105 protein-coding genes and 1 tRNA gene (2 of these 106 running past the window's edge) are annotated in these 115343 nt (G+C 68.6%); 64 read left to right on the top strand and 42 right to left on the bottom strand.

The features are described 5' to 3' along the window. Positions 1–113, bottom strand: the beginning of a protein-coding gene (locus IPI67_42340; protein MBK7586816.1) for a hypothetical protein. The gene continues 346 nt to the left of window position 1, outside the view; only the first 113 of its 459 coding nucleotides appear in the window; the start codon lies at positions 111–113; its stop codon lies off the left edge, out of view. Positions 114–133: 20 nt separating this feature from the next. Continuing rightward, a complete protein-coding gene (locus IPI67_42335; protein ID MBK7586815.1) occupies positions 134–484 on the bottom strand; it encodes a nucleotidyltransferase domain-containing protein in 351 nt (116 codons plus the stop codon). Between the two features lie 797 nt (positions 485–1281). On the opposite strand from IPI67_42335, the gene IPI67_42330 reads away from it, so the two are divergent. The 5 genes from IPI67_42330 to rfbB all read left to right on the top strand — a co-directional run bounded on the left by IPI67_42330 (position 1282) and on the right by rfbB (position 6439). Further along, positions 1282–1710 carry a hypothetical protein gene (locus IPI67_42330; protein MBK7586814.1) on the top strand — a complete coding sequence of 143 codons (429 nt, stop codon included), beginning with the start codon at positions 1282–1284 and terminating at the stop codon, positions 1708–1710. After that, positions 1707–3413, top strand: a complete 1707-nt coding sequence (locus IPI67_42325) for a hypothetical protein (GenBank protein MBK7586813.1) — start codon at positions 1707–1709, stop codon at positions 3411–3413. Before IPI67_42330 ends, IPI67_42325 begins: the two co-directional genes overlap by 4 nt. Positions 3414–3449: 36 nt before the next feature. Further along, entirely contained in the window at positions 3450–4340 is an 891-nt protein-coding gene (gene rfbA, locus IPI67_42320) for a glucose-1-phosphate thymidylyltransferase RfbA (protein MBK7586812.1), read from the top strand. Further along, positions 4337–5296 carry a sugar nucleotide-binding protein gene (locus IPI67_42315; protein ID MBK7586811.1) on the top strand — a complete coding sequence of 320 codons (960 nt, stop codon included), beginning with the start codon at positions 4337–4339 and terminating at the stop codon, positions 5294–5296. Before rfbA ends, IPI67_42315 begins: the two co-directional genes overlap by 4 nt. Positions 5297–5440: 144 nt before the next feature. Next, positions 5441–6439: a dTDP-glucose 4,6-dehydratase gene (gene rfbB / locus IPI67_42310; protein ID MBK7586810.1), complete on the top strand. Its 999-nt coding sequence runs from the start codon at positions 5441–5443 to the stop codon at positions 6437–6439. 671 nt (positions 6440–7110) lie between these two features. Here rfbB and IPI67_42305 read toward each other — a convergent pair. From IPI67_42305 to IPI67_42290, 4 genes are all read right to left on the bottom strand, one after another. After that, positions 7111–8037: an elongation factor Ts gene (locus IPI67_42305; protein ID MBK7586809.1), complete on the bottom strand. Its 927-nt coding sequence runs from the start codon at positions 8035–8037 to the stop codon at positions 7111–7113. A gap of 20 nt (positions 8038–8057) precedes the next feature. Next, entirely contained in the window at positions 8058–8951 is an 894-nt protein-coding gene (gene rpsB / locus IPI67_42300; GenBank protein MBK7586808.1) for a 30S ribosomal protein S2, read from the bottom strand. Between the two features lie 229 nt (positions 8952–9180). Beyond that, on the bottom strand, positions 9181–11118 hold the full coding sequence (locus tag IPI67_42295) for a protein kinase (GenBank protein ID MBK7586807.1): 1938 nt from the start codon (positions 11116–11118) through the stop codon (positions 9181–9183). Positions 11119–11257: 139 nt separating this feature from the next. Beyond that, on the bottom strand, positions 11258–11800 hold the full coding sequence (locus tag IPI67_42290) for a DUF4190 domain-containing protein (protein ID MBK7586806.1): 543 nt from the start codon (positions 11798–11800) through the stop codon (positions 11258–11260). A gap of 88 nt (positions 11801–11888) precedes the next feature. Between IPI67_42290 and gatC the strand changes: the two genes are divergently transcribed. From gatC to IPI67_42270, 4 genes are read left to right on the top strand one after another with little or no spacing between them, the layout of a single operon-like run. Next, the gene (gene gatC / locus IPI67_42285; GenBank protein MBK7586805.1) at positions 11889–12179 is read left to right on the top strand and encodes an Asp-tRNA(Asn)/Glu-tRNA(Gln) amidotransferase subunit GatC; all 291 of its coding nucleotides are present in this window, start codon (positions 11889–11891) and stop codon (positions 12177–12179) included. Further along, on the top strand, positions 12176–13672 hold the full coding sequence (gatA, locus tag IPI67_42280) for an Asp-tRNA(Asn)/Glu-tRNA(Gln) amidotransferase subunit GatA (protein MBK7586804.1): 1497 nt from the start codon (positions 12176–12178) through the stop codon (positions 13670–13672). Before gatC ends, gatA begins: the two co-directional genes overlap by 4 nt. Further along, the gene (locus IPI67_42275; protein ID MBK7586803.1) at positions 13669–14274 is read left to right on the top strand and encodes a GNAT family N-acetyltransferase; all 606 of its coding nucleotides are present in this window, start codon (positions 13669–13671) and stop codon (positions 14272–14274) included. Before gatA ends, IPI67_42275 begins: the two co-directional genes overlap by 4 nt. Beyond that, the gene (locus IPI67_42270; protein ID MBK7586802.1) at positions 14271–15593 is read left to right on the top strand and encodes a hypothetical protein; all 1323 of its coding nucleotides are present in this window, start codon (positions 14271–14273) and stop codon (positions 15591–15593) included. The genes IPI67_42275 and IPI67_42270 overlap by 4 nt, the downstream gene beginning before the upstream one ends. On the opposite strand, the gene IPI67_42265 is transcribed toward IPI67_42270, so the two are convergent. Next, the gene (locus tag IPI67_42265) at positions 15541–17523 is read right to left on the bottom strand and encodes a serine/threonine protein kinase (GenBank protein ID MBK7586801.1); all 1983 of its coding nucleotides are present in this window, start codon (positions 17521–17523) and stop codon (positions 15541–15543) included. The two genes, IPI67_42270 and IPI67_42265, sit on opposite strands and share 53 nt — an antisense overlap. Positions 17524–17828: 305 nt before the next feature. Between IPI67_42265 and IPI67_42260 the strand changes: the two genes are divergently transcribed. From IPI67_42260 to truB, 3 genes are all read left to right on the top strand, one after another. Further along, entirely contained in the window at positions 17829–18926 is a 1098-nt protein-coding gene (locus tag IPI67_42260; protein ID MBK7586800.1) for an NAD-dependent epimerase/dehydratase family protein, read from the top strand. A 227-nt stretch (positions 18927–19153) separates the two neighbouring features. Further along, positions 19154–20314 (top strand): acyltransferase family protein, encoded by a 1161-nt coding sequence (locus IPI67_42255; protein MBK7586799.1) that lies wholly within the window; start codon positions 19154–19156, stop codon positions 20312–20314. Positions 20315–20319: 5 nt separating this feature from the next. Then, positions 20320–21201: a tRNA pseudouridine(55) synthase TruB gene (gene truB, locus IPI67_42250; GenBank protein ID MBK7586798.1), complete on the top strand. Its 882-nt coding sequence runs from the start codon at positions 20320–20322 to the stop codon at positions 21199–21201. Positions 21202–21298: 97 nt separating this feature from the next. Here truB and IPI67_42245 read toward each other — a convergent pair whose 3' ends face one another. Beyond that, positions 21299–21607: a hypothetical protein gene (locus tag IPI67_42245; protein MBK7586797.1), complete on the bottom strand. Its 309-nt coding sequence runs from the start codon at positions 21605–21607 to the stop codon at positions 21299–21301. A 511-nt stretch (positions 21608–22118) separates the two neighbouring features. On the opposite strand from IPI67_42245, the gene IPI67_42240 reads away from it, so the two are divergent. Continuing rightward, on the top strand, positions 22119–23351 hold the full coding sequence (locus IPI67_42240) for an HlyC/CorC family transporter (GenBank protein MBK7586796.1): 1233 nt from the start codon (positions 22119–22121) through the stop codon (positions 23349–23351). Between the two features lie 26 nt (positions 23352–23377). Here IPI67_42240 and IPI67_42235 read toward each other — a convergent pair whose 3' ends face one another. Continuing rightward, positions 23378–24499, bottom strand: coding sequence for a hypothetical protein (locus IPI67_42235; GenBank protein ID MBK7586795.1), 1122 nt, complete (start codon positions 24497–24499; stop codon positions 23378–23380). A 242-nt stretch (positions 24500–24741) separates the two neighbouring features. Between IPI67_42235 and IPI67_42230 the strand changes: the two genes are divergently transcribed. After that, complete coding sequence (locus IPI67_42230) at positions 24742–25617, top strand: alpha/beta hydrolase (protein ID MBK7586794.1); 876 nt, start codon at positions 24742–24744, stop codon at positions 25615–25617. 32 nt (positions 25618–25649) lie between these two features. Here the strand turns inward: IPI67_42230 and IPI67_42225 are convergent, their stop codons facing one another. Next, the gene (locus IPI67_42225) at positions 25650–25964 is read right to left on the bottom strand and encodes a PilZ domain-containing protein (protein MBK7586793.1); all 315 of its coding nucleotides are present in this window, start codon (positions 25962–25964) and stop codon (positions 25650–25652) included. 89 nt (positions 25965–26053) lie between these two features. On the opposite strand from IPI67_42225, the gene IPI67_42220 reads away from it, so the two are divergent. The 7 genes from IPI67_42220 to rpmB are packed head-to-tail and all read left to right on the top strand — an operon-like array spanning position 26054 to position 31453. Then, a complete protein-coding gene (locus tag IPI67_42220) occupies positions 26054–26629 on the top strand; it encodes an aminodeoxychorismate/anthranilate synthase component II (protein ID MBK7586792.1) in 576 nt (191 codons plus the stop codon). Beyond that, positions 26626–27672, top strand: coding sequence for an anthranilate phosphoribosyltransferase (gene trpD, locus IPI67_42215; GenBank protein MBK7586791.1), 1047 nt, complete (start codon positions 26626–26628; stop codon positions 27670–27672). Before IPI67_42220 ends, trpD begins: the two co-directional genes overlap by 4 nt. Continuing rightward, positions 27662–28426, top strand: a complete 765-nt coding sequence (locus IPI67_42210; GenBank protein MBK7586790.1) for an indole-3-glycerol-phosphate synthase — start codon at positions 27662–27664, stop codon at positions 28424–28426. Before trpD ends, IPI67_42210 begins: the two co-directional genes overlap by 11 nt. A gap of 38 nt (positions 28427–28464) precedes the next feature. Beyond that, positions 28465–29364, top strand: coding sequence for a tyrosine recombinase XerD (locus tag IPI67_42205; GenBank protein ID MBK7586789.1), 900 nt, complete (start codon positions 28465–28467; stop codon positions 29362–29364). Beyond that, positions 29361–30248: an N-formylglutamate amidohydrolase gene (locus IPI67_42200; protein ID MBK7586788.1), complete on the top strand. Its 888-nt coding sequence runs from the start codon at positions 29361–29363 to the stop codon at positions 30246–30248. The genes IPI67_42205 and IPI67_42200 overlap by 4 nt, the downstream gene beginning before the upstream one ends. Before the next feature lie 15 nt (positions 30249–30263). Beyond that, complete coding sequence (locus IPI67_42195) at positions 30264–31190, top strand: hypothetical protein (protein MBK7586787.1); 927 nt, start codon at positions 30264–30266, stop codon at positions 31188–31190. Positions 31191–31225: 35 nt separating this feature from the next. Next, positions 31226–31453 carry a 50S ribosomal protein L28 gene (rpmB, locus tag IPI67_42190; GenBank protein MBK7586786.1) on the top strand — a complete coding sequence of 76 codons (228 nt, stop codon included), beginning with the start codon at positions 31226–31228 and terminating at the stop codon, positions 31451–31453. A gap of 43 nt (positions 31454–31496) precedes the next feature. Here rpmB and IPI67_42185 read toward each other — a convergent pair whose 3' ends face one another. The 4 genes from IPI67_42185 to IPI67_42170 all read right to left on the bottom strand — a co-directional run bounded on the left by IPI67_42185 (position 31497) and on the right by IPI67_42170 (position 35455). Continuing rightward, entirely contained in the window at positions 31497–32468 is a 972-nt protein-coding gene (locus IPI67_42185; protein ID MBK7586785.1) for a hypothetical protein, read from the bottom strand. Then, the gene (locus IPI67_42180; protein MBK7586784.1) at positions 32465–33232 is read right to left on the bottom strand and encodes a DUF72 domain-containing protein; all 768 of its coding nucleotides are present in this window, start codon (positions 33230–33232) and stop codon (positions 32465–32467) included. Before IPI67_42180 ends, IPI67_42185 begins: the two co-directional genes overlap by 4 nt. An 82-nt stretch (positions 33233–33314) precedes the next feature. Continuing rightward, positions 33315–34202 (bottom strand): lysophospholipid acyltransferase family protein, encoded by an 888-nt coding sequence (locus tag IPI67_42175; protein MBK7586783.1) that lies wholly within the window; start codon positions 34200–34202, stop codon positions 33315–33317. Next, positions 34199–35455 carry a tetratricopeptide repeat protein gene (locus IPI67_42170; GenBank protein MBK7586782.1) on the bottom strand — a complete coding sequence of 419 codons (1257 nt, stop codon included), beginning with the start codon at positions 35453–35455 and terminating at the stop codon, positions 34199–34201. Before IPI67_42170 ends, IPI67_42175 begins: the two co-directional genes overlap by 4 nt. Positions 35456–35712: 257 nt before the next feature. Between IPI67_42170 and IPI67_42165 the strand changes: the two genes are divergently transcribed. Continuing rightward, positions 35713–36969, top strand: a complete 1257-nt coding sequence (locus IPI67_42165; protein ID MBK7586781.1) for a hypothetical protein — start codon at positions 35713–35715, stop codon at positions 36967–36969. Between the two features lie 6 nt (positions 36970–36975). Next, on the top strand, positions 36976–37764 hold the full coding sequence (locus IPI67_42160) for a methyltransferase (GenBank protein ID MBK7586780.1): 789 nt from the start codon (positions 36976–36978) through the stop codon (positions 37762–37764). Here IPI67_42160 and IPI67_42155 read toward each other — a convergent pair. The 5 genes from IPI67_42155 to rpsP all read right to left on the bottom strand — a co-directional run bounded on the left by IPI67_42155 (position 37700) and on the right by rpsP (position 40039). Then, on the bottom strand, positions 37700–38251 hold the full coding sequence (locus IPI67_42155; protein MBK7586779.1) for an RNA methyltransferase: 552 nt from the start codon (positions 38249–38251) through the stop codon (positions 37700–37702). The two genes, IPI67_42160 and IPI67_42155, sit on opposite strands and share 65 nt — an antisense overlap. Then, a complete protein-coding gene (trmD, locus tag IPI67_42150; protein MBK7586778.1) occupies positions 38248–38946 on the bottom strand; it encodes a tRNA (guanosine(37)-N1)-methyltransferase TrmD in 699 nt (232 codons plus the stop codon). Before trmD ends, IPI67_42155 begins: the two co-directional genes overlap by 4 nt. Before the next feature lie 4 nt (positions 38947–38950). After that, positions 38951–39451 carry a 16S rRNA processing protein RimM gene (gene rimM / locus IPI67_42145; GenBank protein MBK7586777.1) on the bottom strand — a complete coding sequence of 167 codons (501 nt, stop codon included), beginning with the start codon at positions 39449–39451 and terminating at the stop codon, positions 38951–38953. After that, positions 39448–39684 carry a KH domain-containing protein gene (locus IPI67_42140; GenBank protein ID MBK7586776.1) on the bottom strand — a complete coding sequence of 79 codons (237 nt, stop codon included), beginning with the start codon at positions 39682–39684 and terminating at the stop codon, positions 39448–39450. Before IPI67_42140 ends, rimM begins: the two co-directional genes overlap by 4 nt. Before the next feature lie 103 nt (positions 39685–39787). Next, positions 39788–40039, bottom strand: coding sequence for a 30S ribosomal protein S16 (gene rpsP, locus IPI67_42135; GenBank protein ID MBK7586775.1), 252 nt, complete (start codon positions 40037–40039; stop codon positions 39788–39790). A gap of 173 nt (positions 40040–40212) precedes the next feature. Between rpsP and IPI67_42130 the strand changes: the two genes are divergently transcribed. Further along, positions 40213–40482 carry a NifU family protein gene (locus IPI67_42130; protein MBK7586774.1) on the top strand — a complete coding sequence of 90 codons (270 nt, stop codon included), beginning with the start codon at positions 40213–40215 and terminating at the stop codon, positions 40480–40482. A 12-nt stretch (positions 40483–40494) separates the two neighbouring features. Here IPI67_42130 and IPI67_42125 read toward each other — a convergent pair whose 3' ends face one another. Then, on the bottom strand, positions 40495–41355 hold the full coding sequence (locus IPI67_42125; protein MBK7586773.1) for a hypothetical protein: 861 nt from the start codon (positions 41353–41355) through the stop codon (positions 40495–40497). 156 nt (positions 41356–41511) lie between these two features. On the opposite strand from IPI67_42125, the gene IPI67_42120 reads away from it, so the two are divergent. From IPI67_42120 to IPI67_42110, 3 genes are all read left to right on the top strand, one after another. After that, positions 41512–42054, top strand: coding sequence for a hypothetical protein (locus IPI67_42120; GenBank protein MBK7586772.1), 543 nt, complete (start codon positions 41512–41514; stop codon positions 42052–42054). Positions 42055–42059: 5 nt separating this feature from the next. Continuing rightward, a complete protein-coding gene (gene map, locus IPI67_42115) occupies positions 42060–42875 on the top strand; it encodes a type I methionyl aminopeptidase (GenBank protein MBK7586771.1) in 816 nt (271 codons plus the stop codon). 122 nt (positions 42876–42997) lie between these two features. Beyond that, the gene (locus tag IPI67_42110; protein ID MBK7586770.1) at positions 42998–44710 is read left to right on the top strand and encodes a Fic family protein; all 1713 of its coding nucleotides are present in this window, start codon (positions 42998–43000) and stop codon (positions 44708–44710) included. A 126-nt stretch (positions 44711–44836) separates the two neighbouring features. Here the strand turns inward: IPI67_42110 and IPI67_42105 are convergent, their stop codons facing one another. From IPI67_42105 to IPI67_42090, 4 genes are all read right to left on the bottom strand, one after another. Continuing rightward, entirely contained in the window at positions 44837–46219 is a 1383-nt protein-coding gene (locus IPI67_42105; protein ID MBK7586769.1) for a TolC family protein, read from the bottom strand. A gap of 68 nt (positions 46220–46287) precedes the next feature. Next, positions 46288–47391, bottom strand: coding sequence for a diguanylate cyclase (locus IPI67_42100; GenBank protein ID MBK7586768.1), 1104 nt, complete (start codon positions 47389–47391; stop codon positions 46288–46290). A 106-nt stretch (positions 47392–47497) separates the two neighbouring features. Further along, positions 47498–49351 (bottom strand): hypothetical protein, encoded by a 1854-nt coding sequence (locus IPI67_42095; GenBank protein MBK7586767.1) that lies wholly within the window; start codon positions 49349–49351, stop codon positions 47498–47500. 16 nt (positions 49352–49367) lie between these two features. After that, positions 49368–50105 (bottom strand): hypothetical protein, encoded by a 738-nt coding sequence (locus IPI67_42090; GenBank protein ID MBK7586766.1) that lies wholly within the window; start codon positions 50103–50105, stop codon positions 49368–49370. A 367-nt stretch (positions 50106–50472) separates the two neighbouring features. On the opposite strand from IPI67_42090, the gene IPI67_42085 reads away from it, so the two are divergent. Continuing rightward, positions 50473–51093 (top strand): hypothetical protein, encoded by a 621-nt coding sequence (locus IPI67_42085; GenBank protein MBK7586765.1) that lies wholly within the window; start codon positions 50473–50475, stop codon positions 51091–51093. A 277-nt stretch (positions 51094–51370) separates the two neighbouring features. After that, a complete protein-coding gene (locus IPI67_42080) occupies positions 51371–51715 on the top strand; it encodes a hypothetical protein (GenBank protein ID MBK7586764.1) in 345 nt (114 codons plus the stop codon). 28 nt (positions 51716–51743) lie between these two features. Here the strand turns inward: IPI67_42080 and IPI67_42075 are convergent, their stop codons facing one another. Continuing rightward, positions 51744–53327: a hypothetical protein gene (locus IPI67_42075; protein MBK7586763.1), complete on the bottom strand. Its 1584-nt coding sequence runs from the start codon at positions 53325–53327 to the stop codon at positions 51744–51746. Between the two features lie 189 nt (positions 53328–53516). Here IPI67_42075 and IPI67_42070 point away from each other — a divergent pair, with 189 nt between their 5' ends. Next, positions 53517–53999: a hypothetical protein gene (locus IPI67_42070; GenBank protein ID MBK7586762.1), complete on the top strand. Its 483-nt coding sequence runs from the start codon at positions 53517–53519 to the stop codon at positions 53997–53999. Between the two features lie 19 nt (positions 54000–54018). Here the strand turns inward: IPI67_42070 and IPI67_42065 are convergent, their stop codons facing one another. Further along, positions 54019–54762, bottom strand: a complete 744-nt coding sequence (locus IPI67_42065) for a hypothetical protein (GenBank protein ID MBK7586761.1) — start codon at positions 54760–54762, stop codon at positions 54019–54021. Between the two features lie 173 nt (positions 54763–54935). On the opposite strand from IPI67_42065, the gene gltB reads away from it, so the two are divergent. The 3 genes from gltB to IPI67_42050 all read left to right on the top strand — a co-directional run bounded on the left by gltB (position 54936) and on the right by IPI67_42050 (position 61742). Then, complete coding sequence (gltB, locus tag IPI67_42060) at positions 54936–59507, top strand: glutamate synthase large subunit (protein MBK7586760.1); 4572 nt, start codon at positions 54936–54938, stop codon at positions 59505–59507. After that, positions 59507–60928, top strand: coding sequence for a glutamate synthase subunit beta (locus tag IPI67_42055; GenBank protein MBK7586759.1), 1422 nt, complete (start codon positions 59507–59509; stop codon positions 60926–60928). The genes gltB and IPI67_42055 overlap by 1 nt, the downstream gene beginning before the upstream one ends. Before the next feature lie 70 nt (positions 60929–60998). Then, positions 60999–61742, top strand: a complete 744-nt coding sequence (locus IPI67_42050; GenBank protein ID MBK7586758.1) for a hypothetical protein — start codon at positions 60999–61001, stop codon at positions 61740–61742. Between the two features lie 10 nt (positions 61743–61752). Here the strand turns inward: IPI67_42050 and IPI67_42045 are convergent, their stop codons facing one another. Then, a complete protein-coding gene (locus IPI67_42045; protein MBK7586757.1) occupies positions 61753–62601 on the bottom strand; it encodes a sel1 repeat family protein in 849 nt (282 codons plus the stop codon). Positions 62602–63028: 427 nt separating this feature from the next. Here IPI67_42045 and IPI67_42040 point away from each other — a divergent pair, with 427 nt between their 5' ends. Both IPI67_42040 and IPI67_42035 read left to right on the top strand, forming a co-directional pair. Further along, complete coding sequence (locus tag IPI67_42040; protein MBK7586756.1) at positions 63029–64642, top strand: 1-acyl-sn-glycerol-3-phosphate acyltransferase; 1614 nt, start codon at positions 63029–63031, stop codon at positions 64640–64642. After that, on the top strand, positions 64639–65655 hold the full coding sequence (locus IPI67_42035; GenBank protein MBK7586755.1) for an NAD(P)-dependent glycerol-3-phosphate dehydrogenase: 1017 nt from the start codon (positions 64639–64641) through the stop codon (positions 65653–65655). Before IPI67_42040 ends, IPI67_42035 begins: the two co-directional genes overlap by 4 nt. 24 nt (positions 65656–65679) lie before the next feature. On the opposite strand, the gene IPI67_42030 is transcribed toward IPI67_42035, so the two are convergent. Beyond that, complete coding sequence (locus IPI67_42030; protein MBK7586754.1) at positions 65680–66390, bottom strand: 1-acyl-sn-glycerol-3-phosphate acyltransferase; 711 nt, start codon at positions 66388–66390, stop codon at positions 65680–65682. A 126-nt stretch (positions 66391–66516) separates the two neighbouring features. Between IPI67_42030 and IPI67_42025 the strand changes: the two genes are divergently transcribed. After that, a complete protein-coding gene (locus tag IPI67_42025) occupies positions 66517–68364 on the top strand; it encodes a zinc-ribbon domain-containing protein (GenBank protein MBK7586753.1) in 1848 nt (615 codons plus the stop codon). Positions 68365–68472: 108 nt separating this feature from the next. Here IPI67_42025 and IPI67_42020 read toward each other — a convergent pair whose 3' ends face one another. Then, positions 68473–70053, bottom strand: a complete 1581-nt coding sequence (locus tag IPI67_42020; protein ID MBK7586752.1) for a L,D-transpeptidase — start codon at positions 70051–70053, stop codon at positions 68473–68475. Positions 70054–70293: 240 nt separating this feature from the next. On the opposite strand from IPI67_42020, the gene IPI67_42015 reads away from it, so the two are divergent. Continuing rightward, positions 70294–71616 carry a citrate synthase gene (locus tag IPI67_42015; protein MBK7586751.1) on the top strand — a complete coding sequence of 441 codons (1323 nt, stop codon included), beginning with the start codon at positions 70294–70296 and terminating at the stop codon, positions 71614–71616. Between the two features lie 19 nt (positions 71617–71635). Then, positions 71636–72379: a hypothetical protein gene (locus tag IPI67_42010; GenBank protein MBK7586750.1), complete on the top strand. Its 744-nt coding sequence runs from the start codon at positions 71636–71638 to the stop codon at positions 72377–72379. Here the strand turns inward: IPI67_42010 and IPI67_42005 are convergent. Further along, on the bottom strand, positions 72357–72677 hold the full coding sequence (locus tag IPI67_42005) for a gamma-glutamylcyclotransferase (GenBank protein ID MBK7586749.1): 321 nt from the start codon (positions 72675–72677) through the stop codon (positions 72357–72359). The genes IPI67_42010 and IPI67_42005 overlap by 23 nt on opposite strands. After that, complete coding sequence (locus IPI67_42000; GenBank protein MBK7586748.1) at positions 72662–73807, bottom strand: hypothetical protein; 1146 nt, start codon at positions 73805–73807, stop codon at positions 72662–72664. Before IPI67_42000 ends, IPI67_42005 begins: the two co-directional genes overlap by 16 nt. Before the next feature lie 137 nt (positions 73808–73944). On the opposite strand from IPI67_42000, the gene IPI67_41995 reads away from it, so the two are divergent. From IPI67_41995 to IPI67_41970, 6 genes are all read left to right on the top strand, one after another. Then, positions 73945–76152 (top strand): S9 family peptidase, encoded by a 2208-nt coding sequence (locus IPI67_41995; protein MBK7586747.1) that lies wholly within the window; start codon positions 73945–73947, stop codon positions 76150–76152. Between the two features lie 108 nt (positions 76153–76260). After that, a complete protein-coding gene (locus tag IPI67_41990; protein ID MBK7586746.1) occupies positions 76261–76533 on the top strand; it encodes a hypothetical protein in 273 nt (90 codons plus the stop codon). Positions 76534–76668: 135 nt separating this feature from the next. Next, complete coding sequence (locus IPI67_41985; GenBank protein MBK7586745.1) at positions 76669–77421, top strand: FadR family transcriptional regulator; 753 nt, start codon at positions 76669–76671, stop codon at positions 77419–77421. Positions 77422–77497: 76 nt separating this feature from the next. Further along, the gene (locus IPI67_41980) at positions 77498–77824 is read left to right on the top strand and encodes an SCP2 sterol-binding domain-containing protein (GenBank protein ID MBK7586744.1); all 327 of its coding nucleotides are present in this window, start codon (positions 77498–77500) and stop codon (positions 77822–77824) included. A gap of 132 nt (positions 77825–77956) precedes the next feature. Continuing rightward, positions 77957–78823, top strand: coding sequence for an FHA domain-containing protein (locus IPI67_41975; protein MBK7586743.1), 867 nt, complete (start codon positions 77957–77959; stop codon positions 78821–78823). Positions 78824–78844: 21 nt separating this feature from the next. Continuing rightward, positions 78845–79978 (top strand): amidohydrolase family protein, encoded by a 1134-nt coding sequence (locus IPI67_41970; GenBank protein ID MBK7586742.1) that lies wholly within the window; start codon positions 78845–78847, stop codon positions 79976–79978. Between the two features lie 37 nt (positions 79979–80015). Here the strand turns inward: IPI67_41970 and IPI67_41965 are convergent, their stop codons facing one another. Continuing rightward, positions 80016–81188, bottom strand: coding sequence for an MFS transporter (locus IPI67_41965; protein ID MBK7586741.1), 1173 nt, complete (start codon positions 81186–81188; stop codon positions 80016–80018). Positions 81189–81248: 60 nt separating this feature from the next. On the opposite strand from IPI67_41965, the gene IPI67_41960 reads away from it, so the two are divergent. Beyond that, a complete protein-coding gene (locus IPI67_41960) occupies positions 81249–81884 on the top strand; it encodes a DUF502 domain-containing protein (protein ID MBK7586740.1) in 636 nt (211 codons plus the stop codon). A 148-nt stretch (positions 81885–82032) separates the two neighbouring features. Here IPI67_41960 and IPI67_41955 read toward each other — a convergent pair whose 3' ends face one another. The 3 genes from IPI67_41955 to IPI67_41945 form a co-directional block, all read right to left on the bottom strand. Beyond that, positions 82033–82836: an SDR family oxidoreductase gene (locus IPI67_41955; protein MBK7586739.1), complete on the bottom strand. Its 804-nt coding sequence runs from the start codon at positions 82834–82836 to the stop codon at positions 82033–82035. 22 nt (positions 82837–82858) lie between these two features. Beyond that, positions 82859–83083, bottom strand: a complete 225-nt coding sequence (locus tag IPI67_41950; protein ID MBK7586738.1) for a hypothetical protein — start codon at positions 83081–83083, stop codon at positions 82859–82861. Positions 83084–83295: 212 nt separating this feature from the next. Next, the gene (locus tag IPI67_41945; GenBank protein ID MBK7586737.1) at positions 83296–83697 is read right to left on the bottom strand and encodes a TerB family tellurite resistance protein; all 402 of its coding nucleotides are present in this window, start codon (positions 83695–83697) and stop codon (positions 83296–83298) included. A 170-nt stretch (positions 83698–83867) separates the two neighbouring features. On the opposite strand from IPI67_41945, the gene IPI67_41940 reads away from it, so the two are divergent. The 5 genes from IPI67_41940 (at position 83868) to IPI67_41920 (ending at position 88807) form a co-directional block, all read left to right on the top strand. Further along, on the top strand, positions 83868–85763 hold the full coding sequence (locus IPI67_41940) for a protein kinase (protein ID MBK7586736.1): 1896 nt from the start codon (positions 83868–83870) through the stop codon (positions 85761–85763). After that, positions 85760–86914: a DTW domain-containing protein gene (locus IPI67_41935; protein MBK7586735.1), complete on the top strand. Its 1155-nt coding sequence runs from the start codon at positions 85760–85762 to the stop codon at positions 86912–86914. The genes IPI67_41940 and IPI67_41935 overlap by 4 nt, the downstream gene beginning before the upstream one ends. Next, positions 86911–87714: a DNA/RNA nuclease SfsA gene (gene sfsA, locus IPI67_41930; GenBank protein ID MBK7586734.1), complete on the top strand. Its 804-nt coding sequence runs from the start codon at positions 86911–86913 to the stop codon at positions 87712–87714. Before IPI67_41935 ends, sfsA begins: the two co-directional genes overlap by 4 nt. Before the next feature lie 169 nt (positions 87715–87883). Continuing rightward, positions 87884–88477 carry a class I SAM-dependent methyltransferase gene (locus IPI67_41925; protein ID MBK7586733.1) on the top strand — a complete coding sequence of 198 codons (594 nt, stop codon included), beginning with the start codon at positions 87884–87886 and terminating at the stop codon, positions 88475–88477. A gap of 3 nt (positions 88478–88480) precedes the next feature. Further along, positions 88481–88807, top strand: coding sequence for a hypothetical protein (locus tag IPI67_41920; GenBank protein MBK7586732.1), 327 nt, complete (start codon positions 88481–88483; stop codon positions 88805–88807). A gap of 27 nt (positions 88808–88834) precedes the next feature. On the opposite strand, the gene IPI67_41915 is transcribed toward IPI67_41920, so the two are convergent. Next, on the bottom strand, positions 88835–91528 hold the full coding sequence (locus tag IPI67_41915) for a tetratricopeptide repeat protein (protein MBK7586731.1): 2694 nt from the start codon (positions 91526–91528) through the stop codon (positions 88835–88837). 217 nt (positions 91529–91745) lie between these two features. Continuing rightward, a complete protein-coding gene (gene gorA, locus IPI67_41910) occupies positions 91746–93092 on the bottom strand; it encodes a glutathione-disulfide reductase (protein ID MBK7586730.1) in 1347 nt (448 codons plus the stop codon). Between the two features lie 86 nt (positions 93093–93178). Between gorA and IPI67_41905 the strand changes: the two genes are divergently transcribed. From IPI67_41905 to IPI67_41885, 5 genes are all read left to right on the top strand, one after another. Then, positions 93179–94015, top strand: a complete 837-nt coding sequence (locus IPI67_41905) for a PhnD/SsuA/transferrin family substrate-binding protein (protein ID MBK7586729.1) — start codon at positions 93179–93181, stop codon at positions 94013–94015. A 12-nt stretch (positions 94016–94027) separates the two neighbouring features. Beyond that, positions 94028–94546, top strand: coding sequence for a hypothetical protein (locus IPI67_41900; protein MBK7586728.1), 519 nt, complete (start codon positions 94028–94030; stop codon positions 94544–94546). A gap of 113 nt (positions 94547–94659) precedes the next feature. Beyond that, a tRNA-Pro gene (locus IPI67_41895) sits at positions 94660–94737 on the top strand. A 236-nt stretch (positions 94738–94973) separates the two neighbouring features. Then, positions 94974–96167, top strand: a complete 1194-nt coding sequence (locus tag IPI67_41890) for a hypothetical protein (GenBank protein ID MBK7586727.1) — start codon at positions 94974–94976, stop codon at positions 96165–96167. Next, positions 96164–98020, top strand: coding sequence for a hypothetical protein (locus tag IPI67_41885; protein MBK7586726.1), 1857 nt, complete (start codon positions 96164–96166; stop codon positions 98018–98020). Before IPI67_41890 ends, IPI67_41885 begins: the two co-directional genes overlap by 4 nt. 216 nt (positions 98021–98236) lie before the next feature. Here IPI67_41885 and IPI67_41880 read toward each other — a convergent pair whose 3' ends face one another. After that, positions 98237–99619 carry a hypothetical protein gene (locus tag IPI67_41880; GenBank protein ID MBK7586725.1) on the bottom strand — a complete coding sequence of 461 codons (1383 nt, stop codon included), beginning with the start codon at positions 99617–99619 and terminating at the stop codon, positions 98237–98239. Next, the gene (locus tag IPI67_41875; protein ID MBK7586724.1) at positions 99616–100998 is read right to left on the bottom strand and encodes a hypothetical protein; all 1383 of its coding nucleotides are present in this window, start codon (positions 100996–100998) and stop codon (positions 99616–99618) included. The genes IPI67_41880 and IPI67_41875 overlap by 4 nt, the downstream gene beginning before the upstream one ends. Positions 100999–101138: 140 nt before the next feature. Here IPI67_41875 and IPI67_41870 point away from each other — a divergent pair, with 140 nt between their 5' ends. Further along, entirely contained in the window at positions 101139–106148 is a 5010-nt protein-coding gene (locus tag IPI67_41870) for a VWA domain-containing protein (protein ID MBK7586723.1), read from the top strand. Positions 106149–106370: 222 nt separating this feature from the next. Here the strand turns inward: IPI67_41870 and IPI67_41865 are convergent, their stop codons facing one another. Beyond that, entirely contained in the window at positions 106371–107039 is a 669-nt protein-coding gene (locus tag IPI67_41865; protein ID MBK7586722.1) for an L-2-amino-thiazoline-4-carboxylic acid hydrolase, read from the bottom strand. A gap of 311 nt (positions 107040–107350) precedes the next feature. On the opposite strand from IPI67_41865, the gene IPI67_41860 reads away from it, so the two are divergent. From IPI67_41860 to IPI67_41845, 4 genes are all read left to right on the top strand, one after another. Next, a complete protein-coding gene (locus IPI67_41860; GenBank protein MBK7586721.1) occupies positions 107351–107671 on the top strand; it encodes a four helix bundle protein in 321 nt (106 codons plus the stop codon). Between the two features lie 122 nt (positions 107672–107793). Then, positions 107794–108309 carry a hypothetical protein gene (locus IPI67_41855; GenBank protein MBK7586720.1) on the top strand — a complete coding sequence of 172 codons (516 nt, stop codon included), beginning with the start codon at positions 107794–107796 and terminating at the stop codon, positions 108307–108309. Continuing rightward, on the top strand, positions 108302–109150 hold the full coding sequence (locus IPI67_41850) for a ferritin-like domain-containing protein (protein MBK7586719.1): 849 nt from the start codon (positions 108302–108304) through the stop codon (positions 109148–109150). Before IPI67_41855 ends, IPI67_41850 begins: the two co-directional genes overlap by 8 nt. Before the next feature lie 98 nt (positions 109151–109248). Continuing rightward, positions 109249–110502, top strand: coding sequence for a hypothetical protein (locus tag IPI67_41845; protein ID MBK7586718.1), 1254 nt, complete (start codon positions 109249–109251; stop codon positions 110500–110502). 163 nt (positions 110503–110665) lie between these two features. On the opposite strand, the gene IPI67_41840 is transcribed toward IPI67_41845, so the two are convergent. Continuing rightward, positions 110666–110872: a hypothetical protein gene (locus IPI67_41840; protein MBK7586717.1), complete on the bottom strand. Its 207-nt coding sequence runs from the start codon at positions 110870–110872 to the stop codon at positions 110666–110668. A 164-nt stretch (positions 110873–111036) separates the two neighbouring features. Between IPI67_41840 and IPI67_41835 the strand changes: the two genes are divergently transcribed. Beyond that, a complete protein-coding gene (locus IPI67_41835) occupies positions 111037–111888 on the top strand; it encodes a hypothetical protein (GenBank protein MBK7586716.1) in 852 nt (283 codons plus the stop codon). A 1-nt stretch (position 111889) separates the two neighbouring features. Next, positions 111890–112360, top strand: coding sequence for a hypothetical protein (locus IPI67_41830; GenBank protein ID MBK7586715.1), 471 nt, complete (start codon positions 111890–111892; stop codon positions 112358–112360). Between the two features lie 226 nt (positions 112361–112586). Here the strand turns inward: IPI67_41830 and IPI67_41825 are convergent, their stop codons facing one another. Then, positions 112587–114152, bottom strand: a complete 1566-nt coding sequence (locus tag IPI67_41825) for an aminotransferase class V-fold PLP-dependent enzyme (protein MBK7586714.1) — start codon at positions 114150–114152, stop codon at positions 112587–112589. A gap of 399 nt (positions 114153–114551) precedes the next feature. Here IPI67_41825 and tsaB point away from each other — a divergent pair, with 399 nt between their 5' ends. Both tsaB and IPI67_41815 read left to right on the top strand, forming a co-directional pair. Further along, positions 114552–115226: a tRNA (adenosine(37)-N6)-threonylcarbamoyltransferase complex dimerization subunit type 1 TsaB gene (tsaB, locus tag IPI67_41820; GenBank protein MBK7586713.1), complete on the top strand. Its 675-nt coding sequence runs from the start codon at positions 114552–114554 to the stop codon at positions 115224–115226. 37 nt (positions 115227–115263) lie between these two features. After that, a protein-coding gene (locus tag IPI67_41815; GenBank protein ID MBK7586712.1) for a Crp/Fnr family transcriptional regulator crosses the window boundary here: on the top strand, positions 115264–115343 show its 5' portion. It continues 631 nt past the right edge of the window; only the first 80 of its 711 coding nucleotides appear in the window; it begins with the start codon at positions 115264–115266; its stop codon lies off the right edge, out of view.

The raw sequence follows: 115343 nt of genomic DNA, 5'->3' as shown, positions 1-115343 counted from the left end.
GCGACGGCGAGCTGCGCGACCTCTGCGGGCGAAGCGGTTGCTGCGTTCAGGACTCGAAGCTCCTCCACCCGCCCCTCGAACGCTTGGCGATCGCTGCCGAGCTCAGCCCGCAAGCGGAGGATCTCCTCCGGGGTCACAGCTCGATCCCGGTCTGCAGCACCCGGTCGCGCAGCGTGGGCGGCGCTGTTTCGAGACACACGAGGTCGACGCGCGTTCCGAACAACTCCGTGAGCTCAGCGAGCACATCGAAGTAGCGCGCCGGCGGCAGCCCTTCGACCGCGAGATCGACGTCGCTGTCGAGGCGAGACCGATTTTCCGCGAGGGAGCCAAACAACCATGCGCGACGCGCCCCATGAGCGCGCAGGCACGCCGCGGCTTCCGACACCCGCGCGTGAAGAGCTCGGGCCCGGGCGTCCACCTGCACGCGCTCGCGGACGGTGCGTTCGCGGATCGCCAGAGCCATGTCGCTGATCGAAACCGGCACTTCTTGAGCGTATCTGTTGGCACGCGCGCGGGCCAGCAGCGCTGCTCGTCCTGATGGCCACCGCCGCGAGAGGCTGAGGCGCCATGGCAGCTCGCACGTGCCACTTCCGGCCAGTGACCCTCGGCGTATGTTCAGGACCAGTCGTCGGGGGCGGCGTGGCGCGAAGTCGGGATTTCCGAGCCGTGGCCCGGGCGCGCGCCGGCGGGTGGCGATCGCCGGCGGTGGCGATCGCTGGGCGGGTGGCGATCGCCGGCGGTGGCCGGGGGATCGCCACCCCTGGGGGAGTCCGCGGGGGCGAATTTCAAGGCAATCGAGTGGGAGCGAGCCTGGCACGGCGCTGGCTAACGCGCAGGTCATGTCGAGGATACTGCTGGTTTCGTTTTTCACTTCGCTGGCTGTCGCCGTCGCTGTGCTCGGTCGTCTGTCCTTCGGGGCGCCGGCTCGTGCGCCCGAGCGTTGGCGCGATGCCGAGGGACGACGGCCCGAGCCTTCCAGCGAAGCGAAGAACGGGTTGGGTGCCCAGATCGAGGTTGGTGCACCGAACATCGAGATGGCGGAGATCCGCATCGTGGAACGCGGCGTGGGAGGCCAGGTGAAGAGGGGGCTGAATGCAGAGCGGGGTCCGCATTTGCCTCCGCGCCTGCGTTCGCGTTCGCGTCCGCGCCCGCCCACGCTCGCGCTCGTGCCTTGCTCCGAGCCGGAGGAGCTCGGACCTGTGAACAGTACTCGCGCGGGCGAGCGTGCCCGAACCCGATACGTGCGCCGACTCTGTACTGTCGATGCGGGCGGTGCTGGTCATGGCCGAGTCAAGCCTCGAGCCGAGCGGGTGGGCGATGGCTTCAGGTGATGCGCAGCGGGTGTGGTTCCCCGAGTTGCTGAAGGCGCTCACCGCCGCGTGGTCGCCCGCGATGTCCTGGGAGGAGCTCGCGGATTTGCTCGAACGCTTGAACGAGCAACGGAAGGCGATCCGGAATGCGCGGGGGATCGTGTCGCCGATGCAGGTGTGTCGGGGTTGTGGCGCGGCGTCGCGCGCGGACGTCCCGGGGATCTCCATCAGATCTGCGCTGTTCGCCCTGAAAAATGCCGGCGCTCTCGGCGAGTCCGAGCTCGAACAGCGCGATGCGAGTTGGAAGAGGCACCAGCGCGCGCGGGGGCTCGATGCGTACGGCCGAGCGCGGCGCCGCACTTCGACCTGTAACGTCCACACAGTTTCAGACGAGCCATGACTCCGGTCACCTCGCTCAGCAACGACGAACTGCTCGCGCGCGCGCCTCTTGCCCGGTTCGCCGAGCGAAACGGCACGGCTGAAGTCATCGCCTACCTGGCGGAGATCGATCGGCGCAGGCTGTATTTGCGAGATGCGTGCTCCTCGCTGCACACCTTCTGCGTCGAGCGCCTCGGCTACTCCGAAGAGGAGGCGGCCAAGCGCATCAAGGTCGCGCGCCTGTGCCGACGTCTCCCTCGCGTCGTTGGAGAGCTGGAGGGCGGGGCGATCCACCTGACGGGCCTCTACCTGCTCGCGCCGCACTTGACCCACGGCAACGCGGACGCCCTGCTGGGTGAAGCGCGCGGCAAGACCCGACGCGAGATCGAGGCACTCCTCGCGCGCTGGTTTCCCCGCTCCGACGTCCTCCCGACCATCACGCCGCTCGATGGTTCCGGAAGCTGGCGTCATCCCGCTGGTGTTCCTGGGAATGGTGGCGCGGCATGCGCTGGTCCTGGGAACGGCAGCGCTATTCCTGGGAATGGTGGCGCGGCCTGCGCGGGGCCGGGGAACGGCGGCGCTGTTCCTGGGAATGCTGGCGCGGCGTGCGCGGGGCCGGGGAACGGTGGCGCTATTCCTGGGAATAGCGGGGCGGACTGCGCGGGGCCGGGGAACGGTGGCGCTATTCCTGGGAATAGCGGGGCGGCGTGCACTGGTCCTGGGAACGGCAGCGCTATTCCTGGGAATGGTGGCGCGGCGTGCGCGGGGCCGGGGAACGGTGGCGCTATTCCTGGGAATAGCGGGGCGGCGTGCACTGGTCCTGGGAACGGCGCTGCTATTCCTGGGAATAGCGCGCGGCCGACGACGGCGACGCAATTCCGCCTCGAGCCACTCTCGGCTTCGAGCTACCGAGTCGAGTTCACCGCCAGCGCTGAGCTGTACGGCAAGCTCCAGCGCGCGCGAAATCTGCTGAGTCACAGCATCCCGAATGGAGATCTCGCGACGCTGTTCGAGCGAGCGCTCGACGAACTGCTGGCGGCGGAGACAAAACGTCGCTTCGGGTCCGGCAAGCCGCGCAAGCCGCGCAAGGCGCGAGCGCCCGCGCCGGGGTCACGGCACGTCCCCGTGGAGGTCGCGCGCATCGTTTGGGAACGCGATGGGGGCCAGTGCGCCTTCGTGGACGAACGGGGGCGGCGCTGCAGCGAGCAGCGCTTCGTCACCCTCGAGCACAAACACCCGTTCGCGCGTGGAGGGCCGACGACGGCCGAAAACCTCTGCCTGCTCTGCTCCGCGCACAACGCCGAGGCAGCCCGAGAGGTGTATGGCGAGGCCTTCCTGGAGCAGAAGCGCGCAGACAAGCGCGCGGCTCGCGATCAAGCGAAGCACGCGGACGCTGCCGCGGGCATCGCGGAGCCGAAGCCAGCAGACAAGCGCGCGGCTCGCGATCAAGCGAAGCACGCGGAGCCTGCCGTGCGCAGCGCAGAGCAGAAGCGGGCAGACGGGCGCTCGGCTCGCGATCACGCGACGCACGCGGACGCTGCCGCGGGCATTGCGCAGCAGAAGCTGGCAGTCGCGGCGTTGCATGACAAGGTCCAGGGGGCGCTCGTGTGGCTGGGGTTCGAGCCGAAGCGTGCGCGGGCCGCGCTGAATGCGCTGCGGAAACGCGGGGTCGAACCGGAGGTCGATGTGCTGCTCCGGGAAGCGGTGGTTGCGCTGACAGCGTGAGCTTGCTCACCCCCTCCCGACCGCAATCGGGCTACGATGCCGGGCGTGAAGGGCATCCTCCTCGCAGGTGGCGCAGGGAGCCGGCTGTATCCGTTGACTCAGGTCGCGTGCAAACAGCTCCAGCCCATCTACGACAAGCCGATGGTCTTTTACCCGCTGACCACGCTGATCGACAACGGGGTGCGGGAGGTCTGTTTGATCTCGACGCCGACCGAGCTGCCGCGGTTTCGCCAGCTGTTCGGCGACGGGGCGCGGTTGGGGCTCGAGCTCGTCTATCGCGAGCAGGCAAAACCCCGTGGCATCGCCGAGGCGCTGTTGATTGCGGAGGACTTCGTCGGCGATGACTCCGCCGCGCTCATCCTGGGGGACAACGTGTTTTATGCCGAGGACACCTTCGCGCGGGCGTTTGCGGCGCACTCGAGCGGCGCGACGATCTTTGGGTATCGCGTGCGCGATCCGGAACGGTATGGAGTGGTCGAGCTCGATGGTGCGAATCGGGTCGTCGGGATCGAGGAGAAACCCGCGAGGCCGAAGAGTAACTATGCGGTGCCAGGGCTGTATCTGTTCGACGCGCGGGCGGCGGGCTTCGCTCGCGGGCTGACGCCGAGCCCTCGGGGGGAGCTCGAGATCACCGATCTGATCCGCAAGTACCTGGAACAGGGCGCGCTCTCGTTTCAGCCGCTCGCGCGCGGGACGGCGTGGCTCGATGCGGGCACCAGCTCGAGCCTGCATGATGCGTCGGCGTTCGTGCAGACCCTCGAAAAACGCCAGGGCATCAAGCTGGGCTGCCCGGAGGAGGCGGCGTTTCGGCGCGCGTTCATCGACCGGGCGGGGCTCGCGCGCCTGGTCGACGCGATGCCGGCCTGTGAGTACCGCGAGTATCTGTCGGCCGTGCTCGAACAGGCCGCGGTCGAGAAGGCGCAATGAACGACGGACCCGTCATCGTGCTCGGAGGGAGCGGATGGGCGGGCGGCGGGTTCGTGCGTGCGCTGAGCGCTCGCGGCGTCGAGCATGTCGTGCTGTCGCGGCAGGAGCACCACTACGACCGGTTCGGCCCCCTGAGCGAGCTGCTTCGCCGCGTGCGTCCGCGGTTTTTGATCAACGCGGCCGGGTTCACCGGCAAGCCCAACGTTGATGCCTGCGAAGATGCGCGGGGCGACACGCTGCGAGGCAACGTGAGCTTGCCGCTGACGGTCGCTCACGCCTGCGAGGTCACCGGCACGCCCTGGGGGCATGTGAGCTCGGGCTGCATCTATTCCGGGGCCAAGCTGCGAGCGGGCGAACGCTCGGTGGTGTGCAAGGATTTGCTGTCGGCCGAGGCGACGGAGTTGATGGCGCGCGGAGCCGAGGTCGTCGGTTTTTCCGAGGAAGACCCACCGAACTTCAGCTTCGACGCGCCGCCGTGCAGCTTCTACAGCGGGAGCAAGGCGCTGGCGGAGGCGAACCTCGCCGGGGCGCCGTCGCTGTACGTGTGGCGCATGCGCCTGCCGTTCGACGAGCACGCGGGGCCCCGCAATTTGCTGAGCAAGCTGCTCGCGTATCCGAAGCTGTACCAGAACCTGAACTCCCTCTCGCACCTCGGGCAGTTCGTGGAGGCGTGCCTCGATTTGTGGCAGGCCGGCGCCCCCTTCGGCACCTACAACCTGACCAATCCCGGCTTCGTTTCGACGCGCGAGCTCGCGGCGCTCTTGAAGGAGCACCTCGCGCCCGCGCGGGAGTTTGCGTTCTGGGAGAACGACGCGGCGTTTTATGCCGGCGGCGCCCGTGCGCTGCGCTCGAACTGTGTGCTCGATTCGAGCAAGGCGATCGCCGCCGGAGCCAAGCTTCCGCCGGTGCGCGATGCGTTGCTCGGGGCGCTCTCGCTCTGGGACGGGGCGCGATGAGGGTGCTGGTCACGGGCGGTGACGGGGCCATGGGGTCCATCCTCGCGCTCTCGCTCTGGGACGGGGCGCGATGAGGGTGCTGGTCACGGGCGGTGACGGGGCCATGGGGTCCATCCTCGCGCGCTCGTTCTGGGACGGGGCGCGATGAGGGTGCTGGTCACGGGCGGTGCGGGGTTCATCGGGTCGAATCTCGTCCGGTACTTGTTGGCGCAACCGCAGCTCGAACGGCTCGTGAATCTCGACTGCCTCACTTATGCCGGGAACTTGCAGAACCTCGCGGGGGTTGATGGCGATGCGCGCTACGTCTTCGAACAGGTCGATCTGCGGGACGCCGACCGCGTGCTCGACACCATGCGGCGCCACGCCATCACGCGGGTGATGCACCTGGCGGCGGAGTCTCACGTCGACCGCTCCATCGCGGCTCCGGGCGCCTTCATGCACACCAACGTGATCGGGACGTTCAACCTGCTGGAGGCGGCGCGCGCGTGCTGGCCGAGCGGCGGAGGCGAGCGGCTGCTGCATGTCTCGACGGACGAGGTCTACGGGAGCTTGGGTAGAGAGGGGCTGTTCAGCGAAAGCACGCCGTACTCACCGCGTTCGCCCTACTCCGCGAGCAAGGCCGGGGCGGACATGTTGGTGCGCGCGTATCACCACACCTACGGGCTGCCGGTGCTGGTCACGAATTGTTCGAACAACTACGGACCGTATCAGCATGCCGAGAAGCTCATCCCAACGGTGATCGGCGCCGCGATTCGCGAAGAGCCGATCCCGGTGTACGGCGACGGCATGAACGTTCGGGATTGGCTGCACGTCGAGGATCATTGCCGTGCGCTGTGGACGGTGCTCGAGCGCGGGCGCGTCGGCGAGACCTACAACGTCGGTGCGAACAACGAGTGGGCGAACCTGCGGCTGGTGGAGCGGATCGCGGACGCGGTCGACGAGGTGATGGGACGGCGCCCGGGACGAAGCCGCGAGCTGATAAACTTCGTACCGGACCGCGCAGGGCACGATCGGCGCTACGCCATCGATGCGAGCAAGCTCCGGGAGGAGCTCGGCTGGCGGCCGGAACACGAGCTGGAGGCCGGGCTCCGCGACACGGTGCGCTGGTACGTGGAGCGCGCGCGGGCCACGGCGACCGGGTGACCCAGCTGACCCCGGGGTGCGCGCGGCCGCCACGCAATGGGCGCAGTCCCAGGACATCCTTGATGCTCCCGGTCCCAGGACATCCTTGACGCTCCCGGTCCCAGGACCTCCTTGATGCTCCCGGTCCCAGGACGTCCTTGACGCTCCCGGTCCCAGGACGTCCTTGATGCTCCCAGTCCCAGGACCTCCTTGATGCTCCCGGTCCCAGGACGTCCTTGGCGCTCCCGGTCCCAGGACGGTCTTGGCGCTCCCGGTCCCAGGACCTCCTTGATGCTCCCGGTCCCAGGACGTCCTTGACGCTCCTGGTCCCAGGACATCCTTGATGCTCCCGGTCTCAGGATGTCCTTGACGCTCTCAGCGTCGGGGCATGCCCTGGCAGGAGTGGAAAGTGTCAGCGATGTGTTGTCCTGCGCCCCTGCCCCTCGCCCCCCCGCCCCCGCCCCCGCCCCCCCCCCCCCCCCCCCGCCCCCGCCCTCGCCCCACCCCCGCCCTCGCCCTCGCCCCCGCCCCCCCTCGCCCCCGCCCCCGCCCCCGCCCGCGCCCCCGCCCTCGCCCCCGCCCTCGCTCCCGCCCGCACGCCCGCGCGAACCCCAAACGCAGAAAAGCGCGCCGAGCTCTCGCCCGACGCGCTCGTCTGTCCGATTGCCCGCGCGCGGGCCGGACGCGTTGGCCTAGTTGCCGGCCATCTTTGCGACCTCGGCTGCGAAGTCTTCGCCTTGCGGCTTGTCGATGCCTTCGCCGAGCTGGAAGCGCGCGAACTGTTTCACCGACACGTCGCCGTCGAGCGCCTTGGCAAGCTCGGCGCGGAGCTGATCGATGGTCTTGCCAGACTCGATCACACTCTCTTGCTCGAGCAGGCAGACCTCCTTCATCCACTTGTTCAGCTTGCCCTCGATGATCTTGGGGCGCGCCGCGTCGGGCTTGCCCTCTTCGATCAGCTGCGCGTCGTAGATGGCGCGCTGTTTGTCGCTCTCGGCCGTGGGCACGTCCGCCTTGGCAAGCCACTGGGGACTCATCGCAGCAGCCTGCATCGCGAGGTCGTCGATGAACTTGACGAACTCGGGCTTCGCCGCCGCGCCGGCCGCAGTGGCCTGCACCGCGACCAAGACGCCGACCTTGCCGCCCATGTGCACGTAGGCGTGCACCTTGCCGCCGTCGACCGCGATCCGCTCCCAGCGCCGCACGATGATGTTCTCACCGAGCTTGCCCACGAGCGCCTGACGGTTCTCTTCGACGGTGCCACCACCGGGGAAGGGCTCCGCGCTGAGATCCGCGCCGGCCTTCGCCTTGCTGGCCACGTCGACGATCTTCTGCACGAACGCCTTGAAGTCGTCGTTGCGCGCCGCAAAATCCGTCTGGATGTTCACCTCGACGAGGACGCCGGCGAGACCGTCGGCCGCGACCCAGGCCGCAACCTCGCCCTCCGTCGCAACCGCGCCGGCGCGCTTGGCACTCTTTGCGAGACCCTTCTTCAGGATGATCTCGACGGCCTTTTCCATGTCACCGGACGACTCCATGAGCGCGCTCCGGCAGTCGTTCAGACCCGCCGCGGTGCGCTCCCGAAGCTCCTTGACCTGCTGCATGCTGATCTGGCTCATCGTTGCCTTCTCCTTGAAACTCAGCTCTCGCCCGTACGCCGCTGGTACATGACCTCGGCGCCCACGGGACCCTGGGACGCACCGCCACCCTCGCGCTCGCGCGACGGGGCGTGCTCGCGACGACGTGCCGCGCCGTAAATGCAGGCGTCGGCCACCGCCGCCGTCACCAACCGCACCGAGCGGATGGCGTCGTCGTTGCCCGGGATCAGGTAGTCCACCCGATCCGGATCACAGTTCGTGTCCGTGATGGCCACGATCGGCACGTGCAGCCGGCGCGCCTCGGCGACGGCGATCAGCTCCTGCGCCGGATCGACCACGAACACGGCGCTCGGCACCGAGCCCATGCCCTTGAGGCCACCGATGTACTTCTCGAGACGCAGCCGCTCTTTCTCGAGCTTGACGGTCTCCTTCTTCGGCAACTGCAGGTAGGTGCCGTCCTCTTTCATGCGCTCCAGCGTGCGCAGGCGCTCGAGGCCGCCCTTGATGGTGCGGAAGTTGGTGAGCGTGCCGCCGAGCCAGCGGTTGGTCACGAAGAACTGCCCGGCGCGGCGTGCCTCTTCGGCGACGATGTCCGCAGCCTGGCGCTTGGTGCCGACGAACAGCACGTGCCCGCCGCGCGACACCGTGTCCGCGAGGAAGTCGAACGCACGCTTGAAGAGGCGCGTGGTCTGATCGAGATCGATGATGTGAATGCCGCTGCGTGCGCCGTAGATGTACGGGCGCATCTTCGGGTTCCAGCGCTTGGTCTGGTGACCAAAGTGCGTGCCGGCCTCGAACAGATCGCGCACCGACAGCGGGTTCGCTGGATCGCGGGGCTCGCGGGTCTCGAGTTGGGCGCGCTCGGCGGCGAGCACTGCGGTGGGCGGCGGGGCCGCCGTGGACACTTCGGACGTCGTTTCGGGATTTTCGGTCATGATGCGCATTCCTTTCCGGTTATTCCTCCGTCCCGCGCCGGGGAGCCCGGTGTAGCTACTTGCTCACCGAACACCGATCCCGGTCGTTCGCGCTCGAGACGTGGGGTCTCCTTGGCCGAGCGGACCCGGTCAAGGGGCGCGGAACTTACGGCACGATTCCGAAATCGTCCAGCACGGACCGCCTCAAAGTCCCGACACCGACCGCCTCAGAGTCCCGAGGTCGGGCGCCTCAGAGTCCCGAGGCCGGCAGCTTGCTGCCCACCGGCTTGGGCTTCGACGTAGGCACGGCGGGCTTTGCTGCGGGTTTTTCAGGGGTTTTCTGGGGACTATTTTCGACCCGGGGCTTGGGCTCAGCCGCGGCCGGGGGCGCCGCGACGGGCTTCGGAGCAACACCCTGGGCCACGGCCGAAGGCGCAGCACCCGACGGGCGAGGGCCGGCGCTAGGGCTCGGGGTTTCCTGCTCGGCGACGCTCCCGGTCGAGGCTGGAGCCGCCGCTGGGCTGCCCGCAGGCGACGCAGGCTCCGCCGCTGGGTCGACCGCAGTCGAGGCAGGGTCCGCGGTCGACGCAGGCTGCGCCGCGACGGCTTCGATCGGTGCGTCGTCGGCGTGACCGCGCACGGACTTGATCACCACGAACGCGCCGACGCCTCCGATCAAGATCAAGAGCGAGAGCAGCCCGAGATACAGCGGCGCGCGACTGACCTGAGGGGTCGAGCTGGATGGAGGAGGCGTCGCCGTCATGAACGGCGGAGGGGTCTCGGCGAAGAAGTGATTCGGCAACGGCGACACGTCGGGCATCGAGCGCGCGACCGGACGCGGGGTGACGAGCGCCGCTGCGGGGACCGAGGTGCGGGTCGGTGCTTCGTTCGGCGGAAGGCCCGCGGGTTCGTCGATGGGAAGCGTGCGGTCTTCATCTCCCGCCGGGCCGACTGCGACTGCGGACGGCGGTGCCGCCGCGATCGCGGTGTGTTCGACCCCGAGCGACGCCACCTCACTCTCGGCGGCGATGGTCGAGAAGCCTTCCTTCGCCCACTCGAGTCCCGCTTCGGTGTCGGCCGTTGCGGACAACGTCGTGCCGCCCGTGACGGGTGTGCCGCCGATCAAGGTCGTGTCACCCACCGCCGGCGGGACGCTGCGTCGCACCGCGGACCCCGCGACCAGCGGGGCCTCGACCGTCGGCGGCTCCGTCGTCGGCGGCTGTGAGCTGCGACCTGCCACGCCGTCCGGCCGAGTGGAGGGCAAGGCCGTCACCTGACCCTGGGTCACCGCGTCGTAGTGCGCCTCCGGGGTCGCCCCGCCCGTGGACGGCAGCGTCGCCGCTCGCTTGATCAGCGCCTTCAGCGACGCAGCCACCTGTTTTGCGCTGCTGGGTCGCGCGCTCGGATCTTTCGCGAGCAGGCTGCTCACGATGTCGTCCAGCTGGGCACTGACGCCGCGATGAAAATTCGAGAGCGGCGGCACGGGCTTCGTCAGGTGCGAGAGCAAGAGCTCGTTGGCGTCCCGCGCATCATCGAACGGTCCGGCGCCGGCGATGGCCTCGTAGAGCACGAGACCCACGGCGTACAGATCGGCTCGTGCGTCCACCGAGCGCCCCTTGGCTTGCTCCGGCGACATGTAGCGGGGTGTGCCGATGGCGACACCGCGCGCCGTGATCACCTCGGCGCTCTGATCCGCGAGCTTGGCGATGCCGAAGTCGAGCAACCTGACACCACCGCCGGCGACCACGAAGATGTTCGGCGGCTTCACGTCGCGATGCACGATGCCAATCTCGTGCGCAGCCGCCAGGCCTTCGAGCACGGCGATCGTCAGCCCGATGGCGCGCGGGATGCCGAGGGCGTGCTCGCGCCGTAACAGATCGGCCAGCGTCTCACCCTCGACGCGCTCCATCACGTAGAACGGCACGCCGTTGTCGCTGGTGCCCGCGTCGGTGACGTTGACGATGTTCGCGTGGTTCAGCCGCGCCAGCGCCCGCCACTCTTGCCGCAGGCGACCGACCAGATCTTTGCGGCCCGCCAGCTCACGGAACAGGGCCTTGAGCACGAAGCTCTTGCCGAGCTCGGTGTGCTCGACCAGGTACACCGAACCCATGCCCCCCGAGCCGAGGTGCCCCAGCACCCGGTAACGTGTGCCGGGCACGATCTGTCCGTCTGCGAACTCGCGGCTCATGCGTCGCGGCGCCGGGCGCGCAGGGCGGGCCGACACCATTGTCGAGCCTATCGCCGAGCCGCCTGAGCGTCGAGAGCGTGCCTGGTTCCCGCGCACGCACCGCCCTTCGGAGGGGCGACCGCGTCAGTTGCGCGGGTTTTCAGGAGAGCAGCATGGCCAGGACCGCAACGAAGAAGTACGCCGTCCAGCCGAGCAAATTGACGATGCCGAGGATGATGCCGGCGATTGCCAGGCCACCACCGCCGACGTTGGCGGGGTCCCGCTTCGCCGCCTTGCGCGCGATGATGCCGGCGACGATCGCGGGGATGCCGGTCAGCGGCCCCAGGCACATCAGGATGCCGCACACGAGCGCGAGCACCGCCGCCGGGCTCGCCGGAGGTTTTTCTCCCTTGGGCATGCCCGTGGTCGGATCGATGGTCATGGCGTGCAGCGCCATCGTCTGTTTGCCGCCCGTGATGGGCTTGCCACCGCCACCCGGCGGCGCGTACCCGCCCGGCGGTTGAAAGCCGCCGCCTCCCGGGGGACCGTAACCGCCCGGCGGCGCGCCCGGGGGACCGTAACCGCCCGGCGGCGCGCCCGGGGGACCGTAACCGCCAGGAGGAGGAGCGCCCGGCGGGCCGTAGCCACCCGGAGGTCCCCACCCGCCACCCTGCGCCCCGCGATCCGGGAGCTCGACGCTCATGTTCGCCTTGTACCTCAGCCGCCCGAGCGCTGGCGAGGGACTGCGCTGCTTTTCTGTCGCGGGCGCTTGTTTTACGGTCCGCGACCGTATGGCCATCAGCCGAGAGGATGTCGAACGTGTGGCTCGGCTCGCCCGCCTGCGGCTCGGGGACGAAGAGCTGCCGCGACTGGCCGACGAGCTCAGCCGCATCGTCGACTACGTTCAGGAGCTGCGCGAGGTAGACACGAGCAGCGTCGAGGCCGACGTCGTCGACGCGCTTCCAGCGCCGCTCCGCGACGACGTCCCATGCCCCGGACTGACGCACGAAGCCGCCCTCGCCGCCGCGCCGCGGACCGTGGACGACGCCTTCGCGGTGCCGGCGTTCGTGGACGAATCATGAGCGCCCTCGAGCTACCAATTCACGCTCTGGCGCTCTCGGTGCAGACCGGCGAGCTCTCGGCGGAGGCCGTGGCGAAGGAGTGCCTGGCGCGCATCGCTGCCCACGGCGAGCTCAATGCCTTCCTGCACGTCGCGGAGGCGGCCACGCTGAGCTGCGCGCGCGATATCGACGCCCGGCGCGCGCGCGGTGAACCCCTGGGCGCGCTCGCCGGTGTGCCCATCGCCTTGAAGGATGCGCTGTGTACCAAGGACGCACCGACGACCGCGGGCTCCAAGATCCTGACCCGCGACGGCAGCGCCGCAAGCGGCTGGCGTCCTCCCTTCGACGCAACGGTGGTGGCGCGTCTGCGTGCCGCCGATGCGCTGCTCGTCGGCAAGACGAACATGGACGAGTTCGCGATGGGCTCGTCCAACGAAAATAGCGCCTTCGGTCCGGTGAAGAACCCGTGGGATCCGCGCCGCATCCCCGGCGGCTCGAGCGGCGGCAGCGCCGTGAGCGTCGCGGCAGGGTTGGCGAGCGGCGCGCTCGGCAGCGACACCGGCGGTTCGATCCGCCAACCCGCGGCGCTCACGGGAACCGTCGGCATCAAACCCAGCTACGGACGCGTCTCGCGCTTCGGCCTGGTCGCGTTTGCGTCGAGCCTCGATCAAATCGGCCCGTTTGCCCGGGATGTGCAGAGCGCGGCGCGGCTGCTCGGAGTCATCGCCGGCCATGACCCGGCCGACTCCACCTCGTCCACGGCGCCGCTGCCGGATCTCGAGGCGGCCTGTGAGCGCGACCCGCGGGGGCTGCGCATTGGTGTGCCCGAAGACTACTTCGGAGCCGGGCTCGATCCCGAGGTCGAAGCGCAGGTGCGGGCAGCGACAGGGCGGCTGGAGGCCGACGGCGCGACCGTGGTCCCGATCGAGATGCCCCACACGAAGCATGGGGTCGCGACCTATTACGTGCTGGCCACGGCGGAGGCCTCGAGCAACCTCGCGCGCTTCGACGGGGTGCGCTTTGGTCTGCGGGTGGAGGACGCCGGCGCAGCGCTGGGAGCCATGTACGAAGCCACACGCTCGCGCGGCTTTGGTCGCGAGGTGAAACGCCGCATCTTGCTCGGCACCTACGTCTTGTCCGCCGGCTACTACGACGCGTACTACCGCAAGGCGCAGGCGGTGCGGCGCTTGATCCAGCGGGATTTCGCCCGGGCTTTCCGCGAGGTCGACCTGATCGCCACACCGACCAGCCCGAGCCCTGCGTTCACGCTGGGCGAGCGAGTCGAAGATCCGCTCGCGATGTACCTCGCGGACGTGTACACGTTGCCCGCGAGTCTGGCGGGCGTCGCGGCCGCATCCCTGCCCGTGGGGCTCACGCGCGCCACGGCCGCTCAGCCTGCGCTGCCCGTCGGCCTGCAGCTGATCGCACCTGCGTTCGCCGAAGACCGGCTGTTCACCGCCCTGGCCGCGTGTGAGCGAAACAGCAATTTTTCTCGGGAAAAGGCCCCAGCGTGAGCGACCTTCGGGTGCGGCGCGTGAGCCCGGCTGAGGCCGCGGGGCTGAGCGAGCTCTTCGCGCGCACGGACTCGCCGTGCTTCTGTCGTTACTGGCACTTCGACGGCGACAAGAACGCATGGCTCGACCGCTGTGCGAACCGCCCGGACGACAATCGCGCCGAGCTCGAGGCGGCCCTCGTGCGCTCCGACGAGCAGCTCCAGGGAGTCGTTGCCGTCGATGAGCAAGAGCGCGTCGTCGGTTGGATGAAGCTGACTCCCGCGCAGGTCGTGCCGAAGCTGTTCGAGCAGCGCCTGTACAAGGCGCTCCCGTGTTTCGACGCGGAGCGCGAGCACTGCTGGGTCGTCGGTTGTTTTCTGATCGACGAAGCCCATCGACGCCAGGGCGTCGCAGGTCTGCTGCTCGACGCCGGGCTGCAGCTGGCAAGGGCCGCGGGCGCGCGACAGGTCGAGGCATTTCCGCGACGCGCCGACGACGTTCCTGCGGAGCAGCTCTGGACCGGCCCCTTCGAGCTCTACACGAAGCGCGGTTTTCGCGTGGTCCACGATTTCGCTCCGTACCCCGTGCTGCGCCTCGTCCTCGAGCAGGCAGCGGCACCGTGAGCCGGCGCGGCGAAAGCCTCGCGCTCGTCGCGGCGCTCTTGCTCGCCGGGTGTCAGCGCTGCCAGAGCACGGACTCGCACGGCGACGCAGCCGACGCGCGAGCGACGGATCGGCTCGGTGTGGGCACACCGGAGAAGCTCGAGCTGCCGGTCTGGTCGAGCGTCGACTCCCATCGCGGTTATGGCCTGCCGTCAGGTTGCCGCTTCGACGGCGCAGTGAAGCGCGCCCCCATGCCCACGGGCACGACCCGTTTCATCGCCGCGCGCTCCGCCCTCACGAGCCTCGCGCTGGCCCGCGCAGCGGAGGGCGCCGCGCGCCCGCATCCGGTCAGCGCCGCCGCCTTGATCGATTTTTCCAGCGGTACGTTGCTCGAAGCGCCGTGGGCGGAGCTGGAGTCCCCGCCTCTCTTGGAGCGCACGAACGCAGGTTGGCTCGGGGCCTGGACCAGCCGCTCGGTGACCGGCACCACCCGCGCGCTGCTCTGGCGCGGGGGTTCGTCCGCCGAGCTCCTGGCGGAGGGAGATCAGCTCGAGCTCACGGATGCCGCCTGTGTCGGGGAGACGTGCGTGGTGCTCGGCAGCCTCGTGCGTGCGGCGGCCGCGCCCGGCGCAAGCTGGCTCAGCGGCAAGGCCACAGCGCCCGCGAGCAGCTTCCGGCGCGTCGATCTCGACCTCGGTGGAGACGAGCCGTGGCTGCCGCTGGCGATCGCCGCGAGTGACGCAGCCGGCGACGGCTGGGCTGCGCTGGTGAGCAACCAACACGTCGGCCTGTTTCGGGTGCGCGGCGCGAGCGCAGAGAGACAGCCGCTCATCGACGCACCCCACGGCGCGTACGACGCGACGGTCGCGGGAGAGCCGCTCGTCGTCCTGCCGGGTGATCGCATCGATCGCCCGTGCGGTGCCGAGGAGTTTCCACTGGTCGTGGTGAACGCGAGCGGCAAGCGGCACGAGCTGCGCACGCCGGCGCCACCCGAGAGTGTGATCCTGCGTCCGCTCGGGAGCGGCGCGCTGCTCGGCTGGGTCGCGCCGGTCAGCTGTCAGTTCATCGAGCGCCGCGTGGTGTACCTCACGCTGCTCGGAGCGGATGGCACGCCGCTATCGAGCCCGATGGCGGTGGCCGACGCGACAGGTTTTTCCCTCTCGACCTCCGGAGCTCGGGCCAGCATCTGGCTCGCGACTTCGAAGGAGCTGAGCTGGCTTCGGGCAACGTGTGAGCCCGGCGCGGACGCGGGCGCGCGCGACGCCGACGCGGCAGACGCCGCGAACGTCAGCGACGCGACCAGCCCGGCGCCACCAAAATTCCGGCCGAAAGCCCGATGAACAACCCGCGCTGGAGCTGCTCGGCGCTCTCGCCTGCGAGCTCGGGACGTCGGCTCACCTCCGCGAGCGAGCGAGCACCCGGTGCAGCCTGGAGCACCCGAGCTTCGTCGGCGGTCAGACCCAGATCGTCGGCGGAGAGCCGCGCCGCCGGGTTCCGTGCGAAGGGTCCGGTCGGAGCGAGGGCGCGCTCGATACTGCGCGCCGTGACACGCTCGCGCACCATGCGGGTCACCCACGCCCCCGGAGTGCGCGCCGGTGGCGCCGCCTCGTGGTGCGGACGTTCACCCGCCGCGAACGCCAGCTCTCCGCCGGTCCAGCTGCCGAGCTCGGTCACGCGGGCGTCGAGCTGACTGAGCAGGGTGCGCATGAGCTCCAGCGGGCGCAGCAGCGCGCGCTCGACCAGCGTGACCCCGAGATGCGTCCCGCCCTCGGCTGCGTCCGTGAGCGCGACGGACATTTGCTCGGCGCGGACCAGTCCCGCGGCAACCAAACGCCGTCCGAGCAGCTCCTCGCGCGAGGTGCTCGCGACGAGCACCGGCGCACCACCCCGCAGGTAGATGCGCTTCTCACGGGCACCATCCCGCGCCACCACGAGACCCGTCGCGCGCTCGCTCACCAGAGCGTAGAGCCACGCGGCGAGCGTCTGCGGAACGAGCAGAGCGCGCTGCGCACGCCCGGGCAAGAAGCCAAATGCATACGCGGGCTCGGCGACCACATGTCCGAGGCCCGCGAGCTCTCGCACCGCTCGCGCGGGATGCCCCGCCTCCAGCACCCGCGCCTCCGGACGGATTCGGCCGGTCGCCAGCAGCTCCGCGAGATCCGCGGCGCCCAGCAGCTCTCGCGCCCCGAGCGGGGTGTGCGCCAGGCGATAACGCTCGTCGGACGAGGGCACGTGCGCCGGCTCCGTAGGCTGCTCACTCGGCAGCGCCCTGAGCTCGGCCGGCAGGCTGTGTCCGCGCTCGCGGACTGCGAGCCGCGTCCCGCTCTGCATCGGCATGATGCCGAGCTCGGCAAGCCAGCCGGCGAGGGCACCGTCACTGAGCTCCACACCCGCGCGATCGGCGATCTGCCGCAGCTCGTTGGCGAACTCGTCGGCGGAGTCGATGCGAGCCGCGGGCAGCTTGGCCAGCGCGCGACGCAGCAGGCGCACGAGATCCGGGCGCAGCCCCTGGGCGTGGCGCTCGAGCACCCCGAGATCCGCGTCGTGAATGCGCGACAAGATCTCGAGCTCGGTACGGCCGGGGAAGAGCGGGCGCGCCAGCAGCATCTCCGCCAAGATGATGCCCACGGCGAACAGATCACTGCGCGGATCCAGCTCGTGGCCGAGCGCTTGCTCCGGCGACATGTAGCCGATCTTGCCCTTCAGCTCGCCGGGGTTCGTGCGCCGATCCACGAACTCGCTGCGCACGATCCCGAAGTCGGTGAGCTTCACCTCGCCGGCTCGGCCGAGCAGCACGTTCCCTGGCGAGACGTCGCGATGCACGATGCCGAGCGGGCGCCCGCTGTCGTCCCGAGCGGTGTGGGCGTAGGCGAGCGCGCGCAGCACTTCGTGCGCGATGAACAGCGAGGCACCCAGGGGCACCCGCCCGCCCCGCGAGGCGACCGTGCGCAGCAGCTTAGCGCACGACACGCCCTCGACGTACTCCATGGCCATGAACAGCTCGCCGTCCTCCTCGCCGAAGTCGACGACCTGCACGATGTTCGGATGGGCGAGCGCCGCGCAGATCCGCGCCTCGTCGCAGAACATGGAGACGAAGTGCGAGTCCTTGGCGAGCTGGGGCAAGATGCGCTTGATCGCGAAGCGTTTGACGAACCCGTGCGGACCCGCGCGACGCGCCACGAACACCTCGGCCATGCCACCGGCACCGAGTCGCTCACCGAGCTGGTAGGGCCCGAGGCGCGGGCTGGTCTTTTCGCCCAGTTCGGCCATCTTCGAAACGTACCAGAGCGCTGACCTCGAGGACAGGCCGGTGAGCCCAGCGGGGGGCCGGCTTCGGCCAGGCGATTTTCTGCAGGGGGCCCGAAGCGTGGTCGCTAGAGCGCCGAACAGGTTGAACGTCGTTTGTTTTCAGCGACTTGCAAGGTGTTCGGCGCTCGCGCGCGGAGCGCGCACGGCCGAAGGCCGGGGGTTTGGGGCGTAGCCCCAACGCAAGGGTCCTAGAACACGAGCAGCGCAAGCTGATCGGTGTTCTAGGAGTCCCACTTTGGCGCAGGTTCGATTACGGTGTCGGACCGATGCCGAAGGGGCGACGACCGAGCACTGGCAAGCGAAAGCCGCGCAACGATGCGGCTTCGACCGCACTCGCGGCCGAGACGTCCGCGCAGTCCTCGCTCCGCGTGCCGCGCGTCACACACTCCGTCGCGGTCACCGGCGCCTGCTCGTTTCTGGGCAAGAACCTGATTGGACTCCTGGAAGAGGACGAGCGTGTCAGTCGGATCGTGACCCTCGATATCGACCGACCCGCCACCGCCGGCCAGAAGACCCGCGTGTACGACGTCGATCTCACCCAGCCGACGGCCGAGGAGCGCGCAGCGGAGATCCTCGCGGCTGAGCGCGTGGACGTGCTCGTGCACCTCGCCTTCCTCGCTTCCCCGACCCACGCCACGGCCTGGGCCCACGAGCTCGAGAGCGTCGGCACCATGCACGTGCTCAACGCCTGCCGCAGGAGTGAGGTGCAGAAGCTCGTGATGTGGAGCCAGACCGTGCTCTACGGCGCGCACCCCACGAACCCAAATTTCCTCACGGAGCGCCACCCGCTTCGCGCGCGCCGACACGACCCGTTCCTGGCCGACAAGATCGAGGCCGAGAACGAGGCCCTGCGCTTCGGGCGGCCGGGCAAGGGCCGGATCGCGACGGTGCTCAGGACCGCGCCCATCCTGGGCCCGACGATCCGCAACTATCTCACGCAGTATCTGAGCCGCCGGCTCGTTCCAACGCTGCTGGGTTTCGATCCGCTGATGCAGTTCGTGCACGAGGCGGACGCCGTCGCGGCGCTCAAGCTGGCGGTGGACCGCGACGCCCCGGGGGTGTTCAACATCGTCGGCGACGGAGTGCTACCGCTCTCGACCGTGGTGCGGCTGGCGGGACGGGTGGCGCTGCCCCTGCCGCGGCCGCTCGCGAATCCTCTGCTCCGCGCGCTCTGGCTCGCGCATCTGTCGGAGGCGCCGCCGGCCCTGCTCGACTACTTGCAGTACCTGTGCGTTGCTGACGGTGCACTCGCGGAGCGCGGCATGGGATTTTCACCGGTCTACACCACCCGCGAAGCCGTGATTGACTTCGCCAGCGCTCAACACCTGCGCGACGTGAAACTATTATCGGAGTCCCCCGCGTGAGCCCGCGCCGAAAAACGCCCACGAAAGCCGCTGCAAAAGCCCCCGCCAAGGTGCCCGCGAAGGCCGGTGCCAAGGCGCCCGCGAAGGCCGGTGCCAAGGCGCCCGCGAAGGCGGGTGGAGCAGCGTCCAGAAGCCCCCGCCCGGCGCGCGCTGCGAAGAAGGCAACAGCGACCCGCACTCCTAGCCGGAGTCGCACACGAGGGCCCGCGCTCGCAGGCGCCGATGGCATGAACGGCGCAGCGGACAGCTTCGACGAGCAGGAGCTCGGCGTTGGCTCGCGCATGACCCCCCCGAACACCGAGTGGGAGCAGCTGGACACCACGGACGCCGCCCCGCACGAGCGGCCCGCGTCGAACCTGGGCGTCGCCGAGCAGATCCGCGAGCTCGAGGCGCGCCTCGACGGCTTGATCCGCGGCGCCCAGGAAGAGCCGCCGCCCCCGAGCTTTCGGGAGCAGGTCGGGAGCGCGGCGCAGAAGATGGCGGCCAAGCTGAGTGTCCCGGTGGAGCGCCCGGGCAGCGACGACGGCAACGTCGGCGACGCCGTGCGCGAGCTGATGTCGAGCGACTACTACCTGCGCCAGTGGGGGCGCCTCGGCATGCGCAGTCGCTCCGAGGAGGTCGACGACTTTGGGCTCGACCCGAGCTACGAGGCGCGCCTCTTGCCGCTCCTGGACTTCCTGTATCAACGCTACTTCCGCGTCGAGGCCGCGGGGCTGGAGCACATTCCTGCGACGGGACGCTGTCTGGTCGTCGCCAACCACTCGGGCACGCTGCCGCTGGACGGAGTGATGCTGCGCACGATGCTGCGGCTCGCGCCGGCCGCGCAGCGCGAGCTGCGCTGGCTGGCCGAAGACTTCATCTATTACCTGCCGTTCCTCGGCGCGTTCATGAACCGCATCGGCGCGGTGCGCGCGTGCCAGGAGAACGCCGAGCGCCTGCTCTCCAAGGGCAGCCTGGTCGCGGTGTTTCCCGAGGGCGTGAAGGGCATCGGCAAGCTGTACCGCGAGCGCTACAAGCTGCAGCGCTTCGGCCGCGGCGGGTTCATTCGCCTCGCCCTGCGCACCCAGACGCCGCTCGTACCGTGTGCGATCATCGGCGCCGAAGAGGCCAGTCCGCTGCTCTATCGCATCGACAGCCTGTCGAAGCTCATCGGCCTGCCCTACGTACCGGTGACCCCCACCTTCCCGGCGCTCGGACCCTTGGGACTCTTGCCCGCGCCGACCAAGTGGCAGATCGTCGTCGGTGAGCCGCTGAGCTTGGAGGGCTACGGACCCGAGGCCGCGGACGATCACGTGCTCGTCGGGCGCCTGAGCGAACGCGTCCGAGCCACGATTCAGCGCATGCTGGACACCGGCATCGCGCAGCGACAGAGCGTCTGGCTAGGTTGAGCTCCGTGCACGGAGTGCTCGTCGTCGACAAACCCTCTGGGCCGACCAGCCACGATCTGGTGTCGCTCGCCCGCAGGGCCTACCAGACACGCCAGGTCGGGCATGCCGGCACGCTCGATCCCATGGCCAGCGGCGTCGTGCTGTTGATGTTCGGCCAGGCCTGCAAGCTCAGCCAGCACCTGACCGGCATGCACAAACGCTACGTCGCTGACGTGCGCTTCGGCACCAGCACCGACAGCTTGGACGCGGAGGGTGAGGTCATCGAGACGCGCCCGCTCGCGCCGGGCTGGCTGGACAGCGCAGTGCTGGAGCGCGCGCTCGTCGCGGAACGCTCGCGCAGCGAGCAAATTCCGCCTGCAGTCAGCGCAATTCAGGTCAATGGCGAGCGCGCCTATCGTGCTGCCCGCCGCGGTGAACCGCTGCAACTGCCGGCGCGCGCCGTGCGCGTGAACGAGCTGTGTCTGATCGGCGCTAGCGACGAACAGCTCACGCTCGAGCTGGATGTCTCGAAAGGGTATTACGTGCGTGCGCTGGCGCGGGACCTGGGTCAAGCCCTCGGCGTGCCGGCCCACCTGGCTCGTCTGCGGAGGCTGTCGAGTGGTGCGTTCAACCTGAACGAGGCAGCAGGTTGGCCGCTCACCGGAGCGGAGCCGTTGCTCGCCCTGACCGAGGTTGCACGACGGGTCATGCCGACCGTCGTGCTCACGGACGACGGACTCGCGCGGGCGCGCACCGGTCGCGCGCTCTCGCGCGCACACTTCGAGGCCGAGCCGCCCGATGCCGGGGTGTTCGCGTGGCTGTCCGCCGACCAAGAGCTGTGTGCGCTCGGTCAGCGCGGTGAGGCGGACGCATTCAGCGTCGTGCGCGGCTTCGTGCCCAAGCCTTGAGCGGCGCCAAGCCCTCGCGGGGCCCGCACCTCGCTGGCCGGGGCAACGCCGGCAACGGCAGGTCGGGAGCTCGAGCCGCGCGGCGACAGCAACCGGTTCAGGTGCCGTCGTGAAATACGAACCCCTTCTCGGTCAAGCGACGCCCGATGCGCTCGCTGAACGCGCGAGCCTGGATGGGATCGGCCCCGTCGATCTGGAGCGTCAGCTCGCGCCCCTCGGCATGCACGACCAGGGTCGCCCCCGCCAGCGAGCCCGCACACAGCTCGATGCGGGCGGCACCCCGCCGCCCGTTCCCGCCGAACGACAAACGCTTCACGAGTTGCTCGAGCAAGACCGTGTCCGGGAGCGCCACCCCGGGCCCCTGCCTCGGCGCGGGCGGGGGCTCGACGGCGCGGGCGAAGGGCACGGCCAAGGTCCGAGCCAGCGGGTCCAGCGGCTCGCTCGTGAACGGGAGGCCGCGGGGCTCCGAGCCGTGCTCCTCCAGCAAAGGGCGGAGTGGCGCGCGCACTGGGGGCTCGGACGGCGACGGTGTCTGCGGTGCGCGAAGGGCGGTCTGCGCCGGCGCGGCCCTCGGAATTGCAGGGCTGGCAGGCTTGGGTGGGAGCGGAGGCCCCAGGAGGACATCCCGAAACTGTTGTGCCTTTGTTTTGTGTTTACCGGGGGTTCGTGGCTTTGTGAGCGGTCGACCCTGGGGACGCTCGGCGGCAATGGCTCGTTGCGACACGCGGCCCACTCGGTCCGGTGGCTCGCCGGGTTGCGCACCGCATTGGCCGGACGCTAAGGTTCCCTCTGGAGGGGGTGCCGCGGAGGCGCCCCATGCGTCTCGGTCATTGGACTCACCACCTACCGTCATCGGCCTGTTCCTCGGGGCGGTCCCTGCCGCTGTCGTCTCAGTCTTCGGCGCTGCTAGCGCCGCCATGAGCAGCCTCTCGGGCCCGCGCAAGGCGGCGCTGCGGGAGATGCTCGAGGGCAAGAACCGAGCGGCGCTCGAGCGTTACATCGATCAAGGCCAGCAGATCGAGTCGCGCTGGCTGGTGTTCCGCGTCGTCGGCATCGCGACCAGCGCCGCACTCCTGATTCAGCAGACCGGGTACCTGTTCGGCGCCTGGTCTCCGCTGGTCGCCGCCATGGCGGCCGTGCTCGGCTACGGGCTCCCGTCCGAGGTGCTGAAGGGGGTCGTCCTGCGAGCGCCCGAGCGCACCGGGGTGTGGATGCTGCGGTTCCTCAGGCCACTGGAGCTCCTGGCCGTGCCGCTGGCGGCACCCATGTGGCTGCTCGGCCGCGTCGTCGGCCGGCGCGTGGTCACGGTCGCCCAGACCATCCCTCCCCCGCGGGTGACGGAGACGGAGATGGAGATCCTGGTCAGCGAGGGCGAGAAGGCCGGCGCCATCGATCACGATCAGGCCGAGATGGTGCGCAACGTGCTGGAGTTCGGCGATCTGACCGCGGGCCAGGCGATGATCTCCCGAACCCGGGTCACCGCCTTCGACATCGAGACCGACGCCGAGGAGCTGCTGCGACGGGTCGGCGAGTGTGGGCACTCCCGCTATCCGGTGTACCGCGAGCGCATCGACAACGTCGTCGGCATCCTGCACGCCAAGGATCTCCTGACCCATGCGGCGCAGCACACTCGGCTCGAGACGGTGAACATCGAGGGGATCCTGCGGCGGCCGGTGGCGTTCGTCCCCGAGACGCAAGAAGCCAGCAAGGTGCTCAAGGACATGCGTGCCGGGCGCCACCACATGGCCATCGTCATCGACGAGTTCGGCGGCATGAGCGGCATCGTCACCCTCGAGGATCTGATCGAGGAAATCGTGGGCGACATTCAGGACGAACACGACGTCGACGAACAGAGTGTGGTCGAGCTGGGCGAAGGCCGATTCTCCGTCGACGCGAGCGTGTCCATCGTGGAGCTCAATCGGCTATTGAACGCCGGATTCCCGGAGGACGGTGACTACAACACCGTGGGCGGGCTGTTGCTCGAGCGGCTCGGGCTGGTGCCTGAAGTCGGGAGCAAGATCGAAGAACACGGGTTTGCGTTCCACGTCCGCGAGGCTGACGACCGCCGGGTCATCCGTGTCGAGGTCGAGCGTCTGGCCACCGAGAAGGCCAGCGAGACACCCAAGACTTCGCGCGTCTCGGCTGCCTGACGCGCACGTCGAGGCCGGGAGAAAGCTCAGGGACGACCGACGCCCTTGAGTTTGTCGACGAGCACCTTGCCGATGTCGATCAGGCCGTCTTTTTCCTGGCCGGGCGTCGACTTGTCGCCTCTCAGCACGTCTTCGAGTCCGCGCAGCTCGCGCTGCAAACGCACCGCGAGATCCGACGGACAGACCGTGTTCTGCGTCGAAGGGTTCACCGGAATGATGTACGGCTCACCTTGCTTGGCCTTGGTCGGATCACCGCTCGCGTAACGCTTGAGGGTGAAGGTCTTTCCACCCTGCGCCAGCTTGAAATCTTCGGGCCACTTGTAGGTCTTGTCCTTCTCTTTGGCGACCAGGAAGGGCTCGGGCAGCGGCTGCATGCTCATCCAGGGGCCGCCGGGGCCGGGCTCGATGTACGTGGCCCAACGCACTTTGGGTGTCGTCTGCTGCGCCAGGAAGTCTTCGATGGCCGGCTTGGCGCCGCTGAGCAAGCTGCGGATCTTGTCCTTGCTCTCGTTCGCTTCGTGCGAGCCCGACGCGAAGGTGATCAGCATCGTGACGATGTCGGCCTTGAATCGGCCGACTCCGCGACCCGTGAGGTTCGCACCCTTGAACGGGATGTCGATGGCGCCGAGCTTCTGCACCTCTTCGTCGGGGAACTTGCTCTCCTTGAGCTTTTCCTGCGCTGACTTGAGCACCTCGGCGAGCTCGTCGATCTTGCTCGCCGCGTCGTCGACCTCTTTGGCCAGCTCCTCGGCGCCGGTCACGGCGGCCTCGGCAGATTTGCCGCGCTCGAGGCTGCCACCGAAGGCATAACCGATGAGCCCTCCGATGAGGGCGGTGACGCCGGCGAGCACGACCACCTTCACGCGCCCCTTCTTCTGGTGCGCGATGACCTCCTCGGTCATCTCGATCTTGATCGCCTGCGGCTCAGCGCGGGCCGGGGACTGATCCGCCGAGATGGCCGAGTACGGATTCGACGCGTCGATCTGCGGCCGAGCCGGCTGAGACGGGGACGAGCCGAAAGGCGGCGCTGGAATGCCGCCCTTTCCCATCCCGACGGGGGGCGGGATGGTCGGGCCGCCCGGCGCGCTGACGGTCTTCTTCCCGAGGCGGGACTTGAGATCGATCCTGGGCTTCTTTTCTTCGGCCATTGAGGGTGCTCTGGGGCCTTCCGGATCGCACGAATCGCCCGCGCGGAAGGTCGCCGGCACACTATCCGGCTCGTATCGAGTCGGCAAGATTGAACTTGGAGCCGCGCCCGAGGGGCCGCACGACTCCCCAGGCAGACACACCAGCTGCGCTCCGGCTTTGGGGGGTTTACGGCTGGACCACCGCTCTGCGATATAGCGGGCCCCCACCGCTGCCGTCCCGGAGCTGGCGGCGGAGCCGAGCCATGCCCAACCCCGAGCTTGCCGACAAGACGGTCGTCACGAGCGACGGCGTGACCATCGCCTATCACGACACCGGCGGCTCCGGGCGCCCCCTGGTCTTGGCCAACGGGCTCGGCGGCCCGTTCGGCGCCTGGCAACACCAGATCGACTACCTGTCGGACCGCTACCGGATCGTGTCCTGGGACTACCGAGGGCTGTACGGGTCGAGCCTCCCGCCCGGCGATGCGCCGCGGGTCGACGTCGGCGCCCACGTCGACGATCTGATGTGTGTGCTCGAGGTCACCCAGATCCCCCGCGCCGCGTTCATGGGCTGGAGCATGGGTGTACAGGTCATGCTCGAGCTCTACGAGCGGCACCCGGAGATGGTCTCGCACCTGGTGCTGATCAACGGGACCTTCGGCCGACCGCTCGACACCGTCGGCGTTCCGCTCTCGTCCCGGATCGTTCCCGGCCTGGTCGACCGCGCACATCGCGCCCACGCGCTGGCCTCGACGGTGCTCCGCCGCGCAACCCGCTGGCCCGAGACGGTGATGTGGCTGAAACGCCTCGGCGTGGTCGGCAACACCCTCGACGAGGAGCTCTTCAAGCAGCTCGCGGAGGAGTTCGGTCAGGTCAACCTGGATATCTACTTGAGCATCTTGCGCGCGCTTGGTGAACACGACGCCGCCCACGTGCTCGACTCGATCGCCGTGCCCGCGCTCGTCATCACCGGCGACCGCGACGCCTTCACACCCCGGCAGCTAGCGCAGCAGATGGCCCGCCGCATCCCAGGTGGAGAGCTGTTGATCGTGCGGGGCGCGACCCACTACGCCGCCCTCGAGTATCCGGAGCTGGTGAACCTGCGGATCGAGAAGTTCCTGCGCGAGCACGGCTACTGACGACGCTCCCGCCGTCGAGGCCGCGCGACGTTTCACGCCACCGCGTAGCTCTCGATGAAGCGCTCCAAGCGGTGGCTGTCCTCGGCGCTCGGGTTCACGAACTCGAGCACCTGGCGCCGACCCCGCGCGGAGATGCGGCGGGCCCACAGCCACATCGTGTGGGAGTCGCCCGGCAGCCGGAGCTCGAGGGGAAACGACTCCATGTGGGTCACCGGCTCGTGGAACCCGACCAGCTGCATGCCCCCCGCCGAGATGTCGACGGCGCGACACAGGTGCGGGTAGCCCCCGATGAACTTGTTGAGGAACACGTCCACGGTCTTGCGGGGAAAACGCCTGCGGTCGTCCATGCATCGAATGGTACCGGGCCCGCGTCGAACACCCGAAATTAGCTGCGGTCCGGTTTGACCCGGCGCGGGAGGGATGACACCTTCCGCGCGTGCCCAAGCGGGTCCTCGTCGTCGATAACTACGACTCGTTCACCTACAATCTGGTGCAATACCTGGAGACGCTCGGCGCGAGCTGCGACGTGCGCTTGAACGACCGGACCGACGTCGAAGACGTGCTCGGCGCGGAGCCCGCGGGCCTCTTGCTCTCACCCGGACCGGGCACGCCGGACGACGCCGGCGTGACGCTCGCGCTGATCAAAGCCGCGGCTGGCAAGCTGCCGATCTTGGGAGTTTGTCTGGGGCACCAGAGCATCACCCAGGCATATGGCGGTCGGATCGTCCGGGCGGACCGCCTGATGCACGGCAAGACCTCACCCATCGAGCACGACGGCCGCACGCTGTTCCGCGGCCTGCCCTCCCCCTTCAGCGCCACGCGTTACCACTCGCTGCTCGCCGAGGCGGACTCCTTTCCGGCCTGCCTCGAGATCAGCGCCCGCACGGACGAAGGGGAAATCATGGCGCTCCGGCACCGCGAGCTGCCCATCGAGGGGGTGCAGTTTCATCCGGAGTCGATCTTGACCGAGCACGGCATGGCGCTGCTCGAGAACTGGCTCGGATCGCTGTGACGACAGGGCCCAACTTCCCCGAGGTGTTCGCGGAGCTGACCCGAAACGGTCGCTTGTCCGGCGAGACCGTGCGGCGCGTCTTCGACGCGATCTTGAGCGGCGAGTGGACCGCCGTGCAGGTCGCCGGGTTCGCCGTCTCGCTGCGCCTTTCCGGCGAGACGGCCGAGCTGATCGAGGCGGCGGCCCGCTCGCTGCGCGACGCCATGCTCAGCGTCGATCACGCGTTGCCGCGGGTGCTCGACACCTGCGGCACCGGCGGCGATGCCAGTGGCACCCTCAATCTCTCGACGGCCGCCGCCATCGTCGTCGCTGCTGCCGGGGTGCCCGTTGCAAAACATGGCAACCGCGCCGTCTCGAGCCGGGCCGGCAGCGCCGACGTGCTCGAGGCCCTGGGCATCCCGACGGATCTGCCCGCCGGTGCCGGAGCCACGCTGCTCGACGAGGTCGGGATCGCGTTCTTGATGGCGCCGACCCACCACCCCGCGATGCGACACGGCGGCGTCGCCCGGCGCGAGCTGGGGATCCGCACGATCTTCAACTGCCTCGGGCCGCTGGCGAATCCCGCGCGCGCCACCCACCAGCTGCTCGGCGCGTACGACGATGCGCTGCGGCCGGTGCTCGCCTCGACGCTCGGGAGCCTGGGCGTCGTGCGGGCGTGGGTCGTGACCGGTGAGGATGGCCTCGACGAAGTGAGCCCGTTCGGGACCACACGCGTCAGCGTGCTCGACGGCGGTCGGGTGACGGAAGCGCGCGTCCACCCGCGAGACTTCGGGCTCGAGCCGAGCGCACCGGGGGCGATCGCCGGCGGCGACGCGGCCGAGAACGCGCGCGCCATCGCCAGCATGCTGGCCGGCGAGCCGCACCCGGCGGTCGACGCGCTGGTGTTGAACGCGGCGGCCGCGCTGGTCGTCGCGGAGCAAATCTCACCGCTCAGCGCCGCGGCGCGCGCGCGAGAGACGCTGCTCAGCGGCCGCGCCAAGGACCTGTTCGAGCGCTGGCGCGCCGCGGCGAAGAGGCTCCAGAGCGAGGCCCATGCTGGCTGAGATCCTGAGCCACAAACGCCTCGAGATCGCCGAGCTTGCCCCGCCTGCGCCGCGCTCGAGCGTGTTCAGTCCGCGCCCACTCGGCCTCGCGCGTGGCCCAGGTGAACCCTTGCGCATCATCGCGGAGATCAAGCGCCGCTCCCCCAGCGCCGGCCCGCTCTCGACGCGACTGTCGGTCTCCGCTCGAGCTCGATGTTACGCCGCGGCGGGCGCAGACATGCTCAGTGTGTTGACCGACACCCGATACTTCGACGGCGCGTTCGCCCATCTATCCGAGGCGCGAGCCGCCACGGCGCTGCCCATCCTGTGCAAAGACTTCATCCTGTCGGAGCTTCAGCTCGACCACGCTCTGGCCCACGGCGCCGACGCGGTGCTCTTGATCGTGCGCTGCCTCCGGGACCGGGAGCTCTCGGACCTGGCAAGCGCCGCGCGCGCTCGTGGGCTTTCGGCGTTGGTCGAGGTCACGACGGAGGACGAGGCTCGCCGCGCACTCGAGCTCGGCGCCGAGCTGATCGGCGTCAACGCCCGCGATCTGGACACTCTCGAGCTGGATCCCGCGCGAGCCGAGCGCGTGCTCGGGGCGCTCCCCACCAGCGTCACCCGCGTCCACCTGTCCGGAATCTCGACTCCCGCGGACGTGCAGCGCGCCGCATCCCGGAACCTCGACGCGATCCTGGTGGGCGAGGCGCTGATGCGCCTCGACGATCCGGGGCCGCTGCTCTCGAAGCTGGCCAGCGCCGCGCGGGCGGGCTGATTTTTCGACAAACCAGCGCACTTCGCTAAGATCCGCTGGTGCGCGTCGACGCGGCCATCGATCTCTACCTCGCGCACCTGCGCGTCGAGCGCGCCCTCGCCCCGAACACCGTGGCGGGCTACGCGCGGGACCTCGCCAAGCTCTCGAGCTTCCTCGAGGACGACGGCGTCACCGATCCGAGGGAGCTCGATCTCGCGCGCGTGAGCGCCTGGCAATCGTCACTGGCGAAAGCCGCGCTCGGACCGCGCAGCGCAGCGCGCCATCTGTCATCCGTGCGTGGCCTGGTGCGCTTCCTGGTTCGCGAAGGGGTGTTGCCCGCGGATCCCACCTCCCTCGCCGCCCGCCCGCGCTTCGGCCGCCGGCTCCCGCGCACGCTGGGCGAGCGAGAGATGCAGCGCCTGATCGACACACCGAGCACCAAGACCGAGCGCGGGCTGCGCGACCGCGCCATGTTGAGTGTCGCGTACGCGGCAGGGCTGCGCGTCAGTGAGCTGTGCGGGCTGACGCTGGGGGACCTGGACCTGTCGCGGGGCATCGTCGCCGCCCTCGGCAAGGGCGGCAAACGCCGGCTGGTCCCCCTGGGCGAGGTCACGCTCGACCACCTGGCCGAGTACCTCACCCGGCGTCGTGCCAAGGCAGAGCCTGCCGCCGGGGAGACCAGCGCAGTGCTCTTCCCCGGGCCGAGCGGGCGCCCGCTGACCCGGCAGGCGTTCTGGAAGATCGTGCGGCGCTACGCCGGGGCGGCCGGGATCAGCGCGAAAGCCTACCCGCACCAGTTGCGCCACTCCTTTGCCACTCACCTGCTGACCGGCGGCGCCGATCTGCGCAGCGTCCAGACGCTGCTCGGTCACAGCGACGTGTCGACGACGGAGATCTACACCCACGTGACGCAAGATCACGTGAAGCGGGCTCACCAAAAAGCCCACCCGCGGGGATGACGGCCGACGCGCCAGCCGCGGGGCAGGATCATTCGCCGTTCCCCGGCGATTGGGGTAGATCGGGGTCCGTGTACTTCTCGGTGAAGGAGCCGACCGGGCCCGAGACGCCGGTCGTGGTCGAGGTACCCCACGCGGGGTTGTTCATCGACCCCATGTCACTCGCCACCCTGGTCGCGCCGGCCCGGGCCATCGGGCAAGACGCGGATCTGTTCGTCGACGAGCTGTATGCGGACGCTCCGAGCGAGGGCGCCACGCTGCTGGTGTCGAAGGTCAGCCGCTACGTCTGCGACCTCAACCGCGCTGACAACGACGTGGACGCGCTGACCATCGAGGGCGCCGCCGGCCGCTCTTCACCGCACGGCCTGGTCTGGCGCGCGACGACCGAGAACACCCCGGCGCTCAGCGGCCCGCTGTCGCGCGCCGAGCTCGAGCGGCGGCTGCGCGACATTTATCGCCCCTATCACGGGACCTTGACCCGCTTGCTCGAGCTCAAGCGCGAGCGGTTCGGTTTTGCGATCCTGCTCTGCGGGCACTCGATGCCCTCTCGGGGACGCGCCGGGAACTCCGATCCGGGTCGCCCTCGCGCCGACGTCGTGCCTGGCAGCCGCGGAAGGACCTCGGCCGCCGAGGAGGTCATCGCGGTCCCGGACGAGCTGGCGCGGCAGCGCGGGTGGAGCGTCGCGCACGATGACCCCTACCGGGGCGGTTTCAGCACGGCGCACTATGGCAGGCCCCGCTCCGGCATCCACGCGGTGCAAGTGGAGTTGACCCGAAAGCTCTACATGCACGAGTCGACTCTCGAGAAAAAAGCCAATGATTTCGAAGCTACGCGTGCTTATTGCCGTGCCGTGGTGGCGCGCCTCGGCGGCGTGGCGCTAGCATGAGGCACGTCTGACGCGATGCCAGAACCCAACACCGCGCCGGTGCAACGCGGACCGACGTCGGGGATCCACCGGGCGGTCAGCGAGCCGAAACCGCCGCTGCTCGCCTCCGAGGCGATGCGGGAGGAGCTTGCGCCGCTGCAGCCCGCCAGCACCTCGTGCCGCCTCTGGCTGATCCTGGTCGCTGCAGCGCTGACAACGCTCGGCCTGGCGATGCGCTTCGGGATCGGCGTGCCGGCCGCAAGAATCGAGGGGGCAACCATCGCTTTCTCGGCCGCAGGGGCCCTGGTCGCCGTGGCCGCCCTGCCCTTCCCCTATGCGCTCCGCGCCGCGGTCGCGCTGCTGGTTGGCCTGGTGTTGATGCTGCTCGGCTTGCAGAGCGGAGGCCCGCTGGGTGGCCTGACGGTCGATGGCAGCCTTGGGCGCGGGCTCGCCCGGCTCATCACGCTGACCACGCTGCCGGCCGCGCTGATGTTTCGTGCGCGCTACACGGCCTATCGCAGAGCGCGCGTGGTCTTGGCCGTGGCCCTGGCGCTCGCGCTGCCCTTCGTGGGGTCCGAGATCCTGCTGGTCATCGACTCGACGGCCTCGACCATCGCCCGGGCAGGCGCGCTCTCGAGCGTCGTCTTCGTGCTCTTGTCCCTGTTTGGGTTCATGGGCCAGGGCACGACGGGCTGGGGCGCCCTCTGGGCGGTCCTGGTGCTTGGGGGCGTGCCGCTCGAGGTCGCGCTCAGACATTTCACCCTCGCGGACGCGGCCACCGGACAGCTGACCTACCCCGCGACGGCGGTAGGATTGGCCTGCGCGGCCACGGTCTCGAGCCTCGGGCTTTTCCAGCTTCTGGCGACCTTTTGGGCGCCCGAGGCGCGACGGCTCTCGCTGATTGGCGCGCGGGTCGGCCCGGACTCTGGGCCGGGCAAGCTCCCCGGAAGCGGAACCGCTTGAACGAGCCGGCGGGCTGAGCTAGATACGCGCCCCCCATGGCCCGAAGTGAAATTACCGGCAAGCGCCGGCTGCGCGCCAGAAATGTCTCGCACTCGAACATCAAGACCCCGCGCTGGCAGCAGGTGAATGTTCAGAAGCGTCGGCTGTTCATCCCCGAGTTGGGCCGCTACGTGACGCTGAAGCTGACGACGAAGGATCTGAGAACGATCGACAAGATCGGTCTCATGGCCTACGCGAAGAAGCTCAACGCCAAGGCGTCCTGAGCCGCAGCGGGAGCGCCCGTTCGCGCGCCGACAGGACGTGGCTCTAGCCGCCGGCGACGACGTCCACTTCGCCCGTTGCGAGATGGCATCTGAGGCGCAGCGTCGCCGCTTCGAAGTCCCCTGCGCCCAGGCTCAAGGCGCCGGGGGCCGACACGATTTCGGTGGCGACGCCCGACGCGTCGGTCAAGAGGGCGAGCGGCGCCGGGGCGTCGATGCGTGCGCCGGGGGCAACGCGGGGTACACCCCGCATCACCGGCACGGCTGCCAGTGGCGCCTCGAGGTCGAGCTCGTCGATGGTGAACCCCGACACCAAGCGCCGGTAACAGACCGCGGCGAACACCCTTCGCACGTCGACGGCGCAGATGGCGCAGCCAGAGCCTAGCTCGCCGACGTCCATGCCCTTTGCGGCGGACGCCCACGGCACCTCGAACCAACGTTGGCCGGCCTCCGTGCGGACCACCGCATCCGTGTCGACCTCGGGCACCGCCGCGAAATCGGCCGGCGAGAGCAGCCCACCCTGGCTGGGTCCGGCGACGCGCAACATCGCCCGCACGAAGCTGCTGTCGTTGAAGGCGCCCGCCCCGGCGCTCCGCACCAGCTTGAGCACTCCGGCGCGCCCGTCCGCGCCGCCCCGTTCGGCGCGCGAGATGCCCAGCTTCACCAGGGACGCCAGGCTGCGTTCACCGTCCGACGCGAGCGCGACCGCAGCCGCAGTGATGGCCGTCGGAACCGCCACGCGCGCCGCGTCGGGAACCTCGCCGCTCGGCAGCGTGCCGCGCGGGCGCTTCGCCCCCTGCCCCGGCTGCCGCATGCGCCCGTCGAAGGCCCGCGCGCCCACTCCGACACCGCCCACCAGGATCGAGACCGGTCCGAGCAACACTCCTGCGTGAGCGCCCGCCGCCGCGAAAAAACCGGCCAGCACCGCCCCGACCGCGGAGCCTCCCACCGCCAGCTGCTCTCGCGCCGCCTCGGCGGCGACCGGATCGTTGGAGATGGCAGCCCCTCGCCGCTTCATCCTTCGTCCTCCTCCGCAGCGTCGTCGTCCGGAGCCCCGTCGTCGTCCGAGCCGTCGGCTCGTGCTTCGTCGTCGTCGTCCTCGTCGTCGTCGTCGTCGTCTTCATCGTCGTCGGACGCACTCTCCTCGAGCACCTCGCCGATCGTCCTTCGCAGCGTCGCCGCAGCCCGCGCCGCCCCGTCGCCTTCGATCAACACACACGCGGTCTCTGCTCCCAGCACGGCAGCGGCGGTGCGCTCGATGGCGTCGACCGACACTCCACTGCGGCCCAGGGCGCGCAGACGCGTGTACAGCGTCGGCCCCTCGGGCGGAGTCTCACGACTCACGTCGCGCACCAGCACGGCGCCCAGATCGTCCGCCGTCGCCGCGGCGTCTTCGTCCTGCCACAGCCCGCGCGGTTCCCAGGCCAGCGGGCGCGACTTCGGGATGCGCTCCACCAGCTCCGCCAAACGCCGCTTCGTGCGCGCGCTCGGCATCACCTGCGGAGCGGTCTGCAGCAACAGAAAGCCGGCCCCGAGCACGTCGGCCACTTCGAGCGCATAGGCGAGCGCCTGCTCGGCCTCGTCGCCCCACTCGAGGGTGGCCACGACCCGCGGCAGCCGCACGCTGAAGAGAAACTGCGGGTTCACCGCGCGCTTCATTTCGCCCAGGCGTGCCATGCGCGGCAACCGGCCCTTCTCGGCGGCGATCTCCAGCAGGTCGAAGTGGCGCGCATACGAGCCGATGTTGCCGCGAAGCGACTCTGTCCCGACGTGAAGCAGCATGGGGACCTCTTATTGCCAAACTCGCGCTCCGAGCGCCACTCCCCAATCCACCTCCGCGCACGATCGTCACAATGGCCGAGGCTCAGGCCCCAAAGTCGAACCATTGGGTCGGGCACGCCCGGACCGAACGCTCGAGCGCCCGCACGGCCTGCTCCGCCGCACGACGCAGAGCCTCCGCCGAAGGTCGCTCGGGAAGGCGCAGCGCGGGCCCCGGATTGAGCTCGTACTCGAGAAACCCGGACCGCCGGACCCACAGCGGCACGAGGGGGACACGCGCGATGCCAGCCAGCGCGAACGGCCCCTCCGGCACCGCCAGCACTCGATCGAAGAAGGGGACCCGGATCGCGCGCCCGCCCTCCGGCACTCGATCGAGCTGCACGGCGACGATCCCGCCGTCCCGCAGGTGGTGCAGGAGCGGCAACCCATCGAGCGGGTGCCCACCCACGTGCACCACCCGCACGCCGGACTCCGCGCGCACCGCATCGTGGAGCTCTCGCGCCGCCGCGTCCGCTTCGGGCTGCATCACCACGAGCACCGGGCGGCCGAAGTCCCGAGCCAGGAGCGCCGCGGCGCGATCCCACGCACCGAAGTGAGCGGTGGCCACGATCAGCCCACTGCCCGAGGCCAAGAGCGGCGCGAGCCCAGGACCTCGGAGCCGCCGCGAGGCTCGGTCCGCATCACCCCGCGCGCCGCCCAGTGCTTCGGCGAAACAACTCGCGTAGCTGACGAAGGTCCGCGCGACGTCGAGCTGCTCTTCGATGGCGCCGCGGCGCCCGAGCACGCTGCGCAAATTGCCCCGGACGCGTCGCCGCTTTTCGGGCAGCGCCAGCGCGAAGGCCAGACCAAACAGCGGCGGGCTCCAGTGCAGCCAGAAATCGGGACCATGGCGCGCGCCCGCGTGGGCAAGACGCCGCCAAAATGCGCTGCCGGGCGCGAGCCCCTTCGGGGGACGCGCGCCCGAACCCGTCACTTGATGGCCGCGAGCTTCTGCTTGACGCTGGCCTTGTCGATCGTGCCGGCGCTGGCGGTCATCGCCTTTTTGTAGGCGGCCTTCGCCGCAGACTTGTCTTTGTTCGCCAGCGCAATGTCACCGAGCAGCACCCAGCCGGGAGCGAAGTCCGCGAACGACTGCGTCACGCGATCCGCAAACGCCCGGGCGGTGGTCGGCCGGTTCTGCGCCAGGCAGGCCTTCGCAGCGTGCATCAGCGGCTGAGGGTTGCTGCGCGAGTAGCTCGCGGCCTTCTCGAAGGCCTCGATCGCGAGATCGATGTCACCCTTGCCCGCAATGGCATCGGCCTCGGCCAGCTTGGCCATGGCGTGATTGCTGACCAGCTTGAGGGCGGTGGCAGCCACCTTCAGCGCCTCGTCGAAGCTGCCCTTGGCAATCAGCGCACCGGCCAACCCCGCCTGCCAATCCGCGACCTTGGCGTTGATGCCAATCGCCGCGCGATAGGCCGCCTCGGCGTCCGCAACCTTGCCGAGCTCCAGCATCACCTCACCCAGGCGAGCCTGCGCGGCGCCATACTTGGGGCGGATCGCCAGCGCTTTTTTCAGGAGGTCGGCAGCCTCGGAGCCCGCCGGCAGCGCCTCGGCCAAACCGAGCAGAGGCTCCGGCTCGTCCTGCGCGCCCGCGTGAGCCTTGCGTAGCTCGGCGACGGCCTCGGAGGCCTTCCCCATGCCGAGCAGCAGCTCCGCGAAATACAGATGCGCCTCGAAGCGCCCCGCGTCGCTGCTGATGGCAGCCCGAAACGCGGCGTCGGATTCAGCGTTCTTCCCCAGCATGCGCAGGGCACGCCCCTTCGCCACCAGCGCCTCGTACGCGCTCGAGCTCGACGCGATGGCAGCCTCTGCCGCAGGCAGCGCGAGCGAAGCGCGCTTCCAGAGCAGGTGCGCCTCGGCCACGCACGAGCTCGACTTCACCGCGTCGAAGGCCTTGATGCCCTGGCACTCCCTGAGTGCGTCCTTCTGCTTGCTCGCTGCGATCAGCGCCCGCGCAGCCTCGTAGCGCAAGGAAACCGAGAGCTCGCCCTTGGCGCGCAGCGCCCCGCCGCGCAACACTCGAACGGCATCGTCGAACTCTCCCGCGCGGCGCAGCGAACGCCCGAGCTCCAGGGCGGCCGCCGGATCTTTGGGCGGCTTTTTCGCCTGAGCCTTCAGATCGTCCGCAGCCGCGGCGCCCGTCGTCAACACGACCGCCAAGATACCCAGCCAGATCCCCCTCATGTTGCCGTTTCCCTTCATGCTCACCCGACACTCTGCCCGTCTGCCGGCGCCGCCCGGCCCGGTTTGGGGGCGAATCTGCCACCAATCCTGGCAGCGCTCCAGGGCCGACGCTGAAGATTGACCCGGGTACGCCCCAAATTGCATGCGGTGGCGGGCATTTTTCGCTACGTTTCAGGCGACCGCAGCTCCGTCTGACGAGGGGGACGCGGGTTTCTTCATGCGGGCGGCGGCTCCGTCCGCCCCCAAAGAGGTGGTCCATGCAGAGTGTCACTCGCTTTTTGACGAAATCCGCCCTGTGTCTGCTCGCAACCCTGTCGGTCGGCTGCTCCGACGACAAGAACCCCGCTCCGAGCGGCACCGGGGGCGGCGGGAACTCCGACTTCACCAACAACGGCGAAGGCGTCTGCAAGGGCTCGACTCGCCCGGCGAACGACGACTTCTGCCAGAGCACCTGCCAGGGTGACGCCATCTGCGGGCGTCCCATCGACAGCTGCTGCGTGATGGTCGGCACCCCCGGCAACTCCGCGGCGAGCAAATACCTGGTTCGCACGACGGACACCGTCGAGTACTCCGATCCCAACGGTGCGCCTCCGAACCTGAAGTGTTTCGATCCGGACAGCTACCCGGCGAAGCCCGCCACCAGCAGCGCCAAGGCGAAGCTGGTCGGCGAGTTGCGGCCGTTCGCCAATGGCGGGTGCGGTGAGTTCGACCTGGTGAACACCCAAGGGGCCGCGTGGTGCGCCGAAGGCGCCAACTGCCCCGCCACCAGCGCGCACGGTGGCGTCATCATCGAGATCTACACGGTCAAGCGCACCGGAAATCCAGCCACGGACGGCGCGCTCGATCAGCTGATCGGCAAGCCCGTCGAGGTGACCGACAAGATGCCGCGGGTCGATACGCCGGTGAAGGACTCCTGCAGCGACAAGGTGCGCTTCGATCGCGCGTACGAGTACCCCGATCTGCCGATGAACACCGAGTTGATGATCAAGACCTACGGGCCTGGCTGGTCGCCGCTCTACACCTACAACCTCTACATTCACGACGGCGACCCGGACTACGACGCGTCGGCGGGGACCTACACCCACAAGATCCGCGCCCTGGCGGAGGACGATTTCGGCACCATTCCGACCGTCGCCATCGGCAAGACCATCACCGATGGCAACGGCGCGATCGGCGGCGAGGCCCACGACTGCGACAACGTGCGGTTGCAGTTCGCGCGCGTCGACATCTCCCAGGAGCGGCTCGCGCTCGAGTACTTCAACGACAGCGAGGACGATCCGCTGCCGGACGGAAGTCGGCGAGAAGTTGGCACCGGTCGCACCGGCCTCTACACGGCCCTCGACATCAAGGTGGGCGGTGCCGACGGCTCGTACACCCGGGTCGCGGGCACGGGACTCGTTCCCGACGGCGACAAACCCAAGCTGGTTTCGTTGGGCTACTTCGACGTGCGAGTGTTTCCCAACAGCGTGACCAGCGTCACGCTGCGCGGACTTCGCCCGTTCCAGGTTCCCTGAGCGGAGGTGGGACCCGCACGTGGCCACGTTGACAGGGTCGAGACGACGACCGACACGCTGTTTGGCGGCGCGTTGGTCGTCGAACAGCCGCGCCAGGGCTACCGTTTCAACGTCGATTCACTGTGGCTCGGCGCCTTCGCCACGCGCGGGCGACAGGTCGCGGCGCTGCTCGACCTCGGCGCCGGCGTCGGCGTCGTGACCCTGGCGGTGCACCGCTTCAGCGGGGTGAGCCGCGCCACGCTCGTCGACAAAGATTCGCGCATGAGCGACCTCGCGGACAGGAACCTGACGCGCGCGGGCATCGCGGGCCAATCGCTCACGCTCGATCTGGCGGGCGGCCTGCCGCGCGCTCTCTCTGGCAGCCACGACCTGGTCGTCTCCAATCCCCCGTTCTTCGAGCCGGGGGAGCGGCGTCCGGGAGTAACGGGGCGAGAAGACGCGCGAGCCGGCTGCCTCGAGCCGTTCGTGCAAGCAACGGCCGACGCGCTCGACCACAGCCGCTCGCGCGCGGTGTTCGTTTACCCGGCGCGCAGCCTCGGGCGCCTGCTGGCTCTGGCCGAGACCCGCGGCCTGGTCCCCAAGCGTCTGTGCTTCGTGCATGCGTTCGCGTCGGAGCCCGCGCGAGTGGCGCTCGTCGAGCTGAGGCGTGCGCGCCCCGGCGGCCTGCTCGTGGAGCCGCCGATCGTCGAGTGGTCGCGCCCGGGCACACCGACCCGCAGTCTGTCCGCCCTCACCGCCGGCCGAGCAAGCGATCGCAGGCGATTGCAGCAGCGGCGCGCACGCTCAGGTGATTGAACCCGTCCGCCCGCGGTGACTCGATCGGAGCCAAGCAGAGCGCGGCCCGCTCGACGATTGCCGGCGCGAGCCCCCACCCCGTGCCGAACACCAGGAGCACGGGGCCCCCGGCCTCGCCGAGGCGCGCCCGCGCGTCAGCGAAAGCAACGGCACCCGGCAGCGGGCGCGCGCTGGTCACCCACAGCTCCGCGCCGGGCAGCTCAGCCAGGGCGCTGTCCAGGGAGTCGACGACCCGCAGGCGTTCCATCGGCGGTTTGCGATCCGGGATGCGTCGCGCACCACTGCCGTTGATCCAGTGTTCGCGCACGCGCTCCGCCAGCTCACGCTGAGCTGCGATGGGGTGAGCCACGAAGAAGTGGCTCGCGTCGAAGGTGAACGCGCTCCGGGCGATGTCGTGCAAGTCGAGATTCGTGATGGCCGTCGTCACGATGGCACCCTGCCGATCGAGCACCGGGTGATGAGCCAGGAGCAGGGCAACCCGCCTCACGACTCGTCCTCGTCCGTCAATAGATCCGGGCGGCGCGCTCGCGTGCGCGACAGCGCCTGCTCGCGACGCCAAGCTGCGATCTTCGCGTGGTCGCCGGTCTTCAAGATCTCCGGCACCCCATGGCCTCGAAACTCTGCCGGCCGCGTGTACTGCGGATACTCGAGCACGCCGCCGAAACCCGCGCTGAAGGACTCTTCGCGGGGAGAGTCCGCGTTGCCAAGCACGCCAGGCAAGAGCCGCACACAGCCCTCGATGACAGCCATCGCCGCCACCTCGCCGCCCGTCAGCACGAAGTCCCCGAGCGAGAGCTCTTGATCGACGAAGCTCGAGATGCGCTCGTCGAACCCCTCGTAGCGCCCGCACACGAAGAGCACACGCTCCCGGGACGTAAACGCCTGCAGGTGCGCCTGCGCCAGGCGCTCCCCTTGCGGCGTCAGGAGCACTCGGTGTGCGCGACCGCCCATGCGCTGTTCGAGCGCCTCGATCGCAGCCACCACGCAGTCGACCCGCATCACCATGCCCGAGCCACCGCCGTAGGGGGTGTCGTCGATGGAGAGGTGTTTGCCCAAGCCGTGAGGGCGCAGCTCTTCCAGCACCACCGCGAGCTGCCCAGCGTCGATGCCGCGTTTGACGAAGCTCGTCGCCAGGAACGGGGCGAACAGCTCCGGGAAGAGCGTCACCACGCCGATCTGCATCGAGTCACACCATTCCCTCTCGGCTCGACAGGATGACTCGCCCCGCCTCCAGATCGACCTCTTCCAGCCAGGGCGCCGTGAGCGGCTGTTCGAGCACCTGCCCGTCCGGCAGACGGACCGCGATGCACACCACGCTCGGGTGGGAGCGGACCTCGACCACCTCGCCGATCGTCCCATCCGGGTCGACCACCTCGGCCCCGATCAGATCCGAGAGGTAGTATTCGCCCGGTTCCGGCTCCGGAAGCGCACTTCTGGGCACTGAGAGCGCCGCCCCCTTCAGCAGGTCGGCCGCGTCGCGGTCATCCACCCCGACCAGCTTGAGCAACACCGAGCCGGTACCGGGCCGCACCCACTCGATGGCGAAGCGGCGCGGCCCGCTGCTGCACGCGAGCTCGACCTCTTGAACCTGGGTCAGCGTGCCGCTGCCGTCGAAATGCAGGCGCACCTTCAGCTCGCCGCGGAGTCCGTGCGGCCGGAGCACGCGTCCGAGCTCGACGGTCTTCAATCGACGATGTCGAGATGGGCGCGACGGCCCAGCTTCGTCGAGGCCGCGGTCAGGATCGTGCGCATCGACTGGGCGGTGCGGCCGTCCTTGCCGATGACCTTGCCGATGTCGTTCTTGGCCACCTTCAGCTCGATCAACGAGTTGTGGTCGCCTTCGATCTCGGTCACTTCGACGGCGTCAGGCTCATCGACGAGCGCCCGTGCAATGGTCGTAATCAGTTCCTTGAGAGCCATGGGTGAACCGCTCCGGGGGGATCGCTGGCGGGTCGCTTGAGACACGCCCGAAAAAGTACTGGGAGGAAATGGAGGAGTTCGAAGCGAACTCGGACCCGAAGCTTCACTGAACGGCGGCGGGGACCGGATTGCGCTTGATGAGCTGCGTCAGCGTGTCCGAGGGGCGGGCACCGCGCTCAGTCCAGTAGGCCAGCCGCGCGCGGTTCAACTCGAATCGCACCGGCGTCTTCCTGGGGTCGAAGGTGCCGATGTTCTCGATGTGACGGCCGTCGCGGGGATGGCGGTGATCGGTGACGACGATGCGGTAGAACGGCGCTTTGTTGGTGCCGTGTCGGGCAAGACGGATGGTAACCATGGTGTCCTCTGAAACTTCGAATTCTGGGTCGCCCGGACCCTGCAAACGGTAGCACCCGGCCAGGCCTGCGCCAGGCGGCGCTCCCTCCGGTCGACAGGTCCGGCCGGTAGCGGGCGCGGGAACGTAGAGTAAGGGTAGGAGGCAGGTCAAGCGCCGTGGTAGCTTCGCCTTCCTTGATGGGCGCTCGCGATGAAATCCTGCGGGTCGTGCGGGAGGTGCTGGCGCCCCTCATCCGGGCGGATGGTGGCGTGATTTACCTCGTCCGGGCCGAAGACGAGACGGTCACCCTGCACCTGGCTGGGCGCTACGCGGGTTGCCCCGGCAACGCCCTGGCCCGGCGCCACATCATCGAGCCCGCGATTCGAGCGGTGGCGCCGCACGCGCAGGTCGTGATTTCTTCCGGCGTCATCGTTCCGAATGGCGCCGAACGGCTCGACGGCTGAAGGACGCCGCGGCTACTTGCCGCCTTTGCCCTTCTTCTTGTTCTTCGGATCGGGCTTCTTCTCCTCGGGCGGCGGCGGCTTGGCCGTGGCGGCCGCGACGTCCTTGTCGAGGGCGTGCGGATTCTTCGGCTTGTTCGGCCGGTACTTCGCCAGATTGAAGAAGATCGTCGCGTCCTGATAGACGAGCGCAATCACCGGCGCGCGGTTGATCGCGCGGATCACCGTCGTGCCGTCCGTCCACTGAAGCTCCTCGAAATTCCGCCCTTTCGCGTAGTCGGCCTCGACCTTGAAGGGGGCCGCGCCAAAGCGCTTGGTCAAGAGCTCCGTCGCCTCTTCCCAGGTCTCGCCGTACGGCCCGCCCTTGCGCAGCTTGTGTTCGTCGTAGACCTTCCACAGCTTGTCGTCGAAGAAGAAGAAGTTGCGAGTGACGCCGGTCCGCAGCGTCAGCTTCGTCATGCTCTCTTTGTTGTTGTAGGTGTACTCACCCTTGAGCGCGCTGTAGTCCACGCCCGTCGGCAGATCACCGAACATGATCTTGTTGCGGCGGAGCAGCTTCTTCTTGTCCGCAACCTCGTTGTCGAGGGCGTCCATCGAAGGTCCGGGCTGGACCTTCTTGTAGAGCGGCATGAACTCCTTGTCGAAGACCTTGTCGTAGACCTTGGCCAAAGCCTCGAGGCTGGTGCCCCAGGACAGGCCCTTCGGGCTCAGACCGAGCGTACCTTTCATCTTCGCGGGGCCCGTTGGCGCGGGCTCTTCCGTCTTTTTGCCCTTGGCGGCGGGCTTGCCCTTCCCCTCCGCTGCGGCAGGGACAGCCGCCAGGCCGAAGGCAACGAAAGTAACGGTCGCGAGCATCCCGACGGTGCGGAATTTCATTGGCTATCCTCCCGAAATCCTTGATGGGTCAGCAAGCAGAGTGGCCGGACGCTAGCACCGAAAAACGGCCGTGCTCAAGCCACTGCTCTGGCTTTAGACGTTGGACCGATACAAACGATGGAGCAAGCTCCTTCGCCCCCAGGCTTCGCCCCCCAAATGTCCGCTTCATTGCCCCGCCTCGCGGCGCTCCTGGTGCTCGCCGCCGCGTCCTGCGTGCCCGCTGCTTCCGCCGCTCGGGACCCGGCTGCGGGCCCGCTGCCCCCGTACGGTGCGGCGGAAGCTGCACTGCTCGACGACCGGCTCGGCGCGGAGGTGTTCGGGGCGCTGGTCGACACCAGCGAACCCACCGGGCGCCGAGCCGCGCTCGCCGACGGGATCGTTCGCGCCCGGGTGACCACGCTGACCGCGGACAACTCTGGCGGCTCCGAGAGTTACTCGTTGGAGCTGGCCCCGGTAGGCGACGCGCTCAAGGGCCCCAGCGTCAACGAGCGGCTCGTGCTCAGCATTCGCGTGACGAACCCCAGCTTTGCAGCCCTCAAAGCAAGCGCAGACGAGCTAGTGGGCAAATCGGTGATCGTGCTCTACAAACACTTCAACGAGAGCGGCCAGGCCAGCCTGCGGTGGCACATCGAGGCCGACAATGAACGTGTGCTAAGAGCCATCGAGCAAGCGCGACTTCTGGGAGCGTTCGGACGTTGAAGATCATGGGTTTTCGTACGGGATCGGTCGAGATCAAAGGACCACGCGAGATCGACGCCATGCGCGAGGTCTGTCGCCTGGCAGCGGAGACGCTGTCGCTCGTCGGCGGCATGCTTCGCCCCGGCATCACCACCGAAGACATCAATCGCTTCGTGCATGAAGACACGCTGCGACGCGGGGCGCGTCCGGCTCCGCTGAACTACAAGGGGTTCCCGAAGAGTGTGTGCACCAGCCTCAACGAGGTCGTGTGCCACGGCATCCCGGGTGAACGCGTGCTCGAGGACGGCGACATCATCAACGTCGACGTCACCCACCTCTACAAGGGCTTCCACGGCGACACATCCGCGACCTTCTACATTGGCAAGCCGAGTGAAGACGCAATCCGTGTCACCGAGGTCTCGCGACGTTGCCTGGCGCTCGCGATCGCGCAGGTCCGCGCCGGGGGTCGCCTCGGGGACATCGGCGCCGCGATCCAGGAGTTCGCCGAGGGCCACGGCTGCTCCGTGGTCCGGGACTTCGTGGGCCACGGCATCGGGCGCCAGTTTCACGACGAGCCCAAGGTCAGCCACTACGGCACCTGGGGCCGAGGGATCCGACTCAAGGCCGGCATGACCTTCACCATCGAACCCATGATCAACGTCGGCGGTTGGGAGATCGAGGTCCTCGACGACGACTGGACCGCCGTCACCGCCGACGGCTCGTTGTCCGCGCAGTTCGAGCACACCGTGCTGGTGACCGAGACCGGCTGCGAGATCCTCACCGCCCGGGAAGGAGTGCTCGAGAACAGCGAGCTCTTCCCGGACTACTTCCCGACCGGCTGACGGGTCGAAGCCGGGCCTGGCCGCACGAAGCCTGTTGACGAAAAGCGTCCGGGCCGACTAGCTTTCAGGCCGACTTTTTCCGCAGCGCATGACCCGCTCTGCCTGCGGCCGAGGCTTCGGCAATGCCGGCCCGCACAAAGAAAAAAACCAACAAAATCGGGAAGAAGAAGTCCCGGGTGACGGCCAAGCCGAAGGCGAAGGTACGGCGTAAGCCTCCGGCGCCGGCCAAGAGGCCGGCCAAGGGCAAGGCCAAGGCGAAGGCGGCCAAGCCCAAGAAGAAGGGCAAAGCGGCCCCGACCCGGTCCAAGGCGAAGGCGCCCTCCAAGGCCGCCAAAACGAAGAGCCGCTCGGCGCAGAAACCCCGGGCGAAATCCGGCAAACCGAGCGCCGAAGCCCTGCGTCGCGAGCGAGCGAGGGAGCGCGCCCAGGCCCAGAAGGAGCGCCAGCGCGCCCAGAAAGAGCGCGAGCGCGAGCGCGCCCAGGCCCAGAAGGAACGTCAGCGCGCCCAGAAAGAGCGCGAGCGCGAGCGCGCCCAAGCCCAGAAGGAGCGCGAACGAGCCCAGAAGGAGCGCGAGAAAGCCCGCGCCCGCGCCCAGAAAGAGCTGGCGGCCGCCCGAGAGGCGGAGCGCAAGGCGCGAGAAGCGGAGCGTCAGCGCGAGAAAGACGAAGCACGCCGGGCAAAAGAAGCCGAGCGCCTCGAGCGCGAGGCCGAACGTGAGCGCATTCGCGAAGAGGCTCGCCGCATCAAGGACGAAGAGCGCGCGCGCCGGGACGCCGAGCGGGAGACCTATCGGAAGGCCAAAGAGGTCGAACGCGAGCGACTGCGGGCCGAGCGCGAGGCCGCGCGCCGCGCGCTCGAAGGTCGCGTTGCTCGCGCCACCAAGCGCGCGCAGAGGGCCGGCGCTGGTCGCGCATCGACCACCCGTGTCTACCGACCCGACGCGATTCCGAACCAAGCGGGGACCACCCGGCGGTTGGAGGGCGGACGCCAGTCGCGCCCGGCGCTGATACGCCCGGTGCCGCCGCCGCTCCTGCCCCCGCCCCCTCCGCCGCCCCCGAAGGAGCCGATCCCCCAGGCCATCGAGGACCGCTACGTGCTGGTCCAGAAGCGCCTCGGCGAGACCGACCAGAACTTCCGCGACGAGTACGCGGAGAGCCTCGAGATGTCGTGGGTCTATCACGACAGCGCGCTCGAAGGCGTCGTCTACACCTACCAAGAGCTGCGCACCGCCATCGACCCGGGGGTCACCGTGGTCTCCGACTCGAGCCTGCAACCCGTGGTCGACGAGATCCGGCGTCACCGACAGGCGCTCGCGCTGGTGCGCGACCTGGGCGACAAGAAGCGCGCGCCGATCACGGTCGATACGCTCAAGAAGCTCTACCTGACGCTTCACCCGGAAGACGGCGATCTCAAGAACCTGAAGTACCGCAAGGACATCCCCCAACACCGGCTGTACTTCCACGAGTACGCGCCGCCGGACAAGATCGCCTACAAGGTCCGACAGGTCATCGACTGGCTGAACGGTCCGGAGCCGAAGAAGATCAAACACCCGGTGCGCATCGCAGCGCGGGTGCACTACGACCTCTTGAGGGTGTTCCCGTTCTCGAACGACAGCGGCAAGGTCGCGCGCATGTTGATGACGATCATCCTGCTGCGCGCGGGCTACCCCCCGGCCATCATCCACTCCACAGAACGGCAGCGTTATTACGAGGCGCTCAAGAGCAGCCTGCCGACCCTGATCCAGATGATCAACGAGTCGATCAACAACGGGCTGGCCGGCATCGAGAAGCGGCTGGACGAAAACGACGTGCGCCTGCGCGCGTTGAACGTCTGAAGAGCTGTCCAAAAATTGGCCTGGCGCAAGCCGGCGAAGCCGGCCCGCGTGGGGTGGGGCCCCAACAATTCACTTCGTTGGGGCGGGGAGGCGCGTGCCTCCCCGTGGCAGGCGGCTCTGCTCCGCTCACTCGACCGGAGCGATCGAGTCCCAACCGGTCGCTTGAGACAGCTTCGCGATCGCGATGTTGTACTCGTAGACTGCGCTCAGCTGGGAGAAGCGCTTGAGCGCGTACTCTTTGGCCGGCGCCACGATGTCCTCGTCGTCGAAGGTGCCGACATCGATGCCTTGCTGCACCTTGATCAACCACTGCCGCGCGTAACCCTGCGCGCGTGTGTAGGCGTCGACGCGTTTTCCCGCGTCCGCGGCCTCGGCGAAGGCCTGCTCGACCTCGGTCCCAACTCCGCCCAGGGCGTAGCGCTCGGTCGCGCGAATTTCCTCGAGCTGCGCCCGCGCCTGAGCAACCCGGGCACTCTGGGGCAAGAAGTCGAGCTTCCACTTGAGCGCCAGCGCCGCGCCGTACAGGAATCGGTTGGCGCTGTCGCTGACGTACGGATTCGTCTGGTTGGTGACCTCCGGAGCCCGCGCGTAGCGCGCGCTGAGGGCCAGACCCAGGTCCGGGAAATAGCGCGATTGCTCGAGGCGCACCTGAGCTTGGCGCGCCAGCACGCCGGCCCGCGCCATGTTCACCTCGGGCCGAAACAACCGCGCGGCGTCCAGGTAACGTCCGAGCGGGGCCAGGGTGTGCGGCACTCGCACCAGTGGGCGATCCGGAATATCGAGCCCGCCCTTGACCCCGGTCAAGAACCTGAGACCCGCGAGGGCGATGCGCTCCTGTTTCTCCGCTTCGCTCTCCCGAGCTTCGAGCTCGGCGCGGTACATCTTCACCTTCAACAGCTCGATGTCGTCCCCGTCGCCGGTCGCCACCCGCGCCTCGAGGCGCCCCATGTGTTTGTCGATCTGCCGGGCCGCGTCGCGCACCAGGCTCAGCGAATCCCGCGCCAGCTGCACACCGTAGAATGCCCTGCGCACCGACAGCTTGACGTCGTTCTTCTCTTTTTTGACCTCGTGTACGCCGACCTTGATCTGCGCGTCCGCGGCGTCCCACAAGTTCGTGATTTTGCCGAAGGTCCAGAGCGGGACCACACCGTCGATGCCCATCTGCCAGGCCAGCGCCATGTTGGAGGTGAGCGCCACGTCCGTGTTGGGACTGTAGACGCTGGTACCTCGCACGGTCGGAGCCGGCCCAACGCCGCCGGTCAGCGTCCACTCGCTGAACGGCGCCGTGTACGCCTGGGACAGCTGCGCTTCTTTCTGTCGCAGACGCGCCCGCGCTTCGCCGACCTTGGGATAGTTGAGCTCCGCCAGCTCCAGGCAGCGCCTGAGTGTGTAGACCGAAACTCTCGCCTTCGCCTGGGGGTTGACCCGGGGCGGAGGTTTGTCGTCGGCCAGGGCCGGCTGCGACGCGAGGCACGCGCACGTGAGCACGAGTCCGGTCAGGCGTCGCATGGTCGAGCAGCGTAGCCGAAGCCGGGTCGATTGGAGAAACGACCGAGCCCGTTCGGCCGCGGCTCGGCTCAACTCCGCTTGATCGTCGGCCGGTCGGACAAGGGTCGGCGGCGGCTCGGTGGACTGGACGGCGTGCGAGACTCCGACGGCGGCGGGAGGCTGGAGGGGTGGGACCGGCGGGCGGAGCGTGGACCGCGGTCCTCGGCGGTCTCGCGGGCGCTCTGGCCGACCACGGGCGTGTAGACGTAGCCGTGCTGCTGGAAGACGCAGATGCGGTTGCCCCCGTCGCGCTTGGCCTGGTGCAGCGCGGAGTCCGCGGCCCGGAGCAGCGCGTCCTTCGAGCGCACGTCTCGCGAGGGATAGAGCGCCACCCCCACCGAGAGGGTGACCCGCATCGGGCCGGTCTCGTCACCGAAGAATGGCCGCTCGGTCACGTCGCGCCAGATCCGTTCGGCGACGGTGACCGATCCGGCAAAGTGTGTGCTCGGCAAGACCAGCAGGAACTCGTCGCCACCAAAGCGCGCGATCACGTCGACCTCGCGCACACTCCGTCGCACCACCTCGGCCACACCCTTGACGACGTTGTCACCCAGCCCTCGGCCCCCGGCCTCGTTCAGTGCGGACAGTTGGTCGACGTCGATGACGACACATGCGAGCGGGTCGTGATAGCGCTCGGCGCGCTTGAACTCTTCGCCCAAGCGCGTGTGGAGATAGCGGTAGTTGTAGAGCCCCGTGAGCTCGTCGTGCACACTCAGCTGTTCGAGCTTGGCGCGGGCACGGGCCACCTGGTCATGCAGCTTCTTGATGCGCAACATGGCCTCGACGCGAGCCAGGAGCTCCCGCTCGTCGAAGGGCTTGCCCACGTAGTCATCCGCACCAATGCGTAGCCCATCGACCCGACTCTGGGTGTCGCTCCGCACCGTGAGCAGCACCACAGGCAAGAACGCCTCGGCGGACAGGCTCTTGATGATCCGACACGCTTCGAGCCCGGACATACGCGGCATCAACACGTCGAGCAGGACCAGATCGACACCGCCCTTGCCCACACGCTCGATCACGGCCTGGCCGTCGGCCATGGCCTCGACCGAATAACCCGCTCGCCGGAGCAACACTGCCAGGTGCTCCCGCGTGAGGCGGTCGTCGTCCGCGATCACCACCGTCGACCCGGCCACACTCCGCTGTCCGGCAGACTGCGGGGGCTCGCTCGGTCTCGGCTCCGCGTCGCTCACCCCCGCAGCGTAGCCGGTCTCGCCACGGCGCGCGACGGCGGCACGCCGCTCACGGCATCAGATCCAAGGTCACCTCGGCGTCCACGCCCTCGCGTCCCAGCCTCTGGCCGGTCTGCCCGAGCACGGAAAAACACCCACACGGATGGCGATATCCGATGGCGGCGCGCCACGCGAGCACCCGCGCGCGGGTCACGTCCGCGTCCGCGCCGAGCTCGGTCGACAGCACGCGTGTCCACGGAACACCCAGGCGTGTGCCGGCAGACCAGCCCGGACGATCGAGGTAGCTCGTCAACGGCGCACCGAAGTGATCCGTCACGAGGGCCCGGGCGCTCACCGGCTCGTTCGCCAGGCTGCCCGCGACGTAGCTCGAGAGGTGCAGACCATCGACTCGACCGACTCGCAGCCGGGCCGATGAGTGCAGCTCCTGCTCGACGTCGTGCCCGGCGGCCGTCTCGGTGGAAGCCCCCATCCACTCGCCGTCCGCCGCCAGGAGCGCCGCGGCCGCAGGTCGGGGTGCGTCAGCCCCGAGCTCGCCGACGCTGCCCGCGCGAGCATCGAGCTCGATGGCCTCACGTGCGCCGCGACGCCCCAGCGCGCTGCGCACTCCAAGGGACGCGAGCCCGACACGCGACGCGTTCAGCTCGTCGAAGGTCGCGGCCGGCGCGGAGGTCTGCCCGCGCCGTTCGAGCACCCGCACTCCGAGATCTGCCAGCGGCTCGACGCGATGCACGACAGGATCGGGGCCGTCGCCGAACACCCGCACGAGCGGTAGACCCAGCGCGGCACGGGCGCCCGCGAACACGGCCCCCGCAGAAGCGGCCTCCCGCCCCCAGAAGCTCGCGTCTTGATCGAACACGACGGCGAGCGAGAGCGGCCCCAGCCCGGTGTCGGCCCGCAGAGTGGTGTGCTCGGACACGAGGCTGATGCTGGCCTCACCTCGCTCGGCCAGGGTGCCGCCGTGAACAAAACCATCCAGGCTCGCGCCGGCGCCGAGGGCGGTACCAAATCCCAAACCCGCCAAGGGCCCGAGCGCGGCGGGCGCGTCGATGGCGTCGCCTCGCCTGCCGATCCCGATCGCTCCAAACGAGCCAACGAAGCCGCCACCGCTCGTGCCGACCGCGGCGCGCGCGTGATCGAACCGCCGCGTCGCGGGCTCCAGCTCGCGCGTGGCCTCGAGGCCGCGCGCGCCCCGGATGGCGTCGACGCGAAACGCCCCCACCGCGCCCGTTCGGCCGGCCACGGAGCCATGTGCGTCGACCGACAGCAGGCTGTGTTGCAGGTGATCCCAACGCACCTTGGTCGTCGTCGCGGGGGTCGTGAGACGCGTCTCGAGATCGACGCCCCCCGCGAGGTACCCCGCGCCGAACACGTCGAGCGCCGAGAGGGTCGCACCGCGTCGCCCTCCGAGCGGCAAGTGCACACCGCTGCCCACGAGGAGTCCGTCAGCGCCACGCCAAGCAACCCGCGGCGCGAGCAGGCCCACGCGATCCGGCGACCTGAGCCAGAGGATCGGAGACCAGAACACGGGCACGTCATCGATGCGAAGTGTGGCGTCCTCGACGAACAGATCGGTCGGCGGCGCGACGATGGCCCGGGAGAATCCGAAACTGACCGGCGCGTTCGGACAGCGGCAGAATGCAACACGACCCGTGCCGTCGAGCTCCACGCCGCGGGCCGTTCGGCGCAGCGTCAGGCGCTCGCTGGTCAACCGGTAGCGATCGACCCGGATCGTCACGTGCTCGGACAGCGCTAGCAGCTTCAGCTCCGGGTCGAGCTCGACCTTGCCGGCCTCGAAGTCGACCCAGTACTCGGCGCGAGCTGGCGCGGCATCATCAGCGCGCGCTCGCCCCGACGTCAGGGCGAGCGTCGCCAACAAGAGGACGCCAGCGGCACGAGCCGTCACGCCCAGCGCTCGGGGCTCACTGACTGGGGCCGCGCTTCGAGCTGCGTGTTCGGCCCGACCTGCCGCCCTTGGGCGGGAGCGTCTTGCCAGTCCTGGAGACGCGCGCCTCGGGCACGAAGTCGCTGCGCTCCGAGTAGGACTTCTGGGCCTTGGGCAGGTCGATGTAGAGCACCATGCTGCCCCGCGGGCCATCCACGATCCGCTGCTTGACCGTCACGTTCTCGCGCAGCTCGAGCACCAACTGCGCCCCACCCGCGTCGGCCTTCAGCTTGGCGCGCGCCAGTGGCGTGTCGAAGTACTCCGTGACCAGTGCGTTCGTGTTGTTGTGGACCGCGACCTGAGCCCCCGCCAAAACGAAGGTCGGCATGCCGGAGGTGTTGGGCGCCGTGACGCTCACCTTGCGTGTGACCTGGACCCAGACCTGGCTCGAGCCGTCCGCGAGCATGCGAAACCCGGGATAGGTCGCGATCGGCGTGTTGGGGTCGAACTTCACCCGCTTGCGTGGCCGCCACTTGCCCTTTTTCGCCGGTTTGTCGGTCCACGAGTAACCGGGAGTCAGCGTCGGCTTCTTGTCTTTTTCGTCCTCGGCCTTTGCATCACCCCCGGCGTCCTTCGCCGCTTCGGCCTTGTCGTCCGCCTTGGACGGCGTCTTGGCGGGCGCGGGCGGATCCGCGGGTTTGGGCTGGGCACCTGCGGGGGTCGCCAGAGCCGCGAGCACGGCCAAACTTCGAAGAGTGCGAATCAACGCGCGCATGAATGCCATTGGAGCACGCGCCCTCCGCGCCGGCCAGCTTGTGTAGGGCGGCGCGCAAAACCGAGCCTCCGGGGCGGCTGCGGCGGCAGGGGTGTGGCAGTGCTGGCCCACTCACCGTAAACAACCGGCTTCGTCGGATCGAATTGGCAGGGCCGGGTCCGCGCCTGCGCCGCGCTGAATTCGAGTCAAATGCCCGAGACCACAGGGCTTGGCCGAGCCGAGGCCGCGCGCGGCACGATGCGTGCACCCTCTGGCGTTCGTGGCCGTCGAACTTTACGAAATCCGCCGAGATGGCCATCCTGGAAGCAATTTCGTTTTCCGGGCGTATGAGGCAGGTGAGGCATTCTCGCCGAGGGAGAGGCTGTAGATGAAGACGCGACGCACGCTGATGATGTTCTTGGCCATGCTCAGCTGGACGCTGTTCGCGGCGGGCGCCAGCGCGGAGCCCAGCGAAGAAGCGAAGCGCCTGATGAAGAGCCGGGACTCGGAGCGCTACGAAGTCGAGACCGAGCACAGCTCCACCAAGGCCGGCGCGGCGCGCGTCCACATCGCGGCCCCCGTGGCCAGCGTCAAGAAGACGGTCAGCGACTTCAGAAACTACTCCAAGTTCATTTCCAAGTTCGACAAGGCCAAGGTCGTGGGCCGCAACGGCGACAAGACGGACGTCTACCTGCAGGTGCCGATCCTGAAGGGCGCAGCCAAGATCTGGGCTGTCGTGCGCTTCGAGCCGCTCAAGACCGTGAATGGCGAAGAGGTCCTCGAAGGCCACATGGTCAAGGGCAACGTCAAGCGTATGGATGCTTGGTGGCGCATCAAGAAGATCGACGACGACAACACCCAGCTCAACCTCGAGCTCCTGATCGTGCCGAAGCTCCCCGTGCCGGGCTCGATGGTCACCGGTGAAGTGAAGTACGCTGCCGACGAGGCCGTCATGGGCTCGCGCAACCGCACCGAAGATCAGTGGAACGCCAAAAAGAAGAAGAAGTGACCGCGCTCGCGGAGGCTGCCCATTGAACCAGGGCTCCTCCCGACCAGACCTCACGGCACAGCCCCAGAGGCGAGCTCCCGATTCGGAAGCTCGCCTCGTGGCGTTTGTCGCGGCCGCGCTGTCTCTGGCATGCACCCGCTCGCCCGCCCCTCCCGACGCGAGCCCCGCGCCCAGCGTCGCCGCATCCGCGGCACCGAGCAGAGCCGCATCGGCGGAGGGCTCTCCCCCTCGCTGGCTGGGGGAAGGCTGCCACGCCGGCAGCGGGACGACCGGCTCGATGAGTGAACGCCACAGCCGGGTGAGCGAGGCGTGCGCGCCGGGCTCCCTCCCCCTGGGTCCGACCAAGACGCTGAAATCTGGCGGCGAATTCCGGGTGGATTTGCCCAAGACGGCGGGCTGCGCGCGCATCTTGGCCGTCGCCGAGGACCCGACCAGCGACGTGACCCTGGAGCTCGTGGACGAGCGCGGCGAGCGCCAAGCAGTCGACACCCTGCCGGGCTCGGTTGCGCTGCTCGGACCGCGGGGGCCAGTGTGTTTTGCCGAGGGTACGACCTGGACCGTGCGCGTGAGGCTGGCTCGCGGCAGCGGTGATGTGCAGGTCAGCGTCCACCTGATGCGCTGAGGCGCGCCTCGCCGCGGCCGCACGCGCATCAACCCGAGGTCCGCATCAGGCTCCAGAGCACCGCACCGTTGCGCCGCACTTCACCGATGGCACGGCCGGACTCTGCACGACCGCGCACCAGCGTCAGCTCGCCCTGGGGCTCGAGCGTGACGCGCGTCCGCATGCGGCGGGCCTCGAGGAGCAGGCGCCAGAGCTCCGGCGAGACGTCGGGCGGCGCCGTGAGAGTCACGCTCGGTCGCCCCAGCCCATCGATGGCGGACACGAGTGCGCCGAGCTCACTGCCGTCGCCGAGCGGAAGCGCACGCGCCGCGAGCGCGCGCCGTGTTCCGCCCACGAGCGGATTGACGCTGGCGCTTACGGTCGCGGTCTGCCCGAGCGCGCCGAGCGAGAGACACACGAGCACGACGACGTGGAACACACGCGCACGGCGGACGGAGCCGGTGCGCACGGCGAGCCAACCGAGACCGAAGCTCGCCAGGAGCGCGATGAACGGCAGCGCGAGCTCGACCCGCGGCGGAAATGTGGTGAGCACTTCCGGGGTCAGCGGCGGGCCAACCACGGCGAACAGGCAGCCGATGACGGCCAGTGCGCCGAGCGCGTGACGATCCCGCCTCGGACGCAGGGTGCCCGCCGCAAAACGCCGGGCCAGGTGGCCGTGGATGATCACACAAAACCCCACCAGCACCGCCAGCATCAGCGCAAACGGCAGGGTCTGCGCCAGCTGGGCGAGGGCGAAGGCGCCGGGAACCGGCGGGCGCTCGATGAGCTTCCCGCCGAAATTGCCGGGCGTGATGCTGGGCGCGAGCGGTGTGAGGAGGACCCGGGCGACCAGCGCTGGACTCGCGCGCCAGAGCGACGGCGACAGCACCAGGAGCGCGACCGGGGCCAATGGCAGCGCAAACAAGAGCAGCGCCGGCAGCGGCACTCCGCCCGCCCTGAGCGCGCGCACCCGCCCACTCTGCTTCAGCCAGACGAAGTGCGGAACGATCACCGCGAGCACCCACAGCGTGCCGAGCGACAGCGCCGACCCGACCCCGAGTGCGAGCGCGCCGAAGACGGCCCACGCGCTGCTGCAACGTGCACCGGGCTCACGCAGGTGCGCCGGGCCCAGCGCGCGAACGTGCGCCGCGAGCACCACACAGAACATCGAAGCGACGAGCGCGCCCTCCGCCAGCACCACCACCGAGTGAGCAAAGCGCGGCAGCACACACAAGAGCAGGGCCCCGACGCTGGCGAGCGCGCGGCCGCGGGATGGCCGCAGCAAGAGATAGAGCGAGAGCGGTGCGAGAGCGCCGAGCGCGAGCCAGGGCAAACGCATCGCGGTCAAGCTGTCGACGATACCGATGCGCCCGAGGCTGAGCTTCGACCACGCGCCGAGCAGCAGCAGCGGGCCGGCCGCGAGCCGAGCGCGCTGCTCGGGCAGAAACAGCTGCGACAACCCGCGGGACGCCACCCGCTTGATCAGCTCCGTGCTCTGCTCGATGCCGCCGAGGGTCGACAGCTCGGCACCCGCCGGTGCCGTGTATCGCGACAGGACCACGAAGAACACGAGCGCGGCCGCGTAGACGCCGCAGGCGTAGAGGACGAGGCCGAGCCGAGCGCGCCGGTCCAAGACCTCACCTCCAGAGCAGCGTCGAGAGCGCCTCGACCGCCGCGAGCAGCGCGAGCGCCCAGGGCGCGAAGCGGGATGCCTTCGAGAGTCGGTCGCTCACCTCGGCGGATTTGCCCGGGTCCGAGCCCCGCCGCAAGCCTCACGCGAGGCTTCACCCGGGGCAGTGGCCCGTGTACGCTCTGACCTGCCATGCGCTTCGGCTCCTTCGTCACCCTCGCCCTGCTCGCGCTCGCAGGGGTCACGGGCTGCGAATCCGCTCACATCAAGGACGCCTACGTCTCGCTCGACGGCGACGGGCGACGTCTGCCAAAGGATGGCTGCGTCCGCCCGACCAAGCTCGACGGTGCGACGCCCAATCACTACTGGGTCTTCGTCGAGATGCTCTCGTTCAAGGACGACACGATTCTGACTCCGGTGCTCCGAGACCTGAACAGCAACAGCTACCTGTCCTGGGATCTGACGGAGCCCCAGTCCGACGAGATCCTCGAGTACAGCAACGTGGCGCCCGGCAAGGGCGACCACAAGATCAGCTGGGAGCAGCTGGGACCGCCGCTCGGAAGTCAGGACTACGGCCCGCTGCCGGAAGGCCTGTTTGCGTGGGAGTTCTACCTGGACGACCACGACTCGCCGGATGCACGGGTCGAGTTCGCGGTCAGCGGCAACTGCAAGTGAGCTTCGCTCCCCGACGCCCTCAGCCGTCGTCCTTCATCTTCTTGATGATGGCGTTGTAGCGGCGATCCTTGCGCAGCGGACCAAACTCGCTCTGGGTGCGCGAGCGGCGAATCCAATCATCCAACGAGTTGTGCGAGCGCAAGAACTTGGGACGTCGGAGCGATTTGGCTATTTCCAGCGCCTTTTCGAAGTTCGACACACACTGGTCGACGTCGCTCTTCAGGCAGTACCCGCGCGCCGAGTGATAAAAAGCCTCGGCGCTGCTGTCCCAGTTCTTCTTGGCGATGCCGAGGTGCCGAATGGCGTCGTCGGCCGATCGCTTGCGCAAGAGCGCGTAAGAGATCCCCATGCGCAGGTAGTAGTGCTCGTACTCGGGCAACACACAGCCCTTGTCGTGGAGCTTCTCCGCCGCTTCGTAGAACTCGATCGAAGCATCGGCGCCTTCGCTCTCCTTCACGGTCTTGTCGAACAGCGAAGCGTCGCCGCGCCAGACCCGGACCGTGGCGCTGTTCGGGTACTGCTTCATCAGGTGCTCGAGCAGGCGCTGCGCGGTCTTGTAGTCCTTGTCCTTGAACGCCGTCACGGCCGGACGGAACTCCCCCTGCCCCGGGTCCATGCTGGCGCCACCCGGACACACTCCGGGTGTGGTCGCCACCGGCGCGGTCGAGACAGGCGGGGGCGGCGTTGGCTCCGACTTGCTCTTGCAGGCCAGGAGCGCGGCGAGGAGTGCCGCCACGGCGGCGACGCGATCGAGCGGGGTCATCGGGGCCATCAAACGTCGGCTGCCCCGGTCCCGCAATCACTACGGGCCCTCGACCTCTCTTGCGCGGCGCGTCAAACCGTGGCCCAATGCGCCGCCCTTCGCAGCCTTTCCGAGCCGAGAACGCAGAAAGCCATGGCCGGTCACCCCGTCACAAGCCATTGCCCGAGGAACCGATGAGATTGCCGACCGCGAGCGGTCTGTACGACCCGCGCTTCGAGCATGACGCCTGCGGGGTCGGTTTCATTGCGAACCTCCACGGCACAGCCTCCCACGGCATCGTCGAGCGCGGCATCGGCATCCTCTTGAACCTCGAACATCGAGGCGCCGCCGGCTGTGATCCGCTGTCCGGAGACGGCGCCGGCATCCTGATTCAAATTCCGCACGCGCTCTTCGCGGCCGAGCTCGCGCCGCGGCTCAGCTTGCCCCCGCCCGGTGAATACGGCGTCGGCTGCGTCTTCCTGCCGCGCGATGCGTCCGCGCGTGCCCGCTGCCAGCAAGTGCTGGAGGACAAGATCCTGGGCACCGGCCAGCGACTCCTGGGCTGGCGCGAGGTGCCCGTGAATGAGGAGGCGCTCGGCCCGGTCGCGCGCCAGAGCGCGCCGGTGATCGCGCAGGTGTTCATCGGCTCGACGACGAAGGATCAGGCCAGCTTCGAGCTGAAGCTGTTCGTGATCCGCAAGTGGGCAGAGCGCACGGTCCGCGAGAGTGACATCCCGGAGCGCGACGCTTTTTACGTCCCGAGTTTGTCGAGCCGTACGCTCGTCTACAAAGGCCTCTTACTCGGCCACCAGCTCGCCAAATTCTATCGAGATCTCGAGGACCCTCGGGCGGTCAGCGCGCTTGCCATGGTGCATCAGCGCTTCAGCACCAACACGTTCCCCACCTGGCACCTCGCGCAGCCGTTCCGCCTGCTCTCACACAACGGCGAGATCAACACCGTACGCGGCAACGCTCAGTGGATGCATGCACGCGAGCAGCTGTTCGACGGGCGCGTATTCGGCGAAGAGGTCCGCCACATCTTGCCCACGATCACCCCGGGTGGCAGCGACTCGGCGCAGCTCGACAACGTCGCGGAGCTCCTGCTGCACGCCGGCCGCTCCCTGCCACACGTGATGATGATGCTGGTGCCCGAAGCGTGGCAGAACGATCGGGGCATGCCCCAGCACCAGCGTGATTTCTACGCCTATCACGCCTGCCTGATGGAACCCTGGGACGGCCCCGCCGCCCTCACCTTCACCGACGGCCGTCAGATCGGCGCCATCCTCGACCGCAACGGTCTGCGCCCGGCACGCTGGATGGAGACGCGGGACGGGCTGGTCGTGTTGGCCTCGGAGACCGGGGTCATGGACGCGGAGCCGTCGCAGATCGCGCGCAAGGGTCGGCTCGAGCCGGGCCGCATGTTTCTGGTCGATCTGGAGGCCGGGCGCATCGTCGAGGACGCCGAGATCAAGCTCTCCGTCGCCGAGCGCAGGCCCTACGGCAAGTGGCTGGGCGACAACGCCATCCACCTCGACGAGCTCGACGACGTCCCCCACACGGTCGAGCCCCCTGACCCAACCAGCCTCAGGAACGCCCAGCACGAGTTCGGCTACACCACCGAAGATCTGCGGCTGATCTTGGCGCCCATGGCCGAGAAGGGGGAAGAGCCCACCGGCAGCATGGGCACCGACACGCCCTTGGCGGTGCTGTCCGATCGCCCGCAGCTCCTGTTCAACTACTTCAAACAGCAGTTCGCACAGGTCACCAACCCGCCCATCGATCCGATCCGCGAAGCGCTGGTGATGAGCCTGCGCAACTTCATGGGCGGTGAGGGCAACCTGCTGTTCGAGCTGCCGGACCACGCGCAGATGGTCGAGTTGCCGAGCCCGGTGCTCATGAACGAGGACCTCGCGACCCTGCGCGGCACTCACCAGATCCATTTCCGGAGCCCGGCGACCTTGCCCATGGTCTATCCGGTGGCCGAGGGCGGCCGCGGGCTGAAGGCAGCGCTCGACGAGCTGTGCCGGCAAGCGTCGCTGGCCATGCTCAACAACCACAGCGTGCTCGTGCTGTCGGACAAGAGCGCGACCGCGCACATGGCGCCGCTCCCGAGCTTGCTCGCTCTGGGCGCGGTTCACAGTCACCTGATGCGCAACGGCACGCGGATGCGCGTCGGCATCTTGGTGGAGACCGGCGAGGCCCGCGAGGTCCACCATTTCTGCCTGCTCTTCGGCTTCGGCGCCGGCGCAGTGAACCCCTATGTCGCGCTCGACACGGTGGCAGAGTTGGCGCGACAAAACCTGCTGCCGGGCGTGACCGATCCGCACGTCGCCCAGAAGAACTACGTCAAGGCCGTGAACAAGGGCCTGCTCAAGGTCATGAGCAAGATGGGGATCAGCACCCTCCAGAGCTACCAGGGCGCGCAGATCTTCGAGGCCATCGGCCTCGGCCCGGACGTGATCGAGCGCTATTTCACCGGCACCACCTCGCGCCTCGGCGGCGTGGGACTCGAAGGCATCGCCGAAGAGTGCCGGCGCCGCAACGAGGCGGCGTGGCCGAAGCGCGCCCAACCCGCCAGGAGTTTCGCCCCCGGGGGTCAGTATCACTTCCGCGCCCAAGGGGAGCGCCACCTGTGGAGTCCCGAGGTCGTCACCGCGCTGCAGCGTGCGGTGCGCGAGGAGGACGTGAACAGTTACCGCGAGTACTCCGACATCGTGAATCAGCAGTCACGCGGCCCCATCACCTTGCGCGGGCTCTGGAACTTGGTCCCGGCGGAAGCGCGCATCCCGCTCTCGGAGGTGGAGCCCGCGACCGAAATTGTCCGCCGCTTTGCCACCGGCGCCATGAGCTTTGGCAGCATCAGCGCCGAGGCCCACGAGAACCTGGCCATCGCGATGAATCGCATCGGCGGCAAGAGCAATACCGGTGAGGGCGGCGAGCGCGAACAGCGCTTCGCTCGGCTGCCGAACGGGGACAGCAAACGGAGCGCCATCAAACAGGTGGCCAGTGGGCGTTTTGGCGTCACCACGCACTACCTGGTCAACGCCGACGAGCTGCAGATCAAGATCGCACAGGGCGCAAAACCCGGCGAGGGCGGCCAGCTTCCGGGCCACAAAGTCAACGCGGTGATCGCAGCCACTCGCCACTCGACCCCCGGCGTCACGCTGATCTCGCCGCCCCCGCACCACGACATCTACAGCATCGAAGATCTGGCGCAGCTGATCTTCGACCTGAAGATGGTCAACCCGACGGCGCGTGTGAGTGTGAAGCTGGTGGCCGAGGCGGGCGTGGGCACGATCGCGGCCGGAGTGGCCAAGGCTCGAGCCGACGTGATCCTGATCTCGGGCTACGACGGAGGCACCGGCGCGGCGCCCCTCACCAGCATCCAGCACGCCGGTGTGCCGTGGGAGCTCGGGCTCGCCGAGGCCCATCAGGTGTTGGTCAAGAACGATCTCCGCAGTCGCGTCGTGGTGCAGACGGACGGCCAGATGCGCACCGGCCGCGACGTGGTGATCGCCGCGCTGCTCGGCGCGGAGGAGTTCGGCTTTGCGACCGCCCCACTCGTGGCGAGCGGCTGCATCATGATGCGCAAATGTCACCTCAACACCTGCCCGGTGGGTGTGGCCACCCAGGATCCAGTCCTGCGCAAGAAGTTCGCGGGACAGCCGGAGCACGTGATCCGGTTCATGTTCTTCGTAGCCGAAGAGGCGCGCGAGCTGATGAGCCAGCTCGGCTTTCGTAGCGTGGAAGAGATGGTGGGCCGTGTCGATCGCCTGCGCGCGCGGGACGTGAGCAGCCACTGGAAGGCCGCGTCTTTGGATTTTTCTGCCCTGCTCACCCCAGCCGAGCGCGGAGCGGGCCAGCAGGTGGTGAAGAGCTGCGCGCAGGAGCACGGCACCGAACGCTCGTTGGATCACGAGCTGATGGAGCGCGTGCGCCCGGCCATCGAGCAGAAACAGCCGCTGCGACTCACGCTGCCGATCAAGAACGTGCACCGCACGGTCGGCGCGATGATCGCCGGCGAGATCGCCCGACGCCACGGGCACGACGGCCTGCCGGACGGCACCTTGACCCTCGAGTTCGAGGGCAGCGCCGGCCAGAGCTTCGGCGCATTCGCGGTCAACGGCATGCACCTTCACCTCGAGGGCGACGCCAACGACTACGTCGGCAAGGGCCTTTCGGGCGGCAACCTGAGCGTGCGTCCCCCGCGCGGTGCGACCTTCCGCTCCGACGAGAGTGTGCTGATCGGTAACGTCGCGCTGTATGGCGCGACCAGTGGGCGGGCCTTCATCAGCGGGGTCGCCGGCGAGCGATTTGCCGTGCGCAACAGCGGCGCGGTGGCGGTGATCGAAGGCGTCGGCGACCACGGCTGTGAGTACATGACCGGCGGCCGGGTGTTGGTGATCGGCAAGACCGGCCGCAACTTCGCCGCAGGCATGAGCGGGGGTCTGGCGTACGTGCTGGACGAAGACGGTGGTTTCGAGTCGCGCTGCAACCTGGACCTGGTCGAGCTCGAGGCCCTCAGCTCTGACGACGCGACGTTCGTGGCCGAGCTCTTGACGGAGCATCGCAACGCGACCGGCAGCGAGAAGGCCGCCGAGCTGCTGCTGCGCTGGGACGAGATCCGCGGACAGCTGATCAAGGTCGTGCCCATCGAGTACCGGCGCGCGCTCGAGCGAGCCGGCGCCGCCGACGCCGGCGAACCCACGGAGGGTGAACCCTTGCCGGAGCCCCACGGAAGTCGCCAGAGCGCGGGAGCCGGCTGATGGGCAAACCGACCGGATTCCTCGAATACTCGCGGGAAGAGCCGCCAAAACGCCCGGTGGACGAGCGGGTCAAGGACTACCGCGAGATCGAGCTGCCGCTGATCGACGAGCGCCTGGCGCACGAGGGTGCTCGCTGCATGGAGTGCGGCATTCCGTTTTGCAACAGCGGCTGCCCGCTCGCGAACCTGATCCCGGAGTGGAACGACCACGTCTACCGCGGGCGCTGGGATGATGCGATTGACAGCCTGCACGCGACCAATAACTTCCCGGAGATCACCGGGCGGGTATGCCCCGCGCCGTGTGAAGCCTCTTGTGTGCTCGGCATCAACGCCGAGCCCGTGAGCATCAAGCTCCTGGAGAAGTCCATCGCGGACCACGCCTTTGATCGGGGCCGCATCGTGCCGCGGCCACCAGCGAGCCGCAGCGGCAAGAAGGTCGCCGTGGTCGGCTCGGGCCCGGCCGGGCTGGCGGCGGCGCAACAGCTGAACCGCGCCGGGCACAGCGTCGTGGTGTTCGAACGCGACGACCGCATCGGCGGCCTCCTCACCTACGGCATTCCGGACTTCAAGCTCGAGAAACACTGGGTCCAAGCCCGCGTCGAGCAGATGCGCGCAGAGGGCGTCGAGTTCCGCACCGGGGTCGACGTGGGCAGCGCTCCTTCGACCACGCAACTCACGACGGAGTTCGACGCGGTGTGTCTGAGCATGGGTTCGCGCGCGCCCCGCGATCTGCCCGTGCCGGGGCGGGAGCTCGCGGGCATCCATTTCGCGATGCAGTTCCTGGAGCAGCAGAACCGCAGGCTGGCCGGTGACCGCATCGCGAGCGACGCCGAAATCCTCGCCACCGGCAAACACGTGGTGGTGATCGGCGGCGGCGACACCGGCAGCGACTGTATTGGCACGGCACACCGCCAAGGCGCGGTGAGCGTGACGAGCCTCGAGATCATGCCTCGCCCTCCCGACTCGCGCGCGCCGAGCACGCCTTGGCCCCAGTGGCCGCTCATGCTTCGCACGTCGACCTCACACCAAGAAGGCGGAGAGCGCTCGTTCAGCGTGTCGACCGAGCGTTTCAGCGGCGAAGACGGCAGAGTCATGGCGCTGCACGGCGTGGAGGTGGAGTCGATCGCCGGTCGTTTCCAGCGCGTCGCCGGTACCGAGTTCGAGCTGCGTGCCGAGCTCGTGCTCCTGGCGCTGGGCTTCTTGCATCCGCAAAAGACAGGGCTGCTCGAGGCGCTAGGAGTTGCGCTCGATCGTCGGGGCAATGTTGCGGTCGATGCCAAGTTCGCCACCAACGTGCCCGGCGTGTTTGCCGCGGGCGACTGCCAGCGCGGTCAGAGTTTGGTGGTCTGGGCCATCGCGGACGGGCGCCGCGCGGCGCACGCGATCGACGAGCGACTGATGGGTCGAAGCGAGCTCTACTGAGCCTTGGCCCCCAACTTCGGGCGCGTGCGGGCTATCGCCGAACCGCTCGGATGTGGAATACTGAGGGGACTTGGCCCAGCTTCCGCGCAAGCGCCCCCCCAAACGCCCGCCACGCCCGGAGCCGCGCGTCCCGGTGACTCCGCCGGAGAAACCACGCGACCCGCACGACTCGTCACCGGAGATCCAGATCGGATTTGCGCCGGCGGGCCGCGAAACCCTGGCCGCCATGACCACGGACAGGCGACCGCGGACGGACGCTCCGGAGCTCGAGTTCCACCTCGTGCCTGCTGGACGCGAGACGCTGGCGGCGATCACCGCGGAGCTCATTCCACCGAGCGCTCGCGCGAGCCTCCCAGGTGATCTGCCCGACGAGGCCCCGACCGGGATCCGGCCACGCCAACGCACGCGGGGGTTCTCCGAGCCGCCGCCGGAGCGCGCTCAGCCCCGTATGACCATGCCGGGAGTAGCCCCACCGCCCAACGCGCCGCGAGGTCAAAAGCCCGAGCGCGTGAGCAAGGACACCATCGACCTGCTGGCGTCCGCGATGCTCGATCCCAACGCGCCGCCCTCGAGCGCGCGGCTTCGGGCTCAGGCCCTCGGCGTGTTCGAGCTGGTGACCTTCGTGGTCAAGGGGGACGACATCGGACAGCTCTCGACCGAGGCCACGCGCCGCGAGTTCGTGGCTGAACGCCTCATGCATCGGCTGCCGATCTCCACCGTCGATCAGATCGACCGGGTCGACGTCACGCCGTGGACGGTTCGCGGCACCTTGATCTTGCGCGTCTGGTGCAAGGTCCGCCCACCGCTCCGCTGAGGCGACCGTATCAATGCGGTTCGGGTGTCTCCACCGGGGCGCGCGTTGGGCTCGGACGCTCGAGCCGGTCACAGGAGGGTTGATCGCCGATGGCACAAGCCCGCTCGTGGGCGCGGCGCGCGCGCGCGGGATCGGCGCCACCCGTGACCTTGCCGTCTTCGACGAGCAGAGCCAACGCGCGGCAGCCCATGACCGAGCCCGCGCCACAGGCGCGCTCGAACAGCTCGAGCGCGCGTGCCTCGTCCTTGGCGACTCCGCGGCCGCCGAGCAGCATGCGCCCATGACCATGGCAGCCATCGGCGTCGCCGCCGTCACAGGCCTTCTGGAACAGACTCACCGCGAGCTCCAGGTCCTGCGCGGTACCGATGCCGATGAACTTCGCGATGGCGAGGCCACCGCACGCCGCGGGGTTGCCAAGGTCACACCCCTTCTGGAAGAGCTGCGCGGCCTTGGCCTGATCTTTCGCCACCCCGCGACCCTTGTCGTAGCGCTTGCCAAGTGAGGCACACGCCTCCGCCTCGCCGCCCTCGCAGGCCCGCTCGAAGAGCTGAGTCAGCTTCGCCCCATCGACCGCGCCGACCTGCCCGCTCTCCATGAGTCGAGCCAGCTGACCACAGGCCGCGGCGTCATTGCCGTTACAGGCCCGTTCGAGCAACTCGCGCGCAGCCTTCAAATCGCTCGGTGCCTCGAGCCCAACCATGCGGGACAGTCCGAGCTGCCGGCAGGCGAGGAGCTCGCCTTTCTCACAACGCACGGAGAGCGCCGCGTCGATGCTCTTTTCCCGCGCCGGCCGCAGCCAGCCGAGCGCCGCCACAGCGCTCGCCCCGAGCGTCAGACCGACGACAAAGGGCACCAACATGGAACGCTCAGCCGGACTCGGCGCCGTCAATCGGGATGCAGGCGCGCGACGCCGGACCGGCGCGGCGGGCGCGTCACTCGCGCGCTCGCCAGCGGCGGAGGCTTCGCTGTCGTCCTCGACGGCCGCAGCCCGGCGTCCCGGCTCCGGCTCCGCCTGGTCCTCGCCGTCTCGCGCTAAGTCTCGTTCCTGGGTCGACACCGGGCAGAGGCCTAGCATCCATGGGTGTGCGCTGGCACGCGCGGAACGCCGCGGCACCGGGCCCGACGCTGTGTCTTCGGAGCCCACGGCCGAAACGGCGCAAACGCGCGCCTCCAGGCGGAAAATCAACGGCAAATTCCCGGGTGAGCGCCCGCGAATGGGCGCCCGCTGGCTGCGCTTCCGAAGTGCGATCCCAGCCGCCCGCCTGGCGTTGTAGGCTCGGGCTCCCATGCGACCCGAGCACCGCGAGCGAGCCCGAATCGAGGCCGCCACCCGCGTCGTGGACCGTTACGTTGCGACCGTGAAAGGCCCCGAGGAAGTGGGGCTCGAAGCCCTGGTCAGCGACACGCTATATCACGAGCGCAGGCGGCTGGAGAGCGATCATTCAGGCGACTCCCGCATCAGTGACGACCACGCCTTCTATCACCGCGTGCAGAAGCGCTTGCGCCACGCCTCGGCTCGCGACCTGAGAGAGTTGCTGGACGAGATGGCGCTCAGGTTTGCGTCGGAGATCGTCGGAAACTTCGACGACCGGGTGTACAAGCTGTCGACGACCGTGGTCCCGACCGGGCTCAGCGTCTTGCTCAGCGCCATGTCGCCAGGGAAGCTGCGCTCCCTCGGCTCACTGCGCCACGGCCTCTCCGATCACGTGCAGATCCAGGGCGAGGTCGACCACGCGCGCAGCCTGCTGGACCGCGGCACGCTGGTCGTCGTTCCGACCCACTCCTCGCACCTCGACAGCATCGTGCTCGGCTACGCGGTGCACTTGATCGGCTTGCCTCCGCTGCTCTACGGCGCTGGCCTCAACCTGTTCAACAACCCCGTCACGTCGTTCTTCATGAACAACCTCGGCGCCTACCGCGTCGACCGCAAGAAGAGCGCGGCGCTCTACAAGGACGTGCTCAAAGAGTACGCCACCGTCGCCCTCGAGCTCGACTACAACAACCTGTTTTTCCCCGGTGGTACCCGGGCGCGCAGCGGCGCGGTGGAGCAGAAGCTGAAGCGCGGACTGCTCGGCACGGCGGTGCGAGCCTACGTCGGCAACCTGAAGAGCCGGCGCGAAAAACCGAACCTGTACGTCGTTCCTTGCACCATTTCCTACAAACTCGGGCTCGAGGCCGAGACGCTGATCGAAGATCACCTGACCGAGGTCGGCAAGAATCGCTACATCATCGAGGACGACGAGTTCAGCCGCCCGCGGCAGGTGCTGAACTTCATGACGAACCTGGTGTCCCTCGACAGCAAGGTGGTGATCACCTTCAGTCGCCCGCTCGACGTCGTCGGCAACCCGGTGGACGAAGAGGGACGCAGCCTGGACCCGCGCGGACGCACGGTCGACGCGGCGAGCTACGTCACCGCGAACGGCGAGGCCGTATACGACAACCAGCGCGACGAGGAGTACACGAACGAGCTCGCCCGGGCCATCGGTCGCGAGTTCCTCCGGGACAACGTCGCGATGAGCACCCACGTCGTGGGCCACACCCTGCTCCAGATGCTCCGCCAGGAGAATCCCGGCATGGATCTGTATCGCCTGCTCAGAACGGGCGGCAAGTCTCCCTGCGTCCCCTTCCTGGATCTGTGCCGGGAGACCGAGCGGGTGATCGACGCACTGCGGGCGTCGGGCACGGGTCCGCGGCTCTCGGAAGAGCTCCACAAGGGCGCCGAGGCCGTGGTCGACGACGCAATTCGCGCCTTCGGCAGCTACCACGCGCATCCGGCCGCGGTCCGGCGCGGCGACCGTGTGTTCCACGAAGACCGCAACCTGCTGCTTTATTACGGCAACCGCCTGGCGGGGTACGATCTGCGGCGGGCCGCGGCAGCCAAGGGAGAGAACGCAGCATGACGAACGACGACTGCGTTGGAGTGATCGGCGCGGGCAACTGGGGCACCACCCTGGCCAAGGTGCTCGGCGAGAACGGCAAGCGAACCCTGCTCTGGTCGCGCCGCGAAGAGCTGTGTCAGGAGCTGAACAAGAGCCGGGAAAACAGCCAGTATTTGCCGGGATTCCAGCTGCCAGAGACGATCGAGGCGACGACGGATCTCGAGCGGATCTGCACCAGTGCGTCGCTCTTGTTCGCGGTGGTGCCCTCTCACACGATGCGCGAGACGGCGCGCGAGATGGGCAACTACCTGACCGGCGAGCACATCGTGGTGCACGCAACGAAGGGCATCGAACAGGGCAGCTTCCGCCGCATGAGTGAGGTCCTGCGCGAAGAGACCTGCCTGCGAAAGATCGGTGTGTTGTCCGGGCCCAACCTGGCCAAGGAGCTCGCGGCAAAGCAGCCCGCGGGCACGCTGGTCGCAAGCCGCTACGCGGAGGTCTTCGTGCGTGCACACGCGGCGCTGCACAACGACTATTTCCGCGTCTACCACGGGCACGACGTGATCGGCGCAGAGGTCGGCGGCGCCTTCAAGAACATCATCGCCCTGGCGGCCGGTGTTGCGTCGGGGCTCGGGCTCGGCGACAACACCCGTGCGCTCCTCCTGACGCGTGGGCTGTCGGAGATGGCGCGGTTTGGCGTGGCCATGGGAGCAGACGTGCTCACCTTCGGTGGCATGGCCGGCATGGGTGATCTGATCGCGACCTGCTCCTCGCCGCTCTCGCGCAATCATCAGGTCGGCGCGCGACTGGCAAAAGGGGAGAAGCTCGAGGATATCCAGCGGGACATGCGCATGGTGGCGGAGGGGGTGAAGATGTCCAAGGCCGCCTTCGAGTTTGCCAGGGCGAAACGCCTCGATTTGCCCATCGTCGCCGCGATGTACCGCTTGCTCTACGAACACCACGAGGTCCCGCGTTTGCTCGGCGAGCTCATGAGCATCCCGGCAGGGCCCGAGTTCGCAGCGCTCGCGCTGTGACGAAGGCCCAATCGCCGGCTCAGCTCAGCGAAGCTCGTCCGGCATGTGCGCCGCGATGGCGCGTCGCACCGCGTCCATCAGCTCTTCTTTGCGAGCCTCACCGTACTGATTCGGGTCGATGGGCGCACTCAACTGCACGCTGACTCGCGCGCCCGCTCTGACGCTCCCGGTTCGCGCGACCAGCACCTCCCGCGTGCCCGCGATGGTGATTGGCAGGATCCTGGCGCCGGTCTCGAGCGCCAGATGGAACCCGCCTTTCTTGAACGAACCCAGGCGCCCGCTGTCGCTGCGGGTCCCCTCCGGTGCGATCCAGATGCTCGTGCCCTCGGCGAGCGCAGTCTTGGCTCGTTTCAGACTGGCGATGGCCCGCTTGCGATTCTGGCGATCGACCTCGACGAACCCCGCGGCGCGCATCGCGCCCGACCAGACGGGGATCTTGAACAGTTCGCTCTTGGCGACCATGCGCACGCGTTGTTTGAGCACCTGGAACAGCACGGGGATGTCGTACAGCGACTGGTGATTGCTCATGATCACGAACGACTCGTCGATCGGCGCAAGCTCCAGACCAAAGACCTCGATCTCGATGTGCGCATCGTCGAGCAATTGCCGTGACCACCATGCGAGTCGCGCGTCGCACTTCGCAGGGGTCAAACGGCCGATTGCGCTGTCGAGCAGCGTCGGGACCGAGATCCAGGCGGTTTCGGCGACGGCCCGGGTCAGATGCCACAGCGTCATGGTCTTCCCTCGACAAAACCACGGCGACTCGGCGGTCGCCAAGCAAGACCCGAAAGCGCGCAATCGAGGCTCGCTATGGGCTGGCGTCGCAGAGTCGACTGGCATAGGCTCTTCCGGCCTCCGTCAATGGAAGTTTCCTGCAGCAGCTGCCCGGCGCGATTCGCCGTACCCGACGACAAAGTCCGCGGCCGCAAGGTGCGAATCGCGTGCAAGCGCTGCGGTTCGCCGATCATCTTGGATGGAACGCAGCTCTCACCGGCCGCACCCAAAGCCCGAGCGCCGAAGCAGACCGCTGAAGCAGCAGACAAACCGGCTGCAGCGGCATTGAAGCCCGCAGCCGTCGCACCAAAACCCGCAGCCGCAGCTCCCAAGCCTGCGGTTGTCACGCCGAAGCCCGCGCTGGCCGCGCCGAAACCCGCGGCCGTCGCGCCGAAGCCCGCAGTGGCTGCGCCAAAATCTGCAGCGGTCGTGCCCAAACCCGGGGCCGACGCGCCCAAACCGGCAACGTCGGCGCTGGGTGCCAAGGGCCTGACCTCACCCCGTCCGGGCGCGAGCCCGTCGGCTCCAAAGGTAGCTCCCCCCAGGGACGACAACGACTGGAGCGCGCTCTCAGAGAGCGCCGGCAAACCCGCGGCTTGGCGAGAGCCCGCCGCGGCGCTGCCGACTCCCGCAAGCGTGCCGCGCCCTGCTGCGACGGCTGCAACCAAGGGCGTCAGCTTCGCCAAGAAGACGATGTTGGGCGGCCTCGAGCCCCCTCCCGGGGCGGCGCCCGCTCCGCCCCGTGCCGCGCCCCCACCGGCGCGCGATCAGAAGGCGCCCGCCAATCGCACGCCGTTCGGCGCCGCCCCGCCCACGGCGGGACCGCCCAGCGCCCGGACAAGCAAGCCCGACCTCGCCGACGGCGATGGAGCGGAGCCCGAATGGACCGTCGCCCTGACCGACGAGCACCACGAAGAGATGGGGACCCCGGAGCTGGTCCAGCTCTACGTTCGAGGGAGCATCGATCAGGAGACGTTCATCTGGGCCGACGGGATGGAGGACTGGAAGCGGCCCTGGGAAATCCCGATGATCGCCGCCGCCCTCGGCGCGCGCGGACTGTCGCCTCTGGCCGCCGTCGCCGACGCCGACGACGACTACCCGATGGACGAACCGGCGGAGGAGGACGCGACGATCGTGGCCTCGCTCGGCGCGATCGGTCCGCCTTCGAGCCGCGGCAAGCTCTCTTCCGGCGTGTGGCACGAGCCCGGTCGCGACGACAACGAGATCGGCTTCGAGGACGTGACGGTCTCCCTGGACAGCAAGGGCGCCATGGAGCTGTTGAGCTCGGCCAGGGCCCCCGGTGGGCGACTGCCACAGCGCTCCAAGCCCGAGATGTTGGCGGATCAATTCGACGACGTGCCCACGCGCATCGAAGAAGAGCACGCGGTTGCAGTCCCGCCGCCGAGCGGGCTCAGTCACGATGTCGACGACCTCCTGTCCGACATGGACGAGCGCACGCTGGCGATGGAAGACGGCTTCCAGGCGGTGTCTCGCCCGATGTCGTCGTCGGTCGTGCTCGACGACGACGACACCACGATGGAGCAACGGCTCTCCGCGGAGGCCGCGGCGGGCGGCAACCAGCTCTTCGCAAGCTCCGCTTCACCCGACGAACAAGCGCAGGAGTTGTTTGGAGGTCTCGATCTCGGCGCACCGCCGGGGCGCGATCAACCTCTCGACTCGCTGTGGGAACCAACCGGGATCCAGCCCGTCTCTTCGCCATACGGGGCTCCCGGCGCGATGCCCATGCCGCAGCCGAACGCTCCCTACTCGGCAGCGCAGCCGGCGCCGAAGAAGTCGCGCGCGCTGGGCTGTGTGCTCGTGATGCTGTTCCTCCTGATGATCGTGGCGGGCGCTGGGGTCTCGTTCTACCTCAAACAACCGCCGAGCCTGTACGGCCCCGACGGGCGTCCGAAGATCCCCGGGCTGTCGCAGTGACGACTCGCCTCGCCCACTAGCCGCGATGTCCATCGCCTTCCTCGCTGCGAGCGCCTGCCTGGCGCTGATCGCGCTCGCGTTGATCGCGCGTCAGCGCTGAGCCCCGTCTCAAGGATGGATGTACACGAGCGTACCCTGCTCGGTGGAGTCACCCGCGTACGCTGCGTGCCAGTGTGTGGGCACCTCGGGGGTCACCCACATGAACACGAAGCGTGCGTCGATTGGCGCGAGGTTCACACAGCCGTGGGAGCGAACCCTGCCGAAGTCGTCGTGCCAGTACGCGCCGTGCAGCGCGTAGCCACCTTTGAAGTACATCACCCACGGCACGTCACGCAGCTCGAACTCGTGATCGGCCACGTCCGAGTCCATCGTGGTCGTGATGTGCTTCTGATAGATGCGAAAGGTCCCGCGCGGAGTGCTCAGGGTCTTGCCCGGTTCACCGAGCCCGTCCTTGCCGCTCGAGACGAGGGTGACATACACTGGCCGGTCACCTTCCCACAGCGTCAACGTCTGGCTGACAATGCTGAGATCGAGCCACTTGGTGCCCTTCTTGGCCCATGACGGCAGCTGGCTGGGTTTGGCGGCAGTCTTCAGGTCGTCACTGCGCAGCCATCGACCACTGCGCGTCTCGACCATGCGCACGCCCTGAAGCATCTTCACGGTGCCAGTCAGCGGCACGAACTCGCGCCAACCGAGCCGCTCTCCCTTCTCGAGCTTGCCCTCCTTCACGTCCCACCATGTTGCGCCGGCCTTGCGCGCGAAGGCCACCGGCAGGCCGGTGTCGCGCACGGAGAAACCGTGAAACGGTGAGCCGCTGTCGGCCTTGAGTTTGTCGGCGGGCAGCAGGCGCGCGTCGGTGCTGATGGCGAAGCGCCGGTTCTGAGCGTCCGGCCCAGCCACGAAGGTGCCGATCAACGCGACACCCGTGTGACGCTTCACCCGATCGGCGATGATGGCGTAGGGTGGCGCGCGAAAGCTCGAGATGTTGGGGATGCGCCGCTCCCCCACCAGCCACCAGGGGATCTCGTCGCGACCATCACCGCCGAACCGGGCGCTCTGGTCCAGCGGCTGGGCGTGCTCGGGGATTCCGCCGATCGCGTAGCCGTCCTTGTCGAGCGGCACGTCGTTGGCACCCACCGTCAGCACGTCCCACTTCTCAGCCAGCTTCTTCCAGTTCCGCAGGTGCCGCTCGAGCCGCATCTCGTACTGGAACTGGTCGTCCTTCTTGGGAATGCGCAGGTAGTTCGGCGCGATCGCCCGGGTGAACGCATAGCGATACGGCATCGCCCATTCGCGATGCGGCTCCACCTGAATCGCCTTGGCGGTGGGGTGATCGAGCTTGATGGTCGCGTCGGGCCCCGCGCACACAAAACCCATCGGACGGACCGCGTACCACCCGTCGGGGCAGTCTCGCCGGTCCACGGGTGTGGCGGAGCGGGCGACTCGCGCGCCCACCCGCAGGTACCCGATGGCGTCCGCGTGTTTGTCGGGTTTCGGGTAGATCGGCACCGTCATGCTGACCGGGGCCAGGCGGGGGCCGTCCTCGGGCGGCACGGGCACCGCGGACCAGTCCTCCTCGTCGAGCTTCGCGCCGCCGTTCTCGGGTTTGACCTTGGCGGCTCCGGGGTCCGACTTGCCAAAGAATCCATCACAACCCGCGAGAGCAAGCAGGGAAAGCGCGGAAATCAAGCCGAGGCCCAGGGGCCTCAGGGACCGCCGCGGGAGCCCGCTCGGGTTGGAACAGTGCGGGACACGGGACGCCATGGACACGGGTTTGCCAAATCGACCGCATTAGGCCCAGAAAACGGCGACCGGTCCGCCGGCGTCCGCGCGCCGCCGCGCACCGGGCCGGGGCGCCGCCGAATCGGCCTTGCGGTCGCGACGCCCCCCGACGAAAACGAGCTCAGATAACCCACGAGGAGTCAGCGCATGCCATCGGATACCCTCACCGTCACCGACAATCGCACCGGCAAGAGCTACGAGCTTCCGATCGCGAGCGGCACCATCCGGGCCATGGATCTTCGGCAAATCCGCACGGACGATGAGGATTTCGGGCTGATGACCTACGACCCGGCCTTCATGAACACCGCCTCGTGTCGCTCGGCGGTGACCTTCATCGACGGGGACCGCGGCATCCTCCGCTACCGCGGCTATCCGGTGGACCAGCTGGCGGAGCGCTCCAGCTACCTCGAGGTGGCGTACCTGCTCCTGCACGGCGAGCTGCCCACGAGCCACGAGCTGGGCGAGTTCACCCGGGAAATTACCACCCACACCTACGTGCACGAGAACCTCCGCACGTTCATCGACGGCTTCCGCTACGACTCACACCCCATGGCGATGCTGGTCGCGACCATCGGGGCGCTCAGCACCTACTACCCCGAGGCCAAACACGTCCAGGACGCGGACATCCGTCGCCAGCAGATCATCCGCTTGATCGCCAAGATGCCGACCATCGCAGCGTGGAGCTACCGCCACAGCGTCGGCATGCCATTTGTGTATCCCGACAACGAGCTCAGTTACTCCGCGAACTTCCTGGCGATGATGAAGCGCATCGCGGAGCCCCGCTACATTGCCCATCCGGAGATCGTCCGGGCGCTCGACGTATTGTTCATCTTGCACGCCGATCACGAACAAAACTGCTCGACCAACGTCATGCGCAGCATCGGCAGTTCGCAAGCCGATCCTTACGTCGCGGTGGCCGGCGCCGCGGCTGCGCTCTATGGCCCGCTGCACGGCGGCGCCAACGAGGCCGTGCTGCGCATGCTCAGGGAAATTGGCGACGTGAGCCACGTGCCGGCATTCGTCAAGGAGGTCAAGGGCGGCGTGGCCGGGCGTTTGATGGGTTTTGGCCACCGCGTGTACAAGAACTACGACCCGCGCGCGCGGGTGATCAAACACCTGGCCGATCAGGTGTTCGACGTGGTCGGAAAGAAGAATCCCTTGCTGGCCGTCGCGCTCGAGCTGGAGAAGATCGCGCTGTCGGACGACTACTTCGTCAAGCGCAAGCTCTACCCCAACGTCGATTTCTACTCGGGCCTGATCTACGAGGCACTGGGGATCCCGGTCGACATGTTCCCGGTGCTATTTGCCATCCCGCGCACTGCCGGCTGGCTGGCGCAGTGGCAAGAGATGCTGCTCGACAAGGAGCAGAAGATCGCGCGCCCTCGTCAGGTCTACGTGGGTTACGACGAGCGGGAGTACCAACCCATCAGCGAGCGCCGCGAAAAGAGCGTCGTGCCGCCCGTAGGCTGAAGCGCGAGAACCGGCTGACGTGAGCGACACGCCCGAGACCACCGCGCTCGCCCCGGCGGCGAAGCTGAGCTTCGAGCGTTCGCTCGTGCTCTCGGCGCTGCTCTACGCGGCATGTCGCTTCGTGCCGTTGCCGTTCGCCGACGACGTGTTCCGGAGCGCGGTCGGGCGGCTGATCGTCGGGCGCGCGCTCGAGCTGCACGGCCGCAGCTTCTCGGCCAAAGAGGTCGCGCCGCTCTACTCCGAGTCCGTCGGCTGCACGAGCGGGTGCCTGATGGCTCTGCCGATGATCCTGGCAAAACTGATCTTGTTCCCGCTGCGCAAGCTGCTGGCGTTGCTGGGCGCGGCTCGGGGCATCAGTCGTGATCTGTGCACCGCGCTGCTCCTGGGTCGCAGCGTCGAGCGCTGCCTGGTCCGCGGCCTCTTGCCGGAGGGGGGCGAGCGACGGGAGAGTGACGCCAAGCTGATCCGCGGCAGCTTCGATCGCGCGCTTGCGGCGAGTGATCTGTCCACCTCACGGCTACTGCTCGGCGCCGCGGCGCTCGCCTCCAAACGCAGCCTCGCGGCGGCCGGGCGCGCCGTCGCCGCGATGTTCCAGAAGCGCAGTGACGCTTCGCCCGGAGAGCTCGCCGAGGAGGAGCGCGACGCGGTGAATCAGGGCGCCGAGAACCTCGAAGGCGCGCTCGACGACCCGCGCGTCGTCCAGGAGATCGAGGCGTTCGACGCTCGCTTCGACGAGCAGCTCACCCGCTCCGGCCTCCACTGACCACGTACGCTTGCACCACGCGGCCGTCGTCGAGCATCACCTCGGCGCGCTGGTACAGCTCCGGACACCCCTCGAACTCGTCCAGGCGCACGAGCAGCACCGCATCGACCTCGTACAGCTCTCCGTCCACGCTCTCGTCACCGTGCAGCTCGAGCGCCGGGTACTGGCCCAGACTGCGCAGCCGATAGCGCGGGGCAGTCCGGCACACGCCCGCGTAGCGCGCTCCCTCGAGCTCCGCGTGATGCCGCTCGCCCCGACGCAGCGAGCCGTACACGAACACCATCACAGCGCGGCCCACAGCGGTTGGGTCCAGGCTTTGCGCCCCGCCGAGTCCTCCACCACCGCGCGCACATAGCCTGGCCCCGCCGGCAACCGTTGGCTCGCCTCGCTGCCTGTGACGCGCCCGAGCTCACGCCCGCGCGAGCCGACGAAGCGGATCGTGTACGTCTCTCCGGTAACGCTCGAGATCCCGACGCTCAATGCGCCGCGAGCGGACTCGAGCTTCGACAAGGTCACCCCGGTCGATAGGTAGAAGTCCCCTGCGACGAAGGCCCGCTGGATGCTGGCCGGATTTTTCTCCGCCCGCAGCATGATCCAGGCGCGATCTCCGACGTAGGCGAACTTCCCGACCCGGGCCCGGTCGGCGCTGTCGGCAAAGTGGTGGGCGTCGTCGGTGGCCAAGCCAAACACGTGTGTGCCCTGGCTGAGCACCTCGTCCCACAGCTCTTCAGCCCGCGCTTCGGCGGCCTTTCGACCCGACGGGTGCTGCTGGTCCAGGCTGGCGTTGAACAGCTCGACGTGACGCACACCGGCCTCCGCCAGCGCGCCGATCAAGCGCGCGTCCGCGGCGAAGTGAAACAGCGGGTGATTGAGCACGGGGACCGCGCCCAGACCGCGCACCACGTCCAGCTGTGAACGATAGGCCTCCAGTCGTCCGGGCCGGAATGGGAGAGGGAGCCGCTCCCCGTGACGCGCGTCCTTGGCCGGATCGACGAACAGACCGCTGACGTGAAACAGACAGCGATAACCTGGCGTCGGTTGCGGGTCACACACGCTCGAGTTCTGGGACAGCTCGACGCCCGGGATCAGGAGCAGTCCGGGCGGCGGCGCGATGACCGTCACCCGATTGTGATCCGTGAGCGCAACGAAGTCGTAGCCGCGCTCGGCGTAAAACCGGAGCACGTTCTCGGGCGGCGTGCGGGCGTCATAGGAGCGATTCGTGTGCACGTGAGTCTGGCCCTTCAAGAACCCGACCGGCGACGGCGCGAGCGGCAGCGGCGGCAATGCACTCGGCGCCGCCGCGGGCGCGGGCGCGGATTGCGCGGGCGCCGCGCTCTGCGCCGGCGGCCTCCGTGGCGGCGGCTGCACCGCCGCGGGCTGAGCCATACAAGCGCTGGCGATCAGGCCGTAGAGGAGCAAAGCACGCATCGAAGCCCGATCTTCCCAGAGCACAGCGCCGCGGTCCAAATGCTTGGGCCCCCGTCGGTGCGTCGCGGCGGGCGCGGGCAGCCCCGGGGAATATCCCGAGGAATCGCCCCCGAACACGGCTAGAGTTGGCCGCAGCAATGCTCCGAAGACACGTGCTGAAGATCCTGACACTGACGAGCGGGGTGGTCGCCGCGCTCGCCTGTGCCACCGCACAGCTACCTCCCGAGCCCGCACCCCAACCCGTCCTCGCGACCGACGTCGTGCCCATCCTCGTCGAGACCTCCGCCCAAAGGCCCAAGTTGATGACCCGTCGTCAAGAGCTCACCGAAACCATCCATGGGCACGAGATCGCCGACCCCTATCGCTGGCTCGAGGCCTCCGACAATCCGGAGGTCGACGCCTGGGTCGAGGCCCAGAACGCGCGCTTCAGGCACGACCTGGACACACTGCCGGCGCGCATCAAGCTGCGCGCGCGACTCGAAGAGTTATTGACCATCGGCGAGCAGTCACTGCCCAGCGTTCGGCGCACGAAAAAGGGGGCGCTGCGCTACTTTCACACGCACCGCGAGGGCCACCAGAACCAGCCCGCGCTCTACGTCCGTGATGGGCTCGGCGGCGCGGATCGCACGCTGCTCGACCCCAACGTGATGAGCACGGACGGGACGACGTCGCTCGACTGGTACCAACCCTCGAATGACGGCGCCGTCTTGGCGTTCGGGGTCAGCGAGGGCGGCAGCGAAGAGAGCACCCTGCGCCTGCGCGATGTCGCGACGGGCAAGGACCTCCCCGATCAGATCACGCGCGCGCGGTACTCGTCGGTGTGTTGGCTCCCCGACGGCAAGCGCTTCTATTACTCGCGTTTCCCCGCCAAAGGCAGCGTGCCGGACGGCGAGGAGAAATATCACCGCACCATCTTCGAACACCTCGTCGGCCGCGCCGCCGACGACGACCCCGTCGTGTTCAAGGCCAAGGTGTTCACGGATTTTCCGAGCTGTGCCATCTCTCCCAACGGCCGCTGGCTCGTGATGCGTGTGCACCAGGGCTGGAGCAAGAGCTCCCTCTTCTTGGCAGACACGACGGCCGCGAAACTGAGCTGGAAAGAGCTGACCCTGGACGCGGAAAACGTCTACGACCCGCTGCCACTCGACGACCGCATCTGGGTGCGCACCAACGAGGCCGCGCCGCGCTACGCGGTGTACGCCATCGACCCGAAAGCACCGGAGCGTAGCCACTGGAAGCAGGTGATCTCCGAGCACAGCGAGGACGTGCTCACGGACATCAACGTGATCGGCGGCGAGCTCCTGGTCGCTTACACCCACGAGGTCGTGAGTCGACTGGAGCGCTTCGATCTGAAGGGCAAGAGCCTCGGCGCCGTCGCTCTGCCCACGCTCGGCACCAGCAACGGATTCGCCGGGCTGCACGACGACAAGCAGGCGTTCTTCGATTTCGAGTCGTTCGTCACGCCACCCAGCGTTCGCCGCCTGGATCTCAAGACCGGTGTCGTCAGCGTCTGGCGCGAGGTCAGCGCGAACATCCCGGCCGGTGATTTTGCGGTGACCGCCCGCAAAGCCAGGAGCAAGGACGGCACGTTGATCCCGTACCTCATGGTGCACAAGAAAGACGTCTCGTTGGAGAGCGCCGACAACCCCACCCTGCTCTACGGCTACGGCGGCTTCAACGTCAGCCTCTCGCCGCGCTTCTCGCGCTCGACCTACGCGTTCCTGGAGCAGGGCGGGATCAGTGTGCAGGCGAACCTGCGAGGCGGCGGGGAATTCGGCGAGGCGTGGCACCGGGCCGGACAGCTGGAGAAAAAACAAAACGTCTTCGATGACTTCATCGCGGTGGCCGAAGATCTGGTGAAGACGAAGCTGACCCGCCCCGAGCGTCTGGCCATCCATGGGCGCAGCAACGGCGGGCTGCTCGTCGCCGCCGCGGTGGTGCAGCGGCCGGAGCTATTTCGCGCAGCGGTCAGCGGCGTCCCGCTGACCGACATGCTGCGCTACCACCGCTTCCAGATCGCCAAGCTCTGGATCCCCGAATACGGCTCGCCCGAAGATCCCAAACAGTTCGAGTGGCTGCTCGGTTACTCGCCGTACCACCACGTGACGCTCGGCACGGAGTACCCCGCGGTGTTGCTGATGACCGCCGAGAGCGACACCCGGGTCGATCCGATGCACGCCCGCAAGATGGCCGCGGCCCTCGAGTACGCCACCCGCTCGAGTCGGCCGATCTACCTGCGCACCGAGACCCGGGCCGGCCACGGCGCCGGCAAGCCCATCAGCAAGGTCGCCGACGAATACGCTGACATTTTCGCCTTTGTGCTCTCGGAGCTCGGCGTGCAATGAGGCCGGACGGGGGGGCCGGATTGCGTCGATCCCAGAGCTGGCACGTCAAACCTCGCGGTTACGCGGGCTATTGTGTAAGCTCCGAGCGCTCTACAAGGTAGGTTCTTCATGAATTCCAAAGCTTTTTCGGGTATTGCAATCCTCGGCACCCTCGCGGTCGTGTTCGTTGGCTGCGTGGTTCAAAACCGTCCCGCGGACTCCACGCCGGCGGCGACCACCCCAGCGACTGACACTGCCGCTCCGACTGCGCCAGCGACCCCGGCAACGACGACCCCGGCAGCCACGGCCACGGCGACGGCCACCGCGACGGCAACGGTCGCACCGACTCCGGCCAAGGTGCTGACGAAGCCGACCCAGGCTGGCGCAGACGCCGGCAGCTGAAGGAGCTGGTCGTTCACTCGAGCGCGGTCGCAATCGGCTGCGCTCGTTTGATTTCCACAGCTTAGCTGTCACATCAGGCATTTGTTCAACATTTCGCATTGATTGTTGGACATTCTCCGGTTATGACCCCGGCCGATGGCTGCTGTGGCCCGGCGCAAGCGGGCAGATCCCGCGAGCCCGAAGCTCGGAACCCAGGTGGCGGAGCTGCTGAAGCGGCGCATCCTGTCCGGCGCCTACGCCCCGGGTGACAAACTCCCCCCGGAGCTCAGCCTGGCCGAAGACCTGGCCGTCAACCGCTTCACCGTGCGCGAAGCGATGAACCAGCTCGAGCAGCTGCGCCTGATCGCGCGGCGCGCCGGCTCCGGCACCGAGGTGCTCGACTACAGCGAACACGCCGGCGTCGACGTGATCGAGTACCTGGTCGTCACCCCCGACGGCATCGTCAACCCCGAGGTGCTCAAGAACCTGCTCGAGGTAGCCCGCATCTTGAGCGCCGACTTCGCAGAGCTCGCCGCTACACGCCGCGACGACGGGGATCTCCGTGCGCTCGATCTGATCGTGGCCGAGATGCGCAACGAGCAGAATCTCTCGCGCTTGCTCTGGCTCGACTTCGATTTCAACTGGGCGCTGGCCGGCGCCGCCAAGAACATGGTGCCTCGGCTGCTGATGAACAGCGTGCGCGGCCTGTTGAAAAAATACACGCCGTACCTCGAGAATCTCTGGGTCTCGACCGGTTCGATCACCGAGGGCTACGTGCACGTCGTCGAGGCGGTGCGCGCGCGGGACGCCGAGAGAGCGCGCTCACTGCTGCTCTGGATCTGGGCCAGCCGGCACGCGACCTTCGTCGAATCACTGGGCAAGAAGAGCCGGCCACCGGGCCCCCCATGAATTTCGTCGCCGGCGCGTCCGGTGGCAAAGGAGCCCTCGGCTCCAAACAACGAACACGAAAACCAGGAGAACGAGCATGGCGACTGCAAAAGAGAAGATGGACGAGGCCGCGATCAAGATTGCCGAACACAAGGACAAGGCGGCCGCGATCGGTGCGGTCTACAAGTTCGTGCTCGCTGGCGACGGCGGCGGCACTTGGGTCATGAACCTCAAGGACGCGCCCGGCGTGGCCGAGGGCGACGGAACCGCAGCCTGCACCATCAAGATGGCCGCAACGGACTACGTGGACATGCTCGAAGGGCGTGCCAACGGCCAGCAGCTGTTCTTCTCGGGCAAGCTGAAGATCGAGGGCGACATGGGCCTGGCCATGAAGCTGCAGAAGCTGACCGAAGTCCTCAAGTAGTCACTCGACGCGCGGTAGCTCCGCGCACTTCTGAACGCCACGGAAGCGCCACCCGGCGCCCGTGGCGTTTTCCTTTTGTCGGCGAGCGATGGACGCTCCGCGCGAGAGGTCCTAGACTGCGCTTCGGCGCACGTGGCTAAGGAAGAGGCTCGCACACTCACCTCGCTCGACGACGCGCCCCGTCGCGAGAGCGGCACGGCACCCCGCATGCGCTACGTGCTCGCCCGGGGTTCGGAGCGTGTCCCACTGGGGGAAGGAGAGACCGTGATCGGTCGCTCGCTGGACTGCCAGGTCGTGATCGAGGGCCACATGATCTCGCGCCGTCACGCCAAGGTGACCGTGACCGACGCCGCAGTCTTCGTCGAGGACATGGGCAGCGTGAACGGCGTGCGGGTGGATGGCGAGGCGGTGCGGGAGAAGATGCTGGTGAGCCCCGGAGCAAAGATCGCGGTCGCCGACGTGGTGTACACCCTGGAGAGCTTCGAGCGTGACGATCGCGCGCACGCGACCCAGCGCGTGCCGACCCAGGACGTGGCGGAATCAGCGCCCGAGGAACAGACGACCCGCAGAACGCACGCTTTTCAGCTCATGACGGGCGTCGTCGACAAAGCCATCGCCATGGGCAAACCCGACGAGGCGGAGCGACTGCTGGGCGGCCTGATGGCCGACGTGCTGGCGGAGGCGCAAGCGGGCAGCGACGTGCCCGCGGAGATCGCCAGCGCGGCCGCCAGGGCAGCGCTGAAGCTCGCAGCGGCGACCGCGCGCAGCCAGTGGGTCGAGTATCCGCTGCGGTTGTTCCGCGCGCTCCGCCGCCCACCGCCGCTCGACGTGGTCGACGAGCTGTTCGCCGTGGCCCGCCGCTCACCCCGCATGGATTTGTCCCTGCTGCACGGCTTCGTCACCGAGCTCGAGGGCCGCTCGCTCGGCCCGAGCGAACGCTTCGTGCTGCAGCGGCTGCAGAACCTCGCCCGGATGATGGGCGCCGTGAGCGGGCGCTAGTTCTGCCGTATCATCAGCGCCGTGTCCGGTCTCAGACGTGCCTGGCTGCTCGGCGGAGTGAGCGCGCTCGCCCTCGGCGTGATTGCGCTCATCGCGCTGCGTGACCCGCCGGCGAAACCCGCACCCGGCCCGGAGGCGGACGACGCACCGCTCAGCATCGTCGACGTTCACGTTCACCTCGGGCCCGACGGTGTCGACCGGCTCGGCCGTCTGATGCAGAAGTGGCACTTCGATCACGCGGTCAACTTGTCTGGTGGCACACCGGAGCGCGGGCTCGACGAACAACTCGCGGCAGCTCGCGCATCGCAAGGGCGGGTCACCGTCTTCACCACCCTCAGCTATCGCGACGCACGCTTCCCGGACTACGGCGCGAGAATGACCAAGGCGCTCCGGACCGCGCACGCGCTGGGCGCCCGCGGCCTGAAGATCGCAAAGGTCTTGGGCCTCGCGCTGCCCGGTCCAGATGGCCGGCTCTTGGCCGTCGACGATCCGGGCCTCGATCCGGTGTTCGAGGCCGCGGGCGAGCTTGGCATGCCGGTCGCCATTCACAGCGGCGATCCAAAGGCGTTCTGGCAACCGGTCGACGACAAGAACGAACGCAAGGATGAGCTCGAGGCGCACCCCGGCTGGTCCGAGTACGGGCAGGACGTGCCCAGCTTCGACCAGCTCTTGCAAGCCCTCGAGCGGCGCGTCGCACGCCACCCGAAGACCAAGTTCATCTCGGTGCACTTCGGCAACTGCGCCGAGGAACCGGAGCGCGTTGCGGGCTGGCTTCGCAAATACGACAACCTGTACATCGACACTGCCGCGCGCGTTCCGGAGTTCGGGCGCCACTCCCCCGAGCGGATGCGAGCCTTCTTCCTCGAGTTCCAGGATCGGGTGTTGTTCGGCAGCGACCTCGGCGTCGGCGCCGAGCCCGAGCCGCTCTTTCTCGGCTCCGAGGGCAAACTGCCCGCGGGCCCCAAGGAAGAGCTGCGTTTTTTCACCGCCACGCGTCGTTACTTCGAGACGGCGGACAAGGACTTCGACCACCCGACGCCGATTCAGGGCAACTGGAAGGTGAGCGGCGTCGCCCTGCCCAAGGCCGTGCTCCGCAAGATCTACGGCGACAACGCGCGCCGCTTGATCCGCCTGGATCTGCCGGCAACCAACTGAGCCCACCTCTCACGCCCCCGCCCACGCCCACGCTGACTCAGCGCTTCACACGATCGAGCGCGAACACGACCGCGCCGACCGCCGATGCCACACCCACCACTCGCCACATGGTCGCGTAGTCGAAGCGCTGGGCCACCTCACCCGCGACGAAGGCGCTCAGCGTCACCCCGACGTTGAACGACAGATTGAACAGGGCCATGGCTCGCCCCCGCACTCGGGGTGAGGTCCCAGCCAGGAACGCCGCGTTCATCGATGGATACGCCAGACCGTGGGACACACCAAAGGCCACCGCCAACCCCACGAGCTCGCGTTGTGAGTGCACGAGGGCAAACCCCACCGCCGTGAGCGCAAACCCCAGGGCGCCGGCGACCCCCACCCTGCGGTGACCGAAGCGATCGCCGAAGCCGCCCGCAAACAGCCGCACCGCGATCGCCGCCGCGACGTAGCTCATGAAAAACGGGGCGTGACTCGGCAGCCCGCGCGCCCGCACGAACACCGGCATGAAGTTGAGCGCAGTGCCGAACGTGACGGCGCTACCGAGCGCGCACAAGAGGGCGCCGACGGCGCCGCGCCGGAGCGCGAGCCGGCGCATGCCGAGCTCGATCTCACCTTCGGCCGGGGCGGCGCGGGCCAGATCGGGGACGGCGAGGTACAGCGGGCACGCGGCGAGCGCGACCAGCGCGGACAGCTCGAACAATCGCCGAAAACCCAGCTCGTGCGCGACCCACTCACCGATCGACGGGCCGAGGGCGTGAGCAACCAGGGTCGTGGCACCAAACCAGGCGATGCTCCGGCCGAGGGCGCCGGGTGGCGCAAGATCGACAATCACGGCGTTGGTCGCGACGAAGGCGAGCGAGAACGCCGCACCTTGTCCGAGCCGGAGCAGGTACACCAGCGGTCCGACCTCGGTCACCCAGACGAACCCCAGCGAGAAGAGCGCCCACAAGACGCCGCCCGCGAGCATGAAACGCCGGCGGCCGAAGCGGTCCGTGAGCGCACCCGTCAGTGGGATCGCGACCAGGCACGAGATGCCGAAGGAGCCCATCACTCGCCCGAGCTCGGCGCGGGTCGCTCCGATGGCCTCGAGGTGCACCGGAAGTGAGAAGAAGCTGGTGACCCCGATGAAGAACACCAGGTTCGCCAGGGTCGCGAGGGCGAAGCGGCCGGTGATCACCCGTTCGGCGCCGAGCGCCGGCTTGAGCGCGGTCATCGCAGGCGACTCCCGCCTCCGCCGCTGAACTCGCGCTGAAAATGAGCTATCGGTTCGGCCATGACGAAGACACTGCTCGGCTACTTCTGGCGTGGCTGCCTGGTGCTGGCTCCGGTCGGCATCACTGTGTACATCGCGTGGCTCGTCTTCACCACCGTCGATCGTGTGCTGCCGGTCGGGGTGCCCGGGCTCGGGTTCGTGCTGACGCTCGGGCTGATCACGCTGGTTGGCTTTCTGACCTCGAACGTGATCGGCAAGGCCGTGGTGCGAGAGACGGAGAAATGGTTGGCCCGCGTGCCGTTGGTCAAGCTGCTCTACACCTCCATCCGCGACCTGGTGGGGGCGTTCGTGGGGGACAAAAAGAAGTTCGACCGTCCCGTCGCCGTCTCGTTGGTGCCGGGCAGCTCCGCCAAGGCCCTCGGGTTCGTGACCCGCGAGTCGCTGAGCCAGCTCGACATGAACAACTACCTCGCGGTGTATTTCCCGCAGTCCTACAACTTCGCGGGCAACCTCTTGCTCGTGCCCCGCGAGCAGGTCGAGACCCTGAGCGCGACCAGCAGCGACGTGATGGCGTTCGTCGTCTCCGGCGGCGTCTCGGGCCTGGGCATCGAGGCCGCGCCGGTGTCGACGGGCAGGCCGGGTCCCGAGAAGACGCTCGTGATCGACCGGACCGATCGGGGTGGGAAGAAGGGGTAGCCTACACGCTGCGCACACGCGAGCGCGCGGCAGGCTTGCCGAGCGAGCCGTCCCTTCCGCTTCGCCCTCGCCCTTCGCGCGCGCCCTCGCCCTTCGCGCGCGCCCTCGCTCTTCGCGCGCGCCCTCGCCCTCGCCTTCGCCCTCGCCCTCAGCCCTGCATCATCGCAAGCCAGCTGCCAGCACCAAGCAACGACTGACCACCGTCAATGGTGAGCGTCGTGCCGGTGATGAAACCCGCGGCGGGGGAGCTCAGGTAGAGCACCGCGTCGGCGACCTCGTCGACCGTGCCCCAGCGCCCCAGCGGAAGCCCCGACTCGAGCCGCTTCTTTGCGACGTCATCGTCCGGTCCCAGACGACGCATGCCCTCCGTGTCAGCGATCGGACCGGGCGCCACGGCGTTGACGCGGATCCGACTCGCACCCCACTCGAGGGCCAGGTCGGCGGTCAGCTTGGCGATCCCCGCCTTCGCGGCGCCCGCGTGGCACTGCAGCGGCGTCGGGATCCAGGCCTGGGTCGCGGTGATGCTGACGATGCTGCCCCCGCGCACCGCGAGCGCTTCGAAACAAGCTCGGCTGGCGTTGAACGTTCCAATCAGATCGATCTCGATCACACTCTTGAACCCGTTCGCCGAGAGTGACGCGGCCGGCGAGAGAAAGTTACCCGCCGCCGAGTTGACCAGCACGTCGAGGCGCCCGAAGCGGGTGACGAGCTGCTGCACGGCCGCCTCGAGCGCGGCGTAGTCGCGCACGTCCAGCGGTAGACACAGGACCTCGCTGCCCAGCGAGGTGAGGGCCGCCGCTGTGCGCTCGAGTTTCTCGAGCTTGCGCCCGACGAGCGCGACCGAGGCGCCGTGCTCGGCGAACCGACGGGCAATGCCGGCGCCAATGCCGCTGCCCCCGCCGGTGATCAGCGCGACCTGCCCTTCGAGGATGCGTTTGGCGAAGATGCTCACGTTTCACTCCCAGCGGCCCCGCTCAGGGTCGATAACCAACCTGTGGACCCGCTCCGAACTGCGGACCCGGCGGGGCCGCAATCATCTGCCCGAGCGGCGTCCAGACAGCCTGAAACAGGCTGAGCTGGCGACGCTCCCACTCTTGATACCCCATCAGCGCCAGGATCAACGCGATCGGGAAGAACACGAACCAGAGCACGATGAACAGCACCAGCGAGTTCGACTCGAAATCGGCGATGACCCGCACATCGAGAAAAAATCCTCGGGCATCGGCAGCATCGACACCTGCACCTTCGGCACCGTGCCGTAGCTCGGCGCACCGCCGCGCCCGGACCACAGGTTGGGTCCGGTCTGGGTCAGCGGGATCCCGGCCGCGTACAGCGTGCCGGTGATCGACTGGATCACACTCTGAGCGTGCTCTTGGCGGAAATACTGGCGCTCGTTCTTGTCGAGCATGCTTCAGTCCACGTCTTCGAGCACGTTGCTCCCGAGCCGCAGGGCTCCGTCTTTCACCGACGCGAGGATGGCGTCCGCCTCCTCTTTCCCGAATTCCAGCATGGCGATCAGGCGATCGAGCAGCTCCTTCTCGCTGTCGCTCTGCTCTCCGTCCGCGTGGGTCAAGAGCGCCGCGTTGGCCAGGAGCAGCTCGCGTTCTTCCTTGCCCAGGGCGTCGAGCGGCACGTCCTTCTCGAGCGTGCGCTTCTCCTTCGCGTACTCGAGCAACTCTTCTTCTTCCTCTTCGCTGGCGTCGAACCCGGCGAGCAACCCTTCGATCACGTGCTCTTCCGGCTGTTCGACCTTGCCGTCGGCCCAGGCCACGGCAACCAGAGACTTGACGATGTTCTTTTCGGCGGGGGTCATTGCCGGCAATCCTACTCGAAAACGCCGCGCTCCTACGGCTTTGGTCGCGCCGGCGCGAGGCCGCGAATTTCGCCGGGTTGCAGGGCCCACGGGGCGTCCACCGCCCGCGCCGGGCCGGGTGAACAGGCCGGAAGATCCAGGTTAGACTCCAGGCGCTCCGGAGCTCCCCCATGACTGCCGACGACGAAGCGACCCACGACCGCAGCGGCGACACCGTCGGCGGACGCTATCGCCTCGGCGCTCTGCTCGGCAGCGGCGGCATGGCGGACGTGTTCGCGGCCACCGACGAGGCTGGCAACCGGGTCGCGCTCAAGCTCCTGCACTCGGAGATGTCACGCCGGCGTGATCTCAAGGAGCGCTTCCTGCGCGAGGCGTACGTCGCAAACCGCATCGGACATCCTGGCATCGTCAAGATCCTGGGCCACGGCGACGGCAAGGACGTGTTCCTGGTGATCGAGCTGCTCGAAGGTGAACCCCTCAGCGCGCGCATCAAACAAGCCGGCGCCGTCACCGTCCGTGAGCTGATGCAGATCACCGATCAGATCCTCGACGCGCTCTCGGCCGCGCACGCGGCGTCGGTCGTGCACCGCGACATCAAGCCCGACAACATCTTCATCACGCGGGACGGCGTCGCCAAGATCCTCGATTTCGGCATCGCCCGCGTCCTCGACGACGTGCCGTCGGAGGTGAAGACCCGCACTGGCTTGGCGCTCGGCACGATCCCGTACATGGCACCCGAGCAGGCCCTCGGGCGGCGCGAGCAGCTCGACGGCCGCACCGATCTGTTTGCGCTCGGTGCACTCCTGTTTCGCGCTCTGGCCGGACGCCGGATCCACGAAGAGCCGAGCGAAGCCGAGCTGCTGGTCGCGATGGCCACGAAGCCGGCGCCCAAGCTGCTCGATCTGGCGCCGGCCGTGCCGGCGCCGGTCGCCGCGATCATCGATCGTGCGCTGGCGTTCAAGCGCGACGACCGCTACCCGGATGCAGCGACGATGCAGCGCGACGTGCGCGCGCTACTGGCAGGAAACGAGCCGCCTCATGCAATGGCACTGCTGGCGGGGAGCGTCGTTCAGGCCGGCGTCGGCTCGGCGTTCTTGGGGCCGGCGCCAAGTCCGAGCGCTCGTGCCGCTCAGGATGCAGCCACGGTCGTGACCGCGGCAGCAAAGGCCAGCGTCCCGCTCTCCGGCGGGCCACAAGACCTCGGCCCCCCGTCGTTCGGCGCACCACCCGCGGAGCCGTCGCCAGGCCCGCAATCATTTGGCGATCGCACCCTGGAGAGTGTGGGGGTTGACCAGGCTCGGCCTGCAGGTCCGAGCGCTGCGGCTGCTTCGTTCACTGCGCAGGCCAACTTCGAGGCCGCGGGCCCGATGTCCGCATCGCCCACTTCGCTGTCCTACCCAACGGGCGGCGTGACGCCGACGGCCCCGGTCGTGTCGGGCACCCGGGCCAAACGCTCTGGCACCGTGGTGGGCTTGCTCGCGCTCGGGGGCGGAGGCGTCGTCTTGCTCGGAGTCACGCTGACCGCGCTCTTGTTCTGGCAACCGTGGGAGACCGAGAGTGCAGCGGGCGGCCCGGGGGACGGGACCAGCATCGCGATCGCCAGCGCGGTGCCGAATGCACCCGGCGCCCCTGCCGTCACGGCGTTGCCTGGCTCGACCGGCGCCGCCGATCCCGCTGCCGAATCCGAAGCGAAGCCGGAGGGCGCGAGCACGCTCGCCGGCCCAACCGCGCCGCAGCCCCCGCAACCCAGCACCGCCGAACAACCCGGCACGGCACAACCCGCCGCCGCTGCAACCGTCAAGGCCCTCACCTCCCCTGGTGCGACGAGCAGAACGACGCCAGGTGCCACCGCGCCACCGGCCCCATCCCCAACCGGCGCGCCGTCACCGGCTGCAGCAACACCCGCGTCCCCGCCGCCCACCGGCGCGCCGTCACCGGCTGCACCTCCCGCCACTGCCGCACCGACCGCCACACAAGCCGCGCCCGGCGCCAGCTCCGGGTCAGACAAAGACAAAGACAAGGGCAAAGGCAAAGACAAAGACAAGGGCCAGAAGAAGGCCAAATGACGACCCGTGCGGCGCAAGGCGACGCGCCCGGCGGTCGCGCCTACTGTTATGCGTGCATGAAACCGTGCGTGACGTGCATCTGCGCACGAGTCCCGCGGGTGGCCAATCGCACGCCGGTCTGGGTCCTGCAGCACCCCCGGGAACGCCGACACGCGATCGGCACCGCACGACTCCTGCAGCTCGGTCTCGAGCAGCTACGACTCGACGTCACGTTCTTGTCGGGTGATCGCGGGCGAGCGCCGAGCGTTCCGCCTGGCGCGGCCCTGCTCTACCCATCGAGTGACGCGCGCGAGCTCGACTCGATGGCGCCCGAAGAGCGTCCCACTCAGCTGATCGTGCTCGACGGCACCTGGCACCACGCCCACACCATCGCGCGGGAGCTGGCCTGGCTCGACGACGTGCCGCGAGTGAAACTCCGCACGCTCGCCCCCAGCCGCTACCGGATCCGGCGGGAACCCCGCGCCGAGTGCCTCTCGACCGTCGAGGCGGTGGTCGCCGCGCTCCGCACCCTCGAGCCCGACACGCTGGGTTTCGACCAGCTGCTCTCCGCCTTCGACTCGATGATCGACGATCAGATCCGCTTCGTCGAAGCTCGCTCGGGGCCCCGCCGCGCCAAGCTCCGTCGGCGTCCGGGCGGTCCCGGGCTCGCTCACCTCATTGCCGAGCACTGGCGGAAGCTCTTGCTCGTGTACGTCGAGACCGTCCCCGCCCCGGCAGGGGAGCGCAGCCTCGTGCAGCTCGCGGCCTTCAGACCTGCGAGCGCCGAGCCCTTCGACCAGGTCGTGGGCGGGCCGACCCCGAGCGGGCTCTTTCACATGCAGCTGGCCGCGGCCGACTTCTCGGACGGGATCGATCTGCCGGAGCTGCACGCTCGCTGGAGAGATTTTCGCCGCCCGGACGACGTCGTGTGTGTCTGGAACAAGAGCACGCTGGACCTGCTCGACGCGATGAAGCTCGAGACCGCCGGCCTCTGCCTCAAGGCCATCTGGGCCGGCGCCGTCGAGCGCGCACCGGGCTCGCTCGAGAGTGTCGCGCTCCGCGCGCAGCTCTCAGCGCCGGCGGTCGGGGTGCGAGGCCGTGCCGCGCTCCGGCTCGGAAACGCCGCCGCTGTCGCCGCACGCCTGCGCGAGCGAGGCGTGAGCGAAGCTTGAAGCCCCTGGTCTTCGTCCCGCATCCGACGCCCCTCTCGGCGGGGCGACTGCTCGGTCGTCGCAAGCGTTTCTTCGCGGACGTTCGCCTGGACGACGGCAGCGAGGTCGTCGCGCACTGCGTGAACACCGGCAAGATGGAAGGCCTGCTCGTCGCCGGGCGCCGCGTGTACCTCTCGCCTGCGCGCCCGGGCCGCAAGCTCGCGTACACCTGGGAGCTGCTCGAGCTCGAGAGCGGCCTGCTCGGCGTCAATACCATCATGGCCAATCGACTGGTGCGCGCCACGCTCGAGGCCAAGGTCCTGCGCGGGCTCCGACGCTTCTCGGAGCTCAGGAGTGAGTACCCCTACGGCGACCGCTCGCGTGTCGACTTCTGGCTCGGGAGCCCGCGGCGTCAGCATTTCGTGGAGGTGAAGAACTGTCACCTCGTCTACCCCGATCGGCGCGCCTACTTCCCCGACGCGCGCTCGGAGCGCGGCACACGTCACCTCGGCGAGCTGACGAAGCTGGCGCGGGAAGGACACGCAGCAACCGTCATCTTCATTGTACAGCGCAGCGGCGCGCTGAGTGTTCGGCCGTCGGATCTTCATGACCCGGAGCTCGCAAGCGCTGCTCGGTGCGCCGCCAAGGCTGGCGTGCGCTTCCGCGCTCTCGCGATTCGGCCGACGCTCGCGGGTTACGCCGTCCTCGGCGAGCTGCCGGTGGACCTCGCGCCGTACGATCTGACTCCGCTCCGCGCATTCAGAGACCGGCCCGACGTCGCAGCTTCGGCTGAACCGAGCTCCGTCACCCGTGCGCGCTGAGCAGCATGGCGCGCGGATTGTGTTGCTCGATCGCCCGCGGGCGCCGGCCATGCACCTCCGGGCCTCGTGGGCAAGGGCAAGCAAGGCCGCAACCTGCCGGTCTGGACGCCCGTATTTCGCCCGATCCAGGGCTACCACGCGGCCGAGTCATCGCGGTACACTGCCGCGCATGGACCGTTTCCGGCGCTTCGACGAAGCCTACTATCATCGCTTCTACGAAGACCCGCGGACACGCGTGACCTCCGACGCCGAGCACGCGAGCCTGGCCGAGTTCGTCTTTGCATTCGCCCGTTACAACAAAATCGAGCTGAAGAGCGTGCTGGATATCGGCGCCGGTGTCGGTCACTGGAAGCGCTGGGTGGAAAAGAACGCCAAGGGAGTGGCCTACGTCGGTACCGAGGTGAGCCAGGCCATGTGCAAGAAGTATGGCTTTTCTCACCGCGACATCGCCCGCTGGCGGGATCGTAAGAAACACGATCTGATCGTGTGCCAGGGCGTGCTGCAGTATCTGCCGGACCCGGACGTGGCGCCGGCGGTGGCGAACATCGCCGCCATGAGCAAGGGCCTGGTCTATCTGGAGGTCACCACCCGGGTCGATCTGCGCGAGCGCTGTGATCAGGCACGCACCGACGCCGACATCCATATCCGCAATGGCTCCTACTACCGCGGCATCTTGAACAAACACTTCCTCAACGTCGGCTGCGGACTCTGGTGGAGCAAGGAGCGGGAGATCCCGTTCTTCGAGCTGGAGATCTCGGGCTGAGACATGGCTGAGGGTCGCGGGCCGCTGCGGGCGATTCTGCCCATCGTGCTGGTGGGTTTGTCCCTGCTCGGCATGTACAACGTGTTCGCCGACAACGCCGAGGTGCGACAGCTGGCCGAAAGCCTGGCCAAGTCACCGAAGGACACTCAGCCCAGACTGACGCGGGAGTCGAAGAACCCCATCGGCCAGAGCTTCGATTTTCAGGTTGCCGATCGCGGCATCGTCAACGTCGACTGCCGGCGTTCGTACTATTTCCTGGGCGCCTGGACGTGCAAGGTCGTCGGCGGAGCCGCAGCCAGCGCTCCGGCGGCGAGCAGCTCGGCCCGCTGAGACCGCGGGGGCGAGTCGCACTCCCGCTCAGACTTTGACGGCGATCCCCAGGTGCTGGCGGATGAGGGCGTATTCGGCGCTGATGCTGAACGCCCGCAGCTCGGCCACTTGCTGCTCCTTGCTCGGGCCGCCGGGCAGCGGATAACGCCCCGTCAGCTCGATGGCGCGCGCGATGTCCCCACAGGCGACGAGTCCGGCGCGGCTGGCCGCAGCGTGCACGCCATTCACGTAGCGGGCCACGCGCGTTCGCAGGCGGCGTTTCTCCAGCGCGTTCGCTGCTTCGCTCAGCGCCTCGAGCTCTTCGTCGTCCAGGATCTCGGCCAGACCGTCGGCAACCACCGCAGCGTCACCCTCCGCCTCCTCGACCCCGGTCACGGCGAGGCTTCCGAGCAAGAGTGTCGCGACGTCGCGCGCGGTCGGATAAAAAACGACGATCGAGTGCTCAGGGCGGAGATAGACCAGGACCCGCGCCCACAAGAACGCGAGCTCGGGCAGCTCGAGCCCGCTCGCCACGCCGCGGCTCGCGGCCGCGGTCGGCTCGAGCAACGGAAGCGGCGACAGCTCACCCGGCACCTCCGGCAACACGTGCACCGCCGGCACTTCCTGCCCCAGCAACCGCGCGGTCCAGGCCAAGCTGCGAGCCAGCGTGGTCGTGCCGTTCGGGTTCTGCAGCGTGCTCTCGGAGACCTTTGGTGTGAGCCGGTCGCGCTCGAGCGAGGAGAACCTCAGCTGCCGCGCGGCGGGCTGGACCAGAGACAGGAGTCGCTCGAGCGGTTCATCCCGGCTGGGCATGAGCCGCTCCCATTCGTCGTCACCGACCACACCGCGAGCGGCGATCAGACCCTCGGGGCGATGCGTGTCGGCGAGCAACGACTCGTTGATGTCGGCGTCACCGAGCTGGTCGATCACACAGGCGGCGTTCCAGGCTGAGTCGGCCTCGCCGGTCTTTTCGAAACACCAGAGCGCCCGACGAAAGACCGCCACGTCCTCGCTGGCCGCGGCCGCCGTCGCGCGAAACACCGTCGCGGCGCTCGCCACGTCTCCGGTCGCTTCGTAGAGCTCCGAGAGCCAGAACGAAAGCTCGACGTCCGCGCGGTTCCGGCTCGCCGCGCGCTCGAACGCCGAGATGGCGCCGGTCACGTCGTCGAGCTCGTCGCGGTACAACATGCCAAGCTTCTTCCCGAGATCCCAGCCGACACGGTCGTCTTTGATGCGCTCGATCAGGCGCTCGTACAGCTCGGCGAGCTCGCGCCAGCGGCGCCGCGAGCCGAGGGCCAGGGCGGCGATCTCCAGCGCCTCGAACAGACCGGGATCGGCGTCGAGGGTCGCCCGCGCCAGCTCGAGTGCGTCGCCGCCCCCGGGCAGGTGGGCGGCGGCCGCCTGGGCTGCCGCCAGGAGCACCTTCGCCCGCTTCGGTGCGTCGTCCAGCCAGTGCGCGGCCAGGCGCAGCCGCACCGCGTTGGCGCCCGCGTGACGCCCGGCATGGCTGAGCGCATCCACCAAGCGGCCCAACCCGGTCGTGTCCTCGGCGAGCTTCGCCCAGCTCTCGAGCGCGGGAATGGCCTTGGCCGGCTCCTTCGCCTTCGCCTCCCACAACTCCGCAATTGCGGACAGCTCCTTCACCTTCGCTTCGACGTCGCTGCGAGCATCGAGGCGGCGCCGCAGCAGTCGCTCGAGTCGGGCGAAATCCCGCTGCGTTTCCAGCAGCCCGCTGGCACGCGCGAATGCGTCGTGGTGCAGCGGCTCGATGCCGAGCGCCTTGTCGTAGTTGTGAATGGCCTCCGCCGCCTTGCCCAGTGCCTCCTTCGCCTTGCCGATGCGGAAGTACAGCTCCGCGCGCTCGGGCGCGTGCCCCAGCAGCAAGAGCGCGCGCTTGTAGTGGTCGATGGCCTCGGCGTGGTGGCCTTCACTCGCCGATTTCGCGCCGCTCTTCCACGCCTCCTCGACCGCTGGCGTGCGTGCGCCGGGTGGAATCGAGGGACGCACGCTCTGGCGCGCCGTGGGCCTCGCACTCTGCCGCGACGGCGGACCCGACTCGAGGCCTCCCACCACGACACTCTGCTGCACGAGCACCGGGAACTCACCGCGCCCGGCGAACCAACCTGCGGCGGTGATCTCGTGAAAACGCTCCTCGTCCGCTCGCATGTCTTCGTACAGGGCGTCGGCGGTCACACGCCCGACGCGCGAGAGGCGTCCGCGCGCCTGGTCGAGCGCCGCCAGAAAGGCCCGCGCAAACGCCGAGGTCGCCCCGGCTTCGTCCTCCTCCGGACGGGCGCCGATCAACAGGCCAATGCCGCTCTCGCGCGGCTCGACTGCCGCGCGAATCGCGTCGATGAGCGTGGCCGACAGGGTCGGGTCATCAGGATCCGCCGCGTGTTTTGCGTCCAGCACCAACAGGGTCTCGTCGGCCTCCGCCGCCAGCGTGCTGCGCAACTCGGCGAGCGCCAGGCGATTGCCACCGGTCAACTCGATGGCGGGCCCGTCGTCGGACAGCGAGATCTCCGACGACACGAAGACCAGCGTTGGACCCGTGTTGCCGCGTTCGCGCAAGAGCGACGCCACGCGCTCACCCAGTCGACCGCGCGCTTCGACGACCTCGACCCGGTACCCCGCATCCGGCTCCGCCAACCGCTCGACCAGGCGATCGGCCAACAGCGAGACACGGCGCGCGGTTGCTGAGGCCTTGGCGATGAACGGGACGACAACGAGGGCGAGGCGCATTCGGCGAGCCGGAACAATTATCGCGCCTGGCCTCGCTGCGCTCGAAAAAAGCGCGTCGGGAGCCAAGCTCGTTCAGTTCGAGCGGCGCGCGCGCTGTAATGCTCCGGTCCATGGCTCAGCTGCCTCGCACGGTCTTTGCCCCGGGTTTGGCGAGCGTGAGGCGCCCCCGGCGAGAGCCCGCCCGAAGGTCGAAGCCTGAGCCGCCGCTCCGCTCGCGTCACCGCAACGTGACCAGCTCTTCAGCGCCCGTCGGGTGAATGGCGACCGTGCGGTCGAAGTCGGCCTTGGTTGCGCCCATGCGCACCGCCACGGCAAAACCTTGGATCATCTCGTCGGCGCCGATGCCGATCACGTGGACTCCCACGACGCGCTGTTCGGGGCCCACGGTCACGAGCTTCACGACGCTGGCGCTCCGACGGGCGGTGACCGCGTGATACAGACTGGTGAACCTCGACGCGTGGATGCGGACCGCGTCACCCCAGCGCTCCCGGGCCTCGTCTTCGGTGAGCCCGACGGTACCGATGGGCGGATGACTGAAGACCACACTCGGGATGTTCTCGTAGTCGAGCTTCGCGTCCGGCTGACCGCCAAAGACACGATCGGCGAGGCGACGTCCGGCCGCGATGGCAACCGGTGTCAGCGGCCACTTGCCGGTGACGTCACCCACCGCGTAGATGTGCTCGGCCGAAGTGTTCTGAAGATCGTCGACCTCGATCTGGCCCCGCTCGTCGGTGTCGACGCCCGCCGTATCCAGGCCCAGCGTCTCGGTGTTCGGTTCACGCCCGATGGCCCAGATCAGCGTATCCAGGCCCGAGAGCTCCTCACCCGTGCTGCCAACGAGGGACAGCGTGCCCGCGCTCGCCTTCTCGATGCGCTCGAGGTGAATACAGCTCATCACGTTGATGCCCTGCGCCGTCATCTCGTGCATCAGCGTCTCGCGCAACGCGACGTCGAAGCGCCGCAAGAGCTGCTTGTGGCGGAGCAAGAGCGTCACCTCCGACCCGAGCGAAGCCAGCACCCCCGCCAGCTCGACGGCGATGTAACCAGCGCCAACGATGGCGACGCGCTCCGGTCGCTCTTCGAGCGCAAAAAAACCGTCGGAGGTGATGCCGTGCTCGGCGCCCGGGAGGTTCGGCACACTCGGTCGGCCGCCGGTGGCAATCAGCACGTGCGCCGCGGTGTGGCGCTCGCCGGCGACCTCGACCGTCCGCGGGCTCACGAAGCGCGCAAGACCCGTGACCCGTGTCACCGCCGAGCCCTCCAGGTTGCGGGCGTAGATGCCGTTGAGCCGCTCGACGTAGGCGTCGCGTCGGAGCTTGAGCCGTGCCCAGTCGAACGCCGAAGCCGTGACGTCGAAGCCGTAGCCTTCGGCATCTCTCAGCGACTCGGCCAGGCTGGCGGCGTGCCACATGATCTTCTTGGGCACACAGCCAAGGTTCACGCAGGTGCCCCCCAGGCGACCGCTCTCGATCAACGCCACGCGCGCGCCGTGCTCCGCCGCGCGCCGGGCCGACGCAATGCCACCGCTGCCACCGCCAATCACCAGGTAATCCCAGGCTTTCATTTTCGCTCCACACTTCGTCGTTTACCCGCTGAGCGTAGTACTGCGATCTCGATCCCGGGAGTGAAAGACCGTGTATGCTCGGCGCCGTGACGTCGCGCATCCGTCTTGGCGTCGCGCTCTCCGAGGTCGGGCGGCGCGCAAAACGTCGGGGCGAGCACGCCGAGGGACCAACCCGGGCCGAGCTCGATGCGTTTTGCACGGAGCTGTCCCTGGCGACGCGGCTCGAGATCGTGCCGTACGCCGCGCCTCGCTACGACCGACTGCTGCATCGCCTGAAGGCCGGCGAGGTGGAGCTGGGCTGGCTCTCCCCCGTGGTGGCCTTGGCGGCGTTGCGCTCCGAGATCGATCCCGTCGTGCTGCCCGAGCGCGGGGGCAGCGCGTGGTACTGGTCAGCGCTGTTCGTGCGCGCCGACTCACCGCTGCACTCGGTCACCAACCTGCACCAGGCCCGCGCGGTCTGGGTCGATGAGGGCAGCGCAGCGGGTTATCTCGTGATGCGCGCCGCGCTTCACGCCGAGGGCTTCGATGTCGAGACGGGGTTCGCCAGCCAGAGCTTCGCGCGCACCCACGACGCGGTGGTCCGCGAGGTGCTCGCCGATCCGGGAGCGGTCGGCGCCACGTACCTTCACCTCGATGATACCGGCGCCGTTGCTGGCGCGGGCTGGGGCGCGGCCGAGGTCGAGGTGTTGAAGCGGGCGGGGCCCATTCCGTCGGACGTGCTCGCGGCCTCGTCGACGCTCGACAAGAGCTGTATCGCACGGATCCAGGCAGCGCTGTGTGAGTCCCCCGGGCCCGCGCTGCTCGAGGCGGGACAGTCGCTGTTTCACGCGCGGGGTTTTGTGGCCGCGGACGCGGCTCAGCTCGCCCACCTGCGGGCGCTCGAGCGCTATCTGATCCGGAGCGACAGCTATACGCCCCGCTGAGGAGAACTGGGAGTGAGCTACCGCGAGCCGACCGAAGCGCTGCGAGCCGAGCTCGAGCACGCGACCAGCGAGCTCGAGTCGGCCCGAGCGGTGGCAAAACGCGCGGAGCAGAAGCTGGCGCGAGCCGAGACGGCGCTCAGTGCGCTGCGGGCCGGCGCGTCGCCCCTCGAGGAACAGGGCAACGCAGCCGCGCGGGCCGCGCAGATCATCGCGCTCTTGTCGTGGATGGCATCGGTGATCCTGGTGATGCAAGATCACGACGCAGCGGGCGGCTACGTCGCGGCGGCGGCAGCAGCCCTCGCGGCGTTCGGCCCGCTGGTGGCGTGGGCTTCGACCGGCCAGACGCTGATGGGGGTCGGCGCGGTGGTAGGAAAAATTCTGGTGGCGATCTTCGTCGCCGCCTGGATCACCTCCCGCCGGCACGGCCTGGACGACTCCTGGAAGGTGCTCTTCTGGGTCGGCCCCGCCACGCTGGTACTGCTCGCGGTGGCGGAGTGCGCCCTCCTGATCCGGAGCGACCCGTCTCGCTGAGCGTCGGGCAACCCGGGATTTTGCCGGGCAAAAGCCGGCCATTTGCAATCTTGCACAAACCGTCTACGTTCCGCGTGCCCTTTGGGGAGCCCTCGGGTTCTTGCAAGGCGGTTCGGGGCGTAGCGCAGCCTGGATAGCGCACCAGACTGGGGGTCTGGGGGTCGGGGGTTCAAATCCCCCCGCCCCGACCATTTGGGGTTGGAATTTTTGTTCTCGTCACGACGACTGTGGCGCCTTGCGCCTGTTCCGCGCGCTTGAAACAGTTGGCGCCGGGTCCGGCCGGTTTTGTAGTCTGGTCTCTGTTCCAGCACGTGATCTGATCGTGCCAAGACCCGGGGTGTGAGTCCGGACGGCCTGCGGCCGTCGCCAAGCAGGTGCGGGAGCGTGGGCGGGTCACTGGGGAGGGCTCTAGCCGCCCGCGTTCAGCATGCGTACCTTCGCCGAGCTCGTGAGGTTCGCTCCGACACTCTGCGCACTCTGGCTCACCAGCGCCTGCACGCCCACCGAAGCGCGGGCCCCGCAGACGCGCGCCGCAGCCCCATCGGAGCTGCACGTGTTTGCAGAGGGGCCGTGCCCGAAGCTGTCGGTGCAGGCAGCGGGCCGTCGGCGCTTCTTGGTCTACGGTGATCACGGACGAGTGCTGGCGGGCTGGCTCCCGGGCGACCGGCTCGCGACGGCCGAGACCCTCGCCGAGCTGCGCGGCGGCAAGGCATTCCGGCGCGCCTCGTTGCTGGACGGGTTACCCACGGACGCGCGCGGCTACGTGCAAGGCGAGCTCGCTCTCGGCGGCAGCGCGGACGAACCCTGGCTCGTGCGCACGACGGTGCGCTACAGCTTGAAGAAGCGCGGTCCGCTGTTCGAGCGTACGCCGAGCGGATATCGCTTCGACGCAGGCTGGCGCGCCAGCACCGAACCCGTGACGGTCCCGAGCTCCGCGCGGGCATTGCCCGACCTGCCGAGTCGAGAGCTGTGCACCGACGAGCTCGATTTCGTGCCGCTGACGTGGACCACGACTCCGGAGGGAGGGCTGGTCGTGGCGGGGCGCTGCGACGACGAGCGGGCGGCCAACTACAGCGTGACGAACCTGGTCGTTGCGCTGGGCGCACCCGGGGCGAAGCACTGGCGCGCAACGCTGCTGCCGGGCGGGGAGACACTCTCGGGCATCGTCAACCTGAGCCTCGCCGCCGCGAGCGAACACGAGATCTACGCCACGGCCTACGAACCGTTCAAGGAGCCCGGCGAACGTCTGGCCTACCTGGCTCGCTTCGACGGCAAGGTCTGGACACGCGTGGAGACGAAGCTCAGCGACGGCTTGATGTCCGTCGCCACCGACGGTCACGGCACGCTGTGGCTGGCAGGTGGGCGAGCGCTGTATCGCGACGCGGAGCGCGTCCCGCTCCCTGCATTACGTTTCTCCAAGCCGGCGGGTCCCGTACACGTGCACACGGTCCGCTACCTCGATGGCGAGCTGTGGGTCGAGGCGAGCTACCAGGTCCGCCTGCCCGAACAGCGCGGCGCGCACTGGGCCAGCGTGCTCTTCAGCTCACGACGCCCTGACACGACATTGTACTGCGATGCCAGCGAGAACGCGGAGAGCGCTCTGTACGAGGCGAGCCCATGAGATTGCGCTGGCTCCTGGCCCTTTGGCTCGCGCCGAGCGCGGCCCTCGCACACCCACCGCGCTACGCGGTCTGCCACGAGGAGCGTCGCGTCGAGCGTTCGAAGCCCGTGCAGCGTGCTCGGGATGCCGATGACTGGACTCCCCTCGCCCGTCGGCGACCGCCGCGGCTCGAGCAGATCCGGCTCGAGGTCTTCGACGTCGCGGAGGTCGCTCCGATGCCTTCCCGACGTGCGGCTCGACCTCGACCGGCGACAGCCCCCGACGAGCCTCCGCGGGTGGCACTCGAGAGCCGCAACAGCTTCTTCTGCATCGGTGTGCCCCGCGGCGCAGCGGGGATCTTGCGCACGATCGGCGCCGCTCCGGGCACGCGTTTCTACGGCCGTCCGCACACGGACTCGTGGCGACAGGACAACATGCTCGCGGCGGGCTACCTCTCGCTCACCCAGGCCGTGCCGCTCTTGCACCGCGAGCTCGATCGGCCGTTGCCCGCGGGGGTCGAGGCGTGGGAGCACGGTGAACGCCGCCGCACTCGACACGCCGCGGCGCGCGCCCTGGCCGACCTGGGCAGCGTAGCGTCCGCCCCGCGGGTGCTGGCGCTCCTGCGCACGCTCGAGCGCGACGGATTCAACCTCTGGCGAGACACCCTCGACAGCCTGTCGCGCCTCGATCCCGCGCTGGCTCAGAAGTACGCACAGGAGTTGATCGAGCGCGGGCTCGACAAACCCGAGCTGCACTCCGAGAACGTCACGCTGTACCGAGATCTGCTGCCGCTCCTGGTCACACCGAATCCAGAAGCACTGGCGCTGCTCCGCCGCGCCTCGAGCAAGATCACCAAGGACAGCGTGGCCGTGGCCCACGGCGCCAGCGGCTGCGAGCTCCTCGCAGCTCGCGTGCGGCTGGGCGACGCCGAGCTCACGCGGGAGCTGCGCGGCGAGCTCAACACCGCGTCCCTCGACACCCAGCGTGGCGTCGAGTGTTACAGCAAGCTGATGCCGGCGCTCTATCCCGGCGCGGACGCTTCCGAGCTCGACGTGTGGATGCACCGCCATCGCTACGACGAGCTCCTGGACTGGCTGATCGCGACCCGCTCGGCGCCCGCGGCGCCGGCGAAGAAGCGCCTGCTCGCCTGGCTCATCAAGCGCACGAAGGAGCCGGACGTGGCGGGCGACCGCACGCGCAACGACTACCAGCCGGAGAAACGCGCCAAACATCTGGCGGCGCTCGCGGCCCTCGGCGACCGCACGGCGAAGAAACAGCTCGACGCCTGGGTCGCCGATGCAAAAGACGACGGCACCGCGCCCTGGGTCGCCGTCTTCTACATGCTGCGGCTCGAGCTGCCCGGCGCGGCGGAGCTCGCGGTGACGCGGCTACGCATGGCGCGACAGCAGCACATGCGGCGCTATTCGCGGGATGCGTGGCCTCGCTTCGGGGCCCATGTCGTCACTGAACACGGACGCGTCGTGCAAGAGCTCGCGGCGCGCGGGGACGAGCGCTGGGTGCTCGGCCTGCTGGACCGGGAGGGATTCACGCGCGAGCTGAGTGTGTACCTGCTGGCGAAACAAAAACCCGCCGGGGCCTGCGGCATCGTCGGCGAAGCGGCCCACGACGCCACCGACGACGCGGTGGACGAGGCGTTCTGGGCGCTCAGCGTGCTCGGTGATCGCTGTCGAGGCACGATGCAGAAGCTCGTGTCCGACGCCGCAGAGTCGCCCCACGTGCGCGGCATGGCCAACGAACACCTGGCGATGTTGCGCGACCCGAACGTGCCGCGAAACGACGCCAGCTTGGCGAAGGACCGGCGCCTCCACGCCGCCCTCCAGCGCTCGAAGATCATCTACCGCGCACCGGAGTGAGCGCCCGGCACCGCACCAACCTTCGCCGTTCCTCCGCGTTTCCGTCGGTTACCGGCGAGCGACATGACGGAAGCGACGGCGGATGAGCGAAGTAGCCAAGACAGCCGGCGCTTCCGCCTGAAGCGGGCGTGCCGCTCGACTCGCTGCACCCGAGCGCGAGCGCCGCGGAGGAAACCAGTCCGGCGAGCATCGGCATCCAGCCCACACCCGCTCCCATCACTTCTTGTGCAGTAGGTCCCACATCGAAGGGTACACGCAACCTGGGAGGATCCGAACGATGCGGTAGGGCTGGTAGAGTTCTCCAGAGTTGCTCTCGGTGTAATCGACGAACCCGAGCCAGAGTTCGTCGTTGTAGCTTGCCGATCCCAAATGGCGGAAGTCGAGGATCTTCTGCCCGTTCTCGATCAGCTCGAAGCTCGAGAGGTTCTCGACGTTCACGCTTGTTGCTTGTGCGAAACGCACGCTCTCCAAGAACAACGGGCCCGAGGCGCCGACCCACCACCCCTCGGGCCGATCTTGGATCGTCAGCCAGTCCTTCTCCTCGTTGGCGCCCTGGTACTGTGTGGGCTTTACCAGGACGACGTCTCCGCTCGCCGCAAGAGCAGAGTCGATTCGCTGAACCACGACCATCGCCTCTGAGCCGCCGCCGGCAAGACTCCACGCGACCAGGGCGCCTCCGGGCACGCCGCGCACCGCATTGAACGCCACGCTCACCGCCCCGCCCAGGTCGCCCTGCACCGGCAGTATCGTCCCCCCGAGCGCCTCGGTGCCGGTGACAGGCGAGCCGTCGCGTGTGTGTGCACTAACCCAGGGCACTTTCTCGAACCGACCGCTGACCGCGAACGACACTCCGCTCACAGCATCGGTCGAGAGGTTGAGGTCGGGCAGCACGCCGGCGGACACGCCGAAGTACGACGGAGGCAGCAACAGCTCCCCCGCCTCGCTGATCCGGCTCACCTCCAGACCGCTCGAGCCCCACAGGTGAAGGGCGAACGCCTCGCCGTCCCAGGCGACATGCGGGATTGGAACGCTCCCGCTGTACAGCGGCACGAATTTCTCCGGCTTCGAACCCGTCAGATCGACCATCAACGCGCCGGTCGTGAGGGTCGTCCCCTCGACCAGCGCTCCCGCGGCGCAGAGCATGCCGCTCGGCGCCCGCGCGACCACACCGCCGAAGTTGGGAAAGACCCGGTGACCGAGCGCCTGGCCCGTGCTCGGGTCGAAGCTACTGATGACGAGGCGCAGGCCGGTCGCTTCTCCGCCGGTGCCATCGGTGATCCAGCCGTTCCAGGCGAAGTGAAGCCCATCGCCATCGCGCCACAGCGTCTCCCGCTCCATCTGCCCCACCGACCCCGGCACGAACTTCACTGCCCCCGTCGGGACCATGTCGGAGACAACACGGATCTCCATGCACCCGGCGCCGGCTGCGCTTCCGCCCGCCCCCGCCCCCGCACCGCCGCCGGTCGCGCCCATGCCCCCGGTGCCGGCGCTTCCGCCTGAAGCGGGCGTGCCGCTCGACTCGCTGCACCCGAGCGCGAGCGCCGCGGAGGAAACCAGTCCGGCGAGCATCGGCATCCAGCCCACACCCGCTCCCATCACTTCTTGTGCAGTAGGTCCCACATCGAAGGGTACACGCAACCTGGGAGGATCCGAACGATGCGGTAGGGCTGGTAGAGTTCTCCAGAGTTGCTCTCGGTGTAATCGACGAACCCGAGCCAGAGTTCGTCGTTGTAGCTTGCCGATCCCAAATGGCGGAAGTCGAGGATCTTCTGCCCGTTCTCGATCAGCTCGAAGCTCGAGAGGTTCTCGACCGTGAGACCGCTGGCCGCGTTGAACCGCAGGCCTTCCAGGAACGTTTTTCCAGACGCGCCAATCCACCAGCCACCCGCGGTCTGTTGAATCGTCACCCAGCGCTTGGTCGTGTCGGCCCCCAGGTATTGCGTGGGTTTCACCCGCACGGCGTCGCCTTGGGCGTTCAACGAGGAGTCCACCCTCTGGACCACGACCATCGCGTCCGGGTTGCTCCCCGCCAGGCTCCACGCAACGATCGCGCCACCCGGTACCCCCCGCACAGCGTTGAAACCCACTCCGGTCGCCGTGCCCAGGTCGCCTTGAACAGGTAGGATCTTGCCGCCCAACGCCTCCGTCCCGGGCACTGGCTTGCCGTCGCGCGTGTGGGCTGCGATCCACGGCACATCCTGGAAGAGACCGCTGACCGCGAACGACACTCCGCTCACAGCATCGGTCGAGAGGTTGAGGTCGGGCAGCACGCCGGCGGACACGCCGAAGTACGACGGAGGCAGCAACAGCTCCCCCGCCTCGCTGATCCGGCTCACCTCCAGGCCGGTCGAGCCCCACAGGTGAAGGGCGAACGCCTCGCCGTCCCAGGCGACATGCGGGATTGGAACGCTCCCGCTGTACAGCGGCACGAATTTCTCCGGCTTCGAACCCGTCAGATCGACCATCAACGCGCCGGTCGTGAGGGTCGTCCCCTCGACCAGCGCTCCCGCGGCGCAGAGCATGCCGCTCGGCGCCCGCGCGACCACACCGCCGAAGTTGGGAAAGATCCGGTGACCGAGCGCCTGGCCCGTGCTCGGGTCGAAGCTACTGATGACGAGGCGCAGGCCGGTCGCTTCTCCGCCGGTGCCATCGGTGATCCAGCCGTTCCAGGCGAAGTGAAGCCCATCGCCATCGCGCCACAGCGTCTCCCGCTCCATCTGCCCCACCGACCCCGGCACGAACTTCACTGCCCCCGTCGGGACCATGTCGGAGACAACACGGATCTCCATGCACCCGGCGCCGGCTGCGCTTCCGCCCGCCCCCGCCCCCGCACCGCCGCCGGTCGCGCCCATGCCCCCGGTGCCGGCGCTTCCGCCGGATGCGGGCGTGCTGCTCGACTCGCTGCACCCGAGCGCGAGCGCCGCGGAGGAAACCAGTCCGGCGAGCATGACCGCGAAGCTGCGCTCTCGAAATTGCATGGCGAGTGCCCGATGTGTGGGAGTGTACGCGCCGGAGTGAAAGCGCGCCACTCGCGCTACTCCGTTGTTGAGAAAAAAAAAAAACGCGTACCGTCGTCTCTACGGCGCGCGCTCGGACCAGCGCGCCAGGGAGGCTCGCGATGGCGGACGGTGCGCGGCGGTGGGTGGCGTTCCTTCTCGTGTGGTGCGCTTCGGTGCTCGGCGCGCGCGCTGCAAGCGCCGCACAGCCGCTGCGCCCTCAGCTCGCTCGGTGCATCCCGACCCCGCCGGTGCCCGCGGACGCCGCGACGAAAGGCGCCGGCAACGTCAGCGCCACGCGCAAGATCACCGTGGAGTTCCGCTGGGCGCTGGGCAAGGCGCTGGAGAACGCGAACGACGAGATCCTGGCAACGAATCGCGTCGAGGTCTGCTGGACCAGCGCGGCGCAAGCCGGCATCGCGCGGTGCCCGGGCCAGACCGGCAACGACGCGTGGATCATCTACAGGGAGACGCCGCTCAAGGGCGCCCTGCCGATGGCGACCGAGGTTCAGAGCCCGACCCAGAGCCTCGGCGCTCCCGGTGTCTCCTTCAACACGCCGCTCGACTGGGACTCCCAGTCCGACCGCAACAAGATCTTGTTCATCGTCGTGAACAAGACGGTTCAGGACGGCGCGAACCTGCTCACCACGCAGAACGCGAACCTCACGGCGGGCGGGCTCTGCGGCACGCCCACGCGCATCGAACCGGGAAGCCCGGGCACAGCGACCGCCGCCGCGGAACACTTCGTGGTCTACGGCACGCCGGCGGACTTCCCACTGCCCGCGCAGTGGCTCACCAAGTACCCGGGCGTCTGCGACCCCGACGCCATCGCGGCGTGCCCTGGCAATACCTGCTGGTACACCCAGCACGCGACACTCGGGCCCTGCATCGAACGCGCGTCCGTCAAGTTCTGGCGCGGCATGATGGACGATGCTTCGAACTGGAATCAGTTCCAGGTTCAGGCTGGTGTCACGGCGCTGATCCCTTGGACCAACGGCAGCGCCGCCAGCGGCTCGACCTGCACGACGGGCCAGCCGTGCCCCACCCGGTCGATGTGGGTTTCCCACCACGGCGCCGGTACCGGGGGGGAAGGCCTGGGAGTGAGCTGGCTCAACGGCGCGATCTTCGACAAGGACCCGGTCATTCCCTTGAGCAAGGACGCGGGCTACGTGCTCCGCAGCATCGGGCACGAGTACTTCCACACCTTCGGGGCCAAGCGGGCCAAGCTCGCGACGGACGCGAGCGCGTACGACGCATACAACGTCCTGTTCGGCGACTTCCTGGTCAACGAGAGCTTGCCGGAGCTGGCAGGCGTGACGATGTGCTTCACGGGCTACCCGGGCAACCCGAACGGAGACAAGGTCCCCGCGGGCAAGCCGTGCGTTTCGGCGCAGACGCTGTACGGATACGACTCGTGGGCGAAGGTGATCGACAAGTATCTCGAGTTTCCGGGGGGGAACGAGAACTACCTCGCCCCGTACGTCGGCTTCTGGTTCTACCGGTACGCCGCCGAGCAGTTCGCGATTCCGAAGCTCAAGTCAGCCAAAGCGCACCCGTCAGGCGTGGACTCAGTGCTCCCTGTCGGCTACGACGCCGTCGGCAAGCCCGCGAACCTCGCGGTCCGGCGCGCCGACGAGGGGATCGATCTCGTCGGCTACCTCTACCGCTCGCTCGATCCAAGCCAGAGCGGCGACCCCTGCGCGTTCCCCAACAGTCCGCCCGCGAAGCACTCCACCCAAGCCCGGTTGAGCTGCGCGCTACAAGCTGCGCTCGGTCGCAGCTTCGACGATGTGCTCTTCGACTTCCACACCATGCTCTTGCTCAAGGACTACGTCGTGAGCGACTACCGCTGGACGCCCGAGTGGCTCGGTGACTTCAACGCAGGCGCGACCGCCCCGCTCTGGAAGGCGGACCCCGCGCACGGCGTTCCGGCAGCCCCGCTCCCCAAGGCGCCGCTCCGCACGCTCCGGCCGTACGTCGGGGCCAACGGCGCCGGGTACCCGGAGAACGCCCTCGCCACCATGCCAGACGGGATCCACCGCGCGTATCGCGTGCTCGACACGTATTCGTGTGCCGACGCGGCGTGCAAGGTGAAGAACGTGAACCGCCTGCAGCCGGGCGCAACCCTCGCCGCGCCCTACGAGCAGCAGCTCGGATCCTACCGCGCGGCGTTCCTCTCGATCAGCCCCGACCCCGGGTGGGCCGGCACAGAGCTCGAGGTCTGGGTGGAGAAGAAGAAGGGCAAGCCGCGCGTCCGCGTCTTCACCGTCAACACCAGCGGCGTGGCGACCTTGCACCCGCAGTGTACGTCCCCTATGCCCGGCTTGGCGGACGACTGCTCCCCGAGCGCCGCGAACCTGGGGAAGGTGCGTGTTCCCGTCAAGGTCACCGCGACGACGCAGGAGATCCTGCTCGTTGTCAGCGGCGGGTCAGACCCGAGCAGCTTCCGCTGGCAGTTCGGACCCGAGGAGTCGGAGCTGACCATCATCTCCCCAACCGCGGGAAAACCCGCGCTGATTGGCGCCCCCGCTCCGTTCGGGGACGAGCGGGCCTTCGTGCTCATGTTCACCGCGCGCGACGCCGCGGGCAAGCCCTACGACATCGTGAACTCGTCCAACCTCGACGTCTTGGTGGGCGGCACCAGCATCGCCGGCAACTGCCCGAGCAGCCCGCAGAGCCCGGCGCCTTGCCCGTTCACGCTCCTCGGCATGAGCGGTGGCAGCTACATGGCCGTCGTGCAGGTCCCGCCGGACCTGTACTTCCCGACGCCGTGGCCGAAGACGCTCGACCTGGAGATCCGGCTCAAGAACGGAACGGCCTCGCAGGCAGACCTCGAGCCCGGCGCGCTACGGGTCGACACGGCGCGCGAGAACGTGAACACGGTGTTCGTGCTCGACACCAGCGGAAGCATGGGCAGCTCGGGGAAGCTGGACGCCGCGAAGAAGGCCGCGAAGCTGGTGCTCGATGCACACATGGATACGGTCGACGCCGCAGGGCTGGTGATGTTCGCTTCGCACGCACAGACTCTGCGCGGCCTCACGTGGCTCGATCCGAGCACGACCGCGCGACAGGACTTCAAGAACGACGTCGATTCGCTCGTCGCCGCGGGCGCGACCGCCATGGGCGACGCGCTCTTCGAGGCGCAAGACGCGCTCGACTCCGCGCCGTACCAGGGCGCGAATCCCGTCCCCGCGGTGTTCGTGCTGAGCGACGGCCTCAGTGGTTGCGACTGGGGCCCGCACAGGTACTTCTACGGCAACGAGTCGGCGGACGGCGAGGCCGATCCGAACGACCTCAACTGCGCCCCGGGCACAGTGCCGACCGCTCCCCCTTGGGATCCCTTGGGCGGCGCGGGCAGCTGGGCCAACCCGACGCTCGGCTTCAAGAAGCGCGTCGAGAAGAACCTGCCCACCCCCATCATCACCGGCGTCGGCGTCGGCCCGGACGCCGACATGGAAGCGCTCGGGGCGCTAGCGGCGATCAGCGGCGGCGTCTCCTTCCACGCCCCAAGCGTTTCGCAGGTGCAGACCCTGTCGCTGGACCTCGGCGACGCGTTCCGCAGCGCGTTCAACGTGGTCTCTGGTCACGAGCGCGTCGCGACCGCACGCGTCACAGGCCTCGGAGCGCTGCCACCACTCGCCGTCGAACCCGGCACGCGCGAGCTGTTGGTCTCGGTGATGACGAGCGCGCCGGATCCAACGCTGGTCGAGCTCTTGCTGCGCGATCCGCACGGCGCGCCTGTGGCGCCGGAGCGCCTCGCGCCCGACGCCCACGCCGTGTTCAGGATCGCCGACCCCGAGCCGGGAACGTGGACCTTCACACCGAACGCGAGCAGCACCAGCCGCGTCTATATGGAACAAGCCATCCGCAGCCGGCTCCGGTTGTTCGCGCGCGCCGACGTGCAGGGTGGCACGCCGATCATCACCGAGCCACCTGCCGGGCAGGCGTTCGACGACGGACGTTGGGTTGGGCGGCCACTCCTCTTGCAGGCGGCGCCGCACGAAGGAAACGCTATCGCGGGCGCCAGCGTCTACGCCGAGGTCAAGCAACCCGACGGCACGCTCCACATCGTGCCGCTACTGGACGATGGCCAGCACGGCGACGGCGACGCGGGCGACGGGCTGTTCGGCGCGCTGTTCACCAACACGGCGGCGAGCGGCTCGTACTCCATCCGCGTGGTCGCCGACGGCACTGCCCCCAGCTCGGGCGCGCCCTTCCGGCGGGAAACGCACATGAACGTGCGGCTTTGGAACGCTCCCGACCAGGACGGCGATCTGTTGCCGACCTGGTGGGAAGAGCTCTTCGGTACCGATCCCAACGTACCCGACGCGAATCTGGATCCCGACCAGGACGGCGCGCCGAACTGGCTGGAGTTCTTCCGCCACACTCGCCCCGATCTTTCGGACAGCGACGGCGGCGGCGAGTCCGACGGCTCGGAGATCGAGCACGGCCGGGATCCCACGAACCCCGCCGATGACACGTTCGCGGCCCCCACCCTCGCGGTGTTGCCGGGCAACGAGAGGCTCATAGTACGCACGGGGCTCGCCGGAGGGGACGGCGCGTCCGTCGAGGTCCAAGCCGCGCCGGCGAGCGCCGAGATGGTCACCGTGTACGACGGGCCGGTGCTGCATCGAGGCGAAGTCATTCTCGCGCTTCCCAACGAGGTACGACACTGCATCAGAGCGCGCGTCGCCGTCTCGGGCACGAGCAGTGCGTGGTCACCTGTGGTCTGCGGCACGCCTCGCCTCGATCCCGAGCCGCCCACGTTCGAGATGGCGTTGGAACCCCGCACAGCCTGCAGCAAGGCCGCGACCGCGAAGGTGAGGCTAGTGGCCTACGACGGGCAGCCCGAGCTGCTGCGCAACCTCTACGGCGACGACCGCACGTCCTTCGACCCGTCGGCGGTCACGAGCGGCGTGGCGGAGATGCGGGTCGCCATGGACTCTGAGATCGATGCCGAGCCGTGGCAGCCGTTCACACCGAATCTCTCCGTGAAGCTCGGGTCGGCGGCATCAGTCGTGCTCGGCGTCCGGTTGCGCGACGCGTACGGAAACGTCAGCGACCTCCAAACCCTGCGCATCGAGCGCTGCCCGCCGTTCGGCTGCGCAAAGCACGGATGCACCCAACCCTGACTCTTCGGTGTAGCGCGCGGCGACCTGCATCTGCGCTGTGCTGGCCGACGAACACCTGGCGATGTTGCGCGACCCGAACGTGCCGCGAAACGACGCCAGCTTGGCGAAGGACCGGCGCCTCCACGCCGCCCTCCAGCGCTCGAAGATCATCTACCGCGCACCGGAGTGAGTGCCCGGCACCGCAGTTGCCGGTGGCCTGTTCCCGCAGCGCTGTCTCCGCCCTCACTTCGCGCGATCGCGCTTCGAGCGCGCCAGCGCCTTCTCGTTGATCAGCCGAGTCGTGTCACTCCACACGCTCTTTTCTTCATCCGTCGCCTTCCACAGCGTGAAGTGGCACGTGGGCGCGCCGGACGGAATGGTCGAGTCGAAACGAACCTCGAAGCCGAAGGCACCCGAGATCTCCTTGGCCGCGTCGATCATGCCTTGCACGAAATAACGCTGCACCCGGCAGTCGAACGCCTTGTAGTGGTCCTGGTGCGGGCACCACACGATGTCGAAGCTGACCTGGTCGTTCGTGTCGATGCGCGGCTCTTCCAGCGACGCATACGCGATGCGGTTGATCACCGTGGCGTAGAACGAGACGAACTCGGGCGCCGTTAGGTCCGGGGGCCACTCGAAGCTGTCGAGGATCTGCCGACCGACGTCCAGGCCGACCTTGTGCAGCGCCGCGTACACGAGCTCTTGCCCCTCGGCGCCAAAGCGCGCCTCTGCCGACTCGAGCAGCTCGATCAGCGCCATCGCCTGCATCGTCCCCCACTGCCACAGCACCGCAGGGTCGAAGTCGGTCTTGCCGAGCACGTCGTTGCGCAGGCGCTCGAGCCCCCGCGCGTACGGTTGCTTGAAGCGGAACTTCTGCCAGGCGGGCTCGGGTCGGTGCTGCCAGTGCGACATACACCGAGCCTACGTCATCGGCAGGTGAGGACGAACTCCCGAAGGTCGCATCGACGCAGGGCGGGGGCGCGGGCGGGGGCGGGGGCGCGGGCGGGGGCGGGGGCGAGGGCGCGGGCGCGGGCGGGGGCGCGGTCGCGGGCGCGGGGGAAGAGATCGCGGGAAGAGCGAAGGCGAAGCGGAAGGGATGGGTCGCTCGGTGTTCTCATTGTGTCGCCGTGCTCGCGCGCACCAAGGCCAGGCCGCGGCTCAGAGCCGCGCTCCGCGCGGCGATGGCGGGGGGCCGTCGGCTGACGCCGACAAGGAGGAAGACGATGTTGCGAATCTATCCGGTCATTCTCGAGCTCTTGCGGGAGCTCCGCTCCGTCATCGCTCGGCTCGAACGGCGCGATGCTGACCTGACCCGTCAGCTGCGTCGCTGTGCCACCAGCATTGCGCTCAACGTCGGCGAGGGCATGGGGTCGCGCGGTAAGCTTCGCCGGGCCCGCTATCACACCGCTCTCGGCTCCGCACGCCAGACTCTGGCCTGTCTGAAGGTCGCTTGCGCGCTTGGCTACCTGGCTTCGCTCGACCCAGCGCTCGTCGCCAAGCTCAAGCGCGTCACCGGCACGCTCGTCCGCTTGGTCGGCGCCTGAACCCTCCGCCCGGCGTTGCGCTCATCGCGGGCGCCGGGCCGAGTCATCCGAGACTTCCGAGCAAGAGTGCAAGCGTCACCGCGGGCGTTGCAAGCCAAGCGCCTCGATGAGAACATGCGCGCATGAGCAAGCGGCGTGGGAAGAAGATCCAGTTCATACCCAAGCTGATCTTGGGAACGCTCGCGGCGGTGACGGTGGTCCCCGCTTGCGGCAACGATACCGACGACGGGGCAAGCGCGAAGGACGCCGGCTCGGGCGGCTCGGGCGGCTCGGGCGGCTCGGGCGGCTCGGGCGGACTCGGGGCAAGTGGTGGGTTCATCGGGGTCGGAGCGCCGGGCTATGGCGCGAGCGGCGGCTACATCGGCGTGGGGGGCTCCGCCTTCGGTGGTGGTACCGGCGGTGTGGACTCCGGTGGTGCTGCCGGCACCGATGGAGCGGCGGGTGATGCTGACACCGACGCCGAGCCCTCCGACGCCGCGTCGGACGCACTGGACGCCGCTGACTCGACGGCCATGAATGACACACACCAAAACGGGCGCTGGAGCGTCACGGGTGCTTTCGGAAAGCTCGACCCGGCGTTGACCCTCAAACGCCAGGCCTCGCGACGCGCAAAGGGAAAGAAGAAGCGGCGTGGCTGACCTGGTCGCGGTCCGCCGTTCGTTCACCGAGACACCCCTCAAGCGCGTGCACCAGCGCGCGGTCACTCTCGGCGAAACACGCCGACTGCGCCCGATCCCGTGGGAGAAGTTCCGCCGTGCGCGCTACCCCGAGCTGGCTCTCGCACTCGCCGTCAACGAGCTGTCCGCTCTGGCACACGGCGAGTACTTGGCCGTGGAGCAGTTCGCGCGGGTGTCGGCAGCGCTGGCGATGAACGGCGCCCCCATCGATCTTGTAGCCGCTGCCGCGCGAATTCCGGCCGATGAAATCCGACACGCCGACCACGCTCTGCACATGGCCTCACTGTGCGCCGACCGTGAGGTCACGCTGAGCATCCCTCGGCCAACCTACGCGGAGAACGCCGGCGGAAGCGCGAGCCTCGAACGCCTCGACATGATGATGATCGAGCTCCCGACCATCAGCGAGACGCTCTCGGCCGCGCTGATCTCGGCCTGTGCCGAGCGCGCCACCGATCCAGTCGTGCGAGCCGTACTGAACCAGATCGTCGCGGACGAGATCCACCACCTGCGCCTCGGTTGGTATTACCTGGCGTGGCGCTCTCCACAATGGTCGCGCGCAGAGCTGCAGCGCGCTGCGGACTTCGCGGCCGATATGATCATCAAGATCGAGGAGGAGTTCTGGCAAGGCCGGGACGCCCCGCGCTCGTGCAAGAAGGCCGCGGACGCTCTGGGAGTGCTGGACTCCAAGTCGCAGCGCACCGCCGTGCGACGCGTGATGCAAGACGAGCTCGTCCCGGGCCTCGACGCGCTGGGCCTCGGCGCGTCGCACGCCTGGCGCGTGCGACGTCGCGGCCGCGCGTGAGCTCGCCGCCACTCCGCTCCCTCCGCGCGAGGCTCGCACCCCGCACGCGTCGCGATCTCGCGGCACGGCTCGCGGGCGGCGCGCCCGGGCGGAGCCCGGTGCCGAATGCCACGCCGTTCGTCAGCGCCTACGCAGCCGGCAAGCTCGTCGGCCTTGCCGCCGGTGAGACCGGCAGCGCTCGCGCGCGACTCGAACGGGCCATCGCTCGTGCGCTCGACGGCGCAACACCCGGCCGAGGACGCGTCGCGCTCGAGGTCGCGTACCCGCGCACTCTCGAGCGGATTCGCATGAATCAGGCCGCCGAACGTGTCGAGCTCGGCGTGACCGGTTTGTGTTGGGATCCGCCGAGCGGAGACCTCGTCGTCGTCCTGCCCAACGTCGCTCGCGACGAAAGACTCGATGTCTCCGGGCTGCTCGGGTTGATCGCGCGACGCGCCAGCGTCGCGCCCGGAAGCCTCGACCGCGGACGCCTCTGGTGTTTCGAGACCGACTGGACTGCGGCGTCTTCCCCGGCGATGCCCCGCGCGCAAGCTCGACGAACCGCGCACGACCTCGCTGCGCGCTTCCTCGCCAAGCGGGTCGGGCCGGACGGCGCCGTCGAATACGGGCTGGATCCGCAGACCCGCGAGCGCTTTCCGCGCGGCGATTTCTACCACGCGCGGGCGGCGGTCGTGATCGCCGCGCTCGTTCGCCACGGCGGACACCAACGGGTTGCGGCCCGGGCGCTACGTTTCCTGGAGCGTGAGCTCGAACGAGCGCTCGGAGGGCAACCCGTGCCCAACTGGCCAACCCACGCCTGCCGTGTCGCGGGCACGCTGGCCATGGCCGCGCGAGCTGGTGCGGGGGTGCGCGCCGAGCTCCGCGCCATCGCCGCACGCGTTGATTTTTCCGATATGCCCTGGCACGCCGCGCAACTTGTCTCCGTGCTCGGACACGACGGCACGACGGCGCTCTGGCGCGCTTGTGTCGACCATCTCAGCGTCGACCCCTGGGCCCCCTGGACGTTGATCGCCGCGCGTGCGCTCGGCGCGGCGGACATCATCGAGCGCGTCGAGCTCACCCTCGTGAACGCGCTGCGGCGTGCCCCGCCGTATCTGGGTGGAGTGACGTTTGCCGCCATTCCGGAGCTGCCGCTCTCCGCGCTGACCGCCGAGGCGCTGGCCGACTCGAGGCGGGCCGCAACCCAAAGCGCTGCGACCCTCGCTCGAGACTTCGTGCTCTGCCACCAGTTCGTTCCCGACGCGATCCCTGCCGCGCTGGACCCGAAGCTGGCACTCGGGGGCTTCCCGATGAGCACTTGCGACCCACGCTTGCGCGCCGACGTGACGGCGCACGCGCTCCTGGCCGGGTGAGCCGCGAGGTCGGGCGGAGAGCGGAAGGCGGCGCCCCCGGGCGCAGCTTCAGCTCACTGCGCGAGCCAACGCCTCACTTCGTCCGCCACGGCATAGGTCACCGGCAGCTCTTCCGCGTCCCGCATGCGGAAGGTGCCGTCGCGATCCACCGCGTAGCGGCTGGTCATCTCGTCGGCCCGCTTCGCCAGACGCTCGAGCGCGTCCCCAAGCGCCTCGACGCCTGCATCGTCCCCCACTGCCACAGCACCGCAGGGTCGAAGTCGGTCTTGCCGAGCACGTCGTTGCGCAGGCGCTCGAGCCCCCGCGCGTACGGTTGCTTGAAGCGGAACTTCTGCCAGGCGGGCTCGGGTCGGTGCTGCCAGTGCGACATACCCCGAGCCTACGTCATCGGCGGGTGAGGACGAGCGCCCGAAGGTCGCATCGACGCAGGGCGCGGGCGGGGGCGGGGGCGGGGGCGCAGGCGCGGGCGAGGGCGAGGGCGCGGGCACGCGGATTGCGCAAGCCCGTGGCGTGTGATGCTATCTTCCTCGGCATATGGGTGCTTCCTCCACGAGCCTCCAGATCGAGCGAATGGACTCGGACTCTGGAGCCGAACCCACCGAGCTCGCAACGGCGCTCTGGGACGCGATGGTGACTCGGTTCGCGGTCCTCGCTCCCAACGACTGGCCGCGCCTCGAGTACTACGCCAACGAAACCGCGAGCGAGGCACTGGACGAAGGTGTGTGGTGCGAAGAGGACGACTCCCTCGAGCTGATCTTCGCGCAAGGCTCGTGTTCGTCGTCGGCTGATCGGACCATCCATTTCATCGAGCACTTGCTGGCGAGGGAGGGCGAAGGGCTGAACGAACGCGTGGCGCTTCCCCTCGGCTTCCGGCTCACCTGGGAACCGATCGATGCGTTCGAGCTAGCGCGTCACTCGACGTTTCCACAGGTGTTCGTTGCGGGTTGCCTGTACGACCTTCGCACTCTGACCATCGGAAATGAGCTGCGTGCACCCATCTGGTACTACGGCCGCGATGGAGGAGAGGACGCACCGTTCGACTCACTGGCTCCGGACGAGCGCACGCGCGTGAAGCTTGCAGCGGTCACGGGGCAATGTACGTGCGAGCCTTGCATGGGTTTGCGTGCAGAAATCGAGGTCCCGAGCGAGCGCGCCGATCGCGACTTGCTCGAGGCGTTCGCCGCCATGGCCGGTGACGACGTGGCGCGCGCACTCTGTCGCGAAGCGGCCGAACCAGTCCGCGCCTTCGGCCAGGCAGCCTGGCGCGACAGCCCTCGGGGACCCCCAGCGCTCGCTGCGCTGAGCCAACACCTGCGCGCGCGAGGCCTGGAACCAGGAGCGCTCGCGCTGTCCGGCCTCGTCACGGTCAACGAACCAGAAGCATGACGTGAACGCACTCGACTTCACGCCCCAGCTCGTTCTCACGTACGCCAGTGGGATAGAAAGCGGCCCCAATGCCCGTTTCGGATACAATATCCTGACGGTCCGCGGCGATGGCACCATCGATCTCGAGCACCGCTGGTACACGCGGCGACGCACCTATCGGGGCCGCGTCGACGCATCGGTGATTGCACGCTTGCTCGAGTCGCTACGTGGAGCGGGCTTTCCGAAGATGCCGCCCAGCATGATCCCTCCCGGGTCAGCGCTTCGCACTATTCACGTGCGAAATGGCGAGCTCGAAGCGTACGCGCTGCCCGTGGACTGGCACACACCCATGGGCTGGCCAGGATTCAAGGAAGTGTTTCGACTTCTCGACAGCCTGGTGCGGCAGGCCTCGTGCCAAGAGGTCACCGTCACCGATGACTTCGAGCCAGGGCTCGTGACTGACGCCACGAAGCTGGGCGAAGAGACCGCTTGACCCTGTGGGTGGTGAAAACCCAATCTCGTCGACAGATCGCGACCACGGCGCGCGCCTCGAATTCGATGGTGCAAACCACCAACCCTCGGCCACTCGACGACGTGACCCATCGAGTGGGGCTCGACGGGACGCGACTTTGGGCAGCCGTTGGCGAGTCCCGGGTCTGGACCGGGCTGTCAGCAGAGAGAGGGGAGCGAAAGGCGGCGCCCCCGGGCGCAGCTTCAGCTCACTGCGCGAGCCAACGCCTCACTTCGTCCGCCACGGCATAGGTCACCGGCAGCTCTTCCGCGTCCCGCATGCGGAAGGTGCCGTCGCGATCCACCGCGTAGCGGCTGGTCATCTCGTCGGCCCGCTTCGCCAGACGCTCGAGCGCGTCCCCAAGCGCCTCGACGTCGTCGTCGGTCGAGTAGACGCCCAGCGATGCGCGCACCATGCCTGGCACGTTGCGTCGATCGCCACACAACATCTCCTCGCGATAACTGGCCTCGGTCTGATCGTCGATCTGCAGCAGCGCCTTGACGTACGGATGCGCGCAAAAACACCCGTCGCGGACCGAGATGTCGTGAAAGTCGTTCAGGTACGCGGCGACCAGACCGTGATGCAGGCCCGCCAGGTTGAACGACACAACCCCCGCGCGGGGCACTGCGGTGAGATCCGTACTGCCGTAGAGCGTCATGCCGGGCACCCGCTCCAGCCGACGGACCAGCTTGTTGGTGAGCACGTGCTCACGCTTCGAGACCTCATCCATGCCAATGGCCAGCAGCGTCTCGGCAACCAGACCCATGGCGATCGAACCAGGGATGTTCGGCGTGCCCGCCTCCTCGCGCGCGGCCACGTCTTCCTTCAGCTCGAACTCCTGCATCGTGACGTAATCGACCATGCCGCCGCCGACATCGGTGACACAGCGCCGCCCACTCAGCGTGTCCAGCGTGCCCACCAGCGCCCCGCGGCTGCCGGGTGCGTAGAGTTTGTGTCCCGACAGCACCAGGTAGTCGAGGCTCTGGCCTTCGGGTCCGTGCAGCTCGACCCGGGCGTGGGGCACGGACTGCGCGCCGTCCACGAGGATCTGTGCCCCCACGTCGTGCGCCATGCGCGCGATGCGGTGAACGGGGTTCACGATGCCGGTGACGTTGGAGACCTCGGTGACGGCTACGAGCCGAACTCGCGCCCCGTCGCGCTGCAAGATCCGCTCGAGATCGGCCATGTCGAGGGCGCCCGTGAGTGGATCGACGCGCGCGACCCGCAGGTTGTGGTGCCCGACGGCCTCCATCCACGGGATCAGGTTCGAGTGGTGCTCCATCATCGTCACCACCACCAACGGTCGAGCCAGCATCTCGTCGAGCGTGGCGCGACCGGTATCGCTCAGCGCGCTCTTTAGCGCGCGCACCAGCTCAGCCGGGGAGCCGGTCGGGAAACGCTTGAGCACACTGCGCAACTCGGCCGGGAACAACGCGCGCGCCAGGAAGTTCGTGGCGCCGGTCGCGCCGTTCGCGGTGAAGAGCACGACGTCGCGCTCCGGCTGGTACCCAACCAGGCGTCCGATGGCGTCGCGACTGTCCTCGATCGCCCGCGTGGTGTCGCGCCCGCCGCGGTGGGCGTCGGTGTGGCTGTTCGCGCAGGCGTTCTCCAGGTAGTGCCCGAGGCCCTGCCACACGACCTCCGGCATCAACGCCGTCGCCGTCGTGTCGAGATAGATGCGCCGCTTGTCGGCCTCCCCTCCACGCACGGGATCTGCCCGGTTCAGTCCCAAGAAGCTCTTGGCAAATCGCTCGAACGCTCTTCCGTCTCCCATAACGCGCAGCTCTCCCACGTGGGTCATACCGCGCTTGCCACGCCGAGTCCCAGCTCTCCTCGCTAGAACACCGATCAGCTTGCGCTGCTCGTGTTCTAGGACCTTTACGTTGGGGCTGCGCCCCAAACCCCCGGCCTTCGGCCGTGCGCGCTCCGCGCGCGAGCGCCGAACACCTTGCAAGTCCCGGAAAACAAACGACGTTCAACCTGTTCGGCGCTCTGGAACACCGATCAGCTTGCGCTGCTCGTGTTCTAGGACCTTTACGTTGGGGCTGCGCCCCAAACCCCCGGCCTTCGGCCGTGCGCGCTCCGCGCGCGAGCGCCGAACACCTTGCAAGTCCCGGAAAACAAACGACGTTCAACCTGTTCGGCGCTCTAGGACACCCTTGCTTCCTCTGTTATGCGTCAGGCCGTGCGCATCCTGGCCATCGAGACCTCTTCGCGACGCGGCTCCGTCGCGCTGCTCGAGGACTCCGCTCTCGTGGCGCGGGCGACCCACACCGAGGTGGCTCGCCACGCTGAACGCATCGCCCCACTGCTCGATCGGGTCTTGAGCGAAGCCGCCTGGACTCGCGCTTCGATCGAGCGCGTTGCGGTGGGCATGGGCCCCGGCAGCTTCACCGGCCTGCGCGTCGGGATCGCGTTTGCGCGGGGCATCCAGCTCGGGCTCGGGATCCCGCTCATTGGCGTCGGCTCCCTGGAGGCCATGGCGGAGCTCGGCCCCGAGGGTCGAGCCCGGGTCGCATTGCTCGACGCTCGGCGCGACGAGATCTTCGCCCAGGCCTTTGGACCGGACGGCGCGCCGCTCTCGGAGCCCGAGGCCTTGCCCCGCGCGAACCTGGCCTCGAAGCTCGAGGCGCGTTTCCCCGACGCGATCTGGCTGGGCGAGATCGCAAAAGAGCTGGGCTTCTCGGCCTGCCCCCACCAGGATGAGCTCTCGGCTCTGCCGGATGCGGTCGGCGTGGGACGGATTGCCGCACGCCGCAGCGTCGAGGCCTCGCTCGAACAGCCGCTGTACGTGCGGGATGCCGGGGCCAGCCCCCAGAGCCTGCCGCCGTCGCCGATCCGAGAGTGACCTTCCCTCGCCCCTTCGGCACTGGCAGACTGCCGCCGTGTCCAGCCCGGAGGAACAGCAAGACAAGCTGCTTGCGCGCTTTGGCCGCCCTTTTTCGGGTGGCGACGTGTTGTTTCG

The organism is Myxococcales bacterium (assembly GCA_016706225.1).
In the GTDB taxonomy this organism is placed as follows: Bacteria; Myxococcota_A; Polyangia; order Polyangiales; family Polyangiaceae; genus JADJKB01.
Note: the sequence above shows the minus strand (reverse complement) of the source record. Positions and strands in the feature narration are given on the sequence as shown.

Coding starts and splice junctions, on each gene's coding strand:
- IPI67_42330 (MBK7586814.1), top strand. CDS start 1,282: ATGGCCGAGTCAAGCCTCGAGCCGAGCGGGTGGGCGATGGCTTCAGGT.
- IPI67_42325 (MBK7586813.1), top strand. CDS start 1,707: ATGACTCCGGTCACCTCGCTCAGCAACGACGAACTGCTCGCGCGCGCG.
- rfbA (MBK7586812.1), top strand. CDS start 3,450: ATGCCGGGCGTGAAGGGCATCCTCCTCGCAGGTGGCGCAGGGAGCCGG.
- IPI67_42315 (MBK7586811.1), top strand. CDS start 4,337: ATGAACGACGGACCCGTCATCGTGCTCGGAGGGAGCGGATGGGCGGGC.
- rfbB (MBK7586810.1), top strand. CDS start 5,441: ATGAGGGTGCTGGTCACGGGCGGTGCGGGGTTCATCGGGTCGAATCTC.
- IPI67_42305 (MBK7586809.1), bottom strand. CDS start 8,037: ATGAGCCAGATCAGCATGCAGCAGGTCAAGGAGCTTCGGGAGCGCACC.
- rpsB (MBK7586808.1), bottom strand. CDS start 8,951: ATGACCGAAAATCCCGAAACGACGTCCGAAGTGTCCACGGCGGCCCCG.
- IPI67_42295 (MBK7586807.1), bottom strand. CDS start 11,118: ATGAGCCGCGAGTTCGCAGACGGACAGATCGTGCCCGGCACACGTTAC.
- IPI67_42290 (MBK7586806.1), bottom strand. CDS start 11,800: ATGAGCGTCGAGCTCCCGGATCGCGGGGCGCAGGGTGGCGGGTGGGGA.
- gatC (MBK7586805.1), top strand. CDS start 11,889: ATGGCCATCAGCCGAGAGGATGTCGAACGTGTGGCTCGGCTCGCCCGC.
- gatA (MBK7586804.1), top strand. CDS start 12,176: ATGAGCGCCCTCGAGCTACCAATTCACGCTCTGGCGCTCTCGGTGCAG.
- IPI67_42265 (MBK7586801.1), bottom strand. CDS start 17,523: ATGGCCGAACTGGGCGAAAAGACCAGCCCGCGCCTCGGGCCCTACCAG.
- IPI67_42260 (MBK7586800.1), top strand. CDS start 17,829: ATGCCGAAGGGGCGACGACCGAGCACTGGCAAGCGAAAGCCGCGCAAC.
- IPI67_42255 (MBK7586799.1), top strand. CDS start 19,154: ATGAACGGCGCAGCGGACAGCTTCGACGAGCAGGAGCTCGGCGTTGGC.
- IPI67_42240 (MBK7586796.1), top strand. CDS start 22,119: ATGAGCAGCCTCTCGGGCCCGCGCAAGGCGGCGCTGCGGGAGATGCTC.
- IPI67_42235 (MBK7586795.1), bottom strand. CDS start 24,499: ATGGCCGAAGAAAAGAAGCCCAGGATCGATCTCAAGTCCCGCCTCGGG.
- IPI67_42230 (MBK7586794.1), top strand. CDS start 24,742: ATGCCCAACCCCGAGCTTGCCGACAAGACGGTCGTCACGAGCGACGGC.
- IPI67_42225 (MBK7586793.1), bottom strand. CDS start 25,964: ATGGACGACCGCAGGCGTTTTCCCCGCAAGACCGTGGACGTGTTCCTC.
- IPI67_42210 (MBK7586790.1), top strand. CDS start 27,662: ATGCTGGCTGAGATCCTGAGCCACAAACGCCTCGAGATCGCCGAGCTT.
- IPI67_42200 (MBK7586788.1), top strand. CDS start 29,361: ATGACGGCCGACGCGCCAGCCGCGGGGCAGGATCATTCGCCGTTCCCC.
- IPI67_42195 (MBK7586787.1), top strand. CDS start 30,264: ATGCCAGAACCCAACACCGCGCCGGTGCAACGCGGACCGACGTCGGGG.
- rpmB (MBK7586786.1), top strand. CDS start 31,226: ATGGCCCGAAGTGAAATTACCGGCAAGCGCCGGCTGCGCGCCAGAAAT.
- IPI67_42185 (MBK7586785.1), bottom strand. CDS start 32,468: ATGAAGCGGCGAGGGGCTGCCATCTCCAACGATCCGGTCGCCGCCGAG.
- IPI67_42180 (MBK7586784.1), bottom strand. CDS start 33,232: ATGCTGCTTCACGTCGGGACAGAGTCGCTTCGCGGCAACATCGGCTCG.
- IPI67_42170 (MBK7586782.1), bottom strand. CDS start 35,455: ATGAGGGGGATCTGGCTGGGTATCTTGGCGGTCGTGTTGACGACGGGC.
- IPI67_42165 (MBK7586781.1), top strand. CDS start 35,713: ATGCAGAGTGTCACTCGCTTTTTGACGAAATCCGCCCTGTGTCTGCTC.
- trmD (MBK7586778.1), bottom strand. CDS start 38,946: ATGCAGATCGGCGTGGTGACGCTCTTCCCGGAGCTGTTCGCCCCGTTC.
- IPI67_42140 (MBK7586776.1), bottom strand. CDS start 39,684: ATGGCTCTCAAGGAACTGATTACGACCATTGCACGGGCGCTCGTCGAT.
- rpsP (MBK7586775.1), bottom strand. CDS start 40,039: ATGGTTACCATCCGTCTTGCCCGACACGGCACCAACAAAGCGCCGTTC.
- IPI67_42125 (MBK7586773.1), bottom strand. CDS start 41,355: ATGAAATTCCGCACCGTCGGGATGCTCGCGACCGTTACTTTCGTTGCC.
- IPI67_42120 (MBK7586772.1), top strand. CDS start 41,512: ATGTCCGCTTCATTGCCCCGCCTCGCGGCGCTCCTGGTGCTCGCCGCC.
- map (MBK7586771.1), top strand. CDS start 42,060: ATGGGTTTTCGTACGGGATCGGTCGAGATCAAAGGACCACGCGAGATC.
- IPI67_42110 (MBK7586770.1), top strand. CDS start 42,998: ATGCCGGCCCGCACAAAGAAAAAAACCAACAAAATCGGGAAGAAGAAG.
- IPI67_42105 (MBK7586769.1), bottom strand. CDS start 46,219: ATGCGACGCCTGACCGGACTCGTGCTCACGTGCGCGTGCCTCGCGTCG.
- IPI67_42090 (MBK7586766.1), bottom strand. CDS start 50,105: ATGCGCGCGTTGATTCGCACTCTTCGAAGTTTGGCCGTGCTCGCGGCT.
- IPI67_42085 (MBK7586765.1), top strand. CDS start 50,473: ATGAAGACGCGACGCACGCTGATGATGTTCTTGGCCATGCTCAGCTGG.
- IPI67_42080 (MBK7586764.1), top strand. CDS start 51,371: ATGAGTGAACGCCACAGCCGGGTGAGCGAGGCGTGCGCGCCGGGCTCC.
- IPI67_42070 (MBK7586762.1), top strand. CDS start 53,517: ATGCGCTTCGGCTCCTTCGTCACCCTCGCCCTGCTCGCGCTCGCAGGG.
- IPI67_42065 (MBK7586761.1), bottom strand. CDS start 54,762: ATGACCCCGCTCGATCGCGTCGCCGCCGTGGCGGCACTCCTCGCCGCG.
- gltB (MBK7586760.1), top strand. CDS start 54,936: ATGAGATTGCCGACCGCGAGCGGTCTGTACGACCCGCGCTTCGAGCAT.
- IPI67_42055 (MBK7586759.1), top strand. CDS start 59,507: ATGGGCAAACCGACCGGATTCCTCGAATACTCGCGGGAAGAGCCGCCA.
- IPI67_42045 (MBK7586757.1), bottom strand. CDS start 62,601: ATGTTGGTGCCCTTTGTCGTCGGTCTGACGCTCGGGGCGAGCGCTGTG.
- IPI67_42040 (MBK7586756.1), top strand. CDS start 63,029: ATGCGACCCGAGCACCGCGAGCGAGCCCGAATCGAGGCCGCCACCCGC.
- IPI67_42035 (MBK7586755.1), top strand. CDS start 64,639: ATGACGAACGACGACTGCGTTGGAGTGATCGGCGCGGGCAACTGGGGC.
- IPI67_42030 (MBK7586754.1), bottom strand. CDS start 66,390: ATGACGCTGTGGCATCTGACCCGGGCCGTCGCCGAAACCGCCTGGATC.
- IPI67_42025 (MBK7586753.1), top strand. CDS start 66,517: ATGGAAGTTTCCTGCAGCAGCTGCCCGGCGCGATTCGCCGTACCCGAC.
- IPI67_42015 (MBK7586751.1), top strand. CDS start 70,294: ATGCCATCGGATACCCTCACCGTCACCGACAATCGCACCGGCAAGAGC.
- IPI67_42000 (MBK7586748.1), bottom strand. CDS start 73,807: ATGCGTGCTTTGCTCCTCTACGGCCTGATCGCCAGCGCTTGTATGGCT.
- IPI67_41995 (MBK7586747.1), top strand. CDS start 73,945: ATGCTCCGAAGACACGTGCTGAAGATCCTGACACTGACGAGCGGGGTG.
- IPI67_41990 (MBK7586746.1), top strand. CDS start 76,261: ATGAATTCCAAAGCTTTTTCGGGTATTGCAATCCTCGGCACCCTCGCG.
- IPI67_41985 (MBK7586745.1), top strand. CDS start 76,669: ATGGCTGCTGTGGCCCGGCGCAAGCGGGCAGATCCCGCGAGCCCGAAG.
- IPI67_41980 (MBK7586744.1), top strand. CDS start 77,498: ATGGCGACTGCAAAAGAGAAGATGGACGAGGCCGCGATCAAGATTGCC.
- IPI67_41965 (MBK7586741.1), bottom strand. CDS start 81,188: ATGACCGCGCTCAAGCCGGCGCTCGGCGCCGAACGGGTGATCACCGGC.
- IPI67_41960 (MBK7586740.1), top strand. CDS start 81,249: ATGACGAAGACACTGCTCGGCTACTTCTGGCGTGGCTGCCTGGTGCTG.
- IPI67_41945 (MBK7586737.1), bottom strand. CDS start 83,697: ATGACCCCCGCCGAAAAGAACATCGTCAAGTCTCTGGTTGCCGTGGCC.
- IPI67_41940 (MBK7586736.1), top strand. CDS start 83,868: ATGACTGCCGACGACGAAGCGACCCACGACCGCAGCGGCGACACCGTC.
- IPI67_41935 (MBK7586735.1), top strand. CDS start 85,760: ATGACGACCCGTGCGGCGCAAGGCGACGCGCCCGGCGGTCGCGCCTAC.
- IPI67_41925 (MBK7586733.1), top strand. CDS start 87,884: ATGGACCGTTTCCGGCGCTTCGACGAAGCCTACTATCATCGCTTCTAC.
- IPI67_41920 (MBK7586732.1), top strand. CDS start 88,481: ATGGCTGAGGGTCGCGGGCCGCTGCGGGCGATTCTGCCCATCGTGCTG.
- IPI67_41915 (MBK7586731.1), bottom strand. CDS start 91,528: ATGCGCCTCGCCCTCGTTGTCGTCCCGTTCATCGCCAAGGCCTCAGCA.
- gorA (MBK7586730.1), bottom strand. CDS start 93,092: ATGAAAGCCTGGGATTACCTGGTGATTGGCGGTGGCAGCGGTGGCATT.
- IPI67_41890 (MBK7586727.1), top strand. CDS start 94,974: ATGCGTACCTTCGCCGAGCTCGTGAGGTTCGCTCCGACACTCTGCGCA.
- IPI67_41885 (MBK7586726.1), top strand. CDS start 96,164: ATGAGATTGCGCTGGCTCCTGGCCCTTTGGCTCGCGCCGAGCGCGGCC.
- IPI67_41875 (MBK7586724.1), bottom strand. CDS start 100,998: ATGCAATTTCGAGAGCGCAGCTTCGCGGTCATGCTCGCCGGACTGGTT.
- IPI67_41870 (MBK7586723.1), top strand. CDS start 101,139: ATGGCGGACGGTGCGCGGCGGTGGGTGGCGTTCCTTCTCGTGTGGTGC.
- IPI67_41865 (MBK7586722.1), bottom strand. CDS start 107,039: ATGTCGCACTGGCAGCACCGACCCGAGCCCGCCTGGCAGAAGTTCCGC.
- IPI67_41860 (MBK7586721.1), top strand. CDS start 107,351: ATGTTGCGAATCTATCCGGTCATTCTCGAGCTCTTGCGGGAGCTCCGC.
- IPI67_41855 (MBK7586720.1), top strand. CDS start 107,794: ATGAGCAAGCGGCGTGGGAAGAAGATCCAGTTCATACCCAAGCTGATC.
- IPI67_41840 (MBK7586717.1), bottom strand. CDS start 110,872: ATGTCGCACTGGCAGCACCGACCCGAGCCCGCCTGGCAGAAGTTCCGC.
- IPI67_41835 (MBK7586716.1), top strand. CDS start 111,037: ATGGGTGCTTCCTCCACGAGCCTCCAGATCGAGCGAATGGACTCGGAC.
- IPI67_41825 (MBK7586714.1), bottom strand. CDS start 114,152: ATGGGAGACGGAAGAGCGTTCGAGCGATTTGCCAAGAGCTTCTTGGGA.
- tsaB (MBK7586713.1), top strand. CDS start 114,552: ATGCGTCAGGCCGTGCGCATCCTGGCCATCGAGACCTCTTCGCGACGC.